Annotated in this window: 97 protein-coding genes, 1 tRNA gene and 5 pseudogenes (1 of these 103 running past the window's edge); 55 read left to right on the top strand and 48 right to left on the bottom strand. The window is 71.5% G+C overall.

Annotated elements, in window-relative coordinates; genetic code table 11:
- The 5 genes and pseudogenes from mfd to PT931_RS15965 all read left to right on the top strand — a co-directional run.
- On the top strand, positions 1 to 2,269 hold the 3' portion of the coding sequence (mfd, locus tag PT931_RS15985; RefSeq protein ID WP_456246528.1) for a transcription-repair coupling factor. It extends 1,205 nt beyond the left edge of the window; 2,269 of the gene's 3,474 nt are visible here — the last part of the coding sequence; its start codon lies off the left edge, out of view; it ends in the stop codon at positions 2,267 to 2,269.
- Positions 2,270 to 2,326: 57 nt separating this feature from the next.
- Positions 2,327 to 3,031 (top strand): hypothetical protein, encoded by a 705-nt coding sequence (locus PT931_RS15980; protein WP_456246527.1) that lies wholly within the window; start codon positions 2,327 to 2,329, stop codon positions 3,029 to 3,031.
- Between the two features lie 3 nt (positions 3,032 to 3,034).
- Positions 3,035 to 3,724, top strand: a pseudogene (locus PT931_RS15975) (MazG family protein); the annotation flags it as partial.
- 108 nt (positions 3,725 to 3,832) lie between these two features.
- Complete coding sequence (locus PT931_RS15970) at positions 3,833 to 4,882, top strand: LCP family protein (RefSeq protein ID WP_456246526.1); 1,050 nt, start codon at positions 3,833 to 3,835, stop codon at positions 4,880 to 4,882.
- Between the two features lie 9 nt (positions 4,883 to 4,891).
- On the top strand, positions 4,892 to 6,475 hold the full coding sequence (locus tag PT931_RS15965) for a DUF885 domain-containing protein (protein WP_456246525.1): 1,584 nt from the start codon (positions 4,892 to 4,894) through the stop codon (positions 6,473 to 6,475).
- Here PT931_RS15965 and nudC read toward each other — a convergent pair.
- Both nudC and PT931_RS15955 read right to left on the bottom strand, forming a co-directional pair.
- Positions 6,472 to 7,251 carry an NAD(+) diphosphatase gene (gene nudC, locus PT931_RS15960; protein ID WP_456246524.1) on the bottom strand — a complete coding sequence of 260 codons (780 nt, stop codon included), beginning with the start codon at positions 7,249 to 7,251 and terminating at the stop codon, positions 6,472 to 6,474. The genes PT931_RS15965 and nudC overlap by 4 nt on opposite strands.
- Positions 7,248 to 7,832: a hypothetical protein gene (locus tag PT931_RS15955; protein ID WP_456246523.1), complete on the bottom strand. Its 585-nt coding sequence runs from the start codon at positions 7,830 to 7,832 to the stop codon at positions 7,248 to 7,250. The genes nudC and PT931_RS15955 overlap by 4 nt, the downstream gene beginning before the upstream one ends.
- A 133-nt stretch (positions 7,833 to 7,965) precedes the next feature.
- Here PT931_RS15955 and eno point away from each other — a divergent pair, with 133 nt between their 5' ends.
- The 4 genes and pseudogenes from eno to PT931_RS15935 all read left to right on the top strand — a co-directional run bounded on the left by eno (position 7,966) and on the right by PT931_RS15935 (position 11,311).
- On the top strand, positions 7,966 to 9,243 hold the full coding sequence (gene eno / locus PT931_RS15950) for a phosphopyruvate hydratase (protein WP_456246522.1): 1,278 nt from the start codon (positions 7,966 to 7,968) through the stop codon (positions 9,241 to 9,243).
- Between the two features lie 61 nt (positions 9,244 to 9,304).
- On the top strand, positions 9,305 to 9,811 hold the full coding sequence (locus tag PT931_RS15945) for an FtsB family cell division protein (RefSeq protein ID WP_456246521.1): 507 nt from the start codon (positions 9,305 to 9,307) through the stop codon (positions 9,809 to 9,811).
- A 4-nt stretch (positions 9,812 to 9,815) separates the two neighbouring features.
- A pseudogene (locus PT931_RS15940) lies at positions 9,816 to 10,304 on the top strand (DUF501 domain-containing protein); the annotation flags it as partial.
- Positions 10,305 to 10,399: 95 nt separating this feature from the next.
- A complete protein-coding gene (locus tag PT931_RS15935) occupies positions 10,400 to 11,311 on the top strand; it encodes a Ppx/GppA phosphatase family protein (protein WP_456246520.1) in 912 nt (303 codons plus the stop codon).
- 8 nt (positions 11,312 to 11,319) lie between these two features.
- On the opposite strand, the gene PT931_RS15930 is transcribed toward PT931_RS15935, so the two are convergent.
- Positions 11,320 to 11,775 (bottom strand): NUDIX domain-containing protein, encoded by a 456-nt coding sequence (locus PT931_RS15930; RefSeq protein ID WP_456246519.1) that lies wholly within the window; start codon positions 11,773 to 11,775, stop codon positions 11,320 to 11,322.
- Positions 11,776 to 11,853: 78 nt separating this feature from the next.
- Here PT931_RS15930 and PT931_RS15925 point away from each other — a divergent pair, with 78 nt between their 5' ends.
- The 6 genes from PT931_RS15925 to PT931_RS15900 all read left to right on the top strand — a co-directional run bounded on the left by PT931_RS15925 (position 11,854) and on the right by PT931_RS15900 (position 17,438).
- A complete protein-coding gene (locus tag PT931_RS15925) occupies positions 11,854 to 12,561 on the top strand; it encodes a DUF4129 domain-containing protein (RefSeq protein WP_456246518.1) in 708 nt (235 codons plus the stop codon).
- Positions 12,558 to 13,127 (top strand): hypothetical protein, encoded by a 570-nt coding sequence (locus PT931_RS15920; RefSeq protein ID WP_456246517.1) that lies wholly within the window; start codon positions 12,558 to 12,560, stop codon positions 13,125 to 13,127. Before PT931_RS15925 ends, PT931_RS15920 begins: the two co-directional genes overlap by 4 nt.
- Entirely contained in the window at positions 13,124 to 14,143 is a 1,020-nt protein-coding gene (locus tag PT931_RS15915) for an AAA family ATPase (protein ID WP_456246516.1), read from the top strand. Before PT931_RS15920 ends, PT931_RS15915 begins: the two co-directional genes overlap by 4 nt.
- Positions 14,134 to 15,477, top strand: coding sequence for a DUF58 domain-containing protein (locus tag PT931_RS15910; protein ID WP_456246515.1), 1,344 nt, complete (start codon positions 14,134 to 14,136; stop codon positions 15,475 to 15,477). Before PT931_RS15915 ends, PT931_RS15910 begins: the two co-directional genes overlap by 10 nt.
- A 70-nt stretch (positions 15,478 to 15,547) precedes the next feature.
- On the top strand, positions 15,548 to 16,114 hold the full coding sequence (locus PT931_RS15905; RefSeq protein ID WP_456246514.1) for a hypothetical protein: 567 nt from the start codon (positions 15,548 to 15,550) through the stop codon (positions 16,112 to 16,114).
- 4 nt (positions 16,115 to 16,118) lie between these two features.
- Positions 16,119 to 17,438, top strand: coding sequence for an NAD(P)/FAD-dependent oxidoreductase (locus PT931_RS15900; protein ID WP_456246513.1), 1,320 nt, complete (start codon positions 16,119 to 16,121; stop codon positions 17,436 to 17,438).
- Between the two features lie 188 nt (positions 17,439 to 17,626).
- On the opposite strand, the gene PT931_RS15895 is transcribed toward PT931_RS15900, so the two are convergent.
- The 3 genes from PT931_RS15895 to PT931_RS15885 form a co-directional block, all read right to left on the bottom strand.
- The gene (locus PT931_RS15895) at positions 17,627 to 18,262 is read right to left on the bottom strand and encodes a DUF4241 domain-containing protein (protein ID WP_456246512.1); all 636 of its coding nucleotides are present in this window, start codon (positions 18,260 to 18,262) and stop codon (positions 17,627 to 17,629) included.
- A gap of 69 nt (positions 18,263 to 18,331) precedes the next feature.
- Positions 18,332 to 19,669, bottom strand: coding sequence for an aminopeptidase P family protein (locus PT931_RS15890; protein ID WP_456246581.1), 1,338 nt, complete (start codon positions 19,667 to 19,669; stop codon positions 18,332 to 18,334).
- A 56-nt stretch (positions 19,670 to 19,725) separates the two neighbouring features.
- The gene (locus PT931_RS15885) at positions 19,726 to 21,351 is read right to left on the bottom strand and encodes a hypothetical protein (RefSeq protein ID WP_456246511.1); all 1,626 of its coding nucleotides are present in this window, start codon (positions 21,349 to 21,351) and stop codon (positions 19,726 to 19,728) included.
- Positions 21,352 to 21,518: 167 nt separating this feature from the next.
- Between PT931_RS15885 and PT931_RS15880 the strand changes: the two genes are divergently transcribed.
- The 4 genes from PT931_RS15880 to PT931_RS15865 all read left to right on the top strand — a co-directional run bounded on the left by PT931_RS15880 (position 21,519) and on the right by PT931_RS15865 (position 24,227).
- Positions 21,519 to 21,599 (top strand) — tRNA-Leu (locus PT931_RS15880).
- A gap of 67 nt (positions 21,600 to 21,666) precedes the next feature.
- Complete coding sequence (locus tag PT931_RS15875; RefSeq protein WP_456246580.1) at positions 21,667 to 22,470, top strand: Bax inhibitor-1/YccA family protein; 804 nt, start codon at positions 21,667 to 21,669, stop codon at positions 22,468 to 22,470.
- A 73-nt stretch (positions 22,471 to 22,543) separates the two neighbouring features.
- A complete protein-coding gene (locus PT931_RS15870; RefSeq protein WP_456246510.1) occupies positions 22,544 to 23,788 on the top strand; it encodes an acetyl-CoA C-acetyltransferase in 1,245 nt (414 codons plus the stop codon).
- Positions 23,789 to 23,864: 76 nt separating this feature from the next.
- Positions 23,865 to 24,227, top strand: a complete 363-nt coding sequence (locus PT931_RS15865; RefSeq protein ID WP_456246509.1) for a hypothetical protein — start codon at positions 23,865 to 23,867, stop codon at positions 24,225 to 24,227.
- A 118-nt stretch (positions 24,228 to 24,345) separates the two neighbouring features.
- Here the strand turns inward: PT931_RS15865 and PT931_RS15860 are convergent, their stop codons facing one another.
- Positions 24,346 to 25,119, bottom strand: a complete 774-nt coding sequence (locus PT931_RS15860) for an SGNH/GDSL hydrolase family protein (protein WP_456246508.1) — start codon at positions 25,117 to 25,119, stop codon at positions 24,346 to 24,348.
- 37 nt (positions 25,120 to 25,156) lie between these two features.
- Entirely contained in the window at positions 25,157 to 25,918 is a 762-nt protein-coding gene (locus tag PT931_RS15855) for an SGNH/GDSL hydrolase family protein (protein WP_456246507.1), read from the bottom strand.
- Positions 25,919 to 26,057: 139 nt separating this feature from the next.
- Here PT931_RS15855 and PT931_RS15850 point away from each other — a divergent pair, with 139 nt between their 5' ends.
- Both PT931_RS15850 and PT931_RS15845 read left to right on the top strand, forming a co-directional pair.
- Positions 26,058 to 27,422 carry a cystathionine beta-synthase gene (locus PT931_RS15850; protein WP_456246506.1) on the top strand — a complete coding sequence of 455 codons (1,365 nt, stop codon included), beginning with the start codon at positions 26,058 to 26,060 and terminating at the stop codon, positions 27,420 to 27,422.
- A 268-nt stretch (positions 27,423 to 27,690) separates the two neighbouring features.
- Positions 27,691 to 30,804 (top strand): tetratricopeptide repeat protein, encoded by a 3,114-nt coding sequence (locus PT931_RS15845; RefSeq protein ID WP_456246505.1) that lies wholly within the window; start codon positions 27,691 to 27,693, stop codon positions 30,802 to 30,804.
- On the opposite strand, the gene PT931_RS15840 is transcribed toward PT931_RS15845, so the two are convergent.
- From PT931_RS15840 to PT931_RS15825, 4 genes are all read right to left on the bottom strand, one after another.
- On the bottom strand, positions 30,794 to 31,360 hold the full coding sequence (locus PT931_RS15840; RefSeq protein WP_456246504.1) for a TetR/AcrR family transcriptional regulator: 567 nt from the start codon (positions 31,358 to 31,360) through the stop codon (positions 30,794 to 30,796). The two genes, PT931_RS15845 and PT931_RS15840, sit on opposite strands and share 11 nt — an antisense overlap.
- Positions 31,353 to 32,153 (bottom strand): alpha/beta fold hydrolase, encoded by an 801-nt coding sequence (locus PT931_RS15835; protein ID WP_456246503.1) that lies wholly within the window; start codon positions 32,151 to 32,153, stop codon positions 31,353 to 31,355. Before PT931_RS15835 ends, PT931_RS15840 begins: the two co-directional genes overlap by 8 nt.
- Before the next feature lie 728 nt (positions 32,154 to 32,881).
- Complete coding sequence (locus tag PT931_RS15830; RefSeq protein WP_456246502.1) at positions 32,882 to 33,193, bottom strand: hypothetical protein; 312 nt, start codon at positions 33,191 to 33,193, stop codon at positions 32,882 to 32,884.
- Between the two features lie 79 nt (positions 33,194 to 33,272).
- Positions 33,273 to 34,265 (bottom strand): ABC transporter permease, encoded by a 993-nt coding sequence (locus PT931_RS15825; RefSeq protein ID WP_456246501.1) that lies wholly within the window; start codon positions 34,263 to 34,265, stop codon positions 33,273 to 33,275.
- A gap of 107 nt (positions 34,266 to 34,372) precedes the next feature.
- Between PT931_RS15825 and PT931_RS15820 the strand changes: the two genes are divergently transcribed.
- Positions 34,373 to 34,792 carry an ASCH domain-containing protein gene (locus PT931_RS15820; protein ID WP_456246500.1) on the top strand — a complete coding sequence of 140 codons (420 nt, stop codon included), beginning with the start codon at positions 34,373 to 34,375 and terminating at the stop codon, positions 34,790 to 34,792.
- Here the strand turns inward: PT931_RS15820 and PT931_RS15815 are convergent.
- From PT931_RS15815 to msrA, 6 genes are all read right to left on the bottom strand, one after another.
- Complete coding sequence (locus PT931_RS15815; RefSeq protein WP_456246499.1) at positions 34,789 to 35,223, bottom strand: MarR family winged helix-turn-helix transcriptional regulator; 435 nt, start codon at positions 35,221 to 35,223, stop codon at positions 34,789 to 34,791. The two genes, PT931_RS15820 and PT931_RS15815, sit on opposite strands and share 4 nt — an antisense overlap.
- 82 nt (positions 35,224 to 35,305) lie before the next feature.
- Positions 35,306 to 37,930 carry a right-handed parallel beta-helix repeat-containing protein gene (locus tag PT931_RS15810; protein WP_456246498.1) on the bottom strand — a complete coding sequence of 875 codons (2,625 nt, stop codon included), beginning with the start codon at positions 37,928 to 37,930 and terminating at the stop codon, positions 35,306 to 35,308.
- 158 nt (positions 37,931 to 38,088) lie between these two features.
- Complete coding sequence (fxsT, locus tag PT931_RS15805) at positions 38,089 to 40,290, bottom strand: FxSxx-COOH system tetratricopeptide repeat protein (protein ID WP_456246497.1); 2,202 nt, start codon at positions 40,288 to 40,290, stop codon at positions 38,089 to 38,091.
- Between the two features lie 164 nt (positions 40,291 to 40,454).
- Positions 40,455 to 40,883: a hypothetical protein gene (locus tag PT931_RS15800; protein WP_456246496.1), complete on the bottom strand. Its 429-nt coding sequence runs from the start codon at positions 40,881 to 40,883 to the stop codon at positions 40,455 to 40,457.
- A 193-nt stretch (positions 40,884 to 41,076) separates the two neighbouring features.
- Positions 41,077 to 41,973, bottom strand: a complete 897-nt coding sequence (locus tag PT931_RS15795; RefSeq protein ID WP_456246495.1) for an ADP-ribosylglycohydrolase family protein — start codon at positions 41,971 to 41,973, stop codon at positions 41,077 to 41,079.
- A gap of 146 nt (positions 41,974 to 42,119) precedes the next feature.
- The gene (gene msrA / locus PT931_RS15790; protein ID WP_456246494.1) at positions 42,120 to 42,770 is read right to left on the bottom strand and encodes a peptide-methionine (S)-S-oxide reductase MsrA; all 651 of its coding nucleotides are present in this window, start codon (positions 42,768 to 42,770) and stop codon (positions 42,120 to 42,122) included.
- 88 nt (positions 42,771 to 42,858) lie between these two features.
- Between msrA and PT931_RS15785 the strand changes: the two genes are divergently transcribed.
- Together PT931_RS15785 and PT931_RS15780 are read left to right on the top strand one after the other, a co-directional pair.
- Positions 42,859 to 43,998 (top strand): cystathionine gamma-synthase, encoded by a 1,140-nt coding sequence (locus tag PT931_RS15785; protein ID WP_456246493.1) that lies wholly within the window; start codon positions 42,859 to 42,861, stop codon positions 43,996 to 43,998.
- Positions 43,999 to 44,356: 358 nt separating this feature from the next.
- Entirely contained in the window at positions 44,357 to 45,709 is a 1,353-nt protein-coding gene (locus PT931_RS15780) for an amidase (protein WP_456246492.1), read from the top strand.
- Positions 45,710 to 45,810: 101 nt separating this feature from the next.
- Here the strand turns inward: PT931_RS15780 and PT931_RS15775 are convergent, their stop codons facing one another.
- Together PT931_RS15775 and PT931_RS15770 are read right to left on the bottom strand one after the other, a co-directional pair.
- Complete coding sequence (locus PT931_RS15775; protein WP_456246491.1) at positions 45,811 to 46,344, bottom strand: DUF2269 family protein; 534 nt, start codon at positions 46,342 to 46,344, stop codon at positions 45,811 to 45,813.
- Positions 46,345 to 46,539: 195 nt separating this feature from the next.
- Positions 46,540 to 47,244 carry a Calx-beta domain-containing protein gene (locus tag PT931_RS15770; protein WP_456246490.1) on the bottom strand — a complete coding sequence of 235 codons (705 nt, stop codon included), beginning with the start codon at positions 47,242 to 47,244 and terminating at the stop codon, positions 46,540 to 46,542.
- Between the two features lie 187 nt (positions 47,245 to 47,431).
- Between PT931_RS15770 and ilvA the strand changes: the two genes are divergently transcribed.
- Positions 47,432 to 48,643, top strand: a complete 1,212-nt coding sequence (gene ilvA, locus PT931_RS15765) for a threonine ammonia-lyase (protein WP_456246489.1) — start codon at positions 47,432 to 47,434, stop codon at positions 48,641 to 48,643.
- A 216-nt stretch (positions 48,644 to 48,859) separates the two neighbouring features.
- Here the strand turns inward: ilvA and greA are convergent, their stop codons facing one another.
- Both greA and PT931_RS15755 read right to left on the bottom strand, forming a co-directional pair.
- Positions 48,860 to 49,354, bottom strand: coding sequence for a transcription elongation factor GreA (gene greA / locus PT931_RS15760; protein WP_363730556.1), 495 nt, complete (start codon positions 49,352 to 49,354; stop codon positions 48,860 to 48,862).
- A 55-nt stretch (positions 49,355 to 49,409) separates the two neighbouring features.
- Positions 49,410 to 49,898, bottom strand: a complete 489-nt coding sequence (locus PT931_RS15755) for a DUF4307 domain-containing protein (protein WP_456246488.1) — start codon at positions 49,896 to 49,898, stop codon at positions 49,410 to 49,412.
- Between the two features lies 1 nt (position 49,899).
- Between PT931_RS15755 and mca the strand changes: the two genes are divergently transcribed.
- The 8 genes and pseudogenes from mca (at position 49,900) to PT931_RS15715 (ending at position 61,170) form a co-directional block, all read left to right on the top strand.
- Positions 49,900 to 50,784, top strand: a complete 885-nt coding sequence (mca, locus tag PT931_RS15750) for a mycothiol conjugate amidase Mca (RefSeq protein ID WP_456246487.1) — start codon at positions 49,900 to 49,902, stop codon at positions 50,782 to 50,784.
- A gap of 4 nt (positions 50,785 to 50,788) precedes the next feature.
- A complete protein-coding gene (locus PT931_RS15745; protein ID WP_363730605.1) occupies positions 50,789 to 50,974 on the top strand; it encodes a hypothetical protein in 186 nt (61 codons plus the stop codon).
- A gap of 727 nt (positions 50,975 to 51,701) precedes the next feature.
- Positions 51,702 to 52,487: pseudogene (locus PT931_RS15740) on the top strand (EAL domain-containing protein); the annotation flags it as partial.
- Positions 52,488 to 52,677: 190 nt separating this feature from the next.
- On the top strand, positions 52,678 to 55,713 hold the full coding sequence (locus tag PT931_RS15735) for an FtsX-like permease family protein (RefSeq protein ID WP_456246486.1): 3,036 nt from the start codon (positions 52,678 to 52,680) through the stop codon (positions 55,711 to 55,713).
- Positions 55,713 to 58,829, top strand: coding sequence for an FtsX-like permease family protein (locus PT931_RS15730; RefSeq protein WP_456246485.1), 3,117 nt, complete (start codon positions 55,713 to 55,715; stop codon positions 58,827 to 58,829). The genes PT931_RS15735 and PT931_RS15730 overlap by 1 nt, the downstream gene beginning before the upstream one ends.
- Positions 58,826 to 59,674 carry an ABC transporter ATP-binding protein gene (locus tag PT931_RS15725; protein ID WP_456246484.1) on the top strand — a complete coding sequence of 283 codons (849 nt, stop codon included), beginning with the start codon at positions 58,826 to 58,828 and terminating at the stop codon, positions 59,672 to 59,674. Before PT931_RS15730 ends, PT931_RS15725 begins: the two co-directional genes overlap by 4 nt.
- Positions 59,675 to 59,862: 188 nt before the next feature.
- Positions 59,863 to 60,471 (top strand): G5 domain-containing protein, encoded by a 609-nt coding sequence (locus PT931_RS15720; protein WP_456246483.1) that lies wholly within the window; start codon positions 59,863 to 59,865, stop codon positions 60,469 to 60,471.
- 300 nt (positions 60,472 to 60,771) lie between these two features.
- Positions 60,772 to 61,170 (top strand): hypothetical protein, encoded by a 399-nt coding sequence (locus PT931_RS15715; protein WP_456246482.1) that lies wholly within the window; start codon positions 60,772 to 60,774, stop codon positions 61,168 to 61,170.
- 204 nt (positions 61,171 to 61,374) lie between these two features.
- On the opposite strand, the gene PT931_RS15710 is transcribed toward PT931_RS15715, so the two are convergent.
- On the bottom strand, positions 61,375 to 61,833 hold the full coding sequence (locus tag PT931_RS15710) for a carboxymuconolactone decarboxylase family protein (protein ID WP_456246481.1): 459 nt from the start codon (positions 61,831 to 61,833) through the stop codon (positions 61,375 to 61,377).
- Positions 61,834 to 61,962: 129 nt separating this feature from the next.
- Positions 61,963 to 63,801: a hypothetical protein gene (locus PT931_RS15705; protein WP_456246480.1), complete on the bottom strand. Its 1,839-nt coding sequence runs from the start codon at positions 63,799 to 63,801 to the stop codon at positions 61,963 to 61,965.
- Between the two features lie 184 nt (positions 63,802 to 63,985).
- Between PT931_RS15705 and PT931_RS15700 the strand changes: the two genes are divergently transcribed.
- Entirely contained in the window at positions 63,986 to 66,040 is a 2,055-nt protein-coding gene (locus tag PT931_RS15700; protein WP_456246479.1) for a thioredoxin domain-containing protein, read from the top strand.
- Between the two features lie 66 nt (positions 66,041 to 66,106).
- Positions 66,107 to 68,362, top strand: coding sequence for a hypothetical protein (locus PT931_RS15695; RefSeq protein WP_456246478.1), 2,256 nt, complete (start codon positions 66,107 to 66,109; stop codon positions 68,360 to 68,362).
- Positions 68,363 to 68,446: 84 nt separating this feature from the next.
- Here the strand turns inward: PT931_RS15695 and PT931_RS15690 are convergent, their stop codons facing one another.
- Together PT931_RS15690 and PT931_RS15685 are read right to left on the bottom strand one after the other, a co-directional pair.
- Complete coding sequence (locus PT931_RS15690; protein ID WP_456246477.1) at positions 68,447 to 68,989, bottom strand: hypothetical protein; 543 nt, start codon at positions 68,987 to 68,989, stop codon at positions 68,447 to 68,449.
- A 177-nt stretch (positions 68,990 to 69,166) separates the two neighbouring features.
- Entirely contained in the window at positions 69,167 to 69,745 is a 579-nt protein-coding gene (locus PT931_RS15685) for a CGNR zinc finger domain-containing protein (protein ID WP_456246476.1), read from the bottom strand.
- A 258-nt stretch (positions 69,746 to 70,003) separates the two neighbouring features.
- Here PT931_RS15685 and PT931_RS15680 point away from each other — a divergent pair, with 258 nt between their 5' ends.
- The 7 genes from PT931_RS15680 (at position 70,004) to PT931_RS15650 (ending at position 78,394) form a co-directional block, all read left to right on the top strand.
- Positions 70,004 to 71,836, top strand: a complete 1,833-nt coding sequence (locus PT931_RS15680; protein WP_456246475.1) for a phosphoenolpyruvate carboxykinase (GTP) — start codon at positions 70,004 to 70,006, stop codon at positions 71,834 to 71,836.
- Positions 71,837 to 72,066: 230 nt separating this feature from the next.
- Positions 72,067 to 73,419 (top strand): M4 family metallopeptidase, encoded by a 1,353-nt coding sequence (locus PT931_RS15675; RefSeq protein WP_456246474.1) that lies wholly within the window; start codon positions 72,067 to 72,069, stop codon positions 73,417 to 73,419.
- Positions 73,420 to 73,600: 181 nt separating this feature from the next.
- Positions 73,601 to 74,371 carry an isoprenyl transferase gene (locus tag PT931_RS15670; protein ID WP_456246473.1) on the top strand — a complete coding sequence of 257 codons (771 nt, stop codon included), beginning with the start codon at positions 73,601 to 73,603 and terminating at the stop codon, positions 74,369 to 74,371.
- A 121-nt stretch (positions 74,372 to 74,492) separates the two neighbouring features.
- Positions 74,493 to 75,788, top strand: coding sequence for a PhoH family protein (locus PT931_RS15665; RefSeq protein WP_456246472.1), 1,296 nt, complete (start codon positions 74,493 to 74,495; stop codon positions 75,786 to 75,788).
- A gap of 107 nt (positions 75,789 to 75,895) precedes the next feature.
- Entirely contained in the window at positions 75,896 to 76,582 is a 687-nt protein-coding gene (locus PT931_RS15660; protein ID WP_456246471.1) for an aggregation-promoting factor C-terminal-like domain-containing protein, read from the top strand.
- Positions 76,583 to 76,819: 237 nt separating this feature from the next.
- The gene (locus PT931_RS15655; RefSeq protein WP_456246470.1) at positions 76,820 to 77,605 is read left to right on the top strand and encodes a S1 family peptidase; all 786 of its coding nucleotides are present in this window, start codon (positions 76,820 to 76,822) and stop codon (positions 77,603 to 77,605) included.
- Between the two features lie 150 nt (positions 77,606 to 77,755).
- A complete protein-coding gene (locus PT931_RS15650; RefSeq protein WP_456246469.1) occupies positions 77,756 to 78,394 on the top strand; it encodes a maleylpyruvate isomerase N-terminal domain-containing protein in 639 nt (212 codons plus the stop codon).
- Positions 78,395 to 78,645: 251 nt separating this feature from the next.
- Here the strand turns inward: PT931_RS15650 and glpX are convergent, their stop codons facing one another.
- Positions 78,646 to 79,653, bottom strand: coding sequence for a class II fructose-bisphosphatase (glpX, locus tag PT931_RS15645; protein ID WP_456246468.1), 1,008 nt, complete (start codon positions 79,651 to 79,653; stop codon positions 78,646 to 78,648).
- A 143-nt stretch (positions 79,654 to 79,796) separates the two neighbouring features.
- Here glpX and PT931_RS15640 point away from each other — a divergent pair, with 143 nt between their 5' ends.
- Positions 79,797 to 80,342, top strand: coding sequence for a DUF4245 domain-containing protein (locus tag PT931_RS15640; RefSeq protein WP_456246467.1), 546 nt, complete (start codon positions 79,797 to 79,799; stop codon positions 80,340 to 80,342).
- Here the strand turns inward: PT931_RS15640 and PT931_RS15635 are convergent, their stop codons facing one another.
- Positions 80,343 to 80,537: an exodeoxyribonuclease VII small subunit gene (locus tag PT931_RS15635; RefSeq protein ID WP_363730503.1), complete on the bottom strand. Its 195-nt coding sequence runs from the start codon at positions 80,535 to 80,537 to the stop codon at positions 80,343 to 80,345.
- The gene (gene xseA, locus PT931_RS15630) at positions 80,534 to 81,745 is read right to left on the bottom strand and encodes an exodeoxyribonuclease VII large subunit (RefSeq protein ID WP_456246466.1); all 1,212 of its coding nucleotides are present in this window, start codon (positions 81,743 to 81,745) and stop codon (positions 80,534 to 80,536) included. Before xseA ends, PT931_RS15635 begins: the two co-directional genes overlap by 4 nt.
- Positions 81,746 to 81,802: 57 nt before the next feature.
- Here xseA and PT931_RS15625 point away from each other — a divergent pair, with 57 nt between their 5' ends.
- Complete coding sequence (locus PT931_RS15625; RefSeq protein ID WP_456246465.1) at positions 81,803 to 82,789, top strand: 4-hydroxy-3-methylbut-2-enyl diphosphate reductase; 987 nt, start codon at positions 81,803 to 81,805, stop codon at positions 82,787 to 82,789.
- A 28-nt stretch (positions 82,790 to 82,817) separates the two neighbouring features.
- On the opposite strand, the gene PT931_RS15620 is transcribed toward PT931_RS15625, so the two are convergent.
- The 3 genes from PT931_RS15620 to PT931_RS15610 form a co-directional block, all read right to left on the bottom strand.
- Positions 82,818 to 83,378, bottom strand: coding sequence for a hypothetical protein (locus tag PT931_RS15620; protein ID WP_456246464.1), 561 nt, complete (start codon positions 83,376 to 83,378; stop codon positions 82,818 to 82,820).
- Entirely contained in the window at positions 83,375 to 84,313 is a 939-nt protein-coding gene (locus tag PT931_RS15615) for a LuxR C-terminal-related transcriptional regulator (RefSeq protein WP_456246463.1), read from the bottom strand. The genes PT931_RS15620 and PT931_RS15615 overlap by 4 nt, the downstream gene beginning before the upstream one ends.
- Positions 84,314 to 84,595: 282 nt before the next feature.
- The gene (locus tag PT931_RS15610) at positions 84,596 to 85,654 is read right to left on the bottom strand and encodes a LuxR C-terminal-related transcriptional regulator (protein WP_456246462.1); all 1,059 of its coding nucleotides are present in this window, start codon (positions 85,652 to 85,654) and stop codon (positions 84,596 to 84,598) included.
- A 387-nt stretch (positions 85,655 to 86,041) separates the two neighbouring features.
- Here PT931_RS15610 and PT931_RS15605 point away from each other — a divergent pair, with 387 nt between their 5' ends.
- Complete coding sequence (locus tag PT931_RS15605; protein WP_456246461.1) at positions 86,042 to 87,565, top strand: ABC-F family ATP-binding cassette domain-containing protein; 1,524 nt, start codon at positions 86,042 to 86,044, stop codon at positions 87,563 to 87,565.
- A 4-nt stretch (positions 87,566 to 87,569) separates the two neighbouring features.
- On the opposite strand, the gene PT931_RS15600 is transcribed toward PT931_RS15605, so the two are convergent.
- Positions 87,570 to 88,730, bottom strand: a complete 1,161-nt coding sequence (locus PT931_RS15600; RefSeq protein WP_456246460.1) for a DNA recombination protein RmuC — start codon at positions 88,728 to 88,730, stop codon at positions 87,570 to 87,572.
- 38 nt (positions 88,731 to 88,768) lie between these two features.
- Here PT931_RS15600 and PT931_RS15595 point away from each other — a divergent pair, with 38 nt between their 5' ends.
- Positions 88,769 to 89,557, top strand: a complete 789-nt coding sequence (locus tag PT931_RS15595; protein ID WP_456246459.1) for a hypothetical protein — start codon at positions 88,769 to 88,771, stop codon at positions 89,555 to 89,557.
- Between the two features lie 139 nt (positions 89,558 to 89,696).
- Here PT931_RS15595 and PT931_RS15590 read toward each other — a convergent pair whose 3' ends face one another.
- From PT931_RS15590 to PT931_RS15570, 5 genes are all read right to left on the bottom strand, one after another.
- Positions 89,697 to 91,538: an ABC transporter ATP-binding protein gene (locus PT931_RS15590; RefSeq protein ID WP_456246458.1), complete on the bottom strand. Its 1,842-nt coding sequence runs from the start codon at positions 91,536 to 91,538 to the stop codon at positions 89,697 to 89,699.
- Positions 91,535 to 93,226, bottom strand: coding sequence for an ABC transporter ATP-binding protein (locus PT931_RS15585; RefSeq protein WP_456246457.1), 1,692 nt, complete (start codon positions 93,224 to 93,226; stop codon positions 91,535 to 91,537). The genes PT931_RS15590 and PT931_RS15585 overlap by 4 nt, the downstream gene beginning before the upstream one ends.
- Before the next feature lie 159 nt (positions 93,227 to 93,385).
- Positions 93,386 to 93,997: a hypothetical protein gene (locus tag PT931_RS15580; protein ID WP_456246456.1), complete on the bottom strand. Its 612-nt coding sequence runs from the start codon at positions 93,995 to 93,997 to the stop codon at positions 93,386 to 93,388.
- 9 nt (positions 93,998 to 94,006) lie between these two features.
- Positions 94,007 to 94,501 carry a methylated-DNA--[protein]-cysteine S-methyltransferase gene (locus tag PT931_RS15575; RefSeq protein ID WP_456246455.1) on the bottom strand — a complete coding sequence of 165 codons (495 nt, stop codon included), beginning with the start codon at positions 94,499 to 94,501 and terminating at the stop codon, positions 94,007 to 94,009.
- Positions 94,486 to 95,874: an AlkA N-terminal domain-containing protein gene (locus PT931_RS15570; RefSeq protein WP_456246454.1), complete on the bottom strand. Its 1,389-nt coding sequence runs from the start codon at positions 95,872 to 95,874 to the stop codon at positions 94,486 to 94,488. Before PT931_RS15570 ends, PT931_RS15575 begins: the two co-directional genes overlap by 16 nt.
- Positions 95,875 to 95,949: 75 nt before the next feature.
- Here PT931_RS15570 and PT931_RS15565 point away from each other — a divergent pair, with 75 nt between their 5' ends.
- Positions 95,950 to 96,315, top strand: coding sequence for a PH domain-containing protein (locus PT931_RS15565; RefSeq protein ID WP_456246453.1), 366 nt, complete (start codon positions 95,950 to 95,952; stop codon positions 96,313 to 96,315).
- Between the two features lie 166 nt (positions 96,316 to 96,481).
- Here the strand turns inward: PT931_RS15565 and PT931_RS15560 are convergent, their stop codons facing one another.
- Complete coding sequence (locus PT931_RS15560; RefSeq protein ID WP_456246452.1) at positions 96,482 to 97,066, bottom strand: Uma2 family endonuclease; 585 nt, start codon at positions 97,064 to 97,066, stop codon at positions 96,482 to 96,484.
- A gap of 71 nt (positions 97,067 to 97,137) precedes the next feature.
- Here PT931_RS15560 and ychF point away from each other — a divergent pair, with 71 nt between their 5' ends.
- Complete coding sequence (gene ychF / locus PT931_RS15555; RefSeq protein ID WP_456246451.1) at positions 97,138 to 98,223, top strand: redox-regulated ATPase YchF; 1,086 nt, start codon at positions 97,138 to 97,140, stop codon at positions 98,221 to 98,223.
- Positions 98,224 to 98,458: 235 nt separating this feature from the next.
- On the opposite strand, the gene PT931_RS15550 is transcribed toward ychF, so the two are convergent.
- From PT931_RS15550 to PT931_RS15540, 3 genes and pseudogenes are all read right to left on the bottom strand, one after another.
- Entirely contained in the window at positions 98,459 to 99,088 is a 630-nt protein-coding gene (locus PT931_RS15550) for a DUF402 domain-containing protein (RefSeq protein ID WP_456246450.1), read from the bottom strand.
- 211 nt (positions 99,089 to 99,299) lie between these two features.
- On the bottom strand, positions 99,300 to 99,509 hold the full coding sequence (cspE, locus tag PT931_RS15545) for a transcription antiterminator/RNA stability regulator CspE (RefSeq protein WP_363730462.1): 210 nt from the start codon (positions 99,507 to 99,509) through the stop codon (positions 99,300 to 99,302).
- Between the two features lie 241 nt (positions 99,510 to 99,750).
- Positions 99,751 to 100,020, bottom strand: a pseudogene (locus PT931_RS15540) (4a-hydroxytetrahydrobiopterin dehydratase); the annotation flags it as partial.
- Positions 100,021 to 100,237: 217 nt separating this feature from the next.
- Here PT931_RS15540 and PT931_RS15535 point away from each other — a divergent pair.
- From PT931_RS15535 to PT931_RS15515, 5 genes are read left to right on the top strand one after another with little or no spacing between them, the layout of a single operon-like run.
- On the top strand, positions 100,238 to 100,618 hold the full coding sequence (locus PT931_RS15535; RefSeq protein WP_456246579.1) for a (deoxy)nucleoside triphosphate pyrophosphohydrolase: 381 nt from the start codon (positions 100,238 to 100,240) through the stop codon (positions 100,616 to 100,618).
- A gap of 46 nt (positions 100,619 to 100,664) precedes the next feature.
- Entirely contained in the window at positions 100,665 to 101,663 is a 999-nt protein-coding gene (locus PT931_RS15530) for a FecCD family ABC transporter permease (protein WP_456246449.1), read from the top strand.
- Positions 101,660 to 102,658 (top strand): FecCD family ABC transporter permease, encoded by a 999-nt coding sequence (locus PT931_RS15525; RefSeq protein WP_456246448.1) that lies wholly within the window; start codon positions 101,660 to 101,662, stop codon positions 102,656 to 102,658. Before PT931_RS15530 ends, PT931_RS15525 begins: the two co-directional genes overlap by 4 nt.
- Positions 102,655 to 103,434, top strand: a complete 780-nt coding sequence (locus PT931_RS15520) for an ABC transporter ATP-binding protein (RefSeq protein WP_456246447.1) — start codon at positions 102,655 to 102,657, stop codon at positions 103,432 to 103,434. The genes PT931_RS15525 and PT931_RS15520 overlap by 4 nt, the downstream gene beginning before the upstream one ends.
- An 11-nt stretch (positions 103,435 to 103,445) precedes the next feature.
- A complete protein-coding gene (locus PT931_RS15515) occupies positions 103,446 to 104,351 on the top strand; it encodes an ABC transporter substrate-binding protein (RefSeq protein WP_456246446.1) in 906 nt (301 codons plus the stop codon).
- A gap of 49 nt (positions 104,352 to 104,400) precedes the next feature.
- Here PT931_RS15515 and PT931_RS15510 read toward each other — a convergent pair whose 3' ends face one another.
- The 6 genes and pseudogenes from PT931_RS15510 to PT931_RS15485 form a co-directional block, all read right to left on the bottom strand.
- A complete protein-coding gene (locus PT931_RS15510) occupies positions 104,401 to 105,270 on the bottom strand; it encodes a hypothetical protein (RefSeq protein ID WP_456246445.1) in 870 nt (289 codons plus the stop codon).
- A 322-nt stretch (positions 105,271 to 105,592) separates the two neighbouring features.
- A pseudogene (locus PT931_RS15505) lies at positions 105,593 to 106,345 on the bottom strand (succinate dehydrogenase/fumarate reductase iron-sulfur subunit); the annotation flags it as partial.
- Complete coding sequence (locus tag PT931_RS15500; protein WP_456246444.1) at positions 106,335 to 108,215, bottom strand: fumarate reductase/succinate dehydrogenase flavoprotein subunit; 1,881 nt, start codon at positions 108,213 to 108,215, stop codon at positions 106,335 to 106,337. The pseudogene PT931_RS15505 and the gene PT931_RS15500, both read right to left, overlap by 11 nt.
- Complete coding sequence (locus tag PT931_RS15495) at positions 108,216 to 109,016, bottom strand: hypothetical protein (RefSeq protein WP_456246443.1); 801 nt, start codon at positions 109,014 to 109,016, stop codon at positions 108,216 to 108,218.
- 126 nt (positions 109,017 to 109,142) lie between these two features.
- A complete protein-coding gene (locus tag PT931_RS15490) occupies positions 109,143 to 110,504 on the bottom strand; it encodes a TldD/PmbA family protein (RefSeq protein ID WP_456246442.1) in 1,362 nt (453 codons plus the stop codon).
- Positions 110,501 to 111,937 (bottom strand): TldD/PmbA family protein, encoded by a 1,437-nt coding sequence (locus PT931_RS15485; RefSeq protein WP_456246441.1) that lies wholly within the window; start codon positions 111,935 to 111,937, stop codon positions 110,501 to 110,503. The genes PT931_RS15490 and PT931_RS15485 overlap by 4 nt, the downstream gene beginning before the upstream one ends.
- Positions 111,938 to 112,377: 440 nt before the next feature.
- Here PT931_RS15485 and PT931_RS15480 point away from each other — a divergent pair, with 440 nt between their 5' ends.
- Positions 112,378 to 113,418: an ABC transporter permease gene (locus PT931_RS15480; RefSeq protein ID WP_456246440.1), complete on the top strand. Its 1,041-nt coding sequence runs from the start codon at positions 112,378 to 112,380 to the stop codon at positions 113,416 to 113,418.
- An 84-nt stretch (positions 113,419 to 113,502) separates the two neighbouring features.
- Positions 113,503 to 115,254, top strand: coding sequence for an ABC transporter substrate-binding protein (locus PT931_RS15475; protein ID WP_456246439.1), 1,752 nt, complete (start codon positions 113,503 to 113,505; stop codon positions 115,252 to 115,254).
- Positions 115,255 to 115,343 lie beyond the last annotated feature (89 nt).

The following is a 115,343-nucleotide window of genomic DNA, read 5'->3' as shown; positions in this document are numbered from 1 at the left end:
GGCCGAGCGCGCCCTCGAACTGCTCCGCGAGGCCGACCTCGGTCCGCTCGCGGCGGCGCGGCTGGACGCGGTCCCGGAGCGCGGCCGGATCACGGTCACCACCGGCAACCTGGAACACGGCCTCGTCGACGAGAAGAACAAGCTCGCGATCGTCACCGGCAACGACATCACCGGCGGCCGGGGCGCGACGAACCGGGACGCGGTCAAGATGCCGTCCCGGCGGCGGAACACCATCGACCCGCTCGAACTGCGGGCCGGCGACCTGGTGGTGCACGAGCAGCACGGCATCGGCCGGTACGTGGAGCTGGTCCAGCGCACGGTCAACGGCGCGGAGCGGGAATACCTGGTCATCGAGTACGCGGCGACGAAGAAGAACCAGCCCGGCGACCGGCTGTTCGTCCCCACCGACCAGCTCGACCAGCTGTCCCGGTACGTGGGTGGCGAGAACCCGACCCTGCACAAGATGGGCGGCTCGGACTGGCAGAAGTCCAAGGCCCGCGCGCGCAAGGCCGTCCGGGAGATCGCGGCCCAGCTCATCCAGCTCTACGCGGCCCGGCAGAACTCCAAGGGCCACGCGTTCGGCCCGGACACGCCCTGGCAGCGCGAGCTGGAGGACGCGTTCCCGTGGACGGAGACCCCCGACCAGCTCTCGGCCATCGACGAGGTCAAGGGCGACATGGAGAAGCAGGTCCCGATGGACAGGCTGATCTGCGGCGACGTCGGGTACGGCAAGACGGAGATCGCGGTGCGCGCCGCGTTCAAGGCGGTCCAGGACGGCAAGCAGGTCGCGGTGCTGGTGCCGACGACGCTGCTCGCCCAGCAGCACTTCAACACGTTCACCGAGCGGATGAGCCAGTTCCCGGTGACGATCAAGCAGCTGTCCCGGTTCCAGACGCCGAAGGAGACGACGCTCGCCCTGGAGGCGCTGGCGAACGGCTCGGCCGACATCGTCATCGGTACCCATCGGCTGTTGTCGCAGTCCACGAAGTTCAAGCAGCTCGGGCTCGTGATCGTCGACGAGGAGCAGCGGTTCGGCGTCGAGCACAAGGAACACCTCAAGGCCCTGCGCACCAATGTCGACGTGCTCGCCATGTCGGCCACGCCGATCCCGCGCACCCTGGAGATGGCGATCACCGGCATCCGGGAGATGTCCACGATCGCCACCCCGCCGGAGGAGCGGCACCCGGTGCTGACCTCCGTCGCGGCGTACGAGGAGAAGACGATCGCGGCCACGATCCGGCGCGAACTGCTCCGGGACGGCCAGGTGTTCTACCTGCACAACCGGGTCGAGTCGATCGACCGCACGGCGAAGAAGCTCCGCGAACTCGTCCCCGAGGCCCGGATCGTCACGGCGCACGGCCAGATGGGCGAGGACGCGCTGGAGAAAGTCATGGTCGGCTTCTGGGAGAAGGAGTTCGACGTCCTGATCGCCACCACGATCATCGAGTCGGGCATCGACATCCCGAACGCCAACACCCTGATCGTGGAGCGCGCCGACCTGCTCGGGCTGTCCCAGCTGCACCAGATCCGCGGCCGGGTCGGCCGGGGCCGGGAGCGGGCCTACGCCTACTTCCTGTACCCGCCGGAGAAGCCCCTCACCGAGCACGCGCACGAGCGGTTGGCCACGATCGCGCAGCACACCGAGCTCGGGGCCGGCATGTTCGTGGCGATGAAGGACCTGGAGATCCGGGGCGCCGGCAACCTGCTCGGCGGGGAGCAGTCCGGGCACATCGAGGGCGTCGGTTTCGACCTGTACATCCGGATGGTCGGCGAGGCGGTCGCGTCGTTCAAGGGCGACACGGGCGAGGAGGAGCCGGCCGATGTCAAGGTCGACCTGCCGGTGGACGCGCACATCCCGCACGACTACATCGCGGCCGAGCGGCTCCGCCTGGAGATGTACCGCAAGCTGGCCGAGGTGCGCGACCTGCCCGGCCTGGAGGCGGTCACCGCCGAGCTCCGCGACCGGTACGGCAACCCGCCGGAGCCCGTCGCGAACCTGATCGAGGTGGCGGGGCTGCGGCTCGCCGCCCGCGAATACGGGCTCTCCGACATTTCGGTACAGGGAAAATTCGTCCGGTTCGGGCCTCTGGCTCTGCCCGACTCCAAGCAGTTGCGGCTCAAGCGCCTCTACCCGGAGGCCGTGTACAAGCAGGCGGCGGACACCATCTCCCTGCCCAGGCCCTCGACCCGCCGGGTGGGCGGCGAACCGCTCCGGGACGTGCCGCTGATGCGGTGGTGCCGGGAGTTCCTGTCCAGCCTGCTCGACTAGCGTCCGCGCCCGACTGGCATCATGCAGGGGACCATCTCCGCTCTGGGAGGAGCGCACGTGAACCGTCGCCGGGTACTCGCCGTCGTCACCATCGCCGTCGTCGGGGCCGTCGCGCTGACCGGGTGCCAGCAGGCCCCGGACACCGCCGCCTACGTCGGCAAGGACAAGCTGACGGTCAAGCAGGTCGACGGGATGGTCCAGGAGTACGCCGAGCACCACCCGGCCACCGAGGGCAAGGCCGGCGAGGCCCAGCTGCGCAACCAGATCGTCAGCTCGTGGCTGATCGCCGAGCTGGGCAAGACCCTGGTCGCCGACGGCAAGCTCGAGAAGCCCGTCGTGGACGTGGCCGCCGCCTCGAAGCGCTTCGAGCTGGCCGAGAACGGCACGCTGGCCCGGGTGATCGCCGAGTCCACCGCGTACCGGGCCTCGCTCGCCAAGGCCAAGCCCGTCCAGCCGACCGAGGCGGACTACGAGGCCGTGCTCGCCGAGGCCGTCAAGATGCAGATCGTCCCGCCCGCGACGAAGGTCGCCGAGCTGCGCCAGTCGCTGCCGGCCGCCACCCTCGCGCCGGCCATCGCCATCCGGGACCTGCTCGTCGGGGCCCAGGCCAAGCACACCACCGAGGTCAACCCCAAGTTCGGCCCCATCGTGTACGGGGTGCTGGAGCTCCAGGGCGGCGGCAGCCTCGTCCAGGTGCCCCTCGGCTCGGGCCAGGCCGCGGTGACCGACCTCCCGTCGTCCGACCCCAACCTGCTGCGCTAGCCGATGGCCCGCCGGATCGTTCTGCTCGTCACCTCGCCCCGGCTGCCGGCCGGCCTGCTGACCGCCGAGGCGTGGGACCTGGTCCGCGCGTACCCGGTGTTCGCCGGCCAGGAGTCGGAGCAGACCCACGCGCTCCGGCACGCCGGGGCCAAGATCACGGTCGGCGAGCCGGACGTCGACGCCCTGCTCGCGCTCGACGGCACGTTCGTCTGGCTCGCGGGGCCGACCGGTGACGGCGACTTCGCCCGCGCCCTCGGCCGCAAGCTGCTCCTCCAGCCCGACCAGGCCACCCTGGAGCTGTGCTACGGCTCCTGGGACCCGCCCGGCGCCCGGCTGCTCGACGCGGTCGCGGTCAGCGACAGGCTGCGCGTCGAGGACCTGTGGCGGCAGCAGCAGACCCACGCGAGCGTCGCGAAGTACCTGCTGGAGGAGGCCCGCGAGGCCGTCGACGCCATCGAGGCCGGCGACATGCGCTCCCTCCGCGACGAGTTGGGCGACGTGCTGCTCCAGGTGCTGCTGCACGCCCGGCTCGGCGAGGAACTGCCCGAGGACGAGCGGTTCACGATCGACGACGTGGCCGGCGACTTCGTGGCCAAGATGGTCCGGCGCAACCCGCACGTGTTCGCCGGCGTCACGGTGACCGGCCTCGAGGACATCATGGCGAACTGGCGCCTGATCAAGCACGCCGAGCGGAACCCGCCGCCGACCGACTGAATATCCGCTCGGGTGCAACCTTTTGCCGTCCCGCCGCGTCCGTGGAGTGTGCGAAAAACTCGGGGACCGGCGTGGGCCTGGACGTGTGTGGTCCTCGGCAGCGTTCTCGTCCTGCTCAGCGCGGGTGCGCTCGTCGTCGGCCACTCCGCCCAGCGCCGGATCGAGGGCTCCGTGCACACGGCGGACCTGTTCGGCCGGCAGCCCGAGCTGACCACGGACCGCAGCGGCAGGGCCGGCATCACCGGCCCGTTGAACATCCTGCTCGTCGGCATCGACCCCCGCCCGGAGAACCCGGAGGAGGCCCCGCGCGGCGACTCGGTGCTGATCCTGCACGTCCCCCGCGAACTCGACCGGGCCTACCTGTTCTCGCTGCCCCGGGACCTGCTGCTCGACATCCCGGCGTGGGAACGGGCCCAGTTCACCGGCAGCCGGTACGACAAGCTGACCCACGCCATGATGTACGGCAGCCGCCGGGAGGGCGCGCCCGCCGACGTGGCCAGCGGGTTCGGCCTGCTGGCCAAGACGGTCTCGGACTACACCGGGATCCGGAGCTTCGACGCCGGAGCCGTGATCAACTTCGCCGGGTTCCAGAAGGTCGTCGAGGAGCTGGGCGGCGTGGACATGTACATCGACCAGCGCGTCGAGTCGATCCACCTCACCCCGGACGGCGAACCCCGGTACAAGATCCCGGGCGACCCGCCCCGCCGGGTGTACGAGCCGGGCCACCGCCACCTGTCCGCCTCCGAGGCCCTCGACTACGTCCGCCAGCGCTACATCGAGGGCGGCGACTACAGCCGGCAGCGCCACCAGCAGCAGTTCATCCGGGCCATGGTCAGCCAGGCGACGAGCCGGTCCGTGCTCACCAGCCCCGGGAAGCTCGACGCGTTGGTCGGCGCGGCCGGCGACGCGCTCACCTTCGACGGCCGGGGCTCCTCGATCCTCGACTTCGCCCTCGCGTTGCGCGGCATCGGCCAGGACAGAATGACGCTGATCCGACTTCCGGGGCACAACATCGGCACCGGCGGCGGGTACCAGGGCGAGGAGCTGGAGCCCGTCGCGAAGGAGTTCTTCGCGGCCGTCGCCGCCGACGAGGTGGACGCGTTTCTGACCCACCATCTGGAGCTGGTGAACCGGTAGGGTCTTCGCATGCCTCAGGAATTCCCAGTCCTCGCCGGGCGGATCGTGGACGCCCTGCTGCAGTCCGACCCGGTCACCGCCTTCTGGGCGGGGGACCACCGGCTCGACGACCGGCTGCCGGACTTCTCGCCCGGCGGGGTCGCCGCGCGGACCGCGATGCTGCACGACGCGGCCAACGCCCTGGCCCAGGTCGACGACGACGTGCTCGACCCCGAGGACCTCGTCGACCACGCCCAGCTGAGCACCGCCGTCGACCGGCGGCTGTTCGACCTCACCGAGGTGCGGGTGCACGAGTGGGACCCGCTGGCACACAACCCGGGAATCCTGATCCACGGCCTGATGACCAGCGAGTTCGCCCCCGCCGCCGACCGGCTCGAGGTGCTCGCCGCGCGGCTCGGCGCCGTGCCGGACGCGCTGGCCACCGCGCGGGAGACCCTGCGGGACTGCCCGACCGTGCACCTGGAGACGGCGATCGGCCAGTTCGCCGGGGTCGCGGCCCTGGTGCGCGACGAGCTGCCGGCCTTCGCGGCCCAGGCGCCCGGGGTGGCGGTGGACAAGGCCCGCGACGACGCGCTGGCGGCGCTGGCCGAGTTCGACGGCTGGCTGCGCGCGGCGGTCCAGGAGCCCGGGCGCGACCCCCGGCTCGGTCGCCGGCTGTGGGAGGGCAAGCTCTGGTACACGCTGGACACCGAGCTCACCGCCAGCCAGCTGCTGGACCGGGCGATGGCGGCGCTGGACGACGCGACCGCGCAGCTCGTGGACCTGTGCGGCGGCGTGCCCGTCCGGGAGGCCCTCGACGCGCTCGGCATGGACCGGCCCGACAACACCACGATCCTGGAGCTGTCCCGGCGGTTCACGGCCGAGGCGACCGACTTCTGCCGGGAGCGCGACCTGGTGACCCTGGTGGACGACGCGCTGGTGATCGAGGAGATGCCGGAGTTCGCGCGCGGCGTCGCCGTGGCGTACTGCATGCCCGTCGGCGCCTTCGAGACCGCCGACCTGCCGACCACGTTCGCGATCTCGCCCGCGCCGAAGAGCTGGTCGCCGGAGCGGGTCGAGTCGTTCTACCGCGAGTACAACAACCACATGCTGCGCAACCTCGCCGTGCACGAGGCCATGCCGGGGCACTACCTCCAGCTCGCGCACAGCCGGCGGTTCCAGGGTTCCAACCCGGCCCGCGCGCTGTGCCGGTCGGGCGTGTTCACCGAGGGCTGGGCCGTCTACACCGAGGAGCTGATGGCCGACGCCGGCTGGGGCGGGCACCCGGTGAAGCTCATGCAGCTCAAGATGCAGCTCCGGATGGCGATCAACGCGGTGCTCGACCAGCTGGTGCACTGCGAGGACCTGTCCGAGGCGGAGGGCATGGCCCTGATGCTGGAGCGGGGCTTCCAGGAGGAGGGCGAGGCGGCCGGCAAGTGGCGGCGGGCGCTGCTCACGTCCACCCAGCTGTCGACCTACTTCGTGGGGTACACCGAGATGGCCTCGATCGCGGCGGCGCGGCCCGAGGGGACGTCGGTGCGGGCGTGGCACGACGCGATGCTGGGGCACGGGAGTCCGGCGCCGCGGCACCTGCGGAACCTGCTGGGCGTCTAGGGGCGGGCGGCGTCCAGCATCCACCGGGCCAGGGAGTACTCCGGCGGCACGGCCTCCGGCAGATCCGCCACGTCGAACCACTCGGCCGCCGTCAGCTCCACCCCGTCCACGGTCGGCTCGCCCGCCACCCACTCGGCGGTGAACCCGACGAGCAGCGTGCCCGGCCCGGACAGGGTCCACGGCTGGCTGTCGACGTAGGTCAGGTCGCCGATCTCGACGCCGACCTCCTCCCACACCTCGCGGCGGGCCGCCTCCTCCAGCGTCTCGCCGTACTCGACGTAGCCGGCGACCAGCGCCCACATGTCGCTGTGCGCGTAGGAGTGCCGGGCGAGCAGGACGCGGTCGCCGCGCCGGATCAGGACGAGGACGACGGGGCACGGGGCCATCGGGACGAGCAGGCCGCACGCGGTGCACCGGGGCCACGGGTACGGCGGTTCGTAGCCGAGTTCGGCGCGACAGGCCCCGCAGTACCGGTGGGTGCGCCGCCACGCGGTGAGCTGCTGGGCGCGGCCGGCCAGCGACAGGGTGGCCCGGTCGAGGCGCTGGGCGAGTTCGGGCCAGCGGAGGGTGGCCACGGGGCTCTCGGCGGCCCAGGCGGACAGGCCGTCGAACTCGCCGACGTAGAGCAGTTCGGCGAACGGGTCGGTGACCGTGGTGGGCATGCCGAGGCGGTCGCCGGCCACGGGCAGCAGCCAGTCGCCGACGTGCGGGGTGAGGTCGCCGACGGTGCCGGGCACGAGCCGCGCCGAGGGCGGACCGGGCGGCCGGGTGGTCACGAGGTGGCGAACGCGTCGGCGGTGACCGACTCGGCGTACCTGGTGAGGATGATGTCGATCTTCGCGCCGTTGACCTCGCCCACGAACGAGCCGAGCACGCCCTGGTCGGTCACGCACGCGTCGAGGGTCCCGATCGTCAGGCACAGCGCGTGCTGGCCGGCGATGGTCCGGTCGTGCGAGGTGAGCGCGCCCCGGTCGGTGAGCGACGCGGAGCTGATCTGGCGCAGGGCGTCGGCCGCGGTCAGGAAGCCGGGGATGGCCACCGGGACGCCGGCCGCCGGGGTGGGGGCTGGCTTGCCGCAGGTGGTGGCCTCGCAGGTGGTGAAGCCCTCGGGCGCGATCACGATCCGACCGCCGAGATGGGTGTACGCGGTCCGCAACGGCTTCTGGGCCTGCGCGACGGACACCGCCCCGCCGTCGGCGACCCGGTACTCCGCCGTGTATGTCCGCTTCGTCGCCTGATCGAGCTGGGCGGCGAACGAGTTGATCAACCTGGCCGGGTCGGTGGGGCCGGCCTCCGCCGCCCGCGTGCACCCCGCGAGGGCCACGAGCGCGAAAAGTATGGCTGCCGAACGACGCATAGACGCCACCCTTCCTGGTGCCGGGAGGCATTGCAAATCGGTTCCACGTGGGTGGCTACCCTCAGCGATGGGTCTCACAAGCCCTGGGCCGCAGCGGCGCGGCCTCATTCGCCCGACCGGAGGAGTGACACACGTGGCCACGATTGAAGGCATCGCCGCCCGCGAAATCCTGGATTCTCGGGGCAATCCGACCGTCGAGGTCGAGGTACTTCTGGACGACGGCACGTTCTCCCGGGCAGCCGTTCCGTCCGGGGCATCAACAGGAGCGTTCGAGGCATGTGAGCTGCGTGACGGCGATACCGGTCGTTACGGTGGCAAGGGTGTCGAAAACGCCGTGGACAACGTCGCCACGATCGCCGAGGAGCTGATCGGCTTCGACGCGACCGACCAGCGCGCGATCGACCAGAAGATGCTGGACCTCGACGGCACCCCGAACAAGGCGAACCTGGGCGCGAACGCGATCCTCGGCATCTCGCTCGCGGTGGCCAAGGCCGCCGCCGACTCGGCCGGACTGCCGCTGTTCCGTTACCTGGGCGGCCCGAACGCGCACCTGCTGCCGGTCCCGATGCTGAACATCCTCAACGGCGGTTCGCACGCCGACAGCAACGTGGACGTCCAGGAGTTCATGATCGCCCCGATCGGCGCGCCGACCTTCAAGGAGGCCCTGCGCTCCGGCGTCGAGGTCTACCACGCGCTGAAGGCCGTGCTGAAGAAGAAGGGCCTGTCGACCGGCCTGGGCGACGAGGGCGGCTTCGCGCCGAACCTGCCGACGAACGCCGCGGCCCTGGACCTGATCGCGGAGGCCGTCGGCAACGCCGGCTACACGCTCGGTACGGACATCGCGCTCGCCCTGGACGTGGCGGCCACCGAGTTCCACAAGGACGGCTCGTACACGTTCGAGGGCCAGCAGAAGTCGGCCGACGACATGGCCAAGTACTACGCCGGCCTGCTCGACAGCTACCCGATCGTGTCGATCGAGGACCCGCTGGACGAGGACGACTGGGCCGGCTGGCACGCGCTGACCACCCTGATCGGCGACCGTACCCAGCTCGTGGGCGACGACCTGTTCGTCACCAACCCGGAGCGGATCGCCCGGGGGATCGCCGAGAAGACCGCCAACGCGGTCCTCGTCAAGGTCAACCAGATCGGTTCGCTCACCGAGACGCTGGACGCCGTGGACATGGCGCACCGGGCCGGTTTCCGCACCATGATGAGCCACCGGTCCGGCGAGACCGAGGACACCACGATCGCGGACCTCGCCGTCGCGCTCGGCTGTGGCCAGATCAAGACCGGCGCCCCGGCGCGGTCGGAGCGGGTCGCGAAGTACAACCAGCTGCTCCGGATCGAGGAGGAGCTGGACTCGGCGGCGCGTTACGCGGGCGCCTCCGCGTTCCCGCGTATGCGAGGCTAGAAGGGACTGCCGACCCCGGCGCTGACGCGCCGGGGTCGGACCCCCATCCCTGAGGAGTGTCGTGAGCCGCACCCCTGGCCGGCAGGGTCCGGGTCGTCGGACCGCCCGGTCCGGCTCCCGCCCCGCCGCGGCACGCCGCCCGGCGGCCCCCGGAGCAGCCCAACGCACCCGGCCGCCCCGGCAGCGCAAGTTCACCGGCCGCGCGGCGATCCTGGGCATCCTGCTGGCCACCCTGGTGCTGGCGTACGCGTACCCGGTGCGCACCTATCTCACCCAGAACGCCGAGATGGCCCGGGTCGAGGACCAGCTGCAGGCGCAGCAGACCCGGATCGACAAGCTGTCCCTGCAGCGCAAGAAGTGGGACGACCCGCAGTACTTCGCCCAGCAGGCCCGCGAGCGGCTCCAGCTGGTGCTGCCCGGCGACACCGCCTACCGGGTGACCGACTCGGTGGCCGGGGGCGCGCCGGACGCCGACAGCTCCAACCGGGGCAAGGCGGCGAGCGAGGGCCCCTGGTACGGGAAGCTATGGTCGAGTACCAAGGCAGCCGACAAACCCAGACGAAAGTAGAAGAATGGTCAGCGAGCAGGACCTGGCGGCGGTCGCCGCGCAGCTCGGTCGCGAACCCCGGGGCACCCGGGCCGTCGCGCACCGCTGCCCGTGCGGCAACCCCGACGTCGTGGAGACGTCGCCGAGGCTCCCCGACGGCACCCCGTTCCCGACCACGTTCTACCTGACGTGCCCGAAGGCCACGGCCGGGGCGAGCACCCTGGAGTCCGAGGGGCTGATGAAGGACCAGCAGGCCAGGCTGGCGGAGGATCCGGAGCTGGCCGCCTGGTACCAGAAGGCGCACCAGGACTACCTGGACCGCCGCGAGGCGATGGAACACGTCCCGGAGATCGCCGGGATCTCGGCCGGCGGGATGCCCGAGCGGGTCAAGTGCCTGCACGTGCACCTCGGGCACGCGCTCGCCGCCGGGCGGGGCGTGAACCCGTTCGGGGACGAGGTCCGCGACCGGCTGGGCGACTGGTGGGCCGCCGGGCCGTGCGTCACCCCCGCCGACCCCGCACCCGCCCCGGGCACGCACCCCGCGCCCACCGACCCCGGCACCGACGCCCCGCACCTCGCGGCGGCCGAGCGCTACCGGCACGGCCCGGCGTGACCCGCCGCGTCGCCGCGATCGACTGCGGCACCAACTCCGTCCGGCTGCTGGTCGCCGACACCGATGGCCAGACCCTCACCGCGCTGCGCCGCGAGATGCGGATCGTCCGGCTCGGCGAGGGCGTCGACCGGACCGGGCGGCTGTCCGAGGCCGCGATCGAGCGCACCCGGCTGGCCCTGCTGGAGTACGCGGCGACGATCGCCGAGCTCGGCGCCGAACAGATCCGGATGTGCGCGACCAGCGCCTCGCGGGACGCCGCCAACGCCGCCGACTTCACCGCCATGGTCCGGGCCACGATCGGCGTCGAGCCCGAGGTGGTCAGCGGCGACGAGGAGGCCCGGCTGTCGTTCACCGGCGCCGCCAGGGGCCTGAAGGCCGAGCCGCCGTTCCTGGTGGTCGACATCGGCGGCGGCTCCACCGAGTTCGTGGTCGGCACCGCGGACGTCGAGGCCGCGATCAGCGTGGACATCGGCTGCGTCCGGATGACCGAGCGGCACCTGCACAGCGACCCGCCGGGCACGCCCGAGCTGGCCGCCGCGCTGGTCGACATCACGGCCGCCGTCGACCGGGGGCTCGCGGCCGTGGGCGGGGGCAGGGGAGCGACCCTGGTCGGCCTGGCCGGGTCCGTCACGACCGTCGCGGCGATCAGTCTCAACCTCGACGGGTACGACCCGGAGCGGCTGCACCACGCCGTCATCCCGTACGCGGAGGTCGCCCGGATCGCCGGCGAGCTCGCGGCCGCAGACCACGACGAACGGCTCGCCATCCCGGTGATGCACCCGGGCCGGGCGGACGTGATCGTGGCCGGCGCGCTGATCCTGCGGACCATCATGGAGCGCACCGGGGCCGAGTCGGTGATCACGTCGGAGTCGGACATCCTCGACGGCATCGTGTGGTCGATGGCCTGACGGGCGGCTCAGCCCGTCAGGGGCCTGCCGTGCTCCAGGTACACCGTGGTGCCCGCCGCCCGGGCGTCCAGCGCCGCGAGTACCCGGGGCAGCAGCCTGCGGCCCAGGTACCCGTCGAGGTCGTCCCGCGCGATGTAGCGGTGCTCCGCCAGCTCCTCGGGCTGGAGCCGGAGCCGCGCGTCGGGCGGCAGTTCCCCGCCGTCGAACACGAACATGACCCGGTTGCCGGTCCGGCGCTTCGGCGACCAGTCGACCACGAGCGGGCCCCGCAGCGGCACGTCCAGCCCGAGCTCCTCCCGGACCTCGCGCACGCAGCCCTCCAACGGGCTCTCGCCCTCGTCCACGTACCCGCCGGGCAGGTCCCACCCGCTCTTGTACGTGGGCTTCACGAGCAGCACCCGGCCGTCGGCGTCGCGGATCAGCGCCCCGGCCGCCAGCAGGGCCCGCGCCAGTTCGATCTCCACGACACGAGACAGTACAGAGCACAACTTGTTACGGCGCCGTGCCTCACTCTCCTGGCGGGGTGGGCTTAGGGTGACCACGTGGACATCGCGCGGTGGCTCTGGCGCTGGGGGCCGCTGGTGGTCGTGGTCGCGTTGCTCGGCGCGGTGGCGGCGGCAGCGGCCCGTACGGGCGTGCAGGCGACGAAGCTGCCCCCGTTGACCCGACCGTCGTCCCGCCCACCCCACACCCCGGTCGACGAGGGCACCCTGCCGCCCAAGGGCAACGGGGCGGGCTCGGGCGGGGACACCGCCGGCGGCCTGCCGGACTGGGTGTGGATGACCGTCCTGGGCCTGATCGCCGCCATCCTCGTCTCGGTCGTCATCGCCGTGCTGTGGACGGTCGTGAAGGACAACATCCGGATCCGGGTCCGGCCGTACACGGCGCTGAACCCGGCCACCGCCACGCCCGAGGCGCGGGCCGAGGAGGTCCGGGCGGCGGTGCAGGCCGGGCTGGACGCGCTCGACGACCTGGGCGACCCGCGCCGCGCCGTGATCGCCTGCTGGCTGGGCCTGGAGGCCGCCGCCGCCGAGGTGGGCACGATCCGGCAGACCGGGGACACCCCCACGGAACTGGTGGGCCGGCTGCTCGCCGAGCACCACGTGACCGGCGGCGTGCTGGGCGACTTCGTCGAGCTGTACCGGCTGGCCCGCTACGCCCCGCACGTCGTCGACGAGGACATGCGGCTGCGCGCCCGGGCCGCCCTCGCCCAGCTGCACGACGAGCTGAGCCGGGAGGTGGCGGCGTGAGCGTCGGCATCGACGACCTGTTCAGCTCGGAACCGGAGCCCGCGCCGCCCCGGCGCCGGAAGGCGCGCCTGACCCCGGTGGGGGCCGCGCTGCGGGTCGTACTCATCACGGCGGTCCTCTCGGGGTTCGCGTGGCTGGTGATCGCCTCGACGGGCTTCACGCTGCCGTACCCGCTGCTGTTCGTGTTCTTCCTGGCCATCGTGATCAGCTGGCGGCTGGGCGGGGCGCTGCGCCCGGCCCCGTTCCCGAAGTACCGGCCGACGCCGCACGGCGAGTCGGGCTTCCGGACCGTGGACAAGCCGTTCGCCGACGCCAAGCGCTGGGTGGACCGCCTGGACTGGGTGCGCGGCGACGGCGAACAGTTCAACCGGGCCCTGCTGCCGGCGTTCGCAGCGCTGGCCGACGAGCGGCTGCGGCTGCGGCACGGCATCACCCGGGCCACCCACCCGGCGCGGGCCGACGAACTGCTCGGTCCGCGACTAGTCGACTTCCTGGACTCCCCGAAGCGGCGGGCACCGGGCCACGCTCAGCTGTCGGAGCTGGTGAAACTGTTGGAGGAGCTATGAACCTGCCCCCGCACGAGGTCAGCCGGCTGGCCAAGGCTGTCCTGGACCGGGTCGGCACGGTGGTCGTCGGCAAGCGCGACTCGCTGGAGCTGGTGCTGGCCGGCATCCTGGCCGGCGGGCACGTGCTGCTGGAGGACCTGCCGGGGCTGGGCAAGACGCTCACGGCCCGGACGATGGCGCAGGCGCTGGGCATCGAGTTCCGCCGGCTCCAGTTCACCCCGGACCTGCTGCCCGCCGACGTGACGGGCTCCTTCCTGTACGACCAGCGGACCCACGACTTCACGTTCCGCCCCGGCCCGGTGTTCACGAACCTGCTGCTCGCCGACGAGATCAACCGGACGCCCCCGAAGACCCAGGCGGCGCTGCTGGAGGCCATGCAGGAGAAGCAGGTGTCCGTCGAGGGCACCACGTACCGGCTGGCGGCCCCGTTCCACGTCCTCGCCACGGCCAACCCGATCGAGCACGAGGGCACGTACCCGCTCCCGGAGGCCCAGCTCGACCGGTTCATGCTCCGGGTGTCCTTCGGCTACCCGACCGCCGAGGAGGAGCTGGACGTGCTGAACCGCCGCATGGTCCGGCACCGCGAGGAGGCCGTGGTCGAGCCGGTGGTGGACGCGCCGACGCTGCTGGCGATGCAGGAGTCCATCGAGTACGTGACCGTCGAGGAGTCCATCTCCCGCTACGTCGTCGAGCTGGTCGGCGCGACCCGCTCCGACACCCGGGTGCTGGTCGGCGCGTCGCCGCGTGGCTCCCTGGCCCTGCTGCTGCTCGCCCGGGCCCGCGCGGTGCTCGCCGGCCGCGACTACGTGGTGCCCGAGGACGTCAAGGGCGTGGCCGTGGCCGCCCTGTCGCACCGGATCACCCTGCGCCCCGAGATGTGGTTGCGCCGGGTGGACCCGGAGACCGTGGTCCGCGAGGTGGTCGAGTCGGTGCCCACCCCGGCGAGCGGCGCGTTGCCGACGTACGGGTACGCCACCGAGGAGGTGCCGGTCGGCGAGGCCCGGCAATGGCAGTAGCCCGGCTCTCCGACGACTCGGACTGGGTGCCTACCCGGGCGCTCCGCCGGGCCGTCACCATGACCACGGTGCTGCTGGTCGTCGCCGCGCTGACCAGCCGGTGGGACCTGATCATCCTGGCGGCGCCGTTCGCGATCGGGGCGGCGGTGTCGCTGCGCAACCGGCCGCGCCAGTTGCCGGACGCGGTGGTGGGCACGAGCGCGCCGTACCTGTCGGAGGGCGGGCAGGCCGAGGTGCGGGTCAGCGTCGCCAACCCCGACCACGCGCCGTACGACCTGGCCGTGATCCGCACCGAACTGTCCCCGTGGCTGCGGGTGGCCAACGGCGACCGGCCGTTCCTGACCCCGGTGCCGGCGTTCGGCGTGGTCGACCTGGACCTGGTCGGGACCGCCGAGCGGTGGGGCCGGCTGCCGGTCGGGCCGCTGGAGGTGCACGCCGTGGCCTGCGACGCGATGTTGCAGAGCCGGCCGATCGTGGCCGAGCCGCTGCTGCTGCGGGTGTTCCCGAAGACGGAGCCGTTCAAGGCCGACGACGCGATGCCCCGGGCCGCCGGTCTGGTGGGCGCGCACCGGTCCCGGCGGTACGGCGACGGCGGCGAGCTGGCCGGCATCCGGCAGTTCTCCCCCGGGGACCGGCTGCGCCGGATCGACTGGCGCACCTCGCTGCGCACCCGGGAACTGCACGTCGCGCACACCCTGTCGGACCGCGACGCCGAGGTGGTGCTGGTCCTCGACGTGCTGCACGAGGCGGAGGCGACGACCAGACCCCGCAGGAGCGGCGAGCCGGGTACGAGGGCCTCGGTGCTCGACACCACGGTCCGCGCGGCGGCGGGCATCGCCCAGCACTACCTGTCGTGCGGCGACCGGGTGTCGATGCTGGAGTACGGCGCGCGGACCCGCTGGCTGCGGCCCGGCAGCGGTCGCCGGCACCACCTGGCGGCGCTGGAGTGGCTGCTGGACGTGCACCCGGGCGGCACGGAGTACGACCCGCTGGAGGGCATGTTCAGCCGGCACCTGAGGTCCAGCAACGCGCTGTTCGTGGTGCTGACGCCGCTGCTGGAGGTCCGCAGCGCCGGCCTGCTGGCCCGGCTGGCCCGGGCGGGGCGCTCGGTGGTGGCGGTGGACACCCTGCCGGCGATGCTGCGGCCGGCCTCGTCGAGCGAGTGGGGCGACGTCGGGTACCGGATCTGGCGGCTGGAGCGGGAGAACACGATCGGCCAGCTGCTGGAGCACGGCGTGCCGGTGGTGCCCTGGGCGGGCGCCGGCAGCCTGGACCAGGTGCTGCGGGACATGTCCCAGCTGGCGGCGGCGCCGCGGGCGGCGGGGCTCCGGTGACGGCCGGCACCCCGGGCGGCGGGCCCACGGTGACCACCGCGCCGAAGGCGACTGCGAAGAGGGCGGCGCGATGAACAACCTGACCACGCTGGCCAAGACGATCAGCCGGATCGCGCCCGGCCCGCTCCTGCTGCGGGCGATCGTGTTCGCGACCGGGGTGAGCGCCTTCGGGATCGCGCTGCCGGGCACCTTGCTGACCGGCCCGGTGATGATGGCCGGTTCGGTGCTCGCGGCGGTCGTCGCGCTCGCGCCGGGCGGCCCGTTCGTGACCATGGTGCAGTTGAGCACGGCGGCGCTGTGGTTCATCGGTACGGCCATGGACGGCGGGGGCCGGTCCACGGCGGCGCTGGTGGCCGTCGCGTGTGCCCTGTATCTCCAGCATTCGGCGTGCGCGCTGGCGGCCGCCGTACCCCTCGACGCCGTGGTTCTGCCCGCAGTGCTTTTGCGGTGGTTTGCCCGAACGGTCGGGGTGATGTTGATCACGGCCGTTCTCGGGGTGGTCGTGGTCACGCTCTCCAGTGGTGTCAGCCCCAGCTCCTCACTGGTGTTTCCGCTGCTCGGCGTGGCCGGCGCGATCTTGGCGGCGGCAATATTGGCGTACCTGGCGCTACGGACCCCCCGACGCGGCGCATCATGAGGACATGGCGAAGCGGATTGTCGTAGTCGGGGCCGGCCACGTCGGCCTTTATGCAGCTCTGAGGCTGTCGCGCAAACTCAAGTCCCGCGAGGCGGAGATCATTGTCATCGATCCCCAGCCGCACATGACCTACCAGCCGTTCCTGCCCGAGGCGGCAGCCGGCAACATCTCGCCCCGGCACGCCGTCGTGCCGCTGCGCCGCATCCTCCGCAACAAGTGCCACGTGATCACCGGCCTGGTGACCTCCGTGTCCCACAAGACCAAGACCCTCACCATCCAGCCCCTCGTCGGGCCGGAATGGGAGACCGGGTTCGACCACATCATCGTGGCCCCCGGTTCGGTGTCCCGGACCCTGCCGATCCCGGGCCTGAAAGAGAACGCGATCGGCTTCAAGACGATCGGTGAGGCGATCTACCTGCGCAACCAGGTCCTCGCCCAGCTCGACATCGCGGCCAGCACCGCGGACCTCGCCACCCGGCGACGCGCGCTCACCTTCGTCTTCGTCGGCGGCGGCTTCGCCGGCATCGAGGCCCTCGCCGAGATGGCCGACATGGTCGACGACGGCCTGCGCTACTACCCGGAGCTGGAGCGCAAGGACCTCCGTTGGGTACTCGTCGAGGCCTCCGAGAAGATCCTCCCCGAGGTCGGCCTGGAACTCGGCGCGTACACCGCCGTGCAGCTCGTCGAGCGCGGCATGGACGTCCGCCTCTCGACCCGGCTGGAGTCCTGCGTCGACGGCAAGGTCGTGCTCTCCGACGGCGAGACCTTCGAGTCCGACACGATCGTGTGGACGGCCGGCGTCAAGCCGCACCCGATGCTCGACTCCACCGACCTGCCCCGCGACGACCGCAAGCGGGTCACCTGCGACGCGTACCTGCGGGTGGTCGACGGGGACATCCCCCTCGACGGGGTGTGGAGCGCCGGCGACTGCGCCCGCGTACCCGACCTGTCGATGGCCGAGACCGAGCCGGGCGCGACCTGCGCGCCGAACGCCCAGCACGCGGTCCGGCAGGCCACCCAGCTGGCAGACAACATCACGGCGGTCGTGCGGGGACGCGAGCCGAAGGAGTACCGGCACAAGTACGCCGGCTCCGTCGCCAGCCTCGGGCTGCACAAGGGTGTCGCGTTCCTGTTCGGCTTCAAGATCCGTGGGGTGGCGGCCTGGTGGGTGCACCGGACCTACCACATGAGCCGGATCCCGAGCCTGAACCGCAAGGTCCGGGTGGTCGCGGACTGGACCCTGGCGCTGTTCCTCAAGCGTGAGGTCATCGCGCTCGGCCAGCTCCAGGCGCCGAAGCACGAGTGGCGCGAGGACTCCTTCTGAACCCGTTTTCCGGGTACTGGTGGGCCCCGGTCGTCGGGTGACGGCCGGGGCCCTTCCATGTCCCCGCCTGGTCGGTGCGCGCAGCTCTGGTCTCAGCGGCTTGGTCGGCGTTCTACTGCCTGGACTCGTCCGCCGGCAGCGAACTGTGGGCCCAGCCCTAGGGCCTGGTGGGGAGGCCGGCCGGCGGCTCAGGTCCCTTCCGGCTCCGGCCAGATCCCGAAGTCGGTGACGAACGCCGCGACCTCGCCGGCCGCCGTCCGCCCGATCCAGGTCCGGTACCGGCCGTCGCCCCAGCCCGACTCGACGGCGACCAGGTTGGCGCCCGACTCCGGCTCGACGGGCGTGACCACCAGCCCCGGCACCGGTTCCTGTCGCGGGTTGGACAGCACCTCGTCGAACGCGTCGTAGCCCACCTCGAGGTAGTGCTCGGCCGCGACCCGGTCCAGCAGGCAGCCCGAACCGGCGTCGACCAGGAAGCTGCCGGCCGCGTCGGAGCCCGGGTCGGTGTCGTCGGCCCAGGTCGCCGGTTCCCAGGAGGTGACCTCCTCCGAGCGGACCACGAGGCACAGCGCCGCGGTCCGGGACTGTGGGCCGCGCGGGTTCACCAGGTCGGCGACGACCGCCCGGACCGGGTAGCTGCCCGGCGGGACGGTGACGGTGAAGCCGTCGGCGTAGTCGAGCATGAACGGATCGCCGGCGACCAGCTCGCCGGAGGGCATCACCAGTTCCCCCACGTGCTCGGCGCGCAGGGTGAAGGTGGCGCCGTCGTGGGTGGTACTGCCGGAGCCGGCGAGCAGCGCCGGCAGGTCTGGGCGTGAGGACATGCCCGGCACGATAGCGCCGGGGTACGACACCAAGCCCGAGACCCCGCGCTACCCGGCCGCCCTGGTGTGTCAACGCACCAGGTCGGCCATCCAAGCCTCCACATCGGACGCGGTACGCGGCAGCTGGTCGGACAGCATCTCGTACCCGTCGGGGGTGATCGCCAGGTCTTCTTCGATCCGGAAGCCCATGCCGCGCAGCTCGGCCGGGATCAGCAGGTCGTCGGGCTGGAAGTAGATCCCCGGCTCGACGGTGAGCACGTGGCCCACCTCCAGCTTCCCGTCCAGGTACTTCGACGCCCGGGAACGGGCGCAGTCGTGCACGTCGAGGCCGAGCATGTGACCCGAGCCGCACAGCGTCCAGCGGCGGTAGATCGTGGACTCGGGGTCGAGGGCCTGCTCGGCGGACACCGGGAGCACGCCCAGGTCCTCCAGGCCGTGTGCCATCACCTTCATGGCGGCCCGGTGGAAGTCGCGGTAGTCGGCGCCGGGGCGGAGTTCGCCGAGGGCGGCGTCGTTGGCGCGGCGGGACAGTTCGTACACGTCGCGCTGGAGGGGGGTGAAGCGGCCGGAGATCGGGAAGACCCGGGTCACGTCGGCGGTGTACAGCGAGCGCAGCTCCACCCCGGCGTCGAGGAGCAGCAGCTCGCCGTCGAGGATCGGGCCGTTGTTCTCGATCCAGTGCAGGGTGGTGGCGTGCGAGCCGGCGGCCACGATCGACTGGTAGCCGACGTCGTTGCCCTCGGTGCGGGCCCGCCGCCAGAAGGTGCCCTCCAGGTAGCGTTCGCCGCCGCCGGACTTGGCGAACTCCAGGGCGCGTACCACGTCCTCGAAGCCCCGGGCCGTGGACTCGCAGGCGCGGCGCAGCTCGGCGATCTCCCATTCGTCCTTGACCAGGCGGAGTTCGGCGAGGACGGCCGCGAGTTCGAGGTCGCGGGTGCCGTCGCCGATCGCGGGCACCAGGCGGTCGATGGTGTGGTCGACGCCGCGCAGGACCCGGGCCGGGCCGGTGAGGACCAGCTCGTCGATGTGCCGGGTGTCGACGCCGAGGGTGGTGGCGGACTCGCGCAGGGTGGGGCGGCGGCCGGCCCACAGCTCGCCGTAGCGGCGGTCGGTGAAGAACTCGCCGTCGGAGCGGTTGGAGCGCGGGCGCAGGTAGAGGGTGCCCTCGCCGGACGGTTCGAGGACGTAGACGCCGTCGGAGGTCTGGTCGCCGGTCAGCCACACGTACGCCGAGTGCGGGCGGAACCGGTAGTCCTGGTCGTTGGAGCGGGCGATCATCCGGCCGGCCGGCACGATCACCCGCTCGCCGGGGAAGGCCGCCGCGAGCCGCTTGCGCCGGGCCTGGGCCCAGGGTGCCTGCTCGTCGGGCTCCGGCGAGCGTTCGGTGTCCGCCCAGCCGATCTTCATGAACTCGGTCAGGGCCTCGGTTACCGGCCAGTCGTGACTACCGGTGACGAAATCACTCACGGTTGTACCCTCCACACCCAGACATCGGCGACGCGCTCACCGGGGCCGTACAGCAGGTCCAGTGTCGCCTTCAGCTCGTCGCGATGCACTGTTGGCCCGAGAGTAATACATGATGCATTCCAATGCCCAACGTCGGCCCGGGCCTGCCGGCGCCCCTCCTCGGTGATCTCCGGCACGGTGCCGGACTTGCGCACCTCGGCGAGCAGGCCGGCGGTGGGCTGCGAGTACACCCCGATGCTGGCGTTGCCGTTCCCGCCGTACGGGCCGATGAAGAAGCCCTCCGGCACCCCGAACGCCGCGTCGGCCGCCGCCGCCCAGCGCAGCGACTCCGGGTCGGTCGGCGTCGGCAGCGGCACCGGGACGAGCACCCCGCCGGTCGGCACGCACGTCCGCCAGTGCCCGGCGGTGAAGAACACGGGCACCGCCGGCCGGCGCACCGTCTCCAGGGGGAGCGGCACGATCGGCACCAGGGCGACCGCGGCGGCGGCCGGCATCACGTACCGGGCGACGCCCTCCGTCCGCAGCGCCGCGTCGAGGGTCAGGGCCAGCACCGCCGCGATCAGGGGCAGCAGGTTCAGCGCGAACCGGCTCGGCAGCGCCCCGTCGATCACGGGCAGGCCGTGCAGCAGCTTGTACAGCGCCGGGAAGCCGGTCGCCTCGCCGGCCACGATGACGGTCGGGCCGAGGGACAGCCAGGCCATCACGAGCCCCACGACGACGGCGGAGCGCACCACGGGATGCCGCCACAGGAAGGCCACCGAGGCGGCCAGCATGATCAGCAGTGGGACGCCGAGGAAGGTGTTCATCTCCGTCGGGTTCGGGGCGAAGCTGCCGCCGTCCCCGCCGCGGCCGGCCCAGGACAGTGGGGAGAACCTGGCGTAGCTGGACAGGTCGGCGGAGAAGAAGTCCGGGGAGAACGGGCCGTTCGGCACGGACTGGGGGCCGCTGAACTCGACCCACAGCGGGTAGGCGAGGACGGCCACCCCCAGGCCCGCCGCCACGCCCAGCCCGACGAGCAGGGGTCGCCACGCCCGCCTGGCCAGGGCCCGGTCGAACAGCGCGTAGGCGGCCGTGAAGAGGGCCAGGGTCAGCGCCGCGAAGAACAGCACCTCCTGGCCGCCGAAGAACTGGGCCACGATCATCAGACCGAGCGCGATCCCGGTACGCACGGGGGTCTGGGCCCGGGTGAGCCGCAACAGACAGTACACAATGGGGGGTAAGAGCCATTGCATTGTGATATGGGTATGGCTGTTGGACTGCGACATCATCGCCGGGGCGAACCCGCACAGCCCCCCGGCCGCGGCCGCCGCCGCGCGGTGCAGCCCGAAGCCCCGGGCGAACAGCAGATACCAGCCGAAGGCGGTGCCCGCCAGGTTCCCCGCGACCAGCACCGCGAACGACACCGGCGCCCCGAACGCGAACGTCACCGGGGCCAGCAGCGCCCCCGCCAGCAGGTTCGTCGCGTTGGTCAGCAGGTTGATCCCGTCGGGGCTGTTCATCCGGTCGGTGACCAGCGACAGGTCCCCGAGCCAGATCCGCGAGCCCTGGGCGAGGAACCATTCGATCAGGGTCTGGTCGGCGGGGTTCACCGCCAACGCCCGGGTACTGGGATCTGACCACAACCCCGCAGTCAGAAAAGCGGCAATCGCCAAATATCCCATCCCTGCCGCCACATCCAGCGGCCATCTGCGTGTCACGTAGAGCACGTTAACGGAGTAAGCGGGTACCAAGGAGGGGCCAGTTCGGGCTACCGTGGCCCCTAACGGAGCGACCTGACGGGCGCTCTCGCGCCCGGGTGGTGGAATGGCAGACACGGCCGACTTAAAATCGGCTGCCGCAAGGCGTGCGGGTTCGACCCCCGCTCCGGGCACACTCCCAGGCCAAGCCCAGCTACCCTTGGGTACATCCGGCTACCCTTAGAGGTTATGAGGCCAGAGTTGAAGAGTTCCAACGGTGCGTTGGGCCGCGTCGTCGCTGGCGCGGTCCAGGATCGCAACAGTTACACCCAGCCGGGCTACCCGGCTCCGTACGGCGCGCCGGGCTACGGCGCCCCCGAGGTCCGCACGATGACCATGGACGACGTCGTCGTCCGCACGGTGATCCTCCTCGCCATCACGGGCGTGTCCGGCGCGGCCAGCTGGCTGCTCCTGCCGGACTCCATCGGCTGGCCGGTGGCCGCCGGCGCCGCGCTGATCGGTCTCGTGGTCGGCCTGGTGATCTCGTTCAAGCAGGTCACCAACCCGATCGTGATCAGCGCCTACGCGGTGCTCCAGGGCGTCTTCCTGGGCGTGTTCAGTCGGGCGTTCGAATCGGTCTACAACGGCATCGTGATCCAGGCCGTGGTCGCCACGTTCGGCATCTTCTTCGGCATGGCCATGCTCTACAAGTTCAAGGTCATCCGGAACAGCCCGAAGCTGACCAAGATCGTCGTCGGCGCGCTGATCGGGGCCGTCGCCCTGATGCTGGTGGACCTCGTCGTGCGCCTGGTCTCGGGCAACGGCACCGGCATCGGCATCCGGGCCAACTTGACCGGCGAGGTCGGCTGGCTGCCGATCGTGTTCAGCATCGCCGTGATCGTGGTCGGGGCGCTCAGCCTCGTCCTCGACTTCGACATGATCGAGCAGGGCATCCGGCACGGCATGCCGGAGAAGTTCGCCTGGGCGATGGGCTTCGGCCTGCTCGTCGGCCTGATCTTCCTGTACCTGGAAGTTCTCCGGCTGATCAGCTACCTGCGTAGATAGCCTGCACAGAGTGATGGCGGGCCGTGACCTGAGTCACGGCCCGCCCTTTGTTACTAAGGGGTAACCTGTCGCCATGCCTGAAGCTGTCATCGTCGCCACCGCCCGTACGCCGATCGGCCGCGCCCACAAGGGCTCGCTGAAGGACGTCCGCCCCGACGAACTCGCCGCCACCGCGATCCGGGCCGCCCTCGACAAGGTGCCGGAGCTCGACCCGAACACCATCGACGACCTGTACCTCGGCTGCGGCCTGCCCGGCGGCGAGGCCGGCTTCAACATGGGACGCGTCGTCTCGATCCTCCTCGGGTACGACAACCTGCCCGCCGCCACCCTCACCCGGTACTGCGCCTCGTCGTTGCAGACCACCCGGATGGCGCTGCACGCGATCCGGGCCGGCGAGGGCGACGTGTTCATCTCCGCCGGCGTCGAGGCCGTCTCCCGCTACGCGCGCGGCAACTCCGACTGGCTCCCCGACGCGGCGTCCGCGGCCGTCGGCGGCGGCTGGCAGAACCCGGCGTTCGCGCGCGCCAAGGAGCGCTCCGACCTCGCCGCCGCCGGTGGCCAGACCTGGCACGACCCGCGCGCCGACGGCGAACTCCCCGACATCTACCTGTCGATGGGCCAGACCGCCGAGAACCTCGCCCAGCTCAAGGGCGTCACCCGGCGGGACATGGACGAGTTCGGCGTCCGCAGCCAGAACCTCGCCGAGGAAGCCATCAAGAACGGCTTCTGGGCCCGCGAGATCACCCCGGTGACCCTCGCCGACGGCACCGTGGTCAGCACCGACGACGGCCCGCGCGCCGGCGTCACCATGGAGGCCGTCGAGGGGCTCAAGCCCGTCTTCCGCCCCGACGGCCTGATCACCGCCGGCAACTGCTGCCCGCTGAACGACGGCGCGGCGGCCGTGGTCGTCATGAGCGACGTCCGGGCCCGGGAGCTGGGGCTCACGCCGCTCGCCCGGATCGTGTCCACCGGCGTCACCGGGCTGTCCCCGGAGATCATGGGCCTCGGGCCGGTCGAGGCCACCCGGCAGGCCCTCGCGCGGGCCGGCATGACCGTGTCCGACGTCGACCTGTTCGAGATCAACGAGGCCTTCGCGGCCCAGGTCATCCCCTCGTACCGCGATCTCGGCATCCCGATCGAGAAGCTCAACGTGCAGGGCGGGGCCATCGCGGTCGGGCACCCGTTCGGCATGACCGGGGCGCGGATCACCGGCACCCTGCTCAACTCGCTGAACTGGCACGACAAGTCCATCGGCGTGGAGACGATGTGCGTGGGCGGCGGCCAGGGCATGGCGCTCGTCCTGGAGCGGCTCTCCTAGAACTCTCGGGGGCGGTCGGTGGGGATTCCCATCGGCCGCCCTTTTCCATGGGCCGGTCAGGTGCTGAGATCAACCAATGCTTCGACGGGTACGAAGGCACTGGGCGGACGAGGACGTGTGGTTCCTCTTCGAGCTGGACGACGAGGGCTGGGTGACCCGGCACGTCGAGTTGTCCGGGCCGGATCTGACGCCGAGGGTCGCCGCCTCGATGCGGGAGTGGTTCGCGGAGCTGGACGCCGGCAGAATCGGCGCCTACCACCGGCGGTTCGGGGTACTGGCCGAGGTGGCGTTGTCCCCGACGGACCGGCTGGACTGGGAGCCGGTCGGGGGCGACGAGTTCGAGCAGTGCTGGTCGCGCGCGAGATCCCACCTGGGCACGGCGCGCCCCGACGTGGAGGGCTCGGGCGGTGAAGCCGGGCAGGTGGGGTCGCCGGGGTGACGGGCACTCGACGTGGAGGGGGCACGGCTGGCCGCGCCAGCGCGCGACCGTCAGCGTCGGCCCACGACTCTTGAATGATCGCGCCCCGTCGTGCCGTCGCGCGGATCCTGTGCCGGCGTCAGGCCCGGGGTGAGCGCTCGCCGAGGGCCGCGGCCACGGCCGGGGCCAGCACGTGCGCCCACAACCGGTAGCCGTCCGCCGAGGGGTGGTACCCGTCCCAGCACAGCGTGCCCGGGTCCGTCCGGAACAGCACCCCGGTCTCCGCCGCCAGGTCCACGGTCACCCCGCCGGCCTCCCGCACCGCCTCGTCCTGCGCCCGGGCCAACCGCCGCCCCCGCTGACTGACCAGGGCGCGCAGCGGCTGGGCGATGGCCCGGGCCGCGCCGAGGTCCGGACACGTGCCGACGACCACGGGCACGTCGGCGCGCCGGAGCCGGCGGACGGCACCGCCGAGCTGGGCGGCCGCGCTGTCGATCCTGCCGGGCCGGACGGCGTCGTGCGAGCCGACCAGGACGACGGCGATGTCGGGTTGCGGGCCGAGGAGGGCGCGGGCGACCTGGGTGGCCAGTTCGGTGGAGCGGGCTCCGGCGACGGCGACGCTGGACAGTTCCACCCGGCGGCCGTCGTCGGCGAGGAGCTGGGCGAGCTGGCCGCCGACGGTGTCGCCGAACCGTTCGACGCCGACGCCGGCCGCCGTGGAGTCGCCGAGCAGCACGAGGCGCAGGGGGGCACCGGAGCGGCCGACGCTGCTGCGGAGGGCGAGGCTGAGCTGGGGGCGCGCGTACCTCCTGCTGCGGGCGATGGCCGCCTCCACCGCGACGAGGCCGACGAGGCCGGCCGCCGCGAGGCCGACGCCCCTGCCGAGCGATCCGAGCTTGGTCCTGGCGGTCACGACGGCTCCTGGGGGCTGGGGGTGGTCATCGGAGGGGTCACGCGGCTTCCCGGGTCAGTGTCACCCGCACGGCCGGCAGCAGGGCGTTGGCCGCGGCCGCGTACCCCGCGGCGGAGGGGTGGTATCTGTCCGCGCTGAACATCTCCTCCGGCGCGGCCAGGAACTCCGGCCCCAACAGGGCCCCGAGCTGCACCGCGTGTCCGCCGGCCCCCTCGATGGCCGTGGTCTGCGCGGCGGCGAGCTGGCGGCTGAGCGTGCGGGCGACCCAGCGCAGCGGGGGCTGGATCGGCTGGATGGTGCCCAGGTCGGGGCAGGTGCCGACGACGACCTGCGCGCCGTGCTCGCGGAGCGCCTTCACGGCGGCGGTGAGCAGCGAGACGGCGGTGCCGGGCCGGACGCCGTGGGTGACGTCGTTCCCCCCGATGATCATGACCGCGAGGTCGACCGGCTCGGTGAGCGCGGCCTCTACCTGGGGCGCGAGGTGCCGGCTGTCGGCGCCCACGACGGCCAGGCAGCGGTAGTCGACGGGCTGGCCGAGGGCCGCCGCGATCATCGCGCCCGGGGTCTGGGCCGGGTGGTCGGCGCCCAGGCCGGCGGCGGAGGAGTCGCCGAGCATGACCATCCGGAGGGTGGGGCCGTCGCCGGGATAGTGGCCGCTGCCGTCGGGCGGCGGGGCGTCCGGGAGCGGGATGACACGTTTGGCCCACTGGACCTGCCCGAACAGCACGCCCGTGAGGAGGGCGCTCGCCAGGCCGAGCCCACCGCCGCCGTATGCGGCCGCCTTCGCGAACCGGTTCATGGGGTGAGGTTATCGCGCCCAGGCGACATTTCCGGGCCGATATCGGGCGGCGTCGGGTAACCGGCATCGCGGACCCTGACCTGGGGCCACCGGTACGCTCGGGGTAACGACTACCGCCCAAGTCAGGAAGGCACGTGACGTGCAGTACTACAACAATGTTGTTGATCTGATAGGCAACACTCCGCTGGTCAAGTTGAACAGCGTGACCGCCGGGATCCAGGCGACGGTGCTCGCCAAGGTGGAGTACTTCAACCCGGGCGGCAGCGTCAAGGACCGCATCGCCAGCCGCATGATCGAGGCTGCCGAGCGGGACGGGCTGCTGAAGCCGGGTGGCACGATCGTGGAGCCGACCTCGGGCAACACCGGTGTGGGCCTGGCCCTGGTCGCGCAGACCAAGGGTTACAAGTGCGTGTTCGTCTGCCCGGACAAGGTCTCCGAGGACAAGATCAACGTGCTGCGCGCGTACGGGGCGGAGGTCGTGGTGTGCCCGACCGCCGTGGCCCCGGAGGACCCGCGCTCGTACTACAACGTGTCCAACCGCCTCGCCACGGAGATCCCGGGCGCGTGGAAGCCGGACCAGTACTCGAACGAGAACAACCCGCGCTCGCACTACGAGACGACCGGTCCGGAGCTGTGGACCCAGACCGAGGGGCGGATCACGCACTTCGTCGCCGGCGTCGGTACCGGCGGCACGATCTCGGGCACCGGGCGCTACCTGAAGGAGCAGAACCCGGGCGTCAGGGTGATCGGCGCGGACCCGGAGGGCTCGGTCTACTCGGGCGGCACCGGCCGGCCGTACCTGGTGGAGGGTGTCGGTGAGGACTTCTGGCCGACCGCCTACGACCAGAACGTCTGCGACGAGATCATCGCGGTGTCCGACAGCGACTCGTTCGACATCACCCGCCGGCTCGCCCGCGAGGAGGGCCTGCTCGTCGGCGGCTCGTGCGGCATGGCCGTGGTGGCCGCGCTCGAGGTCGCCCGCAACGCCGGCCCCGACGACGTCGTCGTGGTGCTGCTGCCCGACAACGGCCGGGGCTACCTGTCGAAGATCTTCAACGACAAGTGGATGGCGCACTACGGCTTCCTGCGCACCGGCGACGCCACGATGACGGTGGCCGACGTGCTGGCCGGCAAGGGCGGCGCGATGCCGGAGATGGTGCACACCCACCCGACCGAGACGGTGCGCGACGCGATCGACATCCTCCGGGAGTACCACATCTCGCAGATGCCGGTCGTCAAGGCCGAGCCGCCGGTCGTCACGGCCGAGGTCGTCGGTTCCGTGGTGGAGCGCGACCTGCTCGACGCCGTGTTCAGCGGCCGGGCGAGCCTGCACGACTCGATCGAGCAGCACATGTCGGCCCCGCTGCCGATGATCGGCGGCGGCGAGCCGGTCGGGGAGGCCGTGAGCCTGCTGGCGAAGGCCGATGCGGCGCTGGTCCTGATCGACGGCAAGCCGCGCGGCGTCGTCACCCGCCAGGACCTCCTGGCCCACCTCACCGACTAGGGGCCGTTTGGACCCGGTGTGGACGATGCTTGCCAGCCTCGCCCACACCGGGCCACTTCGCCTTCGATCAAGAGTTGAATAGCTAGATCAAGTTCTTCAGATGGGTACGCCGCGTTACCCGCCCGGCGTTCGCGCGCGCGCCGGCGTTCCTGGCCGGCTTCCGGTAGCCGCAGCCACGTGGGCTCGGAAGCGGGGGCGGCACAGGGGGGCCGACCTGGACGGCGACTGTGCCGCTCCCGGCGGGTGGGCGCCGAGTTAGCCTCTCGACATGATGTTCAGGGCTTTGGGTGCGGTTGAGGTTGTTGTCGCTGGTCAGGCGGTTCCTCTGGGGCGGCGTGGCGAGCGTCGGCTGCTGGGGCTGCTCCTGCTGGACCTCGGCACGGTGCTGAGTGTGGAGCGGCTGGCCGACCAGTTGTCGGAGGACGGGGACCCGGGGCCCGGCCGGGGCGCGGTGCACGTGCACGTCTCCCGGCTGCGTGGCCGGCTGGCCGGGGCCGGCGCCGACCGGCACGGGTTCCGGCTGCTGACCCGGGCGCCGGGGTACGTGCTGGAGGGGGACCCCGACCTGGTGGACATCCACCGGTTCCGGGCGCTGTCCGACGAGGCCAACGCGACCGCCGATCCCGCCGCGAAGGTGGAGCTGCTGGACCGCGCGCTCGCCCTGTGGCAGGGGCCCTTGTTCGGCGCCGACGCGACCGACCGGATCCGTGAGACCAGCGGGGCGCTGTTCGAGGAGCTGCACGCGTCCGTGTCGGGGGCGCGGATCGAGGCGAAGCTGGCACTGGGCCTGCACGCCGGGGTGCTGGACGAACTGGCCGCGCTGTGCGCCCGGTACCCCCGTCGGGAGGCCCTGGTCGAGGCGCGGATGCTGGCCCTGCACCGGTCCGGCCGGCGGGACGAGGCCCTGGCCGTCGCGGAGGCGGCCCGCGCGCTGCTGGAGGACGAGCTCGGGCTCGACCCCAGGCCCGAACTGGCCGCGTTGCGCGACCGGATCCTGCGGGACGATCCGACCCTGGTGTACGCCGCCCCGCGCAAGCCCGGACCCGCGCAACTGCCGCCGGTGATCGGGGACTTCGTCGGCCGGGACGCCGAACTCGAACGGCTGGACGGGATGGCCCCGGGTCCGGACGGCGCGCCGCGGTCGTCCGTGGTGATCTCCACCATCGCGGGCTTCGGCGGGATCGGCAAGACGGCCCTGGCCGTGCACTGGGCGCACCGGGTCCGCGACCGGTTCCCCGACGGCCAGCTGTACGTCAACCTGCACGGCTACTCGGCGGCGGTGCCCGTCCAGCCGATCGAGGCGCTCGCCCGGTTCCTGCGCGCCCTGGGGGTGCCCGCCGAGCAGATCTCCCCGGAACTGGCGGAGGCGACCGCGCAGTACCAGGCGGCGCTGGCCGACCGGCGGATGCTGATCATCCTGGACAACGCCAACCATGCCGAGCAGGTCCGCCCGCTGCTGCCCGCCGACCCCGGCAGCCTCGCGGTGATCACCAGCCGGGACCGGCTGGCCGCCCTGACGGAAGCGGACGGGCACCGGCTCACCCTGGGTGTGCTCGCCCCGGCGGAGGCCGTCGCGCTGCTCGCCCGGATCGTCGGCGCCGACCGGATCGCCGCCGAGCCGGACGCCGCCGCCGAGTGGGCCGCCCTGTGCGGGCACCTGCCGCTCGCGGTCCGGATCAGCGCCGCGCTGCTCGCCGACCGGCCGGGGCGGACCATCGCCGAGCACGCCGCCGCGTTGCGGGACGGCGGCCGGCTCGCCGGGCTCCAGGTCGCCGATGACGAGCAGGCGTCCGTCCGGGCCACGTTCAACCAGTCCTACGACCAGCTCACCGCGGACCAGCGTCGGCTGTTCCGGCTGCTCGCGCTCGTCCCGGGCACGGACTTCGAGGCGGCGGCGACCGCGAGCCTCGTCGGCACCACCGCGGTGCACGCCGCGCTGTTGCTCGACCGGTTGGCCGCCGCGCACCTGATCGAGGTGGCGGAGCCGGGCCGGTACGCCTTCCACGACCTGCTCCGCGACCATGCCCGGGCGCTGACCGAGGCCACGGACCCGGCGGCGGACCGGTCGACCGCGTACCGCCGGCTCGCCGACCACTACCTGCACACCGCCGCCGCGGCCATGGACGTGCTCGTGCCGCACGAGGCCGACCGCCGACCCCGGCTGGGCGTGCCCGGTACCCCGGTCGCCCCGTTCCGCGACCGGGAACACGCGACGGCCTGGCTGGACGCCGAGCGACTGAACCTGGTGGTACTGGCCGGCCTGCCCGGGGGCGGCCCGCACCTCGCGAGCCAGCTCTCCACGATCCTGTACCGCTACCTGGACGAGCAGGCCCACTACGCCGACGCCTCGGTGCTGCACGGCCACGCGATCCGGATCAGCGGGGAACACGACGACGTGGCCGGGCTCGCCGACGGCCTCCGCAACCAGGGCGTCGTCTACTGGCGCCTGGGCCAGTTCGACCGGGCCGCCGAGCACGCCCGCGAGGCGCTCGGCCACCACCTGGCCATCGGGGACCGGGCCGGGGCGGGCCGGGCGCTGATCAACCTGGGCATCATCGACTGGCAGTTCGCCCGGTACGGGCAGGCCGCCGAGTGCTACCTGCAGGCTCTGGAGCACCAGCGCGCGACCGGTGACCGGACCGGCGAGGGCACCTCCCTGATCAACCTGGCCAACCTGTACTGGCAGCTCGGCCGGTACCGGGAGGCCGCCCAGCAGCACCGGGAAGCCATGGAGCACGGTCGCGAACTGGGCAACCGCACCGTCGAGGCGTACGCGTTGATGGGGCTCGGCACCGTCGAGCAGCGACTGGGCAATGTCGACACCGCCGTGCGGCTGTACCTGGAGGGGCTCGCGATCCAGGAGGAACTCGGCAACCGCACCGGTGAGTTGAACGCCTACATGAACCTGGGCACCGCGCACGAGCAGGCTGGCCGGTTCGAGGAGGCCCGGTTCTACTTCGCCGGCGCGCAGGAACGGTGCACCGAGTCCGGCCACCGGCTGGGGGAGGTGAGCGCCCAGGTCGGCCTGGGCATGGTCGAACTGCGCTCCGGTGATCTGGCCGCCGCGCTGGCCTGCAATCTGAAGGCCGAGGAGCTCAACGGGGTCCTCCAGGACGCGGAGATGGAGGTCGAGGTGCGGCACGGGCTGGGCGAGGTGGCCCTGGCCGAGGGCCGATACGCCGACGCCCTCGACAGCCACCAGCGGGCCCACGACCTCGCCGAGGAGGCGGGCAACCGGTTCATGCTGGCCAGGGCCCTCGACGGCCTCGGTCGGACCCAGTTGGCGCTCGGCAGGGACGGCGAGGCCCGCGAGCTGTCCCGGGGCGCCGCCGAGCTGTTCGCCGACATGGGCGTGCCCTACGAGAGCCCGTTCAGCGCCTGAGTCCCGCCTCCACGGCCGCGACGAGGCGCTCGTAGGTCTCGTCGAGGCTGTCGGGCAGGCCGAAGCCCCCGGCCAGCTCCAGCGACACGAACCCGTGCAGCATGCTGCGGACGATCCGGGCGGCGTGCACCCGGTCCGTGTCGGGCACCCCGTACGTGGCGAGCAGGGCGAACATCGGGGCCAGGGCGCGCCCGCCCGCCTCGTCGAGCCGGGGGTCGGCGCGCAGGCTGGCGGCGTACCGGCCGGGGTGTGCCACGGCGTACCTCCGGTAGGCGTGGGCGATGGTGGCCAGGTCGGTGGCGCCGGACAGGGCGTCGGCCAGGTCCAGTACCCCCCGGAGTGCGATTTGGAACTGCAGCTCCGGCAGGCCGTTGACGTGCCGGTACAGCGAGGGGGAGCGGACCCCGAGCCGGTCGGCGAGGACGGCGAGGGTCAGGTTGTGCAGCCCGATCTCGTCGGCGAGGTCGGCGGCGGCGGCGATGACGCTCGCGGTGGTCAGGCCGGCCTTGCGCCCGAGCCGCGACTCGGACACCGGGGGGGTCGTGGGCTCAGACACCGGCCAGCTCCCGGATCGCGGCGACGACCTGCCCGGGCGCCTGGGCGTGCGGGTGGTGGCCGGCGCCCTCGACCATGACGAGCCGCCCGCCCAGGGTTTCGGCCACCCAGGCGGCCTCGGCGGCCGGGTCCGGGAAGTCGGGGTCGGCGGTGCCCATCACGACCGTGGTCGGCGCGGTGACCCGGGGGAGGAGGCTCTCGGCCTCGGCGTGCGTCATGTCGCAAATGTAGGCCTTGGCCACCGCGCCCCGGCCGGGCTGGGCCAGGTTCGCGGCGAGCCGGGCGCGCTCCTGGTCGAAGTCGGCGGGCTTCACCCCGGGGTACATCTGGACGTAGTGGCTCTTCCACAGTGCACCCGCCACGCCCGGGATCCGGGCCGCGGCCCTGACGAGCGTCATCGCCAGGCCGCCCTTCGCGTCGCGGACGAACGGGCTGAGCAGCACGATCCCGGAGACCAGCTCCGGGGCGGTGGCCGCCGCGACCACGGCCGAGCCGGCCCCGGAGGAGCAGCCGACGACCAGCGCCGGGCCCGCGTCGAGGTGCCGGACCAGGGCGAGGACGTCGTGTCCGGTGGGCCCGCTGCCGTAGGCCGGCCAGGTCACGCTCGCCTCGCCCATGCCGCGGATGTCGACGGTGACGACCCGGAATCCGGCGGCGACCAGGAGCGGGGTGGTGTGCCGGAACTCCGAGCGCAGCCCGATCATGGCCGGCACGCACACGACGAGGGGGCCTTCGCCCTGGTCATCGTAGGAGAGGCGGCCGTCGGGCAGGTCGAGGAACTTCGTCGTCGTCATAACTAAGGAGCTTAGCTAAGCACCTTAGCAACGTCAACCCCGGACCAATTTGAAAATCGCACAGCTTGTCCGATGACAGCGAGGCATGGAGAAATAACGTTGTGTCCGGAGGTTCTTCCAGAGGGTCACCACCCGATGGGGGGAGTTAGAAGATGGTCACCGTCGATCTGGCCGAGGAAACTCCGGCGGACGTCACGGACCCTCTGTTATGGCGCGACGCTCAGTTCATGCTCCGGCGGCACTCGCGGCCCGACGAGCGCGGACTGTGCGTATGGTGCGGCCGAGCCTGGTCCTGCGCCCCGCGCCGCCTCGCGGAACGTGCGGCTGCGGCTGCCCGTAAGCCGTGGCGCGAGGCCTGGACGGCCCGGCACGACATCGCCGGCATGCGCGCCCTGCCCGAGTGGCGGAGCGAGGAGCCGGCTGAGGAGAGGGGGCACCTGCCAGCTGTGACCGGAGTGATCACCAGTAGCGGTACCAACAGGCGGGACACGTTCACCGGCAGGGACCGCCGGCCGAGTCCACGCTTCTGACCCAGACCACCCTGTGACGCCGATCGCGCAGCATCGCTCCCCGAACCGCGCGCGACGCCCGACCCGTCGGTTCGCCCAGTCGCTCACCCGAGCGCGGCGCGTCTCCCCCCGACCTCGTGGCGACTCCCACGGCGAGCAGGGTAGAGAGAGCTGGGGCCCGGAGACGTCAGTCTCCGGGCCCCAGCCAGCAGTTCCCTGTTACGCGGCACCCCACGGGTTGCCCGAGTAGTCGGCCACGCCGTCGGAGTTCGTGTCCACGTTGGCCTGGTCGAAGGTGCCGTCGCTGTTCTTGTCCCACGCTTCGACGTCGTGCGTGCCGTCGTGGTCCGTGTCGGCCGCGACATAGTCGAACTGGCCGTCGCCGTCGGTGTCGGAGGCCTCGTAGTCGGCGACGCCGTCGTGGTTGGTGTCGATGAGGACGTCGCTGGTGCCGTCCGCGTGCTGGTCGTACTGGACGTTGTCCGCGTGGCCGTCGCCGTCGACATCCGCCTCGTAGAACTCCGTGCTCATCTTTCCTCCGTCTGTCCGTGTGATCAACACTGTAGAAGGCCGCGGCAAGACCGCGTATCCACACTTCGTGCCACCCCGGTCAGCCGGTGCGCACCCGGGGATCGAGGACGGAGTAGACCAGGTCGGTCGCCAGGTTCACCAGAACCACGAACACCGCTCCGATGAGTACGACGGCCATGATGACCGGCAGGTTCTGCTGGTCGGCGGCGGTCACCGCCAGCCGGCCGAGCCCGTTCATCCCGAACACGGCCTCCGCGATGACGAAACCGCCGAGCGTGCCCCCCAACTGGATGCCCAGCAGGGTCAGGATCGGACTGAGGCCCGCGCGCAACACGTGCCGCACACTGATCCTCCTGGACTTCACCCCCTTGGCCCGGGCGGTGCGGACGAAGTCCTCGGGCAGGAGTTCGACCATCTCGCTGCGGGCCAGCCGGGCGAAGATGGCCGCGTTGAGCAGGCCCAGGGTGAGCCACGGCAGGAACATCCCGGCGAACCAGCGGCCCGGGCTGACCATGGGGCTGACGTACTCGGCGCGGGGCAGCCAGCCGAGCTGGTACACGAACACGCCCTGGAGGAGCAGGCCCAGGAAGAAGCTCTGCGTGGACGCGCCGACCAGGGTGAAGCCGATCGAGAACTTGTCGATCCAGCCGCCCTGGCGCAGCGCCGACACCACCCCGAGCCCGACGCCGATCAGGACGGAGACCACCGCGGTCCCCGCCGCCAGGCTCACGGTGATCGGCAGGCCACGGGCCAGGGTGGCCGACACGGGCTCGTTGCTGCGGAAGTTGAGCCCGAAGCACGGCGCGTCGCACCGGATCGCGTCGGGACCCGTGCCCACGGTCCGGCCGACGAACAGCCCCGACATGTAGTGCGAGTACTGGGTCAGCACCGGCTGGTCGAGCTCCAACCAGTGGTTGATGACGGCGATCCGCTCCGGCGGGCACACCCGCGCCCCGCACATGCCGGCGGCGGGATTGGCCGGACCGAGAAAGAAGAACGCGAACGTGGTCACCGAGATCGCGAACAAGGTGAGCACCGCGGCGAGCAGCCTTTTGATGACGTACCTGATCACAGGTACCTCCTTCGTCGATGTGTACAGACATCGACACCCGGCGGGTGACCCCGGTGCCCAGCGAATTCGGATCGTTATCGCAGCGCCGCTGGTCTAGCGTTCGGGGCATGACCCACGAGGACCTGCCGACCTTCGAGTTCGCCTTCCCCGGCCCGCTCCGCGACCAGCTCGTCGCGGCGGTCCTGTCCGGAGCCAAGACCACCACCAGCGGGCTGGTCATCGACTACGAGACCGAGGGTGACCCGCTGCCCGAGCCGGGCGAGCGCTCCGTGGTCATCGACTCCGACGCCCGGCCCGTCGCGGTGATCGAGCTGACCGAGGTCCGGATCATCCGGGTCGGCGACTGCGACCTGCGGCACGCGATCGACGAGGGGGAGGGCTTCGAGACGGTCGCCCAGTGGCGGACGGACCACGAGACCTTCTGGCACAGCGCCGAGGTGCGCGACGCGCTCGGCGACCCGGACTTCACGGTCACCGACGACACCCTGATGGTGGCCCAGCGGTTCCGGCTGGTCAGCGTGCTCTAGGTGTCCGCCCGCCCCGGTGCGAGGGTGCCGAGGACGTGGTGCAGCATGTCGCGCTCCAGCGGTACGAGGCGCGCCGTCAGGTCGGCGTCCACGGCCCGGGCGTGCGCCGTACAGGCGGCCAGCAGGGTGCGGCCCCTGCGGGTCAGGGTCAGGACCTGGCGGCGGCGGTCGCGCGGGTCGCGTACCCGTTGCAGGGCCTTCAGGGTTTCCAGGTGGTCGGCGAGCGCCACGATCAGGCTCGGGGCGACGCCGAGGGTCCTGGCCAGGTCCTGTTGGGAGCGGGGCGCGCCGCCGGCCACGGCCGCCATCAGGTCGGCGTGCCGGGGCTTGAGGCCGAGGACCTCGATCCGGGCGGCGAACTGGTCGGTGACGACGGCGGCGAGGGAGCTGAGCCGGAACGCGACCGTGCTGTCCATTTGGACATTCTTCATAAAACTAAACATACAGGGTCTGAATCATTCAGCCCGGTAGGCGGCTCCGGGGCGGGCGCGCACCCGCCCCGGAGAGACCCGGTCAGCCCGTGTAGTAGCCGTACAGGTCGGCGACCACGTGCACCGTGCCCGGGCTGCTGTTGAACAACCGGACCGTGTGCGCGCCGCTCGGCACGATCACCAGGTTCGGCACCGTCTGCCCCGGCCGCCAGTTCAGGTTGGACGCGTTCGGCCGGGCCGGTTCGGTGCCCGGGTAGACCGTCAGGAACCCGTTCGCCGTCGGCTCCGTGACCGTCACGTTGAGCACCACGCCGCTGAGCCGGCCGAACTCGGGGATCAGCGGATAGAGATCCAGATCCACCCAGCTGTACGGAGCGACCGGCGTCGTGCCGGCGTGACCGACGGCCGCCCGGGTGTCCAGCAGCCGGCGCGGCTCCGAGGTGTGGAAGGCGCTGCCGACCCCCGACGTGTGGTAACCGACCAGATCGGCGACCACGTGCACCGTGCCCGGACTGGTGTTGCGGAACGCGACCCTGCCGTTGACGACCGGTACGACGACCAGGTTCGGGACCGTCAGCCCCGGGGTCCAGTTCAGGTTGGACGCGTTGGGGCGGGGCCGCCCGTCCGGGTACACCGTGAGGAAGCCGTGGCCCGCCGGCTCCGTGGCCGTCACGTTCAGGGTGACCGCCGTGATGCCCGTCGGCACGCCCCCGACCCCCGCCACCGGCAGGGTCACCGTGCCACCCGGGGCGACCGGGGTGGTGGTGCCGACGCCGATCCGCTCCCGGGTGTCGAGCACCCGCACCGGGCTGGTCGCGGTGTAACGGCTGGCCTTCGTCGGCGAGTGGAACCCGACCAGGTCGGCCACCACGTGCACGGTGCCCGCGCTCCGGTTGCGGAAGTCCACGAAGCCGTCGATGACCGCCACCACGACCAGGTTCGGCACGGTCTGACCGGCGACCCAGTTCAGGTTGGAACTCGAGTTGAACGTCCAGCCGCCCGCGGGCTCCACCATGAGGAAACCCGGAGCCGTCGGGGCGGTGACCGTGACGTTCATGGTCACGGCGGTCACCCCCGTCGCCGGCAGGCCGTTGCGCCCGTTGACCTGGATCCTCGCCACGCCGCCCGGGGCGACCGGGGTGGTGGTGCCGACGCCGATCCGCTCCCGGGTGTCGAGCACCCGCACCGGGTCGACCGGCGTGAAGCCGTCACCCGGCTGGAACTCCTGGGTCTCCTGCGACGACATCCCGTTCACGTCCGTCACGACGACCCGCACCGTCAGGCGACGAGGGCGCCCCGGGTACGGGTGCGACACGATCGGACCGGCCTGGGTGACCTCGTAGCCGTCGTCGAACACGAACCTGTACGACGCGGTCGCCGCCCAACCCGCCGTCGTACCGCTGGCGTCCGCCGTGACCGTGTCACCACCGTCCGGGGACGACAGCACGAGCCGGGCCTCCGGTCCCCGCACGTCCTCGAGCGCGCCCCGGTCGCCGTAGCCGACCGGACCGACACCCGAGTTGGGCACGCCCGGGTTGTCCTGGCGGGCCTGGTTCCAGTAGTCGCGGGCGGGGAAGCCCGGGGCGGCCGAGTTCGCCGAGTCCACGTTCACCGACGGCCCCGTCGAGTCGGAGTCGTGCGCGCCCTGCCCCGAGACCGTCCGGAACGCCGCCAGGGTGGCGACCGGGTTCGTCCACGCGTACGGCTTCGCCCCGGCGGCCGCCGTGACCGTGTTGTGGTCGACCGTGGTGCCGGACACGGCGGCGTCGTACACCCCGATGCCCGCCGCCTTCGCCGGGTCACACCCGGACGCGGACCGGACGGAGACCACGTTGTTCTGCACCGACACCCCCGACGAGGCGCCGGACACCCGGACACCCGCCGCGCACGTACCCGTCACGGTGTTGTTCGTGATCGCCGTGCCCGTCGCGCCGGCGTTGTCGACCGCCACACTGTCCCGGACCGTGCCGGTGACCAGGTTCGACGACACGACCGTGTTCGAAGCCCCCGCCCCCAGGAGGATGGCCGACCTCCTGGCCCCGATCACCTGACTACGGGTGACCGTGTTGCCCGCACCGAGCACCCGGATCCCGACGTCGTTGCCCGCGGAGTCGGTGAAGACCTGCGCCGAGGTGACCGTGACGCCGCTCGTCGTGGCGTCCATGTCGATCCCGGGATCCGCGTAGCTGCCGACCTCCAGGTTGTTCACCGCCGAATCGGTGACGCCGGTCATCCGCAGACCGGTTCCGTACACCGGCTTCACCCGGAGGTAGTCCATCCGGATCCGGGTCGAGTCGCTGACCGTGACCGCGGCGCGGGTGTCGTAGGGGGACACGTGGAAGAAACTGATGCTGACGTCGTGCCTGCCCGCGATGGTGATCCCGCCGCGGATCTGCGCGGTGCCCGAGGTGGACACCCGGAACGGGTTCTCCGGGGTGCCCGACCGGGACACCGTGACGTTCTCCTCGAAGGTGCCGGTGACGGTGAGATGCCCGCCGTTCGCGGTGGCGGCCATGCCGGCGGTCAGGGTGCACAGGGGGTGGTCGACGTCCCCGGTCCCGGTGTCGGAGCACCGGTAGTACTCGTTGGTGTTGTTGACGTAGATGTAGGTGTGGTCCACGGCGGCGTGGGCCGGGGCGGTGGTGACGAGGCTGGTGGCCGTGGTGAGGGTGGCCATGGCGAGGCCGAGGAGGTGGTGTCTGCGCACTGGGTGGTCCCCGTGAATGGTGAGAGTGTGTCCCCGCATTCTCGGGCCCGGAACTCATGGTGTCGACCCCGCCGGTGACCAGGTGGGCGGGCCTGGGGCAGGCGATCCGTCGAACTCGGGACAAGCCAAACCATTCGCCGGGTACGGGTGGTGCTTCCCTATCGTCGACTGGGCCTCCGCGTCTGACGGCGTCTCTCGGCCCGCCCCAGACACCAGAATGCCAAATTGTCTCGGGTCTTGCGGGTGTTCGGGTGTTCGGGGCCGAAGACGCGTTCGACGACGGGAACTAGTGCGGCGTACATGTCGCGGGCTTTGGCCGGTTCTCCGGCAATTCCGGTCCTGCTGGCGAGGTTGTTGAGCGTGGTGAGGGTGTAGGGGTGTTCGGGGCCCAGGACCCGTTCCACCACGGGCAGCAGTGCCGAGAGCATGTCGCGGGCTCTTCCCGGTTCGCCGGCGTCCCCCGTCCAGTTCGCGAGGTTGTTGTGCGTGGTGAGGGTGTCGGGGTGTTCGGGGCCCAGGACGCGTTCACGGATGGGGAGAAGTGCGGCGAGCATGTTGCGGGCTTTCGTTGGGTCCCCGGCTTCTCCGGTCCTGCTGGCGAAGTTGTTGAGCGTGGTGAGGGTGTCGGGGTGTTCGGGGCCCAGGACGCGTTCCATCACGGGCAGTAGTACTGAGAGCATGTCGCGGGCTTTTGCCGGTTCGCCGGCGTCACCGGTCCAGCTCGCGAGGTTGCTTCGCGTGGTGAGGGTGCCCGGGTGTTCGGGGCCCAAGACGCGTTCACGGATCGGAAGGAGCGCTGCGAACATGTCACGGGCTTTCGCAGGTTCACCTGCCCTCCCTATACAGCCGGCGAGACTGTTTCGGGTGTTGAGTGTGTCGCGGTGTTCTGGACCCAGAACCTGCTGACGTACTGGTAGCAGCTTGGCGAACAGGTCACGTGCGGTGCGCGAGTCGCCGGCCCCGTCTGTGCAGCTCGCGAAGTCGTGCAAATTGGACAGTGTGTCCGGGTGTTCTGGTCCGAGGACTTGTTCCCGCAGCGTGAGCAGAGCGGCGAACAGGTCTTGAGCGCCGGCCATGTCGCCGGCTTCCGCAGTCCATCGAATCAGACTGTGTCGGTCTGTCAACGTGTCGACGGCTTCCTCGCCGATGGTCTCCAGATCCGCGTCGAGGATCGCTGTCATAAGAAGAATCGCGGTGCGGGGGTCTCCGCTGAGCCCGACGTATCGTGCTAGCTCCCGCATTGCTGGCAGGTCCGCGCTGAGGATGTGCTGGGCGTGGGGAAGCAGTAGCGCGTACTGCGGCCACGTTGACGGTTGCGTCGGATCTGTGGGGAGAACGGACCGCAGAAGCCGTGTGGCGAGGTCGTGCCACACGTCGGCGTCGGCACCGATGCTCAGGTCCCGCGTAGCGGCCTGGACGAGCCGGTGCACCGTGGTGACGCCCCGGTTGGGTCTGCTGATCAGGGAGAGAGCCAACAGTTCCGCCACCGCGTCGTCGATGGCGACCTCGGTTCGGGGCAGGACTTCGAGGAGCTGCGCGACGTCGCCTGAATCGGTCCCGATGTCGCCCTGCGTCAGCAACAACTCGTAGGGGATCCTGTCCGGCCCGAAGCAGGCGAGGAAGCGCAGCATGTTGATCGCGCCGGGTGCGGTCGCCTGGAGCTGTGCGAACGCGAGGCTCCAGGTGGTGGCGACCGTCGCCCCGTAGTCCAGGGGCTGACCCTTGCTCAGGAGTACCTGCTTCTGGGTGTGGAACCGCCGCGCGTACTCGGCCAGGCTCCGACCGGTGGAGCCCACGTAGGCGGCGGCCTGTTCCAGGGCGAGGGGTAGACAGCCCAGGTCGGCGGCGAGCCGGGACGCGCTCTCCGCCTCTGACTCCCCGGTGCGACGGAGGAGGAACGCGGTGGCGTCGGCGGGGTCCAGGGGCGGTACCAGCAGGCTGTTCGCGGCGGGCCAGTGCCCGTTCCGGGTGGTGATCAGGACGTGACCGTTGCCGATCAGCGGCACCATGCTCTGCACCGAGGCCGGGTCGGTCGCGTTGTCGAACAGCAGTAGCCACCGGTCGCTCCGTGCGGCCAGGACGGCGTGCAGTTGCCGGACCGGGTCGACGCCGTCCCCCAGGTCCCGAACCCCGAGCTGAACGGCCAGTTCGCCGAGCGCGGCGGACAACGTCGTGATGTCCTCGGCCGGAAGCTGCCAGATCAGCCCGTAGTCGCCCTGGCGGGTGTGGGCGTAGTGCAGGGCGACGCTGGTCTTTCCGACACCGCCCAGGCCGTGCAGGACGACCATGCGGGACTGGGGGCCGCCCGGCGCGGTCAGGCGGCCCCTGATGTCGGCGAGCAGTTCGCCCCGGCCTTCCAACCACTGCGGAGCCGCGGCCAGGTGGACCGGCCGGGCGATGACCTCCCGGGTCGGAGGGGTCAGGTAGACGTTTTCGGCCTGCCCGATGGCCGTGCCGCTGCCGGTGGCGTAGGTCGACTCCCGTGCGGAGATGGACGCCTCGGCCCGGCGGTTCCCGGGTGCGGTCAGGCCTGTGCCGGACCCGGCTGGGTAGGGTTTCCCGGCGTCACCGATCCGTGGATCACGCCGGCGGCGACCCCGGACCCGGAACTGGAGATGCTGACGTTCCCGCCGGCGTTCACGCTGTGGTCACCCGACGACACTGTTCCCCGGACGTCCTGGCGCTGCAGGGCCTGCACCTCCTGGCGGAGGTTCTCCGCGAAGGCGTCGTCCGTCTCCGCGGCGTCGATGATGACCGTCTCCAGCCACTGCCGTGTCCTCGGCTTCTCCGGACCGAGCACCGCCTCGGCTTCCAGCTTGGCCAGCGCGGTGTCGTCGCCGAGCTTGGCGCCGATCATGTCGTGCAACCGGTCCATCCCGACGTCCAACGCGCGGTCGACCTCGCCGTCGGCCCGTCCGGAGACCCGGCGCCACTTCGCCAACAGATATGCCACTGCCGCGCCTGCCACCAGCTCCAGACCCACCACAGAACTTCGCCTCGATCCGTCGGAGAGAACCACTGGCTATGGCTCTACCCCGCCTGAGGCCGGGTGCGCTACCCCACCCGATGTGATCTTCGGATATCCGACACCCGGGCGATGTTCGGGAATAAAGATCAATCCGACTGCGCGGCGTCGATCGGGCAGCTCAGGCCGTCGGGTCTCGTGGTGGCAATGGCTCGGCGGCCGTCAGCCACGCCTCGGGAACCTGGCCCAGTCCGACCCTGGCGGCGACGACCCCACCGACGATCGCGCAGGTGGTGTCGATGTCGCCGCCGGCAGAGATGGTGGCCCACAGCGCCTCCGGCAGGTCGTCGAGATGTCGGGCGGCGCACCAGATCGCGTACGGCACCGTGTCGGGTGCGGAAATCCGGGCGCCGCAGCCGACCTCGGCAGCGACCGATCGCGGTCCGGCGCTGAACGGCAGCTCGCCGACGCAGCGGAGCCGGGTGGCCACCTCGCTGGCGGGTGTGCGCGCGACGGTGGCGGCGATCAGCTCGTCGGCGTCGACGCCCCGGGTGGCCAGCGCAGCCGCGATCGCCACCGCGACGGCACCGGCGACGGCTTCCGGGTGCGCGTGGGTGACTGTCGCGGACAGCCGGGCCTGCTCGGCGACCCGGTCGAGATCGTCGGCGAACCAGGCGCCGAGCGGTGCGACCCGCATCGCTGCGCCGTTGCCCCACGATCCCTGGCCGTCGAACTGCCGTCCGGTCACCGCCGCCCACGGCTCGCCGTCGGCGATCGCCGCGAGGACGTCGTGCATTCCCGCGCCGTAGTTGCGGTGCGGGTCGGCCCGGTACCGGTCAGCGAACCTCGTCGCGAGCAGGTCCGGGACGATCTCGCCGTGGCTCACCAGAATGCCGTGCACCTCGACAGCCATCGCCGTGTCGTCCGTCCACGGCCACGGTGCCGGGGCGAGCACCCGCTCGCGTAGCTGCCGGTCGAGGTCGGCTACCGGGCGGAAGAACCAGGTCTCTCCGAACGAGTCGCCGAGTGCCAGGCCGCGCAGGGAGTAGCGGGCGGCGTCCGAGGTGGCGGTGTTCATCGTGTGATCGTGTCAGCCCGTCACGGCTCACGACACCGGATAACGCCCCGGGAAACATGGCTGGGTGCCAGGCCCCGAACGCGAAGAGCGGCGGAAACACCGACCCGTGGTGGTTCCGCCGCTCTCCGGTGCGTCAGGCCCGTGGGTCAGCCGGCCTTGGCTACGCCGATCGGGCAGCTCAGGCCGTTGGGGCCGTGGTTGCAGTACCCGCCGGGGTTCTTGTCCAGGTACTGCTGGTGGTAGTCCTCCGCGTAGTAGTACGCCCGGGCCGGCTCGATCCGGGTCGTGATCTCCCCGAGGCCGGCCCCCGCCACCACCGGCGCGAACGCCGCCCGCGAAGCCTCCGCCACCACCAGCTGCTCGGCGGTCGTCGTCAGGATCACCGACCGGTACTGCGTCCCCAGGTCGTTCCCCTGCCGCATCCCCTGGGTCGGATCGTGGTTCTCCCAGAACTCCTTCAGCACCGTCTCGTACGAGATCACCGACGGGTCGAAGACGACCTGGACGACCTCGGCGTGCCCGGTACCCCCCGAGCAGACCTCCTCGTATGTCGGGTTCGGGGTGGAGCCCCCCGCGTACCCGGCGGAGGTGGAGTAGACGCCCGGAAGGCGCCAGAAGATCCGTTCCGCGCCCCAGAAGCAGCCGAGGCCGAGGATGGCCACCTCGAAGCCGTCGGGCCACGGGCCGACGAGCGGGGTGCCGAGGACGGTGTGCCGGGCCGCGACCGGAACGGCCTCCGCGCGGCCGGGGAGGGCCTGGTCAGCGGTGGGGATGTCGAGATCACGTGGTCTGCGCATGACACCAGCATGCCGCAGTCGCCGGCCGGCTGCCCATTACGACGTGCTTACCGCCGGTCTGTCGGAGCCAACGGTTACGCTCAGAGTCATGACACACGGCTTCGATACGCTCGCCATTCACGCCGGTCAGGAGCCTGACCCCCGCACCGGCGCGGTGGTGGTCCCCATTTACCAGACGTCCACGTACAAGCAGGACGGCGTGGGCGGCCTGCGTGAGGGGTATGAGTACTCCCGCTCGGCCAACCCGACCCGCACCGCGCTGGAGGAGTGCCTCCAGGCGCTGGAGGGTGGGCGCCGGGGTCTCGCGTTCGCCAGTGGGCTGGCCGCCGAGGACGCCCTGATCAGGACCGTCTGCAAGCCGGGTGACCACGTGGTGATCCCCGACGACGCGTACGGGGGCACGTTCCGGCTGTTCGCGAAGGTCGCGGAGCGGTGGGGGATCAGCTGGACGTCGGCGAAGCTGTCGGACGTGGCGGCGGTCCGGGCGGCGGTCCGGCCGGAGACGAAGCTGGTCTGGGTGGAGACGCCGACGAACCCGCTGCTGGGGATCGCCGACATCGCGGCGCTGGCCGGGGTGGCGCACGAGGCGGGGGCCCTGCTGGTGGTGGACAACACGTTCGCCTCCCCTTATCTCCAGCAGCCGTTGTCGCACGGCGCGGACGTGGTGGTGCACTCGACGACGAAGTACGTGGGCGGGCACTCCGACGTGGTCGGGGGCGCGCTGATCGCGGGCGACGCCGGGCTGGGCGACGAGCTGGCGTACCACCAGAACGCGATGGGCGCGGTGGCCGGGCCGTTCGACGCGTGGCTGACGCTGCGCGGGATCAAGACGCTCGCGGTGCGGATGGAGCGGCACTCGGACAACGCGGAGAAGATCGCGGCGTTCCTGGTGGACCACCCCAAGGTCACCCAGGTGTACTACCCGGGTCTCCCCGAGCACCAGGGCCACGAGATCGCCGTGAAGCAGATGCTCCGGTTCGGTGGCATGGTCAGTTTCCGGGTTCAGGGCGGTGAGCAGGAGGCCGTGGACATCTGCGACCGGACCAAGCTGTTCACCCTGGGCGAGTCTCTGGGCGGGGTCGAGTCGTTGATCGAGCATCCGGGCCGGATGACCCACGCCTCGGTGGCGGGGACGTCGCTGGAGGTGCCGGCCGATCTGGTGCGGCTGTCCGTCGGTATCGAGACGGTGGACGACCTGCTCGCGGATCTCGCCGAAGCGCTCGGTTAGGTCGTTCCGGCGGCGCCCGGGGCGGGGCACGCACCTGGGTGTACGGCTCCGGGTGGTGCCCGGCCCGGGTGCACGGCCGGCCCGTGGGCGGGACTGTTCCGGTCGGCGCCCGGGCGGAAGGACGCGCCCGGCGGGGTCGGGCAGCCCCGGGGCACGCGTCTCCTGGCACTCGGCAGGACCGGCGCAACCAGGTCAGATTAGGTCCGCCCGGTTCGGGGAAACCCCTTCCGGGCGGCGGTACGAGGACGCGCGCGCCGATGCCCCGCCATCCGTGGGGCGTCGGCTAGCATCTCGCCCTCCGGGTCCGGCGTGTGCCGCGGGCCCGGGGCCGGCAAACGACTTACGAAGGAGGTCGGTCATGGCCTGGGTCGGTGCAACCGCGCGGGAGATCGCTCGGGCGGTGCGGCGCGGCGATGCGTCAGCGACCGAGGTGGTGGCCGACCACCTGGACTACATCAGGTCCACGGACCGGCACCTGGGCGCGTTCCGGGCTCTGCGCGGCCCCCGGGCGCTCGCGGAGGCCGAGGCGGTGGACGCGCTGCCGGAGCTGACGAACCTGCCGCTGGCCGGGGTCCCGGTCGCGGTGAAGGAGAACGTGGCCGTCGCCGGTGAGCGGTCCGGGGCGGACTGGCCGCATGTCGCCGACGCCGACCACGAGGTGGTCCGCAGGCTGCGCGGGGCGGGGGCCATCGTGGTCGGTACGTCGCGCATGCCGGAGCTGGGCCTGTGGGGTACGTGCGACGACAAGGAGATCGTGACCCGTAATCCGTGGCGGCTGGACAAGACGCCCGGTGGTTCTTCGGGGGGTTCGGCTGCGGCGGTGTCGGCGGGGCTGGTGCCGATCGCGCACGGGAACGACGGGCTGGGTTCGATCCGGATCCCGGCCGCGTGCTGTGGGCTGGTGGGGCTGAAGCCGGGCCGGGGCGTGGTGCCGGCGGGGATCGGGGCCAACGCGTGGTACGGGCTGGCGGAGAACGGCATCCTCGCCACCACGGTCGCGGACGCGGCGGTCGGGTTCGCGGTGCTGGCCGGGCGCCGGACGCACAAGTTGACGGAGCCGGGGCGGCTGCGGGTGGCGGTGTCCCTGCACAGCCCGATCCCGGGGGTCAGCCCCGACGCGGACAACCGGGCGGCGGTGAGTCGGGCGGTCCGTTCGCTGGTGGGGGCGGGGCATTCGGCGATCCGCGCGGAGGTGCCGTACCCGAAGAGGCTGGGGGCGGTCATCCTCGCCACCTGGACGGCCTCGTCCTACCTGGACTCCCGTGATCTTGACTATTCGGAGCTGCAGCGCCGGACCCGGCGGCATGTCGCGCTCGGCGAGCAGGCCGTGCGCACCGCCGAGGTCACCTCCGGTCAGCGCACCCGGTGGCGCGGCCAGGCGCTGAACTGGCTCGGCGACTACGACCTGCTGGTCACGCCGGCCCTGGCCAGCGCGCCGCTGGAGGCGGCCGAGTGGTCGCGGCGGCCGTGGCGGGCGAACCTGGTGGCCAACATGCGGTACGCGCCCTATTCGGCCCCGTGGAACGTCGCCGGCCTGCCCGCGATCGTGGTGCCGTCGGGGGTGCGCGGGGACGGGTTGCCGGCGGCGGTGCAGCTGGTGGGGCCGCCCGGTTCGGAGCTGATGCTGCTGGCCGTGGCGGGGCTGTTGGAGCTGGCGGCCCCGTGGCGCCGGCACGCGCCGAGCTGGCCGAGGGCCCCGAAAAGGTCCTAGACCCTTCGCGACGGGTACTGGCGGGGGAGCGGTCGGTTCCGGGCACCCCGCCTGGCGTCCGGCGACCCCCGACCGGGCCGGGTCCGGGCGCTCGCGCCGGGTCAGCTTCCGAACGGCCTGGTCACCATCAGCACCACGATCAGGCAGATCAGCAGCAGCGTCACGCCGGCCGCCGCCCCGACCCGCCCCACCGCGTTGTCGATCTTCCCCTTGGTGGTGAGGAACGCCCCGGCGGCCGCGAGCGCCTCGTGCGGGGGCTCCTCGCCCTCGGGGGTCTCGGGCATGACCGGCGGCTCGGGCGTACCCGTCTCCAGCAGTTTCAGGCCCCTGCGGAGTGCCGGGCGGGCCCAGAACAGGGCGACGAGCAGCATCACGAGGTACAGGGTCAGGGAGATGACCACCCACGGCGTCCCGAAGTCGTACTTCTCCTTCGCCGTGGCCGCCACCGCCGCCGCGCCGAGCGCCGCCGTGATCAGGGAGCCGAGGGCGAACCGGCCCGTCCACTGCGCGGCCTGCTGCACGGCGTCGTGGTCGTGCACGCGGAGGCTGCGCAGTCCGTAGAACGGGGCCACCGCGAGTGGCCCGATGATCAGGATCGCGGACAGTACGTGCAGGAGCAGTAGAAACGTCCTCATATGTCCAGACTAGTGACCACGGGTCCCCGGGGGAGCCAGATGCCCAGGTAGCCAGGTCGGGCCTGCCGCCCCCGGGTCTGCGGGCTCCCCGCAACGGGCCGCGGCCCGGGGCCGGCCACCTGACGGCAGCGCCGAGGGCCGGCCGGCGCTCCGCACCGACCGGCCCTCGGGGCAGGCTCTACAACCGCGTACTCGTTACGGCAACGGCCACGGGGACGGGGTCAGGTCGTCGAAGTGGACGCTCACGAACGCGGCCGGGTTGCACACCGCGGTCGAGGTTCCGTTGCCGGTGATCGCCACGCCCTTGGCCTCCGTGTAGCCCATGACGAAGTCCTCGCAGTACACGACGGTCTGCCACGGCTGGGTGGCCGGGCGGTTCGTGCACGAGATCGTGGTCGTCGCCAGGTCGGACTTCGACAGCGAACAGTCGAAGGGGATGTTGCCCTCGTCGAAGATCGAAGCGGTGCCCGTGGCGGAGAAGTTGCCGCCGATGCTGGAGCTGGTCAACCGGATCCGGAACTGCTCGGTGCCCTCGACGATGCCGTCGTGCACGATCGGGATCTGCACCCGGCCCCAGAAGGCGCCGGCCGGGATCGTGACGGTGCCCGTGGTCGCGGTGTAGTCGACCCCGTTGGTGGCCGTCATCGACTCGAGCTGGTAGCCGACGGTCACCGGGTAGTTCTTGGGCGAGGAGATGCTGACCGTGACGGGCATGGACGTCGCGCCGAACGTGCACGCGAACGGCGCGACGGCCTGACAGGACCTCGTGTACTCGTCAGCGAAACCGCCGTTGACGGAGAACGTGTTATTGGGGCTGGCCGCCTGGGCCGCGGGCACCATGCCGAGCGTGGCCATGGCCACGGCGGCAGCCGCGACGAACAGTCGGGATACGTTGCGCATAATTCACTCCTTCGATCCGGACAAGCGATGTGCGGACAGATGCCACGGCCGGATGACACTCGGACGGGGCAGGCATGACCCTGTCATCCCGGGCGCGCCCCCGGGTCTCACGAACGTCTCGTCTTTCCTGGTGGGAGACGTGCGCGGCGCCCGCCAGGGCCGGTACCCCGGGTGGCACGATCGGGGCATGACGGCACTGGTCACGCTCGACGACGTCCGCGCCGCCCGTGAGCTGCTCGCGGGTGTGGTGCGCGAGACGCCGCTGGAGCCCTCGCGCACGCTGACCGCCCAACTCGGCGGCCCGGTGTGGCTGAAGTGCGAGAACCTGCAACGGGCCGGCGCGTACAAGGTGCGCGGGGCCTATGTCCGGATCGCCCGGCTGTCCGGGGCCGAGCGCGCCCGCGGGGTCGTCGCCGCCAGCGCCGGGAACCACGCGCAGGGCGTGGCGCTCGCGGCCACCTCGCTGGGTGCCCGGTCGACCGTGTTCATGCCCACCGGCGCGCCGCTGCCGAAGGTCGCGGCCACCCGCGGTTACGGGGCCGACGTCGAACTCGTCGGGGCCACGGTCGAGGAGGCGCTGGTCGCGGCGCGGGAGTTCGCCGAGCGCACCGGTGCCGTGTTCATCCACCCCTTCGACCACCCGGACGTGATCGCCGGCCAGGGCACCGTGGCGCTGGAGATCCTCGAACAGTGCCCCGACGTGCGGACGATCATCGCCGGGATCGGCGGCGGCGGACTGATCTCCGGGCTCGCCGTCGCGGCCAGGGCGCTGCGCCCCGACATCCGGATCATCGGGGTGCAGGCCGCGGGTGCCGCCGCGGTGCCGCCGTCGCTGCTGGCCGGGCACCCGGTCCGGCTCGCCGAGACGGCCACGATCGCCGACGGCATCCGGGTCGGCATCCCCGGCGAGATCACCTTCCAGCACATCGTGAAGCTCGTCGACGAGGTCGTCACGGTCACCGACGAGGACATCTCCCGCGCGCTGCTGGCCCTCCTGGAACGCAACAAGCTGCTCGCCGAGCCCGCCGGGGCCGTCGGGGTGGCCGCCCTGATGGCCGAGGTCGTGCGGGTGGAGACCCCGGCCGTGGCGGTGCTGTCCGGCGGAAACATCGATCCACTGCTCCTGCTCCGGGTACTGGAGCACGGGCTCGCGGCGGCCGGCCGGTACCAGCGGTTCACGGTCCGGTGCGCCGACCGCCCGGGCCAGCTGGTCCGGCTGCTCGCCCTGATCGCGGAGAACGGCGCGAACGTGCTGGACGTGGCGCACGAGCGGTACGACGCGGGTCTGTCGCTGGGCGAGGTGGTGGTGGCGTTCTCGGTGGAGACCCGGGGCAAGGACCACGCCGAACGGATGGTCGCCGCCCTGCGCGCCGCCGGCCACACGGTCACCTTCGACTGACCGCGACCCGCGGGCACCCGCCCGGGCCTGGCACGGGGCCGCCCAACACGGGCATGGAGCGGCGGGACCGACCACGTGGCCCGGCCCGACCGTGCGGTGCCCGGGACGCGAAACGCCCGACCCGGGTGGCCCGGGTCGTGCGGACGACGTGGCCGGTCGGGCGGCGGACCGCCCCGGCCGGGGCTCGGTCCAAGCGGGACGGCCCGGACCGCCGGATCAGCCCGAGAAGGGCTCGAACTTGACGACGGTGACGGTGATCTCGGCGCCGGTCGGGGCGGAGTAGCTCACGGTCTTGCCGGCCTCGGAGCCCAGGATCGCGGTGCCCAGCGCCGACTCGGGGCTGTACACCGTGTAGTCCGTGGTCGCGGCGATCTCGCGCGAGCCGAGCAGGAAGGTCTCGGTGTCGTCCGGGTCGTCGTCGAACTGGATGGTGACGACCATGCCGGGGGCCACGACCGTGCTCGCGGGGGCCTCGCCGACGCGGGCGGTGCGGAGGAACTCCTGGAGGTACCGGATCCGGGCCTCCGCCTTGCCCTGCTCCTCGCGGGCGGCGTGGTACCCGCCGTTCTCCTTGAGGTCGCCCTCCTCGCGGCGGGCGTTGATCTCGGCCGCCACGGCGGGCCGGTCGGCGATGGCCTTGTCGAGCTCGGCCTGCAGGCGGTCGAACGCGTCCTGGGACAGCCACGCGGCCTTGCTGTCGGTGTTGGGCACGGCGACTCCTTCAGACGGGGGGTCAAGGGTTAAGAAAAGCGAAACTCCGAGAATATCAGCGCTGGGCCCGGCAACCTACGGTCTCGCCGCTCACGGGGAGCCCTGTTGTTGACAGTGTGTAACTGACGTCGACCCGGCTCCGCGCGTCGGGGACCAGCACCTCGGCCCTGCCGACCTCCGCGCCGGCCCGGTTCCGGGCCCGGACGACGCACACGGCCGGGGACTTCTCGGGTTTCGTCACTGTGAACTGGAGCACTACCTGATTGTCTGTGATGTCACGGTATGAGGTGAGGTTCACCGCATAGTCCGTCACGCCGTACGCCAGATAGAGCTTGACCGCGATGCCCGTTACGCCCAGTCCGAGTGCCACGGCCAACACGTAGGGTAGCCATCGTCGCGCACGACGTGGCTGTCGACGCCGGCCGTAGCGGTCCGGCGGAAAAATTGTGGCGTGGGTCTCGGTCACGATCGGTCGGGCTCCGGTGTTCTTGTCATAGGCATCAGCAAGAATTCGATTATCCCGGACCCGAACGAGGAGTGTCACGGTGGCCGAGCGGCTCCGAATGATGGCGGTACACGCACACCCCGACGACGAGTCGAGCAAGGGTGCCGCCGTGATGGCGAAATATGTGAAAGAGGGCGTGGACGTCCTCGTCGTCACCTGTACGGGCGGCGAGCGCGGCAGCGTCCTGAACCCCAAGCTCGACCGTCCCGAGGTCTGGGAGAACATCACCGAGATCCGCCGGCAGGAGATGGACACCGCCCGCGAGATCCTGGGCATCCGCCAGCAGTGGCTCGGATTCGTCGACTCCGGCCTGCCCGACGGTTACCTGGAGGCCGCCGAGGCCGACCGCCCCGAGCTGCCCGAGGACAGCTTCGGCAGGGTGGACCCGGAGGTCGCGGCCGAGCGGCTGGTCAAGCTGATCCGCGAGTTCCGCCCGCACGTCGTCACGACCTACGACGAGGACGGCGGCTACCCGCACCCGGACCACATCATGACCCACAAGATCTCCATGGTGGCGTTCGACGCGGCCGGCGACCCCGCGCGCTACCCGGAGGCCGGCGAGCCGTGGACCCCGGCGAAGCTCTACTACAACATGGGCTTCTTCAAGAAGCGTCTGGTCGCGCTGCACGAGGCGATGCTCGCCGAGGGCCTCGAGTCGCCCTTCGCGGACTGGATCGACAGCGACCGCGACTGGATGAAGGACAAGGGCGACCGGGTCACCACGTCGGTCGACGCGGGCGAGTTCTTCGGGGTGCGCGACGACGCGCTGCGGGCGCACGCGACCCAGGTGGACCCGGACGGCTTCTGGTTCGGCATCCCGATGGAGATCCAGTTGCGGATCTGGCCCACGGAGGACTTCCAGTTGGTCCGGGCGAACGTGCCGACCACGCTGCCGGAGAGTGACCTCTTCGCTGGCGTACGGTAGAGGCATGCTTCAGTACCTCGCGGAGAACAACTTCGGCGACACCCGCGGACCCGGCCTCGCCGGCCCGCTCGCGTTGCTGCTCATCGTGTTGCTGGGCGTGGCGACCTTTTTCCTGTACCGGAGCATGAATCGCCACCTCCGCAAGCTTCCCGACCGTTTTCCCCCGGCCCCGCACGATAACGCTCGGTAGTTTTCGCGGCTTTTGAAATTCTCGACTACCGGTTGTAGAGCACCTAGCGCACATTTAGGGCTGTTGCGGCCTGGGTATGTCCCATAACCTTGCCTTCAGGGGGCCGCCAACGGGCGTCCCCTGCTCGCTGTGCGAGGGGGGTCGGGTGTTGGGTCGTCGCTGGTTGCTCACCGGCTTCGCCGCACCCGCCGCTGTGCTCGGCCTGGCCCTCGCGGCCTGGCCGGCCTGGTGGCGGCTCGTGCTGGCCGTCGCGCCCGCGCTGTGGCTCGCCTACCAGGCCTACCGGTACTGGCTGCGGATCCTCGAGGAGCGCCGGATCTGGCGCGAACTGGCCACCGCCCCGCACCGGCTGCTCCGGCTCGACGAGCGCGAGGTCGTCGACGCGGCGCTGCACGGGCTGGGCAGGCTGTTCGCCCCCGAGCGGGTCGAGATCGCGATCCGCTCGGGCGACGGCGCCGAGCGGGTGTACGCGAGCGGTCCGTCCGGCCCGCGCGGCAGGGGAGTGGCCCGCCCGCTGCGGGTCGGGGCGCACCGGATCGGCGAGCTGCGGCTGTGGCTGCGGACCCCGGGCCCGATGTCGGAGCGCGAGGACCTGGCCCTGTCTGCGTACGCGGGCACGCTCGGCGCCGCCCTGCTCAACGTGGCCGCCCACCGCCGGATGCGCGAACTGATCGACGTGCTGCACCAGGGCGACCCGACCGGCGCGCGCAAGGGTCCGGTGGGCCCGGAGCGGCTGATCCTGCTGGCGGAGCTGCGCGAGGCGCTCCTGGTCGAGGACCAGCTGGTCCTGGCGATGCAGCCGGCCGTGGAGCTGTCGACGGGCGCCCCGATCGGCGCGGAGGCGCTGGTCCGCTGGCACCACCCGAGCCGGGGCCTGCTCGCGCCGGACGCGTTCATCGAGGTCGTCGAGCACAGCGACCTGGTGGGGCCGTTCACCCGGTACATCCTGGACCTGGCCCTGCGGATCGTGTCCGACTGGGCGCGCGGCGGGCTGATCATGCCGGTCGCGGTGAACCTGTCCGCCCGCAACCTGCTCGAACCGGAGCTGCCGCAGATGGTCGCTGCGGCCCTGGCCCGGTACGGGGTGCCGGCCGACCGGCTGGTTCTGGAGATCACCGAGACGGTGATGATGGACGAGTCGCCGGTGATCGAGGAGGTGCTGATCGGCCTGCGCAGGCTCGGGGTGCGGATCGCGGTGGACGACTTCGGCACCGGCTACTCCTCGCTGACCCTGCTGACCCGGTTCCAGGTGGACGAGGTCAAGGTCGACCGGGCTTTTGTGTCGAAGATGGGGCATTCCCCCGAGGCGATGGCGATCGTGAAGACCACTGTGGACCTGGGGCGCGCGCTCGGGCTCCGGGTGGTCGCGGAGGGCGTCGAGACCGCCGAGCAGCGGGCGACCCTGATCGGGATGGGCTGCACGGCCGCGCAGGGCTACCACTTCTCCCCGCCGCTGTTCCCCGACAAGGCCAACGCCGCCCTCGTCGGGCTGGCCCGCGCCGCGGAGATGTAGGCCGACCCGTCGCGACCCGCCCCGGACCGGGGCCGCACCCACCCCGGCCTGCGCCGAGGCCCGCCCCGCACCGACGCTCCCTGCGCCCTGCTGAGATGTAACCGCAACCTCTCGGTGCCTGTTCATTGACTTCGTGATCAGTAGCGTCTGGGGGCTGGGGAATCCAGTGACGCTCGCGAGGGGACAATTCGTGGCCAGTTCCGTCACGCTGCAGGGCATTCGGTACCGGCGAGGACTCTCCGTGGTCGTCCTGGTGCTCGCGGTGTTCGCGGCCGCCGCTGCGGTACTCGTCCCGGCGTACACCCGGGCGGCCCAGGAATCGGTGCTCCGGGACGGGCTGAGCGACTCGGCGTCCTGGCAGACGGAGCTGTGGTTCGACGCGGCCTCCCAGCAGGGCGGCGACCCGAAGGCCCTGCACACCGCCGCCGACCAGGTGCTCGCGGGACGGCCGGCCGTCGGACGGCACTTCGGGCCCGGGGTGGACGGCGCGGCCGAGCGGATCGTGATCGGCCCCCAGCGCGCGCTGGCCCTGCACGTCTACCGGCAGGACATCTGCGACCACGTCACGATCACCGCGGGCGCGTGCACCGATCCGACCAGGCCCGGGGAGATCCTGCTCGGAGTCAAGGCCGCCGCGCTGATCGACGCGCAGGTCGGCCAGCCGCTGGTGTACCACGTGATGGTCAACGGCACGGCGACCCCGCGGACGGGCACCGTGGCCGGGCTCTACACCCCGAAGGACACCCTCGACGGGTACTGGGGCCGGAACAACTACTTCGGGGGCGCCGGCAGCCCCGCCGCGGACCAGCTCGACGCGCCCGTGCTCACGGGCAACCCGACCGAGGTGACGGCGGCGGACCGGCGCGTGACCGTCGAGTACCCCCTGAAGGATGGTTCCGTCGGTCTTTCCGAGGCCGCACAGCTCGGCGCCGACATCAAGGATCTCGCCGGGCCGGCCGGTGCGGAGACCGGCTCGCTGCTGCCCGGGCTGCTCAACGACATCCGGGCCGAGCAGAACGCGCTGACCGGCAGCATCCCGCTGGTCGCGCTCCCGCTGCTGCTGCTCTGCCTGTTCGTGCTGTACCTCGCGGTCGCCTCCGTCACCGAGGAGCGCGGCCCGGAGATCGCCCTGGCCAAGCTGCGCGGGTTCGGCACCGGCAGGACCGTGCGGTTCGGGCTCGGCGAGGCCCTGGTGCTCGTCGCGCTCGCCACCCCGCTCGGCCTGCTGCTCGGGCTCGGCTTCACCTGGCTGGCGGCCGGCGCGATCCTCGCCGACGGGGTGCGGGTCGAACTGCGCTGGGAACTGCTCGCCGCCTCCCTCGTCGCCGTCGCCGCGGGCATGGGCACCGTGTGGCTGGCGTCCCGCCGCACGTTGAACACCCCGGCCCTGGCGCTGCTCCGCCGGGTGCCGCCGCGCGCCCGGTTCAAGGCCGCCGTCGGCGAGGGGATCGTCGTCGCGCTCACCGCCGTCGCGCTCTACCAGGTGCTCGCGGCCGGCGACAAGACCTCCTCGCTGGCGCTGCTCGCCGCCCCGCTGCTGGCCCTGCTCGCCGGCCTCGGCGTGGCCCGCGGGCTGGCGATGTGGAGCCGCCGCCGGGTCGGCCGGGCGTTGCGCGCCGGCCGGGTCCCCGCGATGCTCGCCAGCGCGCAACTGGGCCGGCGGCAGTCCACGGTCCGGCTGAGCATGGTGCTCACGGTCGCGTTGTCGCTGCTCGGGTTCTCCACGGCCATCTGGGGCGTGGCCGACTACAACCGGGTCAGGACCGCCGACGGGTACGCGGGCGCGTCCACCGTCTACCGGGTGCTCGCCACCGACCCGCAGGCCCTCCTCGACGGGGTGGCGCAGGCCGACCCGACCGGGAGGCACGCGATGGCCGCCGTGCGGATCTCCCAGTTCTACGACGGGGACAACCTCACCATCGTCGGCATCGACCCGACCCGGTTCGCGAACGTGGCGGTGTGGCCGCAGGGCGAGCCCGGCACCGCCCGGGACGTGGCCGACAAGGTCGCCGTGGACCAGTCCCGGGCGATCACGGTCAAGGGTCCGGAGTTCGCCGCCGAGGTCACGGTCGCCAAACTCGACAGCGCCGGCCCGCTGCAACTGGCCGCCTGGGTCACCACCCCCGGCCGGGGCCCGCGCGAGGTACCGCTCGGCGAGCTGAAGGTCGGCACCGCCACCTACAAGGCCGCCGTGCCCGACTGCGGTACCGGCTGCCGGCTCGTCGGCCTGGTCATCCAGCGGTTCCCGGGCCGGTCCACGCCGTACGCGGTGGACCTGACCGTCACGCGGCTGCTCGACGGCGGGCACGCGCTCGACACCCGCCTCGACCTCGCCGACGCGTGGCGCGAGGTCAAGCCGGCCGACCGGACCACGGGCACCGTCGCCCCCGGGCTGAAGGTGTCCGTGCAGGGCACCGGCTCGGAGGACTACCGGATCCGGTACGCCGACCTGCCCGACCGGCTGCCCACCGTCCTCGCCGGGGACACCCCCGACGGCGACCGGAAGGCCGACGCGTTCTCGATCCTGGCGCTCGGGGCCAACCCGCAGCAGTTCGACGTCGTCCAGCGGGCCGGGCTCGCGCCCCGGGTCGGCGAACACGGCATCCTGCTCGACGTCCGGGCCGAGGTGTGGTCCGCCGCCGTGGACGCCAACCTGAGCGCGTCCAACAGCGTCTCCTACGAGGTCTGGGTGGCACCCGACGCGCCGGCCACCCTGCGCGCCGCGCTCGGAGCCGCCGGGGTGCAGGTCGTCGAGGTGCAGTCCCGGGCGGCGCGCCTGGACCGGCTCGGGCGGGCGGCACCGGCGCTGGCCCTGTGGCTGTACCTGGCCGCCGGGGTGCTCGCCGTGCTGCTCGCCGTCGGCGCGGTGCTGCTCAACGCCTACATCGGGGTGCGGGCCCGGCAGTACGAGCTGGCCGCGCTGCGGATCGCCGGCCTGCCCGCGAAGACGTTGCGCGCCGGGGTGCGCCGGGAGTACGCGACGCTGCTCGGGGTGCCGTTCGTGGTCGGCGGGACCGTCGGGCTGCTGTCCGCCGGGTTGATGGTGTCCGCGATCCCGCTGGTCAGCGCCGCCAAGGACGCGCTGACCCCGGTCTACAAGCTCGGCCCGTACGAGCTGGGCACCGCCGGTACCCTCACGTTGCTCGGTTTCGCCGGGGTCGTCTGGCTCGTCCTCGGCCTGGTCCGGCGGGCCGACCCGCGACTGCTGCGTTCCGGCGGCCAGTAGTGGGGACACTGCGGCTGGCGCTCGCCGGGATCTGGCACCGGCGGGCCAGTTCGCTGCTCGTGGTGCTCCTGGTCAGCGTCTCCGTCGCGGCGGCGGTGTTCGCGCCCGCCTACAGCAGGGCCGTCGAACAGTGGTCGCTGCGGGACGGGCTGCGCACGGCCCCGCCCGCCCTGACCACCCTGACCATCACGTCCTCGCAGTACTACGACGCGTCCCTCGACCCGGGCGAGATCGACCGGGCGGCCCGGGCGTTCTACCCCATCGACGGGTACTACGGCACGCCCGTCCGCGAACGCCGGCTCGAAGGCGCGGTCCGCTTCGACGGGGACCGGGTCCCCGGCCGGATCGTGGCCCGCGACGGCCAGTGTGACCGCCTGGTGTTCACCACCGGCCGGTGCCCGGGCGCCGTCGGGGAGTTCGCCGCGCCCGCCAGTTCCGGGCTCGCCCTGGGCACGAAGGTCACCCTCGACGCCGGACGGCTCCAGCCGACGGGCACGGTCGTCGGGCTCTACAAGAAGGACGCGGGGTTCTGGGGCCCCCGGGAGTACTTCGACGCCGTCGACGCGCAGTTCGGCAGCTCCGACTTCTTCGGCACCCTGTTCGCGACCGAGGAGACCGTGAGCACCGCGGCGGTCGACCCGAAGTCGAACGTCCGGGCCCAGAACGAGACCATCCTCGACTACCCGATCCTGCCCGGCAAGGTCGACCTCACCACGATCGACGCCCTGACCAGGAGCCTGAAGATCCCGATCGGGCTGGGGTTCACGGCGTGTCCGCGGCTCCTGATCGGCGATCCGCCCCGCGCCCCGGCGGAGCAGGCCGAGTGCGACCGCCAGACGCGGCTGTTGGCCCTGACCGCGAAGACCAACCTGTCCAACGTGCTCCTCGAGGTCAAGGCGCAGCGGGCCGTCGCCGTCCGGTCGGTCATGTTCGTCGCCGTCCAGCTCATCGTCCTGTGCTGGCTCGTCGTCTACCTCGTGCTGGCCAACCTCGCCGAGAGCCGCTCGACCGAACTCGCCGTGGCCAAGCTGCGCGGCTTCCGGGCCGCCCGGGTACTGCGCTTCGGCCTCGTCGAGTCGGCGCTGCTCGTGGCCGTCGCCGGGCCGGTCGGCGCGCTGCTGGGCTGGGCGGCCGTCCGGGGCGGGATCTGGGCGCAACTGCGCGAACTGAACGTGCGGCCCGAGTACCGGACCCCGATGCTCCTCACCGGGCTCGGCGTCTTCCTGGGCGCGCTGCTCGTGGCCCTGCTCGCCAGCGCCAGCCCGCTGCGCCGCCCCGTACTCGGCCTGCTCCGCCGGGTCTCCAGCGGCGTGCGCCGCCGGTTCGGCTTCCTCGACGCGCTGCTGCTCATCGTCGCCGGCTTCGCCGTGTGGGCGCTGGTCACCCGGTCCGGGGACAGTGACGTCGCCCTCGTCGCGGGCAGTCTCGCGGCGCTGGCGGCGGGCGGGCTCGCCGGCCGGGTGATCGCCCTGCTGGCCCGGCGGCGCGGACCGGCCGCCATCCGCCGGGGCCGGCCGGTGCCGCTGCTCGCGTGGTCGGCCGTCGGTCGCCGGCAGGGCGGGCCGCGGCTGGTCGCCCTGGTGGTGGTCGCGACGGCCCTCACCGGGTACGGGCTGTTCTCCTGGGGCATGGCCGCGCACAACCGCGAGGTCCGGGCCGGCATCGTGACCGGCGCGCCCGTCGTCTACAAGCTCGAGTCGGTGTCCGCGGAGAAGCTGCTCGCGGCGGTGGCGAAGGTCGACCCGCAGGGCCGGTACGCGATGGCCGCCGTGGACACCGTGATCGGGGTCGGCGACACCACCACCCACATCGTCGGCGTCGACGCCGGCAGGCTGGCCGCCGTCGGCTACTGGAACCCGGCCACCACCGGCGGCAGCGTGTCCGACGTCGCCGACCGGCTGCGTCCGCCCGCCGACGCGCCGATCGTGCTGCGCGGCCCCCGGATCGAGATCGACCTGACCGCGCACGTCATGGAGCCGGCCGGCTCGGTGACGTTCGGCGTGCTGCTGGACACCCCGGCCGGGCGGCGCGCCGTGGCCCTCACGAGGATCACGGCCGGTCCCAACCGGTTCACCGCCGAGGTCCCGGGCTGCGAGGCCGGTTGCCGGCTGATCGGCTTCAACGGGTACCGGGGCGGCGGCCCCGCCGGCTCCGCGACCCTCCAGGGCGACCTGCTGGTCACGGCCGTCCGCGACGCCGCCGGGGACCTGACCGACCGGTTGCGCGAGCCGACCGCCTGGCGGGGCGCCGAGCCCACGATGGACGACCAGCCCGTCGCCACCGTCCTGGCCGGCGCGGACGGGCTCCGGATCACGTTCACCGCCCCGGGGCGGGAGGACCTGTCGGTGCTGCACGTCGACGCGCCGTACCCGCTGCCCGCCATGGTGTCCGACCCGCACTTCACGAAGGACGACTTCCGCGCCGCCGGCCTGTACGGCGTCGAGCAGCCCTACCGCGCCGTCGGCACCGCCCCGGTCCTCCCGGGCGTCGGTCAGGGCATCCTCGTCGACCTCGCGTACGGCGACCGCTCCGCACCCACCTACGCCTTCGACGCCGACACCACGCCGATGGTCTGGGCCCGCGCCGACGCCCCCGCCGACCTGGCCGCGAAGCTCACCGCCGCCGGGCTGACCGTCACCGGTGTCACCCGGCTCGGGGACCGCCAGGCCGCCCTCGACGAGCAGGGTTCCGCCGTGGCCCTGCGGCTCTACGTCATCGCCGCCCTGGGCGCGCTGCTCCTCGGCGTCCTCGGCGTCCCGCTCACCGCCCGACCGGGCTCCCAGGACCGCGCGTACGAGGCCGCCGCGCTCCGGGTCGCCGGACTGTCGCGGCGGCAGGTGCGCCGCGCCGTGCTCCGGGAGTACACCCTGCTGCTCGTCATCGCGGTCGGGGTCGGCGGCGTGGCCGGCGTCGCGACCGGCGTCCTCACCCTGCCGCACCTGCTGCCCGCCACCGGCCAACTGGCCACCGTGCCGATCGACTACTGGCCCGGCCCGGAGCGGTGGGGCACCGCCCTGGCCCTGATCATCCTGGTGTACGGCCTCGTCGCCGTCACCGCCATGCGAACCACGATGCGGCGCGGCGACGCGCAACGTCTACGGGAAGGAACGTCGTGACGGAGAGCAAGGGGATCAGGGTCACCTGCCGGGGCCTGGTCTACATCTACCGGCTCGAGGGCTATGACGTCGTGGCCCTGTCCGGCGTCGACCTCGACATCGAGCCCGGCGAGGCCGTCGCGCTCGTCGGACCGTCCGGCTCCGGCAAGTCCACCCTGTTGTCCCTGATGGCGGGCCTGCTCCAGCCGTCCGCCGGCCGGCTCGCCGTGGGCGACCACGACGTGGCCAAGGCCAGCGACGCCGAGTTGCAGCGGATGCGCGGGCTGGACGTGGGCGTCGTGCTCCAGGGCGCGTCCCGCAACCTGCTGCCGTACCTGACCGCCGAGAAGAACATCGCGTTCGCGCAGAGTGACGTACCCCGGAGCCGGCGCTCCGAACTGCTCGCCCCCGTCGACGTCCTCGCCCTCGTCGGCCTCGACGACGCCCGGATCGCCCGCTCCAAGCCCGCCGACCTGGCCCCCGGCGAACGCCAGCGCCTCGCCGTGGCCGTCGCGATGGCCACCAACCCGGGCCTGCTGCTCGCCGACGAGCCCACCAGCCAGCTCGACCACGACGCCCGCGACGAGGTGCTGGCCGCGTTCACGGCCGTCAACCGGGCCGGCACCACGGTCATCGCCGTCACCCACGACCCCGACGTCGGCGCCATCCTCGGCCGGACCGTGACCATCCGCGACGGCCGGGTCGGGGCCGAGGGCCGGCACGGGCAGGACTTCGCCGTCGTGGCGCGGGACGGGGCCGTGCACCTGCCGCCGGACATCCTGCGTGAGGTGGTGCCGGGGACGTTGCTGCGGGTGGAGCTGCAGGAGGACGGGTCGATCCGGATGGAGCCGGCCGGAACGGCCTGACCGGTACCCGAAAATCGGGGTTCGAGGTCGGCCGACACCGGATTCCCGGGTGGACCGGCGGATGCTGTCGGTGGTCTGGGCCCGGACCTGTCCGAGCGGGCCGGTCTGGGCAGGGGATCCTGTGCCCGGGGTCGGTAAGGGAACGGGCGCGGACCTCGGGCGGGACTAGGCTCGAGGGGAGGCCCTCGATGGATATCTCAGTTGTGGCACGGCAGTTCGCCGCGCCGCTGGCGGTCGCCGTACTCGTGTTCTCGGCCTCGGTGGCGTGCAGCCCGGCGGAGCCCGGCGGGTCCGCTCCGCCCAGCCCTGAGGTCGTCAGTGCCACGCCAGCCAGCCGTGCGACGCCGGCCGCTCCCAGCGTCGTCCCGACGACCGCCGTGCCCGCTCCCGTGGTGGAGAGGCGGATCGTCACCGAGACGAAGGACATCCCCTTCGAGAGGCGAACGGTGAACGACCCGTCGCGCACCGAGGGCACCACCGCCGTGACGACGTACGGCGTGCCTGGCAAACGGACCCTCACCTTCGAGGTGACCGTCGAGGACGGCAAGGAGCTGGGGCGGAAGCTGCTGCGGGACGTGGTGACGACGGCCCCGGTCACGGAGGTGACGTCGGTGGGTACGAGGTCCGCGCCGACGTGCGACCCCAACTACAGCGGGCCGTGCGTCCCGATCGCGAGTGACGTGGACTGCGCGGGCGGCAAGGGCAACGGGCCAGCTTATGTCCGGGGCCCGGTCTACGTCATCGGCACGGATATCTACGACCTCGACGGGGACGACGACGGGGTCGGTTGCGAGTAGGGCGGAATCGGAGCCGCCGGGGAGGCTTCGGTGTGGTGCGCGGAGCACGGGTCGATCAGCATGAACCGACGGGAACGGCGTAGTCGGCACATTCGCCGTGGAAAGCCCCGGGGCACCGATGCGAACCTGGACTTGATCCGCCGCCGGGCGCCCGGTCAGGCGTAGCGTCGAGGTGAGCCCGACGGGTCGACGGTGAGCCCGGCGGGGTGGCGCAGGGGTTTGTCCGGAGTCTCGTCCGGTGTGGAGAGTCGCCCGCGTTCTCTCAGGCGGCCGGCCGGGGCCAGGCACGGGGGAGGGCCCATGATCACAACACGCGCGGCGGCGTTCGCGGCGTTTCTCGTACTCAGCCTCTGGCCGGCGGCCGCGCTCGCCTCGGATGTGGTGCCCGCCCCGGCGGGTGCCAGCGCGGCGGCCGGGGCCGGGGCCTCGGGGGAGGCTCCCGCTGACGGCCCGGTTCTCGGCCAGGGGACGGCCCCGGTGGAGCCAGGGCTGGGCCCGGTGGAACCCGGGCTGGGCCCACAGGCCTCAGCTCCCTGCGACTCCAACTACGGCGGCTGCGTGCCCGTCGCGACGGACGTCGACTGCGCGGGCGGCCCCGGGAACGGGCCGGCGTACGTGCAGGGCCCGGTGGCCGTCATCGGCACCGACGTCTACGGACTCGACGGGGACAACGACGGCATCGGCTGCGAGGAGGGGTGACGGAGCGCCGCCCGCGAGCGGGGAGGTCACGCTCGACCCCGCGCGGGACCCGTCGGAGTATGCGCGGCCATCGGGCGGCGGAAGTGGGTCGCTGAGGAGAGCGGAGCCGGCCGCGCGCAGCGGAAGGTGGAACCCGCGATCCGAACGGAAACGGAGCCGTCAGGAGGGCTGTGGCGACAGTCCCCCTGACGGCTCCGGCCCCACTCAGCCCCAGTTCTGCCCCGCCGGCTGCCGGGTCGTGGCGTTGAGCCGGTTGAAGAAGTTGGTCGTCGCGATCCACATCACGAGGGAGGCGAGCTGCTCCTCGGTGTAGTGCGCGGCGGCCGCCTCCCAGATCGCGTCCGGCACCGGGTCGGTCTTGTCGGCGAGCCGGGTGGCGTGTTCGGCGAGGTCGAGGGCGGCGCGCTCGGCGTCGGTGAAGTACGGGGTCTCCCGCCACGCGGCCACCGCGAACAGTCGCTCGTCGGTCTCGCCGTTCTTCTTGGCGGTGCGCGCGCCGGAGTCCACACAGGCGCTGCACCCGTTGATCTGGCTGGCGCGCAGGTGCACCAGCTCCAGCGTCGTCTGGGGGACGCCGCCGGAGTGGCTGACCTTGTAGAGCGCGTTGATCGCCTTACCGGCGTCGGTGAGGACCATGGCGGGGTTGGACATCCGTGCCTGCATGACTGTCTCCTCGGGGAGGGTTTCTGTTCGACACAGCACTGACGAACCCATCCGGGAGTTTGTGACAGTTGTGACCGGGGTCACTGCAGAGCGGAGGGCCCCGACGGGTACGCCGGGGCCCCGCCCAGGTCAGGCGACCGTGAACTCGTAGAAGTTGCCGTAGTCGCTCTGGGAGCCGTCGGGCCGGAAGGCGTACACGTCGAGGTAGGCGCCGCCGCTCTCCGTCGGCGTCCAGGTGACGCTGGCCCTCCCGTCCGGCCCGGCCGCGACGGTCAGCTCCGGGCCGCCGTTGAACGAGTACCGGTACTCGTGCACCGTGGTCCAGCCCGGCGGCCGGGAGAAGGTGAACGTGCCGGCCACGCCGACGCCGCCGGCCGGCTCCCACTGCCCGTAGATGTCCGAGCGCACGCCCGGCCACGGGTAGAAGTAGTGCGACCAGTTGGCCTCGGTGGACACGAACCCGTTGGAGCTGTGGGAACGCACCCGGACGGAGTACCCGTTGCTGTTCTCCGCGAGGAAGGTGATCGTCGCCGTGCCGTCCGCGCCCGCGGTCGCCTGCCGGGACTCACCCGAGTTGATCTGGTACTCGTAGGAGGTGACCCCGGTGACCCCGGCGCCGGGCGCGAACCGCAGCGTCACCTGCTCGCCCCACTCCGGCGTACCCGTCGCCGTGACCTGCGGGTCCGTCCACGGCATCCACACCTCGAACGTCGCGTGCTCGGACGACCGGTTGCCCGCGCGGTCCACGGAGCGCACCATCAGCCGCTGCGGGCCGGAGTCGGGTGGGCTCAGCGTGACCGCCGCGGTGCCGCCGGGCGTGGTGGCGCGCACGATCTGGTGTCCCGCGAGCGGGTCGGCGGCGCATTCGAGCTGGCCGGCGTCGCCGCTCACGGAGCAGCCCGGCACGCTGAAGACCGATCCCCAGGTGTACTCGAAACCGGCCACGTCCGGGTTGCCCCCGCCGGAGAACGTGAACACGCCGGGCACGCCCGGGGGCGGTCCCTCCTCGCCACCGGTCGGGTAGCTCGACGTGAGGGTGGGCGCGGGCGGAGCGACGTTGTCAAAGGCGAACGTGCACGTCCTCGACCACGCGGAGGTGTCCTGCCCGTCGCCGACCCGGACCTGCCAGGAGTAGGTCCTGCCGCTGACCAGCACACCTTCGGCGAGGTTGACGGTGTTCACCCACCCCGAACGGCCGTAGTCCGCGGTGGCCACGGTCCGGGCGGCCGGGTCGTCGGCCGGCCAGACGGCGAACTCGTGGCGCAGGTAGTCCTGCGCGTCGGCGTCCTTCCCGACGGCCTGCAACATCCCGGCGAAGCCCCCGAGCACCGGGAACGGCGCCTTGTCGGCACACGGCCGGCCGCCGTTGAACAGGTGCGTCCCGTCCACGGTCGGCAGCGAGTTGTACTTCACCGACAGGATCGTGTACGAGATCCGCCGCCCGTAGCTGACGTCGCCCTCGAGGTTGTCCGGCACCTTGAACTTGATGGTGATCTTCTTCTGCCGGCTGGCCAGCGCCGCGTTGACCACGGCGGACATGTCGGTGGAGAACTGCGCCGGGCAGTACTCCGGCGTCAGCGACTCGTCGAGCTTGCTCAGCGAGACCGGCGAGCGGAACCAGCTGGGGTTGGTGTCGATCGGCTTGGTCTGCCAGACCTCGATCGCGCGCTTGGTGCAGTCGGCGGGCTGCAGCTCCCGGAAGTAGAGCGTCGCCCCGCTGACCGTCCGGTTCCCGAACGACGCCAGGTCGAACGTGACGTACGCCCGGGACTTGTGCACCGTGCCGGCGGCATCGGCCCAGCCGCCGATCCGCATGCCCTGCGAGTCCCCGTCGAAGGTCGCCTGCGGATCCTTGGAGTCGGTGTACCCGCTGACGGTGACGGGCGCGTACTCGTAGTGCGGCGCGGCCGAGGCTGCCCCGCCGGTGCCGAGCACCGTCAGACCGGTGAACCCCAGAGTGGCCGCCAACGCGACAGCGAACCCGCGCGCGGGCAGCGATCTAGCCGATATGGACATTGCTTCCCCGTTCATCCCCGTGATCCATGCGGATCAATGCCGAGGATAAGGCGACCCGTCAAGCCCGGCAATCAGGTAACGGACGGATTCCGCAGCTCCCGGCGCCCGGAATCGGGGGGTGTGGGAGAGTGGCCGGATGAACAGGCTCGGCTCCGCCACCTCGCCGTATCTGCTCCAGCACGCGGAGAACCCGGTCGACTGGTGGGAGTGGGGGCCGGAGGCGTTCGCCGAGGCGAAGCGCCGCGACGTGCCGGTCCTGATCAGCGTCGGCTACTCCGCCTGCCACTGGTGCCACGTGATGGCCCACCAGTCGTTCGAGGATCCGGCCGTGGCGGCCGTCGTCAACGAGCACACCGTCCCGATCAAGGTGGACCGGGAGGAGCGCCCCGACGTCGACGCCGTGTACATGGCCGCGACCCAGGCGACGACCGGCCAGGGCGGCTGGCCGATGACGGTGTTCGCGACCCCCGACGGCGAGCCGTTCTACTGCGGCACGTACTTCCCGCGCGACCACTTCGTCGCCGTCGTCGAGGCCGTCGGCACCGCCTGGGCCACCCAGCGCGAGGACATCCTCGCCCAGGGCCGGGCGATCGTGGACGTGCTGGCCCCGGCGTCCTCCGGGCGGGGCGAGATCACCGCGGGCCTGCTCGACTCGGCTGTGGGTCAGCTCCTCAAGGGGTACGACAATCTGAACGGCGGCTTCGGCGGCGCCCCGAAGTTCCCGCCGTCCATGGTGCTGTTGTTCCTGCTCCGGCACCATGAGCGCACCGGTTCGGCCGAGGCGCTGGAGATGGTCCGGCACACGTGCGAGCAGATGGCCCGGGGCGGGATGTACGACCAGCTGGCCGGCGGGTTCGCCCGGTACTCGGTCGACGCGGAGTGGACCGTCCCCCACTTCGAGAAGATGTTGTACGACAACGCGCTGCTGCTGCGGGCGTACACCCAGCTGTGGCGGTTGACCGGGGACAGGTTGGCCCGCCGGGTGGCGCTGGACACGGCGTGGTTCCTGGTCGACGACCTGTTCGTGGCGCACGAGGGTGGCATCGAGCCGGCCAATGGTGGCTTCGCCGCGGCTCTCGACGCGGACACCGACGGAGTCGAGGGCCTGACCTACGCGTGGACGCCGGCCCAGCTGGTCGAGGTGCTCGGCGAGGACGACGGGGCCTGGGCCGCCGACCTGTTCGAGGTGACGGAGGCGGGCACCTTCGAGCACGGCACGAGCGTGCTGCAACTGTCCCGCGACGTCCAGGACGCCGCGCCCGAGGTCGTCGCGCGGTGGAGCCGGATCGTGGGGACGCTGCTGCGGGCCCGGCGGGAAAGGCCCCAGCCGGCCAGGGACGACAAGGTCGTGGCGGCGTGGAACGGGTTGGCGATCACGGCGCTGATGGAGTTCAGCGGGTTCGTGGACACCTTCGGGCCGGCCGGCCCCGACGGCGACTCGCAGGAGCAGGAGAGTATCGCGGAGGCCGCCTACAACCACGCGGTGCGCGCCGGGAGGTTCCTCGCGGATGCGCACCTGAGGGACGGTCGGCTGCGGCGGGTGTCGCGGGACGGGGTCGTCGGCGCGCCGGCGGGCGTCCTGGAGGACTACGGCTGCGTCGCCGAGGCCTTCTGCACCCTGCACCAGCTCACCGGCGAGGCCCGCTGGCTCACCCTGGCCGGCCAGCTCCTCGACGTGGCGCTGGAGCAGTTCACGGACGGTGAGGGCGGCTTCTACGACACGGCCGCCGACGGGGAGGCACTGGTCGTCCGGCCGCGCGACCCCTCGGACAACGCGAGCCCGTCCGGGGTGACGGCGCTGTGCGGGGCGTTGACGGCGTACGCGGCGCTGACGGGGGAGACCCGGTACCGGGAGGCCGCCGAGGGGGCGTTGGCGACCACCGCGCCGCTGATCGCGAAGTATCCCCGGTTCGCGGGCTGGGCCGCCGCCGTGGCCGAGTCGCACCTGGTGGGGCCGTGGGAGGTGGCGGTGTCCGGCACGGACGTCGAGGAGCTCCTGTGGACGGCGTGGCGGCACGCGCCCGGCGGGTCGGTGATCGTGGCCGGCGCGCCGGACCAGGAGGGCGTGCCGTTGCTCTCGGACCGGCCGGCGATGGGCGGGGCGGCGACGGCGTACACGTGCAAGGGTTTCGTCTGTGACCGGCCGGTGACCGACGCCGCCGAGCTGATCCAGCGACTAACCGGCAAATAGCCCGCTTATCGCACATATTGGAGGAAGCGCTAAGATCGGTCATCCCGCCCGCAGGAGATGACCGACATGGCTGGAATTGCCGCGTATTTCGGGTCAGTGCCCGCTGTCCTCGACGCCCTGACCCACGCACTCGCGCCCCGGGGCGGCGACCCGAACGCGTGGCACGCCCCCGGCCGGCCGGCCCTCGGGCTCGGGCTGCGCGCGGGGGTACCGGAGATCAAGACCCGCGCGGGTGCGGCGATCGTGCTCGACGGGATCGCGGAGGCGACCACCCTGCTGGGCCGGTACGCCGAGCACGGCCCCCGCGCCCTGCTCCTCGGCACCGACCCGTACGCGATGGCCCTCGCCGACCCGGCGCGCGGCGTCCTGGTCCTCGCCCGCAACGGCGACGGCCCGCCCCTCTACTACGCCGTCCTCCGCGAGCCCACCACGGCCGCGCCGCTGCGCAACCGGGCCGGCGACCGGGACACGACGGTGCTCCGCGCACCGTTGGAAGGGGGCCGGCGCGACACGGTCCTCGTCGCCTCCGAGCCCGCCGCCCTGCTCGCCGCCGGCGTCCCGTCCACCCCGGACCCGGCGACGATCGCGCGGTTTCTCGCGACCGGGGCCTGCGACGACACCGAGGCGACGTTCTTCACGGCCATCCGACGGGTACTCCCCGGCCAGGTCATCACGGTCACCCGCGAAGGGGTCGAGCCGGTCATGGTCCGGCCCGCGCCGATGCGCGCCGTCGCGCCGGCCACCGCCACGCTGACCGCCGCCACCGGGTCCGGCCGGACCGGGGTCCGGCTCGCGGAGGGCGTGGCGGGCGCGGCGGCCCTCGCGGTGGCCCTGGGCGCGACCGACGGCGACCCGGTACCCGTCTATTCCGCGACCTTCTCGCCCCTCGACACCGGCGAGGAGGCCTACGCCACCCGGCTCACCGGAGCCGACGAGCGCACCACCCACCGGGTCGTCGCCGTCGGCCCCGAACAGTTCGAACGGGACCTGGACGCGTTCCTCGCCGACCTGGGCGAACCGGTCCCCGACCCGACCGGCTTCCTGGTCTGGGCGGCGGTCCGCTCGGCGGCCGGCGAGGTCGACGCGCTGATCGACCCGGCGGGCGCGAACCTGCTGCTCGCGGCCGGGGACCGGATGCCGGCGAACGCGCACCGGCACGCGGCGACGGCGTACCTGGCCCGGGTCGCCGACCGGTGCGCGGTCCGGTTCGGGGTGGCGGTGCGGACCCCGTACGCGGAGGCCGTCGGTTCCGGGGACACCCTGCGCAAGGAGCTCGCCGGGCTGGCCCGGGCCGCCGAGCTGACGGGCGCCGACCAGCTCCGGCACCCGGCCCCGACCCGCGAACTGCTGACCGCCTCCCGGGGCCGGATCTACGCGCTGCTGCTGTCGGAGCGGTTCGCGAACCGGCCGTGGGCGGACCAGCGCACGGCGCTCGCCGGGTTCGGGGCGCTGCTGGCCGGCCGGCGGGGGGACGCGGACCACTTCTGGCGGCTGTACCTGGTGGAGCGCTGGTTGCGGCTCCTGGAGGCCCCGGCCCCGGCGTCGACCCTGCGCGGGCCGCTGGAACCCAACCCGGGTCACCTGCTGGAGTCGGGCGGCTGGCTGCGGTTCCCGGTGCGGACCCCCGTGATCTGCGCCGGTGACCGGCTCGCCGACAACGTCCGGTACTACGTCACCGAGTTCGTCGGCCACCTGGCCGCCGACAGGAACTACCGCAAGGCGCTGACCACGCCGTGGTTCGTGGTGCTCGCCGCGAAGCCGGTGGCCGTCGCGCAGGGCCGGGCCCGGTTCCTGTGGGAGATCGTGCCGGGGCTGCCGGCCCGGGTGCTGACCGCGCGCGGCGACGGGGTGCGCCGCGGGCCGTGGCGGACCCAGCTCGCGATCGAGGCGACCGGCCTGGGCCGGGTGGTGTGCGCGGGCGGGCTGCGGGTGATGGGGCTGCGCGCGCTCGCGTACAAGGTGGGCGGTCCGGCGTTGCGGGCGGTGGCCACGCCCCGGGAGGACGCGGTGTTCCCCGCCGACGTCGCGGTGATCGCCCCGCCGGACGACCCCGACGCGGTGTGCGCCGCGCTGCTGGGCGCCCTGCGCACGGGCCTGCCGGCCGACGCCTACGCGACCCTGGGTGGGTGCGCGATCGTCGCGGGGCCGCAGGTGCTGGGCTGGGCGGGGCAGGGGGAGTTCCCGGCGGAGGTGCTCGGTGACGACCCGCTGGGCTCGGCCCGGGAGCTGACCCCGCTGGCGATCGTGGCGCTGCCGCCGACCTCCCGACCCGCCAAAAAGGACAAAACCCGTCGAGGGGTACCGTCCGGAGCCCGCCGCTAGGGGGACAGTGACGCCGGGGCCCGACGACACGTGGTCGTCGGGCCCCGGCGGATGCCGGACCGTGCGGTCGAGCGGTGGGGCGACCTACAGGTCGGGGCCCTTGCGGCGGAGCTCGTCGACCGATTCCATCGCGCCGCGCAGGTCGCTGAGCCACTCGTTGGCGTGCTCGCCCACGAGCCGCACGCACCACGCGAGCGCCTCGGAGCGCGACCGCGCCACCCCGGCGTTGACCAGGGTGTCGAGGACGAGGCGGTCCTTCTGCTTGAGCCGGCTCATCACGGGTGCGGACAGCGTGGTGAACAGCTCCCGGGTGTCGCCGCAGGTCGCGCCCCAGCTGCACTTGCGCCGGTAGCGGTGCTCGATCTGCTGGGCGAGCTTGATCCGGTGGTCGCGGGTCGGCTCGCGGAACCGCTCGATCCGGCCGGCCTCGGCGGCGGCCTTGTCGATCTCGGTCGCGTCGTCGGGGAGGATCGGCTCGGGGAGCTGGCCGACGATGAGGATCTCGTCGCGGTCGATCGAGATCTGCAGACCGACGAACCAGTCCTCGGGGAGGCGGCCGGTGATCCAGCCGATGGCGTCGTCGGTGGGTGGCGCTTCGGTGCGCGGGTATCCGTAAGGTCCAGGCATGATTACAGCGTTACATCGAGAGCGCCGTAACGCAAGCCGTGTCCATTACCCTTCCGGCGCAGACGATAAACGACCGCCGCAAGGCGCCCCGGCAACACCTGCGAGTCCTCGCGAAACCGCAGGTCAGCACCTGTGCCCGCTCCGCCTGCCGGCTGGCGCCCCGCGTCGAGGGGAAGCTCAGCCCTGCCAGGCCAGCGCCTCGCGCCCCCGCTGGTAGTGCCGCGCCGCCCGGGCCCGCGTCCCGCACGCCTCCGTACACCACTTCTTCCGGGCGGTGCCGAGGAAGAACAGCCCGCACCCGGGTGCCCCGCACCGCCGCAGATTCCCCAGCCCGGAACCCAGCAGCCGCACCCCGGACGCCGCGACCAGGGCGAGGGAGATGTCGACGGGGTTCGCCCCCCGGTACTCCACCTGGAGTCCGTCCGGCAGGGCCAGCAGCCGGGGCTGGGCGGGCGTGCGGTTGCTGACCGAGTTGAGCGCGCCGATGATCTCGCGGGGCAGGGGCTGCCCGGTGGAGGTGGCCACGAACGCGTGGAACAGGGCGTCGCGGAGCCGCCGGAAGCCGTGGAACCGGGCGAGGCCGGGCGGGGGGACCGGCAGCCGGTACGCCTGGTGGGCGAGCCACAGGCCCAGTTGTTCCTCGGTGCCGATCAGGTCGAGGGGCGCGTCGGGGCGGGCCAGCGGCAGCGTGTTGGCCAGGTCGAGGGCCAGGGGACCGCCGAGCCAGCCGAGGCGGGAGTAGTCGGTGTGGCGCACGGTACCCACTTTATAACGGGTTTAGCCGTGAGAAAGAATCGGCGGCGTAGGCCAATTTTGGCCGTGAAAACTCCAGCCGCTGCGCAAACTTGACGCAAATCGGACATGACAATGCAGGAAACTGCAGGGATGCGGCACCTGCCGAGGGCTTGTGCAGTTGTTCACAAGCGATCGGGATGACCGCTGTGAGCAGTCGGTTTAGGCTCATGCCACCCAGTGGGCTTGCGCCTGCTTTGTCGTCTACGAGGAGATTTGCAGATGAGCGCTCCGGCCACCATTCCGGGGCTCGACGCAGCCCCCACGCAGCACCCGAAGCTCCTTGCGTGGGTGCGCGAGGTCGCCGAGCTCACCACCCCCGACCGGGTCGTCTGGGTTGACGGCTCCGACGAGGAGTGGGAGCGGCTGACCGGTCAGCTCGTCGAGGCGGGCACCATGGTCCGCCTCAACCCGGAGATCAAGCCGAACTCGTTCTGGACCCGGACCGACCCGACCGACGTCGCGCGGGTCGAGGAGCGCACCTACATCTGTTCGGTGGACGAGGCCGACGCCGGCCCCACCAACAACTGGATGGCGCCGTCGGACATGAAGTCGCTCATGACCGACCTGTACCGGGGCTGCATGACCGGCCGCACCCTCTACGTCATCCCGTTCTGCATGGGCCCGCTCACCGCGGAGAACCCGATGTTCGGCGTCGAGATCACCGACTCCGCCTACGTCGTGTGCAGCATGCGGATCATGACCCGGATGGGCGCGCACGTCCTCGAGGCGATGGGCGACGACGCGGTCTTCGTGCCGGCCCTGCACTCCGTCGGCGCCCCGCTGGCGCCCGGCCAGGCCGACGTGGCGTGGCCGTGCAGCACGACGAAGTACATCACCCACTTCCCGGAGGAGCGGCTGATCTGGAGCTACGGCTCCGGCTACGGCGGCAACTCCCTGCTCGGCAAGAAGTGCTTCTCGCTCCGGATCGGCTCCGTCATGGGCCGCGACGAGGGCTGGCTCGCCGAGCACATGCTGATCCTCAAGCTGACCTCGCCGGAGGGCAAGGTCTACCACGTGACCGGCGCGTTCCCGAGCGCCTGCGGCAAGACCAACCTCGCGATGCTCGAGCCGACCATCCCGGGCTGGAAGGTCGAGACGCTGGGCGACGACATCGCGTGGATGCGGTTCGGCGAGGACGGCCGGCTGTACGCGGTGAACCCGGAGTTCGGCCTGTTCGGCGTGGCCCCCGGCACCGACCACACCACCAACCCGAACGCGATGAAGACGATCGCGAAGGGCAACTCGCTGTTCACCAACGTCGCGCTGACCGACGACGGTGACATCTGGTGGGAGGGCATGGGCGAGCCGCCGGCGCACCTCACCGACTGGCACGGCAAGGACTGGACCCCGGACTCCGAGGGCGTGTCCAGCCACCCGAACTCCCGGTTCTGCACCCCGATCGAGCAGTGCCCGATCCTGTCGCCGGAGTTCGACAACCCGAACGGCGTGCCGATCGACGCGATCCTGTTCGGCGGCCGGCGCAAGACGACGATCCCGCTGGTCAGCCAGTCCCGCGACTGGGCGCACGGCGTGTTCCAGGGCGCCACCCTGTCGAGCGAGACCACGGCCGCGGCCGTCGGCCAGGTCGGCGTGGTCCGGCGCGACCCGATGGCGATGCTGCCGTTCATCGGCTACAACGCCGGTGACTACTTCCGGCACTGGATCGAGATGGGCAAGGGCAGCGACGGCGACGCGTCGAAGCTCCCGCAGATCTTCTACGTGAACTGGTTCCGGCGCGGCGACGAGGGCCAGTTCCTGTGGCCCGGATTCGGCGAGAACTCCCGGGTCCTCAGGTGGGTCGTGGAGCGCCTGGAGGGCAAGGCCGAGGCGGTCGAGACCCCGATCGGCTACGTGCCGACCCCGGACTCGCTCGACGTGTCCGGTCTGGACCTCTCCGCCGCCGACCTCGAGGCCGTCCTGAAGGTGGACGTCGAGGAGTGGAAGGCCGAGATCCCGCAGATCCAGGAGTGGTTCGACAAGTTCGGCGACAAGCTGCCGGCGGTGCTGGGGGCTGAGCTCGACACGCTGAAGGCCCGCCTCGGCGTCGAGTAACCGACCACAGGCGACGCAGGACAGGTGGGGACCCCGGGCCGGGGGTCCCCACCTTTTTCCTGTTCTTAAGCCCGTGTGCGCGAGATTTTTCCTGCCCTTAAGCATTCATGGGACAGAATCTCTTCCCCCGGCCGGCCACTGACGGCTAGCCTTCCGGCCATATCTCATTCAGCCGGAGGTGCCCGTTGAAGTCCTTCGCCATCCCAGTCCGTCGCTTGTGCACGTTGGGGGTGAGCGCGGCGCTCGTCGCCGTCTTCGCCGCCACGCCCGCCCAGTCCGAGCCCGCGGCCGAGGGGCTCCGGCTCGTCTCGGTGCAGGAGTCCCTCCTCGGCACGCACTACTGGTACGAGCAGACCTTCGACGGCCACCCGGTCCTCGGCGGCTTCTACGGTAAGCACGTCGACCGGGCGAGCGGCGCGGTCACCGTGGACGACGGGCGCAAGGCCGTCGGGGGCCTCGCTCGCGGCCTGCGGGGCGCGAAGGTCACCGCGGACAAGGCGGACGCCTCGGCGGCCCAGCGGACCGGTGGGGGCGCCTACCGCTCCCGGCTGGTCGTGCTGCCCGGCGACAGCGCCAAGCTGGCCTGGCAGGTGCACACCGAGCCCGACGGCGGGTCGGTCAGCACCCTGGTCGACGCGGAGAGCGGCGCGGTGCTGTCCACGACGAACCTGGTCAAGCACGAGACGGGTACCGGCAAGGTGTTCCTGCCCAACCCGGTCGTCAGCCAGCAGAACTCGAACCTGAAGGACAACAGCGCGAACTCCGCGTTCACCTACAAGACGGTCACGCTCACCGGGCTCTACGCGAAGAACAAGCTCGTCGGCGGGTACGCCAACAACGTGAGCAAGAAGCCGGTGGCGTCCACCTCGGGCACCTACTCCTTCGACCGTACCCAGGCCGGGTTCGCCCAGGTCCAGGGCTACTTCCACATCACCTCGGCGCAGGAGTACATCCAGAGTCTCGGGTTCGCGAACGTCAACAACGAGTCGCAGGACTACCAGACCACCGGACTGACGGCGGACAACTCCTTCTACGACCCGGCCAAGGACAAGATCACGTTCGGCACCGGCGGCGTGGACGACGCCGAGGACGCCGAGGTGATCTGGCACGAGTACGGCCACGCGATCCAGGACGCGCAGGTGCCCAACTTCGGCTCCAGTGACGACGGCGGCGCGATCGGCGAGGGCTTCGGCGACTACTGGGCCTACACCATGGGCCAGCCGGTCAGCCCGAACACCGCGACCACCCCGTGGGCGTGCATCGCCGACTGGGACGCGGTCTCCTACACCTCGACCACCCCGCACTGCCTGCGCCGCACCGACGGCACCAAGGTGTACCCGGCCGACCTCGCCGGCGAGGTGCACGACGACGGCGAGATCTGGTCCCGCGCGCTGATGGACATCAACACCGCGCTCGGCCGTACCGCCGCCGACCGGGTGATCCTGGAGGCGCACTTCACCATCTCGCCGACCACCACCATGCCGGCGGCGGCGACCAGGACCATCGCGGCGGCCCAGGCCCTGTACGGGACCGCGGCGGCGAACTCGGTGAAGGCCGCGTTCCAGGCGCGCGGACTGGCCTGACGCCGAACGGTCCGCGTCGTTCGGATGCTCGGCCCGCGCCGTTCGGATGAGTGGTCCGCATCGGTCGGACGAGGCGGCCGCACTAGCAAGACGCGCGGCCGCCTGTCGGAGAAAGCGGAGAAACCGTGGAGGTTCCGGCCCGGACTACCCCGGGCCGGTCCTCCGGGTTTAGGCTGCGGGCGTGGGTGTACGGAGTCTGGTCTATTCCTTCTATGAGCGGCTATTGGTCGGTAAACTCGCCAATAAGCCGCACCCCCGCCATGTCGGGGTCATGGTCGACGGCAACCGGCGGTGGGCCCGGGAAATGGGCTACGTCGACCCGAACGACGGCCACCGGGTGGGCGCGGCCAAGATCGAGAATCTGATCCGCTGGTGCGACGAGGCCGGCATCGAGGTCGTCACCCTGTTCCTGCTGTCCACGGACAACCTCAACCGGCCGGCCGTCGAGCTCGACCCGCTGGTCCGGATCATCGAGGATCTGGCCACCGACCTCGCCGACGAGGGCAACCCGTGGCGGCTGCGCGTCGTCGGCAACCGCGACATCCTCCCCGCCCAGCTCGCCCAGGCGCTCAAGGCCGCCGAGGAACGCACCGTCGGCCGGGACGCGGGCGCGCAGGTCAACCTCGCCGTGGGGTACGGCGGGCGCCAGGAGATCGCCGACGCCGTGCGCGCGCTCCTCCAGCAGCACGCCGAGGCCGGTACGACCATCGAGGAGCTCGCCGAGCTGCTGGACGTCGACCACATCTCCGAGCACATGTACACCAAGGGCCAACCCGACCCCGACCTCGTCATCCGTACGAGCGGTGAACAGCGCATGTCGGGATTTCTTCTCTGGCAGTCCGCCTATTCCGAGTTTTATTTCCACGAGGCCAACTGGCCCGACTTCCGGCATGTGGACTTTTTGCGGGCCCTGCGGTCCTACGCGGACCGACAGCGCCGTTTTGGCGGCTGACCTGCAATTCTGCCGGCGAATGACTCAATCCTGACCGCGTCGTGACTAGCTGTCGGGGACTTTCGGGGCTACCGTCGATAATGTGACTCCGGGGTGCGCCCGGGTCATCCAGGAGGCCTGAGTGAGCACACGACGCACTTTCGTCCTTGACACTTCGGTTCTGCTCTCTGACCCGGCGGCGTTCCTGCGCTTCGCCGAGCATGAGGTCGTCATCCCGCTCGTGGTGATTTCCGAGCTGGAGGCCAAGCGGCACCACCCGGAGCTCGGCTGGTTCGCCCGACAGTCCCTGCGGTTCCTCGACGACCTGCGCATCCAGCATGCGCGGCTTGACCAGCCCCTCTCGGTCAACGACGTCGGTGGCACGCTGGTCGTCGAGCTGAACCACTCCGATCCCACGGTGCTGCCGCCGGGGTTGAGGGCAGACAGCAACGACGTCCGGATCCTCGCGGTGGCGCTGAGCCTGCTCGCGGAGAAGAAGGACGTCGTGCTGGTCACGAAGGACATGCCGCTGCGGGTGAAGGCGGCTGCGGTCGGTCTGCCGGCGGACGAGTACAGGCACGGGCAGGCCTCTGATCCAACATGGACGGGCATGTCGGACCTGGAAGTGTCCGAGGAGGAGGTCAAGCAGCTGTACGGCGGCGAGAGCGTCGACATAGCCGAGGCCCAGGGCCTGCCCTGCCACACGGGGCTGGTTCTGCACTCGCCCCGGGGCTCCGCGCTCGGCCGGGTGCAGCCGGACAAGTCGGTGCGCCTGGTGCGGGGTGACCGCGAGGTCTTCGGCCTGCACGGCCGGTCCGCCGAACAGCGGGTCGCGCTCGACCTGCTGCTGGACGAGTCGGTGGGCATCGTGTCCCTCGGCGGCCGCGCCGGCACGGGGAAGTCGGCCCTGGCCCTCTGCGCCGGTCTGGAGCAGACCCTGGAGCGGCACCGCCACAAGAAGGTGATCGTCTTCCGCCCGCTGTACGCGGTGGGTGGCCAGGAACTGGGCTACCTCCCCGGTTCCGAGTCGGAGAAGATGTCGCCGTGGGCGCAGGCCGTCTTCGACACCCTCGGCTCCGTGTGCCACGAGAACGTGCTCGACGAGGTGATGTCGCGGGGCATGCTCGAGGTGCTGCCGCTGACCCACATCCGGGGCCGTTCGCTGCACGACGCGTTCGTGATCGTGGACGAGGCGCAGTCCCTGGAGCGCAACGTGCTGCTGACCGTCCTGTCGCGGATCGGCACGGGATCGAAGGTCGTGCTCACCCACGATGTGGCTCAGCGTGACAACCTCCGGGTCGGCCGGCACGACGGCGTCACCGCCGTGATCGAGGCCCTCAAGGGACATCCGCTGTTCGCGCACGTCACGCTCACGCGGTCCGAGCGCTCGCAGATCGCCGAGGTGGTCACTGACCTGCTGGAGGACCTGCCCGGGTGATAGATGAGTAACTCAAAGTAGTGTGAGCTGGAGCACATTTACCCGGCCGCGGACTGGTGTCCGCGGCCGGCGTGCGTCAGAGTGAGCCACTGACAAGTGTGTCCCCGATGGAAGGAAGTTCGCGCGTGCAACGCGGAGCGATCCGAATCCTCGCGAGCCTCGTCCTCGTTCTGGCCCTCATCGGCGGCGGCTACATGAGCCTCGCCAACCGTGAGCGCGAGAGCAAGCGGACGGCCAACGACACCCTCGTCGCGGCCACGTCCCAACTCCAGGACGACCGGCAGCGCACCGGCGAGATCGACCGGGCCAGCCGCGACGCCGTCCGCAAGGCGGCGGCCGAGACCGAGGCGAAGGGCAAGGCCGACGCGGCGGGCAAGGCGATCGCCGACGCCGCCAAGAACGCCGACGCCCAGGCCGCCAAGGCCTCGGCGACCCCCACCCCGGGCGTGCCGAAGCCGTACGACGGTCCGATCCCGGCCTCGTGCTCGGAGTACACCGGCAACCAGGCCGCCGGGTGCGCCCTGCTGCTGGCCGCCGGCTTCGGGCTCGACCAGATGCCGTGCCTCGCCAGCCTGTGGAAGAAGGAGAGCGGCTGGAACACGGCCGCGAAGAACAGCTCCTCCGGCGCGTACGGCATCCCGCAGGCCCTGCCCGGCAGCAAGATGGCCTCGGCCGGCGCCGACTGGCAGACCAGCGCGGAAACGCAGATCCGCTGGGGCCTCGGCTACATCAAGGGCCGGTACGGCAACCCGTGCGGCGCGTGGTCGCATTCGAAGGCGACCGGCTGGTACTAGAACTGTCTATTGCGCGGGGCCCGTTCGAATGGCGAGCGGGCCCTTCGTCTTGCGGGTGGGGAGACCTCCGGGTCGGTTTTTCGCGGCACGCCACTTCCCGCACGGAGCCTTCCGCCGCCCGCCGGCCGGGGCGTGTTCCCGTCATGTCGGGGACTCGACTTTCCTAGAATGCCGCATTGGGCGAAATATGTTCATAGACTTTCCCTTGTCCTGATTGTCTGGCAAGGGAGGCTTCTCATGCGGCGTCGCTGGTACCTGCTCCTGGTAGTCCTCGCCACCAGCCTCGCGCTGCCGGTCAGCCCGGCTGCGGCGAACACCGACAAGTCCGCCGACGACCCCGAGATCGTGGGGGGTACCGCGGCGCGCGCGGGCGAGTTCCCCTGGACCGTGCACCTGTCCGTCGGCTGCGGCGGCGCGCTCTACAGCCCCACCGTGGTCCTCACCGCCGCGCACTGCGTCGGCCGGAGCGGCGCCGACTCCTCCATCGAGGTCACCACGGGGCTGGACCGGTACCACCCGACCCAGCGGGTCCGCTCCACCCATGTCCGGCGCGCCGACGGGTTCGCCGACGTGACCCGGGGCAACGACTGGGCCCTGGTCCGGCTCGCCCGTCCGCTCAACGCGCCGACCCTGCCGATCGCGACCGACGCCGGTACGGACTCCGGGACGTTCACCGTGGTCGGCTGGGGGTCCACCCGGGAGGGCGGCTCGGGGACGGCCACGCTGCGCAAGGTCCAGGTCCCGTTCGTGTCCGACGCGGTGTGCGGGGACGCGTACCGGAAAGCGGGCTACGGCTTCGTCGCCGCGGACATGATCTGCGCCGGGCGGATGGACACGGGCGGGGTCGACTCGTGCCAGGGCGACTCGGGCGGGCCCCTGGTGCGCCGGGACGCGGCCGGGCAGTGGCGGCAGGTGGGGATCGTGAGCTGGGGCGAGGGGTGCGCCCGGGCCGGCTTCCCCGGCGTCTACACCCAGGTCTCCCGGTTCAGCACGGCCATCCAGAAGGCCGCGGCGGCCCTCTAGCTCCCGGGACGGCGGCGACTCCCCGGAGCCGCCGCCGTCGCGATGACCGCTGCGGCAGGGTGTGCCCGCCGCCCTCGTGGGGCGCCGCCTGACCTGATGCCGCCACAGCAGACGCGGGCCGACGTCCCGGCGACCGGCTATCGTCGCCGGATGGGACATGATCGGTTCGTCGCCGCCGGGTGGGTCGCCCACGGACTGCTCGGGTCGCCGGAACTCGCGGAACGGTGGGACGAGCCCAGTGCGCTCGCCGAGTTCCGGATCGGCGGACTCGCCGGGCACCTCGGCCGCCAGATCCTCAACGTCGAACGGTTCCTCGCCGTGCCACTCGACGACGCCACGCCCCGGATGAGCCTCGACCAGTGGCACCTCCAGGGCGCGCGGGGCAAGGGCGACGAGGGGCTGGACTCGGCCGTGCACCAGGCGATCCGGGCCCGCGCGGAGGAGGTGGCGGCCGTCGGGCCGGAGGTGCTGGCGTCCACAGTGGCCGGTGCGCTCGACAGCCTCGCCGTGGTCCTGCCCGCCGAGGACCCGCACCGCTGGGTCGACCTGTTCGGGAACCACGCGCTCACCCTGGACGACCTGCTGACCAGCCGGCTCATCGAGGTCGTCGTCCACACCGACGACCTGGCGCACAGCCTCGGCGTGCCCACCCCGGAGTTCCCGGCGGACGTCACGGACGCGGTGCTGCACCGCCTGCTGCGGTACTCGACGGTGCGGAACGGGCCGGTGGCGGTGCTGCGGGCGCTGTCCCGGACGGAACGCGCACCGGCCTCGGTGTCGGCCTACTGAGGACCCCGGGCGGGGGTGCCTGCGCTCGGTCCCACGGCAGTGTTCACGACGGAGCCACCTGCTGGGCTCCAGCCTTCACATGCAGGCCGCAGCCCCACTCGTAACTACATGAAGCCGTTGATCTGCGCTCTTGATCTAACGCCTTGGCCTTCTGAGAGCGGGGAGGCGGAGGCGGAGGTGCGCCCGCATACCGGCGTTGTATGCGGGCGTGCCGACAACGCGCGCATCGCCGCTCCCAGAAGGCCCACCCACTAGGAGCCGTCGAAGTCGACCAGGGAGTAGGAGCGGAGCTTCTCCAGGCGGTGGTAGGAGTCGATCACGCGGGTCGTGCCCGACTTCGAGCGCATCACGATCGACTGGGTGTAGGCCCCGCCGGCCTTGTAGCGCACGCCCTTGAGCAGGTCACCCGTCGTCACCCCGGTCGCGCAGAAGAACATGTTGTCGCCGCTGACCAGGTCGTCCAGGTTCAGGACCCGGTCCAGGTCGTGGCCGGCGTCGATGGCCTTCTGGCGCTCGTCGTCGTCGCGCGGCCACAGCATGCCCTGCATCGCGCCGCCGAGGCACTTGAGCGCGACGGCCGCGATGATGCCCTCCGGGGTGCCGCCGATGCCGAGCAGCACGTCGACCTCGCTGCCCTCCCGCGCGGCGCTGATCGCGCCGGCCACGTCACCGTCGGAGATGAACCGGATCCGGGCGCCGGTCGCGCGGACCTCCTCGACGAGCTTCTCGTGCCGGGGGCGGTCGAGGATGCACACCGTGACGTCCGACAGGCTGCCCTTCTTCGCCTTGGCGATCCGGCGCAGGTTCTCCGCGACGGGCGCGGTGATGTCGATGACGTCGGCCGCGTCCGGGCCCACCGCGATCTTGTCCATGTAGAAGACCGCCGACGGGTCGAACATCGCGCCCCGCTCGGTGACGGCCAGCACCGCGATGGAGTTGGGCATGCCCTTCGCCATCAGGGTGGTGCCGTCGACCGGGTCCACGGCGACGTCGACCTCGGCGCCGGTCCCGTCGCCGACGTGCTCCCCGTTGAACAGCATCGGGGCGTTGTCCTTCTCGCCCTCGCCGATCACCACGACCCCGCGCATCGGCACCGAGTTGATCAGCAGCCGCATCGCGTCCACGGCGGCACCGTCGCCGCCCTCCTTGTCGCCTCTTCCGACCCAACGGCCGGCGGCCATGGCGGCGGCCTCGGTCACGCGGACCAGGTCCAGGGCGAGGTTGCGGTCAAGCTCCTCGGTACGGCGGGCTCCGGACATCGGTGTCCTCCTCGTCGACGGGTGCAGCCGCGACACCACCAGGCGGGTAAGCCGGGGCGGTGGAGCGGCCGAGCGATGCAGCCTGAATCTTTTCATGTTGCCCTGGTCGGCCCGTGACATGGGTCATCGGGGAGGATGTTGGCGTGAGCATCTTCTCTGGCGAGTCGGCCGCGCCGGCCAAGGAGGCCCGCAAGACGCGCGGCGCCAAGGACCTGGCGTACTCCATGCTGGCCCTGCTCATCCCCATCGTCCTGATGCTGGCACTCTGGCGGCTCCTGGGCGGGGAGTCCCCGACGACCGTCGATCCGGACCCGGTGGTGGCCGACGCCCGGGCGCGCGCCGCGTACCAGGTGTGGGCGCCCTCTGCGGTGCCGGCCGGCTGGCACGTGTCCACCGCCAAGGTCGCCCAGCAGGACGGGCACCTGGTGCTCCGGATCGGGTACGCCGGGCCGGACGGGGAGTTCCTGCAGCTCACCGAGTCGGGCGCGCCGGCGGAGGGCGTCGTCAAGGGTGCCGTCGGCGGCGCGACCGTCCAGGGCACGGCGGAGATCAACGGGCGGACGTGGAGCCTGTACACGGGCACGAAGGGCGTGCGCGCGCTCGCCCTCGCCGAGACCGGCCGGACGATCGTGCTCGCCGGCCAGGCCCCGGACGCGGTACTCGTCGAGTTCGCTAGCTCGCTGAAGTAGTCAGTCCGTCGCGCGCCGGGCCGCGTCGAGCCGCTCCCGCGCGCCGTCCAGCCACTCCTGGCACACCGTCGCCAGCTTCTCGCCCCGCTCCCACAGGGCGAGTGACTCCTCCAGGCTCGCCCCGCCGGCCTCCAACTGCTCCACGACCTGGGCGAGCTCGGCCCGGGCCTCCTCGTAGCTGGGCTTCGCTGTCATTTCTCCACCTTCGCGGCCAGTTCGCCTTCGTTGAGTCTGATCCGGAGCCGGTCGCCCGCCCCCACCTCGTCGGGTGCGCGCACGACGTGGCCGTCGGCGCGCTGGACGATCGCGTACCCCCGTTGCAGGGTCGCCGCCGGGGACAACGCCCGCAGCCGGGCCAGGGTGTGGCCCAGCTCGTTGCGCGCGCCGTCGATCCGGTGCGCCAGCACCCGGGCCGCCCTGTTCCGCAGCCCGTCGACGTCGGACTGCCGGGCGTCCACGATCACCTCGGGCCGGGCCAGGACCGGCCGGGACCGCAGCGCCGTGATCCGGTGCTGCTCGCGTTCGAGCATGGTGCCGATGCCCCGGTCCAGCCGGGTGCGGGCGATGGCCAGGCCGCGCAGCTCCTCGGTGAGGTCCGGGACCACCCGCTTCGCCGCGTCGGTCGGGGTCGCCGCGCGCACGTCGGCCACGAAGTCCACCAGCGGGGTGTCCGGCTCGTGGCCGATCGCGGAGATCACGGGGGTACGGCACGCGAACACCGCCCGGCACAGCGCCTCGTCGGAGAACGGCAACAGGTCCTCGACGCTGCCGCCGCCCCGGGCCAGGATGATCACGTCCACGGTCGGGTCGTCGTCCAGGGTCCTCAACGCCGCGATGATCGCCGGCACGGCGCTGCCGCCCTGCACCGGCGTGTTGATCGTGGTGAACTCCACGGCCGGCCAGCGCCGCTCGGCGACCATGTGCACGTCGCGCTCCGCCGCGCTGGCCCGCCCGGTGATCAGGCCGATCCGGTTCGGCAGGAACGGCAGCCGCCGCTTGCGGGCCCGGTCGAACAGGCCCTCGGCCGCCAGCAGCTTCTTCAGCTTCTCCAGCCGGGCCAGCAGCTCACCCAGCCCGACCTGGCGCATCTCGTCGGCCGCGAGGGAGAACGTGCCCCGGGCGGCGTAGAAGTTGGGCTTCGCGTGCACGATCACCCGCGCGCCCTCGGTGAGAGGTGGCTCACACCCGTCGAGGACGGCCCGGCGGACGGTCACCTGCAGGCTGATGTCGGCGGACGGGTCGCGCAGGGTGAGGAACGCCATCCCCTGACCGGGGCGGCGGGAGAGCTGGGCCACCTCGCCATCCACCCACACGGCGCCCAACCGGGCGATCCACTCCGCGACCTTGCTGCTGACCACCCGGACCGGCCAGGGTTCCTCCGGGCTGCTCCTGGGCGTGGTCACGCGGTCTCGTTACGCTCGATGGCAGGGCGGCCGTCGATGCCCTCGCTGCGTCCGGTCATGGAGCAAGCCTACGATGGGGAGGTGTCCGATCCTGTGAAGCGTGTCCTGCTCGCCAAGCCCCGTGGTTACTGCGCCGGGGTGGACCGTGCCGTGGAGACCGTCAAGGAGGCCCTCGCTCTGTACGGGGCGCCGATCTACGTGCGCAAGGAAATCGTACACAACCGACATGTCGTGCAGACCTTGCAGGACCAGGGTGCCATCTTCGTCGAGGAGAACGAGGAGGTCCCCGAGGGCGCGACGGTCATCTTCTCCGCCCACGGCGTGGCCCCCGTCGTCTACGAGGAGGCCCGGCAGCGCAACCTCCGCGCCATCGACGCCACCTGCCCCCTCGTGACCAAGGTGCACAACGAGGCCAAGCGCTTCGCCTCCGAGGGGTACGACATCGTGCTCATCGGCCACGAGGGCCACGAAGAGGTCATCGGCACCATGGGCGAGGCCCCCGCCAGCATCCAGCTGGTCGACGGCCCGTCCGGGGTCGACGCCGTCGAGGTCCGCGACCCGGCCCGCGTCGTCTGGCTGTCCCAGACCACCCTGTCGGTGGACGAGACCATGGCGACCGTGGCGAAGCTGCGCACCAAGCTGCCGCTGCTCGTCTCCCCGCCGTCGGACGACATCTGCTACGCCACCCAGAACCGCCAGCTCGCCGTCAAGGAACTGGCCCCCGAGTGCGACGTCGTGATCGTCGTCGGCTCGACCAACTCGTCGAACTCCGTCCGGCTCGTCGAGGTGGCCGTGGACGCGGGTGCCCGCGCCGGATACCTGGTCGACTACGCGCACGAGATCCGCGAGGAATGGCTGGCGGGCGCGACCACGGTCGGCCTGACCTCCGGCGCGTCCGTGCCCGACGAGCTGGTCATGGACGTGCTGAAGTTCCTGGCCGACCGTGGTTTCGCGGATGTCACCGAGTTCGACACCGCCGAGGAGCACCTGACGTTCTCGTTGCCGCAGGAGCTCAAGCGGGACATGAAGGCCGCGGGCCGCTGAGCCGGTCGTCGGTCAGCGGCGCCTGTCGCTAGTCATTGGCCGAGTCGAGGCACCATTCGCACGTCGGGTCCGGCGGGCCCTCGATGCCCTGGGCGTACCCGTAACCCTGCACCCGGTAGTCGTCGACGCTGATCGGCGCCCCCGTCTGCGGAAGGCCGTCGCTGTCCCAGACGAGCTCCACGCAACTGAGTCTCCTCAGCGGGCCGGCGATCAGGCAGGCGGCGACGGAGTTGTTCGGGACCGACGTCAGGGTGCCCCCGAACGCCGTGCCGGTGGTCGGGAAGGGGTACGCGTTTCCGACGCCGAAACGGGGGCCGTAGGTCACGACAGCGAAGGAATCGGGGTACTGCGGCGTGGTGCACGGCCTGATGTAGCCGTCGACGAAGTGGTGTTTCGTTCCCCCGATGTCGACGAAGGTCACCACACCGCCGAACGTGCCGGTGGTCGCGGTGCCGGCCGGGCACGTCAGCCACCGGCCGTTGTCGGCTGGCGGTTGGGTGCCGGTACCGGCGGTCGCCGGGGCGACCAGGCCCACGGCGAGCAGAAGTCCGGCCGCGACAGCCGCGAGCCCCCGTAGTCTTGCGTTCACTGTTGTTCCTCCTGGATTTCCCTCGACCGGGCGCCTTGCGCGCCCAGCACGAGGCCGAGCTGGAATCTGTTCTGCACACCGAAGCGGCTCATGAGGTCGCTCAGCGTGTAGGCGATGGTCCGCACGCTGAGGCCGAGTTCCGCGGCGGTGCCCGCATCGGTCTGGCCGGCGGTCAGCAGCGCGATGATCGCCTGTTCGCGCGGCGAGAGGGGTAGGTCCGCTGTCAAGGGTCGCTCCGGTGCCTGAGCCTTGCTCCAGTACTGAAAGAAGAGCGCGACCAGTTGGTCCACCACGGCAGGAGCGTAGATCTCGACCACTCCGTTGCGGGGTCTCGCCGGGTCGATGGGAAGGATCGCGGTGCGGCGGTCCACGAGGATGATCCGGGTGGGAAGCTGAGGCAGCTCCCGGTACGTCCTGCCGAGCGCGCTCATCTCATGGTGCAGAGTCCGTGACGCGCCCCCCAGGCCGGAGGGCACGCCGATCGTGGACATCGACACCCCGCGTTGGGCGACGGCCCTGCTGAGGGGCGCCCCGGCCTTGACCGAGGGCTCGCTGAACGTCGGCTCCGGATTGAACGTGAGTTGCTCCGTGCGCACGGTGGTGCTGAGTTCGGCGAGCCGGGCCCGGGCCTTGACCAGGCCGTACACCGGGCGGATGGCATCCACCGCGTCCAGGTCGGGATGGCGGGTGATGTCGGCCAGATCGAGACCGCTGAGCCGCAGGCGGAGTTCGTGCTTGGCCCGGGCCACCTCGATCTGGCGCTCGCGCAGCGATGTCACCACCGCGTCGGGTTGACCTCCGTGCCAGACCCGGACCGGGCCGGTGGGCGAGGCCGCCCGCTCGGGTCGGGCCGCGCCGACGGAATTGAGTTCGTCGAGGGCCGTCCGGACCCTTCTGGCCGGTAGGCCCAGAGATCTGCTGAGTACTCCGATCACGCTCGGTCCACATTCGGTCAGGGTGCGAAACACCAGGTCGGCGGTGGGAGAAACACCCCACCTCGTCAACGGAGGCACTGCGACCCGTGGCACCACCAGCTGATTCCGATCCCCCATGACTGAGGATCCTGCCGGTGGCGCGCCCGGGTGGCAACGTCCTTTCGGTCGGCTGCCCGTCGCCCCCCGTATAACTTGGCGACGGGCTGCCTTCCGGGGAACAGCACACCAGGTGGGAGCGCCGGGGTCAGGATGCGGTCCGTTTTGTCGGGCGAGATTGCAGAATCATGCAGTGGGCCCGGTGCCGGGTGTGGTGGGCCGGGTGCCGTGGGCGCCGAGTACCAGGCCGAGTTGGAACCGGTTCTGGACTTCGTAGCGGGTCATCAGGTCGCTCAGGGTGTAGGCGATGGTGCGGACGCTGAGTCCCAGCTGAGCCGAAACGCTGGCGTCGGTGTGTCCGGAGGCGAGGAGAGCGACGATCGCCTGCTCCCGGGGCCCCAGGACGATCTCAGGGTGCAGGGGTGGCTCCGGGAGGCTGGACCTGTCCCAGTACCGGTGGAACAGTTCGACAAACTGGGCCACCACAGCCGGCGCGTTCACTTCCAACGCGCCCTTGCCGGCTTGGGCTGGATCGATGGGCAGGATGACGGTCTCGCGGTCGGCGATGACGATCCGAGCGGGAAGCTGGGGCAGCTCCCGAAAGGTCACGCCCTCGGAGGCCAGTTCCACCCCTACGGCTCGGGACGCGTCCCCGACACCTGAGGGGACGCCGACGTTGCGCATGGTGACTCCGCGCCGGGCCAGTGCGAGGGCCAGGTGGCCGCCAGCCCGGACCGCCTCCTCCGACAACGCGGGTTCGGGCGTGATTCCCAGGGATTCGCGGCGGATGGTCGGCAGCAGTTCGCCGAGCCTCGCCCGGACCCGGGCCGTTCCGCCCAACACCCGCACCGAGCCGGGTGCGGCAAGGTCGGGGTGATGCATGATGTCGGCCAGGTCGAGCCCGCTGAGGCTGCGGCGCAACAGGTGCTTTGCCTGAATGGCCTGGACTTGGCGTTCCTGGAGCGACACCACCACCGCCTCGGGCTGCCGGCCACGCCACAACTGCACCGGCCCTGTGGGCGACGCGGTTCGCTCGGGGCGGGCCGCCCCGACGGAGTTGAGTTCGTCGAGCGCGGTCCGGACCCGCCGGGCCGGCAGGCCCAGCGCTCTGCCGAGTTCGCCGGTCCCGCTCGGTCCGCATTCCGTCAGCGTGCGAAACACCAGGTCCGCGGTGGGGGACACGCCCCACCGGGTGAGCGACGGCACCACGGTCCGTGGCACCACCAGTTGATTCCGATCCCCCATGACTGAGAATCCTGTCGGTCGCGGCCCCGGTGGGCAATGCCCGTTTCGGTCGGCCGCCCGTCGCCCCCCGTTGAACTCGGCGACGGGCTGCCTTCCGGGAAACAGCACACCAGCCGACGGGTACCGAGTCAGGATGCGGTCCGTTTTGTCCGGCGAGCTTGCAGGAAACTGCAAGGCGGAAAATCACTTGCCGATCCGACGGGTACCGGGCACTGTTGCCGTGGGTCCTGTTGTCGACCGATCGGAGTGGCCCGTTGATCCTGTAATCCGCCGGATGCGCTGAGCCGTTGCTGCTCGCCACGTTGTCGGATTAGAGGTCTCTTTTCTCAGCCTCTGGCGCATCCATGCCGTCTGTCCCTTTCTGGTACCGGTGCGCGGAGGTTCCCCTTGTTAAAAGCCATCTCTCTCAGCAAGTCCTTCGACGGTGAGCCCCTGTTCACCGATCTGAACCTCACCCTCGGCCGGGGCGACCGGGTCGGCGTCGTCGGCCCGAACGGCGCGGGGAAGTCCACGCTGCTCCGGCTCCTGACCGGGGCGGAACGGCCGACGACCGGCCACGTGGAGTACTCGCCGGGGCTGCGGCTCGGCTACTTCGCCCAGCAGGTACCGGATCCGGGGCTGACGGTCGGCGCCTTTCTGCGCGGCGACCTCGGTGCGCTGGCGGCGGAGCTCGACCGGCACGCGCGGGCCCAGGACATGACCGGCTACGGCGAGGCCCTGGAACGCTGGGAGGCGCTGGACGGCTGGGGCTTCGAGGCCCGGCTGACCGACGTCCGCCAGCGGCTCGGCATCGACCACCTGCCCGACGACCGGCCGCTCGGGCGGGTCAGCGGCGGGGAGCAGGCCCGGCTGATGCTGGCCGGCGTGCTGCTCCAGGAGCCCGACCTGCTGGTCCTCGACGAGCCGACGAACCATCTCGACGCGGCCGGGGCGGCGTGGCTGGGGACCTTCCTCGCGGGGTTCGGCGGCGGGGTGCTCGTGATCAGCCACGACCGGGCGTTCCTCGACGCGTTCGCCAACCGGGTCTACGAACTCGACGGCATCCACGAGAAACTCCAGGTGTACGAGGGCGGCTACACCGCGTACCGCGCCGAGAAGGCCCGGCGCTGGCAGCGGCTGCTGCTCGACTACGAGGCGCAGGAGAAGTACCGGGTCAAACTGGAGGAGGAGATCGCGAAGATGAAGGAGAAGTCCCTCGCCAACGAGATCGCCAACCCCCGGGCCCCGCACAAGCGGCGGATCGCCCGGATGGTGGCCCGCAAGGCCGTCGTCCGGCAGCGCCGCCTGACCCGGCAGCTCACGTCGGCCCGGTGGATCGCCGAGCCGTCGACCCGGCCGGCGCTGACCCTGGCCTTCCCCGCGTCGGAGCGGCCGGAGCTGCACGCCCGGGATCTCGCGGCCCCTGGTCTGTTCGAGGGCCTGGACCTCGTGCTGGAGCCGGGGGACAGGCTCCTGGTCACCGGTCCGAACGGTGCCGGCAAGACCACACTGCTCCGGCAGTTGGAGTCGGACCGGGCCATGCTGCTGCCGCAGGTGCACGACGAGCTGCGGACCGACGTGACCGTGCTCGACTACTTCCGGGCGCACGTGCCGGTGTACGTGGACGAGGCGGAGGCACTGCTCACCGGGTACCTGTTCGGGCCCGACGAGTGGGGGGCGGCGCTGCGGACCCTGTCGGCGGGGGAGCTGCGCCGGCTGCTGTTGGCCGTCATGGTGAACACGCCGGGGCGGGTGCTGCTGCTCGACGAGCCGACGAACTACCTCGACTTCGACATGTTGGACGTGGTCGAGGAGGCGTTGCGGGCGTTCGAGGGGACGTTGGTGCTGGTCACGCACGACGCGTACTTCGCTGAGGCCGTCGGCGTGACCCGGCGGCTGGAGCTGGGGGCGGGGCGGGCGGTTCTGGTGTAGCCGCTCAGCGTTCCGCGCGCCGCTCCAGCGGGATCAGGTGCTCGCTCTCGCTGGCCACCAGCTCGGGCGACTGGAGCTGGCGCGGCGTCGACTCCACCTGGGCCGGGGTCTCCAGGACATCGCCGGAGACCCCGAGGTCGGCCAGCTTGCGCGCGCTCACCAGGACCCGGGACTCCAGGGAGCCGACCGCCTTGTTGTACGCCGTCACCGCGCCGCCCAGCGAGGCCCCCAGCTTGCCCAGGTGGCTGCCCATCGTGGCCAGCCGGCTGTAGAGCTCCTTGGCCACCCGGTGCACGTGCATCGCGTTCGCGGCGAGCGCCTCCTGCCGCCACGCGTACGCGATCGTGCGCAGGAGCGCCACCAGCGTCGCGGGCGTGGCCAGCACGATGTTGCGGGCGAACGCGTGCTCCAGCAGCACCGGGTCGTACTGCAACGCGGCGTCCAGGAACGCGTCGGCGGGCACGAACAGCACCACGAACTCGGGCGAGTTGTCGAACGCCGACCAGTACTCCTTCGCGGCCAGCGAGTCCACGTGCGCGCGGAGCTGGCGGGCGTGCTGGGACAGGTGCCCGGCGCGCTCGGCGTCGTCGCGGGACTCCATCGCGGACAGGTACCCGCTGAACGGCACCTTCGCGTCCACGATCACCTGCTTGTCCCCGGCGAGCCGGACCACCATGTCGGGCCGGACACCGCGCGCGTCGGTACTCGACGAGACCTGCTCGGAGAAGTCGCAGTGCTCCAGCAGCCCGGCCGCCTCCACGATCCGGCGCAGCTGGTGCTCGCCCCACCGGCCCCGGACCTGCGGCGCCCGGAGCGCGGCCACCAGCTGGCTGGTCTCGGTGCGCAGCTGGTCGGACACGATGGCCATGTGGCCCACCTGGGTGCGCAGCTGCGCGTACGCGTCGAGGCGGTCGCGTTCGAGCTCGGCGACCCGCTGCTCGTACCGCGCCAGGCTCTCGCGGAGCGGGTCGACGATATGGGCGAAACTCTCCCGCTGGGCGCGCGCCGCGTCGGCCGTCAGGGACCGCAGCGACTGTTCGAGCCGGCCCTCGCCGTCCCGGGCCGCGGCGAGCCGGCCGGTCTCCGCGGCGGCCCGGGCCCGGGCGGCGAACCAGCCCAACGCGACACCGATGGCGAGACCCAGCAGAAGCAGCACAATCTCCATTCACCGAGGATGCACCATGTCTCGGGTACCTTCGAGGAGTGGGACTTCTTATTGCGGTGGTGTTGCTCGCGGTGATCGTGGGGGGCTTCGTGTGGATCTTCGGGAAGCGGAAGAAACAGCAGCTCGCGGACGCCCGCGAGGAGGCCCAGCGCTGGTATGAGCGGCTGGGCGGCCAGGTCATGAACCTGAGCGGCACGGACGACCCGACCCGCCAGGCCCTGCTCGACGCCAACGAGCGCTACAACGCGTCCGGCAGCCAGCTGTCCCGGGCCGACTCGGTCCGCCAGTTCGAGCTGGCCGGGGACACCGCGCTGGAGGGCCTGATGTACGTGCGCGCGGCCCGGATCGGCCTGGGCTACGATCCCGGCCCCGAGCTGCCGCAGCCCTCCAGCCAGCGGCGCACCGGCGTGATCACCAAGGAGCGCGAGGTCGACGTCGCGGGCGAGAAGCTGCGCGCCGGCCCGCAGTACGGCCAGCAGACCCCCTACTACTACCCGGGCGGCATGGTCAACGGCCGCCCAGCCCCCGGCGGGTGGTACTCGACCCCGTGGTGGAAGACGGCCCTCGTGGCCGGTGCGGGCACCCTCGGCACCATCCTGATCATGGACGCGCTGTTCAGCCCCGCGTTCGCGGACCCGGGCTACAGCGCCTACGGGGACGGCTACCAGGACGGGCTCGACGCCGGCCAGGACCAGGGCGGCTTCTCCGACGCGGGTGGCGGCCAGGACGTCGGCACGTGGTCGGACTCCGGCGGCGGCGGTGACTGGGGCGGTGGCGGCTCCGACTGGGGTGGCGGGGGCGACTTCGGCGGCGGCGGGGACTTCTGACCCCAGCGGCACGAAGCACCCCAGCGGCACGAAGCACCCCAGCGGCACGAAGCACCCCGAGGGCGCGACGCCCGCGTGAGACCGGAATGGCGCGAGGCCAGGAGAGCTGTCTCTCCTGGCCTCGCGCCGTACGTCACCCCTACACCAGGGAATCCGCCCACTGGGTGTGCAGCGTCGCGTACCGGCCACCGTCGGAGATCAGCTCCGCCGGCGACCCGTCCTCCACGATCCGCCCCGCCTCCAGCACCAGCACCCGGTCGGCGATCTCCACCGTCGACAGCCGGTGCGCGATCACGATCGCCGTGCGGTCCGCGAGGATGGTGCGCAGCGCCCGCTGCACGGCCCGCTCGCTGGGGATGTCCAGCGAACTCGTCGCCTCGTCGAGGATCAGCACCGCCGGGTCGGCGAGGAACGCGCGCGCGAACGCGACGAGCTGCCGCTGCCCCGCCGACAGCCGGCCGCCCCGCTTGCGGATCTGGGTGTCGTACCCGTCGGGCATGTTCCGGATGAACGCGTCCGCGCCGATCGCCGCGGCCGCCGCCTCGATCTCCGCCCGGGTCGCGTCCGGTTTGCCGAAGGCGATGTTGTCGGCGATCGACCCGGTGAACAGGAAGTTCTCCTGGGTCACCATCACCACCGCGCGGCGCAGGTCCTCCGTGCCGAGCTGGCGCATGTCCACCCCGTCGAGGGTGAGCGTGCCGCTGGTCGGGTCGTAGAACCGGGACACCAGCTTGGCGATCGTGGTCTTGCCCGCCCCGGTCGCGCCCACCACGGCCACGGTCTGGCCGGCCGGGATGTCCAGTTCGAGGCGGTGCAGCACCGGGCGGTCGGGGCGGTAGGAGAACTCGACCTTCGAGAACCGCAGCGCGCCGTGCGCCTCGGGCAGCGGCGTCGGCTCGGCGGGGTCGGGCACGCCGGGCTTCTCGTCGAGGACCCCCGAGAGCTTCTCCAGGGCCGCCGTCGCCGACTGCAGCGAGTTGTAGAACTGGGCCAGTTCCTGCATCGGCTGGAAGAACCTGCGCAGGTAGAGCAGGAACGCGGCGAGCACCCCGACGTCGGCCTGGCCGTGCAGAACCCGGTAGCCGCCGTAGGTGAGTACCACGGCCGTGGTCACGTTGCCGATCAGCTGGATGCCGGGCGAGTAGATCGCGATCAGCCGGAACGCCTTCTGGCTGGTCTCCCGGTACTCCTCGTTCACCACGTCGAAGATCTGCTGGTTGCGGGGCTCGCGCCGGAACGCCTGCACCGCGCGGATCCCGCCCATCGACTCCACGAAGTGGACGATGACCAGGGCGATCTTCTCCCGGGTCCGCCGGTAGGCCTTCACCGACTGGCGCTGGAACCACGCGGACAGCAGCACCAGGAACGGGAACGAACCGAGCGTGGCCAGGGCCAGCGGCCAGTCCATCCAGATCAGGATGCCGGCGACGCTGACCACGGACAGGACCGCGAGCACCAGGTCGTCGATGCCGCCGGACACCAGCTCGGAGATCGAGTCGACGTCGCTGGTGGACCGGGCGATGACCCGTCCCGCCGTGTACTTCTCGTGGAAGCCGACCGACAGCCGCTGGAAGTGCGTGTACACCCGGCGGCGCAGGTCGAACACGATCGACTGGCCGATCTTGCCGGACAGGAACAGGAAGCCGCGCTTCGTCGCGTACTCCAGGATCACGGCGACCGCGAACGCCACCCCGACCATGACCACCGCCCGGGGTCCCTCGCCCCGGACCAGCGGCGGGATGCCGTTGTCGATCCCGACCTTCACCAGGTACGGCCCGGCCATGCCCGCGAAGTTCTGCACGAGCAGCAGCACGACGGCGAACCCGATCATCCTGCGGTGCGGGCGGATCAGCGAGCGCAGCAGCACCTTGCTCCGGGCCCGCAGCTTGCGGACCGACTCGCGGTCGGTGCTCTCGGCGGCGGTGCGTTCCGCGTCCTCCTCGGCGGCGACCCCGCGCCACTGGGTGACATCGACCGTCATCGCACACTCTCCGTCTCGTCCGCGGTGGAGGCCAGCACGGCCCGGTACTCCGGGAGCGTCGCCAGCAGCTCCGAGTGGGTGCCGACGGCGACGATCCGGCCCTCGGCGAGCAGCGCGACCCGGTCCGCGAGGGCCACGGTCGACGGCCGGTGCACGACAAGGAGCGCCGTCGTGCCGGTGAGCACCTGGCGGAGCGCGTCCTCGACCAGCGCCTCGGTGTGCACGTCCAGGGCCGACAGCGGGTCGTCGAGCACCAGCACCCGGGGCCGGCCGAGGACGGCGCGGGCCAGGGCGAGCCGCTGGCGCTGACCGCCCGACAGGGACAGGCCCTGCTCGCCGACCCGGGTCGCCAGGCCCCAGGGCAGGTCGTACACGAACTCGGCCTGCGCGACCCGGAGCGCCTCGGCCACGTCCTCGTCGGTCGCGTCGGGCACGCCCAGCGTCACGTTCTCCCGGACGCTCATCGAGAACAGGGTCGGCTCCTCGAACGCCATCGACACCGACCGGCGCAGCGAGTCCAGCGTCAGGTCCCGGATGTCCGTGCCGTCGAGGGTGATCCGGCCGGCGGACACGTCGTACAGCCGGGCGACCAGGGAGACCAGGGTCGTCTTGCCCGAGCCGGTCAGCCCGACCAGGGCCACCGTCTCGCCGGGCCGGACGTCGAGGTCCACGCCGCGCAGCACCTGCTGCTCGCTGCCCGGGTACCCGAAGCGGACGTCCTCGAAGCGCAGGTGGCCGGTGACGTCGGCGGGGTCGGTCTCGCGGGCGTCGGGGCGGTCCACCACGGTCGCCTCCGTGTCGAACACGTCGTAGAGCCGGTCGGCCGCGGTCATCGCCTCCTGGCCGTTCGCGATGATCCAGCCCATCGTCTCGATCGGCCACACCAGCATGAGCTGCAGGGACACGAACGCGACCAGGGCGCCGATCGTGATCTGGCCGGAGGAGACCGCGTACACCCCGGCGACGAGGACCACGCCCAGCGTCACCCCGGACACCGAGTCGAACGTGGGCGAGAACCGCGACAGCATCCTGGCCCGGTCGATGGCCGTGTCGCGCAGCGTGCCGGAGGCCTTGTCGAACCGGTCGGCCATGAACGCGTGCCGGCCGAAGGACTTGATCGCACGGATGCCGACCGCCGACTCCTCGACGAGGGTGGCCAGGTCGCCGCCCTGGTCCTGGACCTTGCGGGACATCGTGATGTACGTCCGGCTGAAGCGCTTGCTGGTCAGGAACAGCGGGATCGCCGACAGGGCGACGACGATGCCCAGCGGCCAGTACAACTGGAGGAGCAGCACGGCCACGGTCGCGAACGTGACGGTGTTGACCACGAGGAAGATGATCCCGAAGCCGAGGAACCGCCGGATGATCCCCAGATCGCTGGTCGCCCGGGACAACAGCTGCCCCGACTGCCACTGGTCGTGGAAGGAGACCGGCAGCCGTTGCAGGTGCCGGTAGAGGTCCGAGCGGATCGCGGCCTCGATCCGCAGGGTCACGCCGGACTGGGTCCACCGGCGGATCAGGATCAGCGCGGACTCGACGAGGCCGAACACCAGGGCCAGCAGCCCCAGCCAGAGCAGGCCCTCGGAGTCGCCGTGCCGGATCGGGCCGTCGACCACCTTCCGGACCAGCAACGGGACCATGATGCTGATCCCGACGGCGACCACCGCGGCGAACACCATGAGCGACATGATCGGGATGTACGGCCCGACATACTGCCGGAGACGCCAGAGACTGTGTAAGGAGCGGACTGGTTTCCTGGGAGTAACGTCATCAGTCGGCACAGGCCGACCATAGTCCCGAGCGGGTGTGCTCTGCTGACCCTTTTTCACGCCCCCGAGTGTGAAACCTCAACTCTGGTTGATGGCAAGGGTGAAGTAGGAGGTGATGGCGTCACTGGCGGCCCGCAGCGGCCCGGTGGACACCCCGTCGTCCCGCCCGTCGCCGTACGTCGCCGTGGTCAGGACCAGCCACGCGCCCACGACCTGCGGCGGTACCACGACATTGTCCCCGTCCGCCGAATACTGGATCTTGTACTTGTCCGCGTCCGGCCCCAGCCGCCTCGGCCCCAGTGCCAGCCCCTTCAACGCCGGCCGCAACGGGGTGAGCCGCTCGGCCAGCGCCTGGGCGGCGGCCGGATCGCCGAGCCGGACGGCGGCCAGGGTGACGACGATGCCGTCGCCACCCCTGGTGAACGCCGCGCGGAGCGCCTGCCGGCAGCCCGACTCCTTCAGCACCACCTGGACCTGTTCGGAGACCGGGGCCCCCGGCGTGTACCCCACGATGTCGGGGCAGTCCCTGCCGTCCGCCTCGGCGACCCTGCGCTGGTCGACACCCCCGGCCGCGAACGTCACCGGGAACAGTCGGGTCACGCCACGCGCCCTCGGCATTGCGGTGACGACGACCGCACTGGCGAGAATCAACGCCGCGAGTGTGAGCGCGGCCACTCTGCTTCTGGACACGACACTTTCTTACCGGATGGAAGCCTCGTGGAGTAGTAGCTGTTCCTTCACTTTCAGTCCCCAGCGGAAGCCGCCGAGACTCCCGTCCGTCCGGATCACGCGGTGACAAGGGACGAACAGGGCAACTGCGTTGCGTGCGCACGCCTGGGCCGCGGCGCGCACCGCCGCCGGTCGACCGGACAGGGCCGCGAATTCCGAGTACGTCACCGGGGTGGTCACCGTCCGCAGGACGTCCCAGGCCGCGCCGATGAACTCGCCGCCCCGCTGGCGCACCTCGACCTTGTCGATCGCGGTGACCTCGCCGTCGAAGTAGCGGGTGACGGTCCGGGTGAGTTCGCCCAGGTCCGCCCGTTCGCGGAGGTCTTCGGTGGGTCTGAGCTTCGGGTGTACCTGGGGCATGAGCTCGCCCAGGGCCGTGGTCCAGCCGCTGGCCAGGACCGCGCCGTCGACGTCGACGACGAGGGTGAACGGGCCGGCCGGGGTCGGGATCACTGCGTAGTCCATGACAACCTCCAGAGGTGCAGCATCGCGTAGGAGCGCCAGGGGCGCCACCGCTCCGCGTGGGTGGGTAGGTCGGTGATGCCGAGCCGTTGCGCGGTCCGGCGGATCACCAGGTCGGTGTCGAGCAGTACGTCGGGGGCGCCGAGGGCCCGCAGCGCCACGTAGCCGGCCGTCCACGGTCCGATGCCGGGGAGAGCGAGCAGGGCGCGTTCGGCGGCGTCCCGGTCCGCTCCGGGCTCCAGGTCCACGTCGCCGTCGACCACCGCCCGGGCCAGGGCCCGCAGGGTCTCGCGGCGCTTCACGGGCATCGGGAACGCCTCGTCCGGGAGTTCCAACAGGGCCGGTGCGTCGGGGAACAGGCCGTCGCGGACCAGCTTCGCGGCCACCCCGCACGCGGCGGCGACCGAGATCTGCTGGCCGACGATCGCGCGGACCGTGACCTCGAAGCCGTCAACCGCGCGCGGGATCCGGATGCCCGGGTTGTCCCGCACCGAACCGGCGAGCACCGGGTCCTCGGCCAGCACCGCGTCCACGGCCGCCGGGTCCGCGTCCAGATCCAGCAGCCGGCGGCAGCGGGCCACCGCCGGGGCCAGATCCCGCAGGTCACCCAGGGTCAGCGTCGCCAGGACGTGGCCGTCGGCCGGTTCCAGTGCCACCCGGCCCGAGCCGTGCGGCAGCCGCAGCGACCGGCTGTAACCGCCCTCGGTGGACTCCACTCCGGCGACGGCGTGCCCGGCCAGGAAGTCGAACATGCCCTTCGCGTCGAACGGTTCCCGGTACGGCAGCTTCAGGCGGAGGCCGCCCGGGCCCGAGGTGCGCTGGTTGCGGCGCAGGTGGGTGGGCGCGACCGCGTACACCTCGCGGATCGTGTCGTTGAACTGCCGGATGCTGCCGAACCCGGCCGCGAACGCGATCTCGCCCAGCCCCAGATCGGTGTTCTCGATCAGGGTCCGCGCCGTGCGGGCCCGCTGCGCCCGGGCCAACGCGAGCGGACCCGCGCCGAGTTCCGTGGTGAGCAGACGGTTCAGATGCCTTTCCGTGTACCCGAGCCGGCGGGCCAGCCCCGGCACCCCGTCGCGGTCCACCACCCCGTCGCCGATCAGGCGCAGCGCCCGGCCGACCAGGTCCGCCCGGACGTCCCAGTCCGGCGAGCCCGGCGAGGCGTCCGGCCGGCAGCGCATGCAGGCCCGGTAGCCGCCGCGCTGGGCGGCCGCCGCCGAGGGGAAGAAGGAGACGTTCTGCCGCTTGGGCTTCACCGCCGGACAGCTCGGCCGGCAGTAGATCCCCGTCGTGCGCACCGCGGTGATGAAGCAGCCGTCGAAGCGCGCGTCGCGCGTCTCGATCGTCCGGTAGCACCGCTCGAAATCCAGTTCCACATGACCATGATGCGCCCGGTCAGTGGCCGGGGCTCGCGGGAATCGGACGTGGACGTGACCGGTTATTTTGGGAGCATGGCCAACATCGTGTACGACCGCAAGGAACAGCTCGCGCAGATCCAGAGCGGCCTGCTCGCCGGTGAGGAGATCATCGCGGTGTACGACGCGATCGGCGTCGGCACCGGCTTCATCGGCCTCACGAACCGCCGGGTGATCATCCAGGACAAGTCGTTCGTGGGGAAGAAGGTGGCCATCACCTCGATCCCGTACTCGAAGATCTCCAGCGTCAGCGTGGTCAGCAACAAGTCCTGGGCGGGGTCGTACTTCTCGACCGGGTCCATCGCGGTGCACGTCGGCACCCAGACCTACGAGATCGACTTCCGGGGCTCGGACAAGTCCCAGCACGCCCACAACGTCATCCTGCACTTCATCGCCAGATGAAGCGGAGACACAGCATCGCCGGGTGAGGGGCTCAACGCTGCCCGGTGCCCCGTGATCTGGCCCCAAGCCTGCGCTCCCACGCCTCCCCTCCGGCCTCCCCATCCAAGTGCCGATGCGCGCCGGCCCAGAAACGCGGCGTAACCATCAACCGCGTTCGACCTGGCCCTCAAGGCTTTTCCGGCACCGTGACCGTGACCGGATACGGCCAGTCGAGGACCGCGGACCCGCCGGGTTCCAGAACACATTCGGCGGTGTACTCGAAACCCCTGAGCCGGTGGACGTGCAGCACCCCGGTGCGCTCGATCCGCCAGTAGCCCCGGATCCCGGCGAACGCGTAGGCCTCGTGCTTACCGGTCCGGTCCACGCCCCTGGTCCGGTCGGACTCGACCTCGACGACCAGCGCCGGGGTGACGGGGTTGTAGGTCCGGTGTGCTCCGGGTGCGTCGGGGGAGAGGACGAGCAGGTCCGGGACGAGTCGGTCGTCCTCGAGGGCGAGGCCCAGGTTCCAGTGCACCCGCCAGCCGGGCGGGGCCGAGGCTCTCAGTGTGTCGTGCGCCCACGCGCACCAGGACTGGTGTTCCTCGGAATCCGCCGGGGTCACGAGGAGTGCGCCGTCCAGGATCTCGTAGCGGTAGTCGGCCCGGGGCAGCGCCGCGAGGTCCTCGGGTCGCCAGCGCCGGGTGAGCAACGCGACCGCCTCCCTGCCGGCTTCCGGGGTGATCCGGTCAAAGTCCCACACGCGTCGCGTCACAGACGACACCTCCTCCGAACGTATATACACGGCCGTAGTGCGGGGCGTGGCACCCCGTAGACTCGGTCCCCGTGAGTCTTCAAATCGGGATCGTCGGCCTGCCCAACGTCGGCAAGAGCACCCTGTTCAACGCGTTGACCAAGAACAATGTCCTCGCCGCGAACTACCCTTTTGCCACGATTGAGCCGAATGTCGGCGTGGTCGGCGTGCCGGACGCCCGGCTGGCGGAGCTGGCCAAGATCCATGACTCGCAGAAGCTGCTGCCGGCCACCGTGGACTTCGTCGACATCGCCGGCCTGGTCCGGGGCGCGTCGAAGGGCCAGGGCCGGGGCAACGCGTTCCTCGCGAACATCCGCGACGCCGCCGCGATCTGCCAGGTGGTCCGCGCCTTCTCCGACCCCAACGTCGTGCACGTCGACGGCAAGGTCTCGCCGGCCGACGACATCGAGACCATCAACACCGAGCTGATCCTCGCCGACCTGCAGACCCTGGAGAAGGCTCTGCCCCGGTTGGAGAAGGAAGCCCGGATGCAGAAGGACAAGGCCGCGGTGGTCGCCGCCGCCAAGGCCGCGACCGAGCTGCTCAACGACGGCACCACGCTGTACGCGGGCGCGAAGGCCAAGGGCATCGAGACCGAACTGCTCCGCGAGCTGCACCTGCTCACCGCCAAGCCGTTCCTCTACGTCTTCAACGTCGACGAGGCCGAACTGGGCCAGGAGGAGTTCCTCCAGTCGCTCCGGGACCTGGTCGCGCCCGCCGACGCGATCTTCCTCGACGCGAAGATCGAGTCCGAGCTGATCGACCTGCCCGAGGAGGAGGCCCGCGAGCTGCTGGAGTCCGTGGGCCAGCACGAGCCCGGCCTGCACCAGCTGATCCGGGTCGGCTTCGCCACCCTGGGCCTGCAGACGTACCTGACGGCCGGGCCGAAGGAGGTCCGTGCCTGGACCATCCCGATCGGGGCCACGGCGCCCGAGGCGGCCGGCGTGATCCACACCGACTTCCAGCGCGGGTTCATCAAGGCCGAGATCGTGTCGTACGACGACCTGATCGCCGCCGGGTCGATGAACGCGGCGAAGGCGGCCGGCAAGGTCCGGATCGAGGGCAAGGAGTACGTGATGGCGGACGGCGACGTGGTCGACTTCCGCTTCAACGTCTAGCGCACGTCCGGTACGCGGGTCCGCCGGAGACGGCCGGCCCGCGTACCGCCGATCCGGGTTCGCGGCGGGGTGGGCACGCTGCCGCTGCCGCTGCCGCTGCCGCTGCCGCTGCCGCTGCCGCTGCCGCCGCCGGGTCGCCGGTCTGCCGCCGCCGCTGCCGGGACGCCGGTCTGCCGCCGCCGCTGCCGGGACGCCGGTCTGCCGCGCCCGGTCGGGCGGTGCCGTCCCAGCCTGGTCAGGCGGTGACGTCCCAGTCCGGGGGCAGGACCGACGGCTTCCACGACGGGTCGGGCCGGAAGTCGACCAGGGACCCGTCGAACGGGTAGCCGCCCGCCTCGACGAGGGCGACGAGCCGCTCGCCCTCCGCCCTGATCCCGGGGGCCTCCGCCGCGGTCCAGTACGCCCGGTGTCCGGTGCGCTCGGCGAACTCGTCCTCGTCCTTCCACGCCCAGGACCGGTCCGGCTCGACGCAGATGTCCAGCGCGAAGTCCGTGGAGTCCAACCCGCCGGACCGGCGGACGGACGGCGCCTCTAGGTTCACGTACCAGCCGGTGAACGTGCCCGCCAGGTCGAAGAACCACCAGATCGAGTGCGCGACGCCGGGCGGGGTCAGGATCAGCACCCCGGTGTCCCGCCACGGCCGGGGGCTCAGCATGGTGGGGACGGCGGACCGTTCGGCCAGGGTCATCCTGCGGATCAGGCCACCGCCGAGCGTGGTCCGGACCATCGTCTCGGAGCCGGCCGCCGTCCAGGTCAGGACGCCGCGGTCGTCGTCGCTGACGACCCGTGCGGTCTGGACCCACGCGATCCGGCCGTCGCGGTGCACGTCCCGCCGCAGGATCGTCTGTCCGGTTTCGAAGGTCATCCGGCGAGCCTAGGCCTGGAGCTCCCGCGCCCGCAGCCCCTGCCACGCCGATCCCCGAGCGGCCCGGAGGCCGCGCTGACTTCCGCCAGGCACCGGTGCCAGCGCGCACACCAGCCCCCGGCCCCAGCGAAGCACCGCGCGCGGACTTCCGGCCGCACACACAAAACTGGCCCGGTTCGCGTGATGCGAACCGGGCCAGTCTCAGAAAACCCTAGATCGGGCGGATGTTGTCCGCCTGCGGGCCCTTCTGGCCCTGGGTGATCTCGAACTCAACCCGCTGGTTCTCGTCCAGGCTGCGGTAGCCACTGGTCGCGATGGCGGAGAAGTGAGCGAAGACGTCGGCGCCGCCGTCGTCGGGGGAGATGAAGCCGAAGCCCTTCTCCGCGTTGAACCACTTGACGGTGCCCTGAACTGAAGCCATGTTTTTCCTCTAAATCTATGTGGGTTCCGCGCTGCGCGGATCCCGGTTACTCACGCACACAGTTGCCGTTGAGAAAACAAAACGCCTGTGGTCACTTCCCACAGGCGCACATGAATCACATGACAACTGACTGCGTAACACCACAACGGTAGCACGTCCCCGCCGGGTGTGGCGAGGTTTGTGGGCGGTCGAGTCAGGGCCCGGCGCAACCCGGCATACGGGGCGTGAACAGGAAGGAAAGTCACTCCGTGACGGTGCGGAAGGCGACGTCGATCCGGGCGGCGAGCGCCACCTCGGAGGTCGTCAGGGCGCCGTCGGGGCTGCGGAGTCGGATATGCGTCTGTCCGTCGGCGCGCCGGATCTCGGGGCGGAGCTGGAGTGCGTCCGCGAACACCTTCACCCGTTCGGTGAGGTCGGCGTGCTGGGCTTCGTTCAGGGGGAGGGTGCGCTGAATGTGGTCGGCGTCCCCCCGCCAGCCGTCGAGCTGGGAGAGCGCGTCACGCAACGCTGCGCGATCGAGCGGGTGAACGGTCCACCTCCGGTGTTGTGGGTTCGTGACCCAAGGGACGTCCCAGGTACATCAGCGGTGCCTAGAGTCTTCAGGTCACGGCCACCTGTGTCTACGGACACAAATTCGGCACGTCCGGATGTTCCGGACGCGGGTGCACAACAAATTTTCGCGCGATCTGGCACTGTTGTGCCCCGTGCAGAGTGAACCCGTGCTTCAGCTGATCGTCGGTGCGGCAATTGTCAGGGATGGTCGGGTGCTGGCCTGCGCCCGCGCCGAACCCCCGGAGCTGGCCGGTGGGTGGGAATTCCCTGGTGGCAAGGTCGAGCCCGGGGAGTTGGAGGTCGACGCCCTGCTCCGGGAGATCGACGAGGAACTCGCGGTCAAGGTGGAGGTCGGCGACCGGGTCGGCCCCGACGTGCTGCTCCCGCACGGCCGGGCGGTGCTCCGGATCTGGCTGGCGACCCTGGTCGGCGGCGAGCCGCAGTGCCTGGAGCACGCCGAGCTGCGCTGGCTCGCGGTCGACGAGCTCGACAGTGTGGCCTGGCTGCCGGCGGACGCCCCGATCGTCGAGGCGCTGCGGGAGTACCTCGTGCGCTGACTCACCGTGACTGGAAGCTTAGGGATGCCTACCCTACGCTGACGGAGTGCACCCGACCCGACGCGCGGCGGTGATCACGGTCGCCGCGCTCCTGCTCGCGGCGGTCGTCCTCGCCAGTCTCGCCATCGGCAGCAGGCCGCTCGCCCCCGGCGAGGTCATCCGTGCCCTGGTCGGGCACGACGGTTCAGAGGCCGCCACCATCGTGCGCTCGATGCGGGTGCCCCGGACCCTGATCGGACTGGCCGTCGGGGCGGCGCTCGCGCTCGCCGGCGTCGTCATGCAGGCGCTCACCCGCAACCCGCTCGCCGACCCCCGACTGCTGGGGATCAGCGGCGGGGCGTCACTCGGCGTGATCGTCGCGATCACCCTCTTCGGACTGGGCACCCTGCCCGGGTACGTGGGGTTCGCCCTGCTCGGCGCGACCCTCGCCGGGACGCTCGTCTACGGGGTGTCCGCGCGGGCCCGGGACGGCGCCAGCCCGGTCACCCTCGCGCTCGCCGGGGCCGCGATCGACGCCTCGTTCGGGGCCGTGGTGGTCGGGGTGCTGTCGGTGGACGGGCGGACCTTCGAGGAGTACCGGTTCTGGGTGGTCGGCGGGCTCACGGGGCGTACCCCGGTGATGGTTCTTCAGGTTCTGCCGTTGTTGCTGGTCGGGGGGCTGATCGCGGCCGGGATCGCCCGGGGGCTCGACGCCCTCGCGCTCGGTGAGGACGTCGCGAGGGGGCTCGGGCAGCGCACCGGGCGGATCCGGGCGCTCGGCGCGCTCGCCGTCGTCCTGCTCACCGGGTCCGCCGTCGCCGTCGCCGGGCCGATCGGGTTCATCGGGCTCGCCGTGCCGCACCTCGCCCGCGCGCTGGTCGGCGCGGACCACCGCTGGGTGCTCGCCACCGCCCTGCTGCTCGGGCCCGCGCTGCTGCTCGCCGCCGACGTGATCGGCCGGGTGGTCGTGCCGCCCGGCGAGGTGCCCGCCGGCATCGTCACGGCCCTGATCGGCGCGCCGCTGCTGGTCCTGCTGGTGCGCCGGGCCAGGACCGTGGCCGCATGAGACTCCAGGTCAAGATCGGACCGACCACCTTCCTGGTACGCCGCCGCAGCCTCCCCGTCGCGGCTGCCCTCCTCGCAGTGCTGGTCCTCGTCGTCCTCGGCGGCCTGATGCTCGGCGAGACCGTGCTGAGCCCCGCCGACGTGGTGCGCGGCCTGCTCACCGGCGACCTGGTCGTCACGGAGCTCCGGCTGCCCCGGATCGTGCTCGCCGTCGTCGCCGGGGCCGCGTTCGGGCTGGCCGGGGCGCTCGTGCAGGGCGTCACCCGCAACCCGCTGGCCAGCCCCGACGTGATCGGCGTGACCCAGGGCGCGGGGCTGACGGCGACGGTGGCGCTGACGTCCGGGGTCGCGTACGAGGTGATCGCGCCGTTCGCCGTCCTCGGCGGGCTGCTCGCCGCCGCGCTCGTCCTGCTGGTCGGCGCGCGCAACGGGCTCGCCGCGCAACGGTTCGTGCTCGCCGGGGTCGCGGTCGCCATGGCCCTGCGCGCCCTGATCGAGGTCGTGATCGTCGGCGCGGACGGCATCGAGGCGCAGCGCGCCCAGATCTGGCTGATCGGTTCCCTCAACGGCCGTGGGTACGCCGAGGCCCAGGTCATCGCCCTCGCCCTCCTGCTCGCCCTCCCCGCCCTGCTCTGGGCCGGCCGGGCCCTGGACACCATGGCCCTCGACGACGACACGGCCCGCGCGATCGGCGTCCGGCCCGTGGCGCGCCGGATCGGGCTGGCCCTGGTCGGGGTGCTGCTGGCCGCCGTCGCGGTCGGCTACGTCGGGGCCGTGGACTTCGTCGCCCTCGTCGCCCCGCAGGTCGCCCGCCGACTCTGGCGCTCCGAACGGCCGCCGCTGCTCGGGGCCGCCCTGGTCGGCGCGGCGCTCGTGGTCGCGGCCGACACCGCCGGCCGGGTCGCGTTCGCCCCCGTCCAGGTGCCGGCGGGCGTGTTCACGGCGGCGATCGGCGGCCCGTACCTGCTGTACCTACTGCTGAGGAGAGCCCGATGAGGCCACCCGTGGAGCTGTCGGCCCGGGGGCTGACCGTGGGCTACGACGACCGGACCGTCCTCGACGGGCTCGACCTGGACCTGCCGGGCGGCGCGTTCACCGTGATCGTCGGCCCGAACGCGTGCGGCAAGTCCACCCTGCTGCGCACCCTCGCCCGGCTGCTCAGGCCGCGCGCCGGCGTCGCCCTGATCGACGGCCGCGACGTGCACGCCACCCCCACCCGCGAACTGGCCCAGCGGCTCGGCGTCCTGCCGCAGTCCCCGCTGGTCCCCGAGGGGGTCACCGTCGCGGACCTGGTCGCCCGGGGCCGGCAGCCCTATCAGCGCTGGTGGAGCCAGTGGTCCACCGGCGACACGGTGGCCGTCGAGGAGGCGCTGCGGATGGCGTCCGTGGCCGACCTCGCCGACCGGCCCGTCGACGCCCTGTCCGGCGGGCAGCGGCAACGGGTCTGGATCGCGATGGCGCTCGCCCAGGACACCGACGTGCTGCTGCTCGACGAGCCCACCACGTACCTCGACCTCGCGCACCAGATCGAGGTCCTCGAACTGCTCCGCCGCCTCGACCGGCTCGACGGCCGCACCGTCGTCGCCGTGCTGCACGACCTGAACCAGGCGGCCCGGTACGCCGACCACCTCGTCGCCCTGCGCGACGGAGCGCTGGTCGCCCAGGGACCGCCGAGCATCCTCGACGCGGACCTCGTGCGGACCGTCTTCGGGCTCGACTGCGTGGTCGTGCCCTGTCCGGTGACCGGCGCTCCGCTGGTCGTACCAAAATAAAGGGGTTTGTGATGCGGAAGACTGTGGTGGCGGTGCTCGTCGGGCTGCTGGCCCTGTCCGGGTGCTCGGGCGGCTCGGCGGACTCCGCCGGGGAGACGCGCGACCTCGTGCACGCCATGGGCACGACGAAGATCCCGGTACAGCCGAAGCGGGTCGTGGTCCTCGACACCGACAAGATCGACACGGCGTTGTCCCTCGGCGTCGTCCCCGTCGGCGCGGCCACCGCCGCCGAGACCAACTCCCTGCCCGGCTACCTGAAGCTGGACCCGAAGAAGACCGCCCTCGTCGGCACCCTCCAGACCCCCAGCCTGGAGAAGATCGCCGCCCTGAAGCCGGACCTGATCCTCGGCTCCAAGTTCCGCCAGCCCGAGCTCTACGACGAGCTGACCAAGATCGCGCCCACGGTGTACACCGAGAAGGTCGGCGTCACCTGGAAGGAGAACTTCCTCCTCGACGGCGACGCGCTCGGCAAGGGCGCCCAGGCCAGGAAGCTGCTCGCCGACTACGAGACCCGCGCCCGCGGGGTCGGCAAGCCGCAGCTGAAGATCAGTGTCGTGCGCTTCATGCCCACCGAGATCCGGGTCTACGGCCCCGACTCGTTCGCCGGCATCGTCCTCCGCGACGCCGGGTACGGCCGCCCCGAACGCCAGCTCCTCGCCACCAGGGAGGACAAGCGGTTCGACAAGGTCAGCTCCGAGCGGGTGTCCGAGGTGGACGGTGACGTGCTGTTCGTGGCCGCGTACGGCGAGAAGTCCGCGCAGAAGCAGGCCGACACGGCGGTGAGCCCGCTCTGGCAGGGGCTGTCGGCCGTGAAGGCGGGCCGGTCGCACGTGGTGTCGGACGAGACGTGGATGACGGGCATCGGGGTCACCGCGGCGAACCGGATCCTGGACGACCTGCAGAAGTACGCGGCCTGAGGGGCGCCGGGCCGCACGGGCCTGGCGGGTCGCCCCGCCGGGCCCGGGGTCACTGGACCGCGATCGGCCCGCCCGCGTAGTCGACCAGGACCCGCGCGCCCAACGGATTGGGCAGCGTGACCTGGTACCTCTCCACGACGAGCATCGCGTCCTGCGCGCACCCACCCCTCGGGGGCTTGCCGGGGACCACCTGGTCGGTGAACACGGTCCGTAGGCCGACCGCGACGGAGGTGGCGGACTCGCGGATCTCCGGCTCGTACCGGTAGACCCTCGACCCCGGGCAGCCCTGCCGCGCCTTCGGCAGCGACACGGTGAAGGTGTTGCCCGAGAACCTCGCGTCGTCGCCCACCGAAACGCCCATGTTCAGCCCCCTCTCCGGCGCCCAGAACTCCGACTTCGCCAGCGCCGGAAACGCGAAGCTCACCGAGTCCGTGGTGAAGATCCAGGCGGGCAGGTCGAGCGGGCCCCGGTCCGTGCGCTCCTTCGCCGTGCCGAGAGTGACGGCCGTGACCGTCAGGACCGTCGGGGTCGCGCCGCCGGCAGGCTCCCCTCGGGCGACGAGCAGCCCGTCCCAGGCTTCGGCGGCCGAGCGCAGCGGCACGCCCTCCGGGGTGCTCACCGGACCCCGGGGCAGGCCGGCGGCGAGGACCAGTTTGCTGGTCAGCTCGGCGGCTTTCCCGTTCCCGGTCGGGTCGGCGCCCTCGACCGTGCTGGGGTGGTCGCCCGGGTTCAGGCGGACGAAGGGGCGCGGGGAACGGTCCACGGGGAAGGCGGCCCAGGCCGGGAGTGCCTTGTCGGAGATCGCGTAGCTCTGCGGTTCGTCCCCGGCCGCCGAACCGCTCGGGGAGTCGGACGGGGCGGTCCCGGAGGCGCAGCCGGTGAGGCCGGTCAGCAGCAGGAGTGCGAGGAGTAGACGCATACCGATGAGACGCGCCAGGGCGGCCGGGGGTTCCAGAGGCGCGGGTACCCCTCGGAACCGGCTCTTGATCCGCCCGACGGAGCGACATCGGCTCGGCACGTCGCTCGGCCTGGAGCGACATCCTCCCCGGCGCGTCGCCCGGCCCGGGGCGACATCGGCCCGGAGCGTCGCCCGGCCTGGAGCGACATCCACCCCGGCACGTCGCACGGCCCGGGGCGACATCGGCTCGGAGCGTCGCCCGGCCCGCCGTCCGGCGCCGGACACGGCGATGGCCCGCCCCCACCGGGAACGGGCCACCACCACGACGCCTCTAGCTGTTCGCCTCGGACCGCCGGAAGATCTTGCTACCCAGCCAGACCAGCGGGTCGTACTTCCGGTCCACGCCGCGCTCCTTCATCGGAATGATCGCGTTGTCCGTGATCTTGATGTGCTCGGGGCACACCTCCGTGCAGCACTTCGTGATGTTGCAGAAGCCCAGACCCTGCTCCTCGACCGCGTAGTCCTTGCGGTCGGTGCGCGCGTCCAGCGGGTGCATGTCCAGCTCGGCGGCGCGGATGAAGTACCGCGGGCCGGCGAACGCCTCCTTGTTGTCCTCGTGGTCGCGGACCACGTGACAGGTGTTCTGGCACAGGAAGCACTCGATGCACTTGCGGAACTCCTGGGACCGCTCGACATCGATCTGCTGCATCCGGTACTCGCCGGGGGCCACCCCGGCGGGCGGCGCGAACGCCGGGGTCTCCCGCGCCTTCTCGTAGTTGAAGGACACGTCGGTGACCAGGTCACGGATGACCGGGAACGTCCGCAGCGGCGTGATGGTGACCGTCTCGTCCTCGGTGAACGTGGACATCCGGGTCATGCAGCCCAGCCGGGGCATGCCGTTGATCTCCATCGAGCACGAGCCGCACTTGCCGGCCTTGCAGTTCCACCGGCACGCGAGGTCGGGGGTCTCCGTGGCCTGGAGGCGGTGGATGATGTCGAGAACGACCTCACCCTCCTTGACCTCGACCTCGAAGTCCTCCAGCTGACCGCCGGTGTCGTCGCCACGCCACACCCGGAACTGGCGCTTAGTTGCCATCGGTGAGCCCCTCCAGTTCCTCTGCGGTCATGTACTTCTTCAGCTCGGACTTCTCGAACAGGCTGAGCAGCTCGTGCGGCATCGGCGGCAGCGGCTGCGGGTTGAGCGTGACCTTCTCGCCGTCGAGCCCGCAGATCAGGTTGACCTTGCGCCAGGCGGAGTCCATCTTCCCGAAGTCCTCGCGGGTGTGGCCGCCCCGGCTCTCCTGCCGTTCGAGGGCCGCGAGGGCGGTGCACTCGGACACGACCAGCATGTTGCGCAGGTCGAGGGCCAGGTGCCAGCCCGGGTTGTACTTCCGCCCGCCGGTCGCCTTCACCCGTCCGACCTTCTCCCGGATCACCGCGAGCCGCTCGATCGCGGACTCCAGTTCGGCGGCGGTGCGGATGATGCCGACCAGGTCGCCCATGACCTCCTGCAGCTCGTGCTGGAGGGCGTACGGGCTCTCGCCGTCGTTCTCGAACGGCGACAGGGCGTGCGCGACGGCCGCGTCCACATCGGACTGCGCCACGGTCGCCGGGCCGTGCGCGGTGGCGTGCGCGGCGGCGTGCTCACCGGCCCGCTTGCCGAACACCAGCAGGTCGGACAGCGAGTTGCCGCCGAGCCGGTTGGAGCCGTGCATGCCGCCGGACACCTCGCCGGCCGCGAACAGCCCCGGGACCCGCGCCTGCGTGCTGTCCGGGTCGACCTCGACGCCGCCCATCACGTAGTGGCAGGTCGGGCCCACCTCCATCGGCTCGGAGGTGATGTCGACGTCGGCGAGCTCCTTGAACTGGTGGTACATCGACGGCAGCTTCTTGCGGATGTACTCCGCGCTCCGCCGGCTCGCGATGTCCAGGTAGACCCCGCCGGCCTTCGTGCCCCGGCCGGCCTTGACCTCGGAGTTGATGGCGCGGGCCACCTCGTCGCGGGGCAGCAGCTCCGGGGGGCGCCGGTTGTTGTCCGGGTCGGTGTACCAGCGGTCGCCCTCCTCGGGCGTCTCCGCGTACTGCTTGCGGAAGACGTCGGGGACGTAGTCGAACATGAACCGCTTGCCCTCGGAGTTCTTCAGGATCCCGCCGTCACCGCGGACCGACTCGGTGACCAGGATGCCCTTCACCGACGGCGGCCAGACCATGCCGGTCGGGTGGAACTGGAGGAACTCCATGTTGACCAGCGTGCCGCCGGCCCGCAGCGCGAGCGCGTGCCCGTCGCCGGAGTACTCCCACGAGTTCGACGTGACCTTGTAGGACCGGCCGATGCCACCGGTGGCCAGGATGACGGCCGGCGTCTCGAACAGCAGGAACTCGCCGGACTCCCGGACGTACCCGAAGGCGCCCGAGATCTTCCCGTCGGTCAGCATCAGCTCGGTGATCGTGGTCTCGTGGAACACCCGGATGTGCGACTCGTAGTCGCCGGTGGCCGCGAAGTCCTCCTGCTGGAGGGACACGATCTTCTGCTGGAGGGTACGGATCATCTCCAGCCCGGTACGGTCGCCGACGTGCGCGAGCCGCGGGTACTCGTGCCCGCCGAAGTTGCGCTGCGAGATCTTGCCGTCCGGGGTGCGGTCGAACAGCGCGCCGTAGGTCTCCAGCTCCCAGATCCGGGCAGGGGCCTCCTTCGCGTGCAGCTCGGCCATCCGGTAGTGGTTCAGGAACTTCCCGCCCCGCATGGTGTCCCGGAAGTGCACCATCCAGTTGTCCTTGGAGTTCACGTTGCCCATCGAGGCAGCCGCGCCTCCCTCGGCCATGACGGTGTGCGCCTTGCCGAACAGCGACTTCGAGATGATCGCGGTCTTCTTGCCGGCCAGTCGGGCTTCGATGGCCGCGCGCAGACCCGCTCCGCCGGCCCCGATGACCACCACGTCGTACTGGTACCTGTCAATATTGGTCATTTATCCCACGAACCTGAAGTCGGTGATCCACTTGGCCGCGACGGCCATCACGTAGAAGTCGGTGAGCGCCAGCGTGGCCAGGGTCGTCCAGGCCAGGCCCATGTGCCGGGTGTTCAACGCCGACACCCAGCTCCACAGCCGGTAGCGCACCGGGTGCTTGGAGAAGTGCTTGAGCCGGCCGCCCATGATGTGCCGGCAGGAGTGGCACGAGGCCGTGTACGCCCACAGCGCGATCACGTTGACCCAGAGCACCACGTTGCCGAGGCCGAAACCGAACCCGGTCGGGGAGTGGTGCGCGAGCACCGCGTCCCAGGTGTTGATCAGCGAGATGGCCACGGCCGCGTAGAAGAAGTACCGGTGCAGGTTCTGGCCCAGCAGCGGGAACTTCGTCTCGCCCTTGTAGCTCTTGTGCCCGTCCGGCACCGCGCAGGCGGGCGGCGACATCCAGAAGGCGCGGTAGTAGGCCTTCCGGTAGTAGTAGCACGTCAGCCGGAAGAGCAGCAGGAACGGCAGGGTGAGGGCCGCGTACGGCAGCAGCGGGTGGTCCGGGAGGAACCGGCCGAACTCCGCGGACGCCTCGACGCACCCGTTCGACACGCACGGCGAGTAGAACGGGGTGAGGTAGTGGTACTCGTCCACCCAGTAGTTGTTCTGCATGAATACCCGGACCGTGGCGTAGGTGACCCACGCGCCGAGCCCGAGCACGGTCAACAGTGGCGCCAGCCACCAGCGGTCTGTCCGCAACGTCTTGGCCGCGATGGCGGCCCGTGGCCGCGGCGGCGTCGTTGCCGTAGTCGTCATTCCCTGCGCTCCCTGAGATTCAGCGCTTCCGGCGTGTGTCGGCCCGGACGCCGTGGTGATCATCACTAGTGATCATCGCCACGTCGTCCGCGCCCGCACACGTTACGCCGTGGCCGCTGGGAGCGGTTACCCGGACGCGCCGCCGGTGAAGTTCCAGGACCCGAGGCGCAGTCCCGGCGCGGTCACCGTCTCCAACGACCAACTGACCGGGGTGGACTCGGCGACCGCCCCGACGCCCAGCACCGAACCCGGCGCGAGAGCCTCCGGGTAGGACTGGGTGAACCGCAGGTTCTGCACCGGACGGGTGATCACGCCGTCCTCGATCAGCCACACGCCGTTGCGGGTCAGACCCGTCACGACCAGGCTGCGCGGGTCCAGCACCCGGGTGTACCAGAAGTCCGTGACCAGCAGACCCCTGCGCACACCGGCGACCAGGCCACCGACGGAGTCGTCCGACACCGGGCCGTCCGTGTGCGCCCCGGGGGCCGCGCCGGTCGCCAGGGACAGGTGCGTCGGCCGGGGCCCCCAGCGCTCGCCGTCCACGACGGCGCTGCCGGTGGTGGCGGTGCCGGCCGCCGCGGCGGTGCGCCGGTCGTGCAGCGGACCCTCGGAGACCCCCTCCCGGATCAGCCACCGGGTGTCGCGCGGCGTGCCCTCCAGGTCGAACGGCATGCCCACCGACCGGGGCCCGACCGGGTCCTCGAGCAGCGTCAACGCCGGGTCGAACTGGGCCTCGCCCGGCCGCAGGCAGGACCGGCCCTCCGCGACGGCCTTGCCGTTGAACGCGTACGACGCGAGGAACAGCAGCAGGTCCTGTACGGCGCCGCGCTCCAGCACGACCTCGTACCGGCCCGGCGGCAGCTCGACCGCGTCCACGCCCGCGAGCGCCTTGGCCGCCGCGACCCGCCCGAGCCGGCCGCCGTCGAGCCCGTCGAGGGACACCCCGCTCCACCGGGCCACCCCGTCGGCGCCCGGCGCGCGGGCGATGCCGTCCATCGCCGCCGAGGAGGTCACCCCGGAGACCATGTGGCCGAGGGTGTTGCCGTAGGTGGCGGTGCTGGCGGTCGTCCGGCAGTACCCGGCCGTGGACAGGCCGCCGGCCGCGTCGACGAACGCGCGCACCGCCCGGGCCCGGACCGCCGGATCGGCCTCGGCGGTGGCCCGGTCGACGTTGCCGGTCCCGGTGGCCACGGTCGGCGCGGTCAGCCCCGGCCAGGTCGGGTCCGGCGGGCACAGCTTGGCCGCGGCGATGGTCCGCTCGACGAACTCGGCGAGCGCGGCCCGGTCGGTGACCGTGGTCGTGCCGCCGGCCGTCCGGCCGTCGAGGTGCAGCCGGAGCCGCACCGTGACCGCCTGGTCGGAGACGTTCTGGTGGATGAACGAGTTCGCGAACCGGGTCAGGGACAGCACCGAGTCGTCGATGTGGACGTCGGCCTCGGCGCGGCCGCCGACCAGGTCGAGCACCTGCTCGACGATGAGGTTGGTCATGAGCGCACTCCCACTCGTACTCCCTTGAAGCGGGCCGGGGCGGCGGGGTGGCCGGTGTGCCCGGTCTGGCCCGGTTGCCCCTTGCCGCAGTTCGGTGTGCCCCAGGGCACCGTCTCCGACGACAACATGTCCATGGACCGCCAGAACAACGGACCGATTCCGGTGTACGTGGGGTTGCGCAGCACCCGCCCCCGCACGCCGTTCTTCACTTCCCAGCCGATCTCGGTACCGAACTGGAAGTTGAGCCGCCGGTCGTCGATCGACCAGGACCGGTTCGTCTCCATCATCACGCCGTCGTCCGTGGCCGCGATGATCTCCTCCAGGGTGTGCGGACCCGGCTCCAGCCCGACGTTGGTCATCCGGACCATGGGCAGCCGCGACCAGCCGTCGGACCGGACGCTGCCGCCGTAGTCCAGCCCGGCGACGGCCGCGGAGTCCCGGCCGGCGAGTACGCCCACCCAGATCCCGTCGCGGACCGCGTCGCGGGCGGCGGCCGGCGTGCCCTCGTCGTCGTAGCCGAACGAGCCCAGCGCGCCGGGGATCGTCGGGTCGATCGTGATGTTCATCAGCTCGGAGCCGTACCGCAGGCTGCCGAGCTTGTCGAGCTCCAGCCACGAGGTGCCGGCGAACGCGGCCTCCCAGCCGAGGATCCGGTCCAGCTCGATGGCGTGCCCGACCGACTCGTGGATCTGCAGCGCCAGCTGTTCGCCGCCCAGGATCAGGTCGGTCGTGGTCGACGGGCACTCCGGGGCCGTGAGCAGCTCGCGGGCCTCGGCGGCGACCCGGGCGGCGTGCGCGGGCAGGTCGAGCTGTTCGACCAGCTCCCAGCCCGCCGTGCCGTACTGGCCGCGATAACACGGGTACGACCGGCGCTGGGTCTCGAACTCGCCGTTCGCGGTGGCGCTGATCCCGCCCCCGGACTTGACGACCTTCTGCTCGATCCGGTGCCCGGCGCTGGACACGAACCAGGACCGCTGCTCCCAGAGCTGGTAGAGCGCCTCGGCCTGGTCCGCTCCGCTGTCCCGCATGGTCCGGGTGACCGAGACGAGCAGGTCCCCCTTCACGGACAGCGGCACGGTGAACGGGTCGACCTGGCACGGGCCGGCCCAGGTGTCCTGCCGGACCTCGGTGGGGACGAGCTCGAGCGCCGGGCCGGCGACGAGCCCGCTGGCCTTGGCGATGGCCGTCGCGGCGTTCCCCGCCTCGCGCGCGGCCTTCTCGGTCAGGTCGGGCACGGCCTGGAAGCCCCAGGACGAGCCGACGAGGGCGCGGACGCCGATCCCGGCGTCCTCCTGCTGGGTGAGATCCTCGATCTCCCCGTTCCGAGCGGACATCGATTCGTAGCGCCGACTCATGACCCGCGCGTCGGCGTACCGCGCGCCAGCGGCCAGAGCGGCCTCGACGGCCGCGGTGGCGACGTCGAATAGTGCCATATGTGAACCTCCTGCATGGACGTTGTGACCAGCGTTGCACGGTGGGGAGCCCCCCAGGTACCTCTATTGCCTTGCGCGGGGCCCTCCCATTCGGCAAAGTCTCTTGTCAGAAGTGGTGACGCGGGGGCGAGCCGAGCGGGGCGGGGTGGCGACTAGCCAGCTCGTGATTCAACGTGAGTGCGATGCGCTACCCGCCGCACAGCGATCACTACTGATGGTGACGCAAAATCTGGACAAACCCCCGGTACACCACTTTTTCCATAAAGCTCTTATCATTGCCTTTCGCGGGTAAAACCGGTCCAATCAACCGGGTATTTGGGCCCGCGTGACCGAGCTGTTATCGGAACGATGCAGCGCGGCGTCCACGAAGTCCGTGACGCCCGCTACTTTTCCGACGTGGGAGGGCGAGACGGGCCCACCCGCTTGGAGGAGGCACGTTCATGAGCGATACGAAGTCGACCGGCGCGGGGCAGGCCCCCGAAGCTGGCGCGACCCTGGTGGCGGACGCCCCCGAGGCGAAGAAGACCGCTATCGTCGGCCGATCCCCGGGCAAGCTCGCCTGGATGCGGCTCAAGCGCGACAGGGTCGGTGTCTTCTCGCTGGGCATTGTCCTTCTCTTCTTCGTCGTGGCCGCCCTGGCCGACGTGATCGAACTGATCTACGGCTACGGCCCGCGCACCCTGAACTCGAACCTGCTGAACGACGAGGGCCGCCCGCTCGGCGTCCTCGGCGGCATCACCTTCAGCTCGGACGGCCCGTCCAAGCACATCCACATCCTGGGTGTCGAGCCGCAGGTCGGCCGGGACATGTTCATGCAGCTGGTCTTCGGCGCGCGCACCTCGCTGCTGATCTCGGTCCTCGCGACCGTGATCTCCCTGGTGATCGGGGTCGTGATCGGCATCGTCGCCGCCTACGTGGGCGGCTGGGTCGACACCTTCCTGAACTGGTTCACCGACTACATGCTGGCGTTCCCGTTCCTGATCTTCGCCTTCGCGGCCATCCCGATCGTCAACACGTGGCTCGCTGACGACAAGGGCGAGGTCGGCGAGTGGAGCCGGATCTGGACGATCATCGTGATCTTCTCGGTCTTCGGCTGGATGGGCACGGCCCGACTGGTCCGCGGCCAGGTCCTCTCGCTCCGTGAGCGGGAGTACATCGAGGCGGCCCGCGCGGCGGGTGCCGGTCTCGGTCACATCCTGTTCCGCCAGCTCCTCCCGAACCTCTGGGCCCCGATCCTGGTGACCTTCTCCCTGGCGGTGCCGGCGACGGTGACCGGCGAGGCGGCCCTGTCCTTCCTCGGTATCGGCGTGGTGGAGCCGACGCCGGACTGGGGACGCATGATCAACAACAGCGTGCTCTGGTACCGCGAGGAGCCGATGTACATGCTGATCCCCGGTGTTTCGATCTTCATCCTGGTGCTCGCCTTCAACTTGTTCGGCGACGCCCTCCGCGACGCGCTCGACCCCAAGTCGACGAAGTAGCGGCTGCACCACCCATAGTCGTCCCACACCTGGACTGGTCCTTCCGGACGAGCCCTGAGTGTCGGGCCTGAGAGAGGAGATACCGTGCGACACCGCGTACGGGTGCTGACCATCAGCGCCCTCGCCATCGGCCTCGCCGCCGCTGGTTGCAGCAAGACCGAGAACAGCAAGGGCGAGGAAAACGCCAAGGAGCAGAAGCAGTCGATCTCGATCGACCTGAAGGGCACCACCCCGGTCCCGGCCCCCGAGGTCAAGGACGCTCGCAAGGGTGGACAGGTCCTGTGGCTCCAGGATGGCAACTTCGAGCACCTCGACCCGCAGCAGATCTACGTGGGCGACGCGCTGAGCTTCAGCACGAACCTTTTCCACCGCACGCTGACCGCGTACATCGAGCCGACGGAGGAGGGTGGCACGGTCAAGATCGTCGGTGACCTCGCCATCAACGCCGGTGAGAGCTCCGAGGGCGGCAAGGTGTGGAAGTACACCCTGCGTGACGGCCTCAAGTACGACGACGGTAGCCCGATCAAGAGCGCTGACATCAAGCACTCGATCGCCCGTTCGTTCGGCACGTTCGGTCAGCAGGGCGCGCAGTACATCCAGAACGCGCTCGACCCGGACCGCAAGTACCAGGGCCCGGACGCGGCGACCGGTGACGCTGGCGTCCCCGGTGTGGCCACCCCGGACGACAAGACGATCATCTTCACGTTCAAGGACCCGCACCCGGAGTTCCCGGCCCTGGCCGTGTACCCGAACACCACCCCGGTGCCGGCTGCCAAGGACACTGGCGCGAAGTACGAGGAGGAGTGGGTCTCCTCCGGTCCGTACAAGCGCAAGGAATACAAGATCGACAACTACCTCCTCCTGGAGCGGAACCCGAACTGGGACCCGAAGACCGACCCGGTCCGTCACCAGTACCCGGACACCATCAAGGTGGACTTCACCCCGAACCGCGCGACCCAGACCCAGCGTCTGATCGCGAGCCAGGGTGAGGACGGCGCGGCGACGATGACCTCCAGCGTCGCGCAGGAGAACATCTCGACCGTCGCGGCCGACCCGGAGCTGACCAAGCGGGTCCTGTCCGGCGTCACGCCGTACGCCAACTACATCAACATCAACACCACCAAGGTGACTGACGTTGACGTTCGTCGGGCCCTGATCTACGCGTACGACAAGGACGCGGCGATCAAGAACGCCGGCGGTAGCAAGGTCGCCGTCCCGTCGACGACGATCACGGCGCAGAACGTTCCGGGTTACCAGAACTTCGACGTCTACAAGGCCGGCCCCAACGGTGACGTTGCCAAGGCGAAGACGCTGCTCACCGGCAAGACCGTGCCGAAGCTGTCCTACTGCTTCGCCAACACGGCCGCTGGTCAGAAGGCCGCTGCGATCGTCAAGTCCAGCTTCGAGCGGGAGAACCTCTTCCAGATCGCGCTGAACCCGATCGACCGCAAGGACTACTACACCACCATCGGCAAGAAGGACACGACCTGTGACCTGATGGCCTCTGGCTGGGGTGCTGACTACCCGGACAACAACTCGACCCTTGGTGTCCTCATGGACGGCAAGCAGATCAAGGCCGAGGGCAACAACAACTACTCGTACTTCAACGACGAGGGCATCAACAAGAAGCTCGCCGACCTCCGCCTCGAGCCCGACCGTGCCAAGGCCGCCAAGGCCTACGGTGACCTCGACAAGGAGATCATGGAGAAGCACGCTCCGCTGATCCCGACCGTTTACACGCGGGCGTACACCCTGATCGGCACCAAGCTGGGTGGGGCGTTCCTGAGCCCCAACTACGCGCAGGTCAACCTCACCAACGTCTACGTCAAGGCGTAGTTGACGGTGACCCTGGCGAGCGGCGTCTCCTCCGAGTAGGGGGCGCCGCACGCCGCGGGGGGCCCGGGGTSTTCACCGGGCGCCCGCGG

This window comes from Longispora urticae (assembly GCF_053902585.1).
The sequence above is the reverse complement of the archived record's forward strand: the minus strand, read 5'-3'. Positions and strand labels throughout refer to the sequence as shown.

Coding starts and splice junctions, on each gene's coding strand:
- PT931_RS15965 (WP_456246525.1), top strand. CDS start 4,892: ATGCCTCAGGAATTCCCAGTCCTCGCCGGGCGGATCGTGGACGCCCTG.
- PT931_RS15955 (WP_456246523.1), bottom strand. CDS start 7,832: ATGCGTCGTTCGGCAGCCATACTTTTCGCGCTCGTGGCCCTCGCGGGG.
- PT931_RS15915 (WP_456246516.1), top strand. CDS start 13,124: ATGAACCTGCCCCCGCACGAGGTCAGCCGGCTGGCCAAGGCTGTCCTG.
- PT931_RS15910 (WP_456246515.1), top strand. CDS start 14,134: ATGGCAGTAGCCCGGCTCTCCGACGACTCGGACTGGGTGCCTACCCGG.
- PT931_RS15905 (WP_456246514.1), top strand. CDS start 15,548: ATGAACAACCTGACCACGCTGGCCAAGACGATCAGCCGGATCGCGCCC.
- PT931_RS15900 (WP_456246513.1), top strand. CDS start 16,119: ATGGCGAAGCGGATTGTCGTAGTCGGGGCCGGCCACGTCGGCCTTTAT.
- PT931_RS15895 (WP_456246512.1), bottom strand. CDS start 18,262: ATGTCCTCACGCCCAGACCTGCCGGCGCTGCTCGCCGGCTCCGGCAGT.
- PT931_RS15890 (WP_456246581.1), bottom strand. CDS start 19,669: ATGAAGATCGGCTGGGCGGACACCGAACGCTCGCCGGAGCCCGACGAG.
- PT931_RS15870 (WP_456246510.1), top strand. CDS start 22,544: ATGCCTGAAGCTGTCATCGTCGCCACCGCCCGTACGCCGATCGGCCGC.
- PT931_RS15865 (WP_456246509.1), top strand. CDS start 23,865: ATGCTTCGACGGGTACGAAGGCACTGGGCGGACGAGGACGTGTGGTTC.
- PT931_RS15855 (WP_456246507.1), bottom strand. CDS start 25,918: ATGAACCGGTTCGCGAAGGCGGCCGCATACGGCGGCGGTGGGCTCGGC.
- PT931_RS15845 (WP_456246505.1), top strand. CDS start 27,691: ATGATGTTCAGGGCTTTGGGTGCGGTTGAGGTTGTTGTCGCTGGTCAG.
- PT931_RS15835 (WP_456246503.1), bottom strand. CDS start 32,153: ATGACGACGACGAAGTTCCTCGACCTGCCCGACGGCCGCCTCTCCTAC.
- PT931_RS15830 (WP_456246502.1), bottom strand. CDS start 33,193: ATGAGCACGGAGTTCTACGAGGCGGATGTCGACGGCGACGGCCACGCG.
- PT931_RS15820 (WP_456246500.1), top strand. CDS start 34,373: ATGACCCACGAGGACCTGCCGACCTTCGAGTTCGCCTTCCCCGGCCCG.
- PT931_RS15815 (WP_456246499.1), bottom strand. CDS start 35,223: ATGAAGAATGTCCAAATGGACAGCACGGTCGCGTTCCGGCTCAGCTCC.
- PT931_RS15795 (WP_456246495.1), bottom strand. CDS start 41,973: ATGAACACCGCCACCTCGGACGCCGCCCGCTACTCCCTGCGCGGCCTG.
- msrA (WP_456246494.1), bottom strand. CDS start 42,770: ATGCGCAGACCACGTGATCTCGACATCCCCACCGCTGACCAGGCCCTC.
- PT931_RS15785 (WP_456246493.1), top strand. CDS start 42,859: ATGACACACGGCTTCGATACGCTCGCCATTCACGCCGGTCAGGAGCCT.
- PT931_RS15780 (WP_456246492.1), top strand. CDS start 44,357: ATGGCCTGGGTCGGTGCAACCGCGCGGGAGATCGCTCGGGCGGTGCGG.
- PT931_RS15775 (WP_456246491.1), bottom strand. CDS start 46,344: ATGAGGACGTTTCTACTGCTCCTGCACGTACTGTCCGCGATCCTGATC.
- PT931_RS15770 (WP_456246490.1), bottom strand. CDS start 47,244: ATGCGCAACGTATCCCGACTGTTCGTCGCGGCTGCCGCCGTGGCCATG.
- ilvA (WP_456246489.1), top strand. CDS start 47,432: ATGACGGCACTGGTCACGCTCGACGACGTCCGCGCCGCCCGTGAGCTG.
- PT931_RS15745 (WP_363730605.1), top strand. CDS start 50,789: ATGCTTCAGTACCTCGCGGAGAACAACTTCGGCGACACCCGCGGACCC.
- PT931_RS15720 (WP_456246483.1), top strand. CDS start 59,863: ATGGATATCTCAGTTGTGGCACGGCAGTTCGCCGCGCCGCTGGCGGTC.
- PT931_RS15715 (WP_456246482.1), top strand. CDS start 60,772: ATGATCACAACACGCGCGGCGGCGTTCGCGGCGTTTCTCGTACTCAGC.
- PT931_RS15710 (WP_456246481.1), bottom strand. CDS start 61,833: ATGCAGGCACGGATGTCCAACCCCGCCATGGTCCTCACCGACGCCGGT.
- PT931_RS15700 (WP_456246479.1), top strand. CDS start 63,986: ATGAACAGGCTCGGCTCCGCCACCTCGCCGTATCTGCTCCAGCACGCG.
- PT931_RS15695 (WP_456246478.1), top strand. CDS start 66,107: ATGGCTGGAATTGCCGCGTATTTCGGGTCAGTGCCCGCTGTCCTCGAC.
- PT931_RS15690 (WP_456246477.1), bottom strand. CDS start 68,989: ATGCCTGGACCTTACGGATACCCGCGCACCGAAGCGCCACCCACCGAC.
- PT931_RS15680 (WP_456246475.1), top strand. CDS start 70,004: ATGAGCGCTCCGGCCACCATTCCGGGGCTCGACGCAGCCCCCACGCAG.
- PT931_RS15660 (WP_456246471.1), top strand. CDS start 75,896: ATGGAAGGAAGTTCGCGCGTGCAACGCGGAGCGATCCGAATCCTCGCG.
- PT931_RS15655 (WP_456246470.1), top strand. CDS start 76,820: ATGCGGCGTCGCTGGTACCTGCTCCTGGTAGTCCTCGCCACCAGCCTC.
- PT931_RS15650 (WP_456246469.1), top strand. CDS start 77,756: ATGGGACATGATCGGTTCGTCGCCGCCGGGTGGGTCGCCCACGGACTG.
- glpX (WP_456246468.1), bottom strand. CDS start 79,653: ATGTCCGGAGCCCGCCGTACCGAGGAGCTTGACCGCAACCTCGCCCTG.
- PT931_RS15635 (WP_363730503.1), bottom strand. CDS start 80,537: ATGACAGCGAAGCCCAGCTACGAGGAGGCCCGGGCCGAGCTCGCCCAG.
- PT931_RS15625 (WP_456246465.1), top strand. CDS start 81,803: ATGGAGCAAGCCTACGATGGGGAGGTGTCCGATCCTGTGAAGCGTGTC.
- PT931_RS15610 (WP_456246462.1), bottom strand. CDS start 85,654: ATGGGGGATCGGAATCAACTGGTGGTGCCACGGACCGTGGTGCCGTCG.
- PT931_RS15600 (WP_456246460.1), bottom strand. CDS start 88,730: ATGGAGATTGTGCTGCTTCTGCTGGGTCTCGCCATCGGTGTCGCGTTG.
- PT931_RS15590 (WP_456246458.1), bottom strand. CDS start 91,538: ATGACGGTCGATGTCACCCAGTGGCGCGGGGTCGCCGCCGAGGAGGAC.
- PT931_RS15585 (WP_456246457.1), bottom strand. CDS start 93,226: ATGTCGCTCATGGTGTTCGCCGCGGTGGTCGCCGTCGGGATCAGCATC.
- PT931_RS15575 (WP_456246455.1), bottom strand. CDS start 94,501: ATGGACTACGCAGTGATCCCGACCCCGGCCGGCCCGTTCACCCTCGTC.
- PT931_RS15565 (WP_456246453.1), top strand. CDS start 95,950: ATGGCCAACATCGTGTACGACCGCAAGGAACAGCTCGCGCAGATCCAG.
- PT931_RS15550 (WP_456246450.1), bottom strand. CDS start 99,088: ATGACCTTCGAAACCGGACAGACGATCCTGCGGCGGGACGTGCACCGC.
- cspE (WP_363730462.1), bottom strand. CDS start 99,509: ATGGCTTCAGTTCAGGGCACCGTCAAGTGGTTCAACGCGGAGAAGGGC.
- PT931_RS15525 (WP_456246448.1), top strand. CDS start 101,660: ATGAGACTCCAGGTCAAGATCGGACCGACCACCTTCCTGGTACGCCGC.
- PT931_RS15520 (WP_456246447.1), top strand. CDS start 102,655: ATGAGGCCACCCGTGGAGCTGTCGGCCCGGGGGCTGACCGTGGGCTAC.
- PT931_RS15515 (WP_456246446.1), top strand. CDS start 103,446: ATGCGGAAGACTGTGGTGGCGGTGCTCGTCGGGCTGCTGGCCCTGTCC.
- PT931_RS15510 (WP_456246445.1), bottom strand. CDS start 105,270: ATGCGTCTACTCCTCGCACTCCTGCTGCTGACCGGCCTCACCGGCTGC.
- PT931_RS15500 (WP_456246444.1), bottom strand. CDS start 108,215: ATGACCAATATTGACAGGTACCAGTACGACGTGGTGGTCATCGGGGCC.
- PT931_RS15495 (WP_456246443.1), bottom strand. CDS start 109,016: ATGACGACTACGGCAACGACGCCGCCGCGGCCACGGGCCGCCATCGCG.
- PT931_RS15490 (WP_456246442.1), bottom strand. CDS start 110,504: ATGACCAACCTCATCGTCGAGCAGGTGCTCGACCTGGTCGGCGGCCGC.
- PT931_RS15485 (WP_456246441.1), bottom strand. CDS start 111,937: ATGGCACTATTCGACGTCGCCACCGCGGCCGTCGAGGCCGCTCTGGCC.
- PT931_RS15480 (WP_456246440.1), top strand. CDS start 112,378: ATGAGCGATACGAAGTCGACCGGCGCGGGGCAGGCCCCCGAAGCTGGC.